This window comes from Amycolatopsis sp. lyj-108 (assembly GCF_046549005.1).
GTDB lineage: Bacteria > Actinomycetota > Actinomycetes > Mycobacteriales > Pseudonocardiaceae > Amycolatopsis.
The window spans coordinates 617241-724672 of the sequence record NZ_JAJPWQ010000004.1; the positions used below are offsets into that span (position 1 = coordinate 617241).

Sequence of the window (107432 nt, forward strand, 5' to 3'; positions counted from 1 at the left end):
GATCCCGGTCGGGCCGGTCGGCGCGCGCACCACGGTCACCGGCAGCGCCGCGGGCCTCGCGCCCGAAGGCACACCGCGGTCGTGCTGAACCTCTGGGCGGAAGGCCCGACCGCCGACACCGCGGTGACCGTCTTCCCGCACGGCACCGCGCGGCCGGGCTTGCCGAACCTGCTCGTGCAGAACGGCAAGCGACGGTCCAATCAGGTCACCGTGCAGGTGGGCGCCGACCGGAAGCTGGACTTCTACAACGAGTCCGGGTCGACCCACCTCGTCGCGAGCATCATGGGTTACTACACGACCGCCCCGGGATCGCGGTATACGCCGGTGAGCGCGTCGCGGCTGCCGATCGACTCGATCGGCCCCAACGCCACGACCCGGCTGAGCTTGACCGGCCAGGTGCCCGCGACGGCCACCGCGGTCACGTTCAGTGTGACGCTGAGCCAGCCCACCGTGGCCACGTATCTCACCGCCTCCCCCGCCGCGACCCCGAGACCGACCATGTCCAGCGTCGCCGCCTATCCGGGCGGCACGGGCTCGAACCTGATCACGGTCAAGATCGGGGCCAACCGCTCGATCGACCTGTACAACCTGGCGGGCACGGTGCGGGTCGACGCCAACGTGGTCGGCTTCTACGCCAGTGACTACGGTGCGCTCTTCACCCCGGTGGCGCCGGAACGGGTTCTCGACAGCCGCAGCGGTCTCGGTGTCTTCGACGGTCAGGCCAAGAGGATCGGCCCGAAGAGCGACCTTTCCTACCGGCTCCAGCCGTCGATCCCTTCCCATGCGCTCGCCTTGGCGTTGAACCTGACCGGGTACTCGGCGACCGAGAACACCGCCATCACCGCCTGGGAGAACCGGTCGAGCAGCGAGCCGCCCGCCAGTGTGCACGTGGCTCCTGGCCAGACCATCTCGGTGGCGGTCGCCCCGCTGGTCGGGGCGATCTTCCAGTCACCGGGCACGGCCGCCGACCTCATGCGCACGACCTATGTCCACAACCGCGCCGGCTCGATCGACGTGACCGCAGACCTGTCCGGCTACTTCACGGTGCCGCCCGCCGACTGCGTGGTGAACTGCGTGACCACCTGGGGCTCCTACTCCTGGGAGCAGGGCGCCGGGACTCCGATGACGATGAAGCCGTTCAGCGGGTTGAGTGATGTCGTCGCGCTCGCCGGATGGTCCGACAGCGGTTACGCGCTGCGTGCCGACGGCACCGTCCGGGCCTGGGGCGCCGCCTCGGCAGGACGGCTCGGCAACGGCTGGTGGGCGGGCGCCGCCACCACCTCGCAGTCGCCGGTCCCGGTCGTGGGGCTGACCTCCGTCAAGGCCATCGCGAGCGGCGACACCAGGGGCTACGCCCTGAAGACCGACGGCACCGTGTGGCAGTGGGGCCAGAACGTCAACGCGCCGGTCCAGGTCGCAGGGCTGACCGGGGTCACCGCCATCGCGGCGGCCAGGGAAACCGGGTACGCGCTGAAATCCGACGGCACCGTGTGGTCGTGGGGCGGCAACACCCGCGGTGAACTCGGGAACGGCTCCACCGTCGCGAGCTCCGCCACCCCGGTGCGCGTCTCCGGGCTCAGCGGGATCAAGTCGATCGGCGCGGGAACCGGCGCCAGCGGGTACGCCGTCAAAACGGACGGCACGGTCGCGGCATGGGGAGACAACTCCAAGAGCCAACTGGGGAACGGTGTCGCGTGCACGTCGACCTGTGTTTCGCGGGTCCCGGTGCCGGTGACCGGATTGAGCGGGGTCACCGCCGTGACCGGTAACTGGGCACGCGCCTTCGCCCTGAAATCCGATGGCACCGTGTTCGCCTGGGGAGACAACAGCAGCGGCGGGCTCGGCAACGGCTCGGACTGCGCGGACTGCACGTCGTCGACCCCGGTCCAGGTCCGCGATGTGACCGACGCGAAGGCCATCGGAGCCGGTTATGCCGTACGCGCGGACGGCACCGTCCTGGGCTGGGGCAGCAATCAGGACCTCGGGCTGGGCGGCGCGGTCATGAATTACCCGTACTACACCACGGTTCCGGTGCAGGTCCCCGGTCTGACCGGGGTCAAGGCCATCGCCGGCGGCCTCGCCCTTCATCAGTAGGCGTGACCTGCGGCGCTTCTTGCGTGATGCCAGGTTTGAAGTACATGAAGGGGTCCTTCATGTAGTGGGTTTTGCGCGTAGGCACCTAGAACACGGTCGGCCTAACCCGAATCGACGCTCACGAGACTTGAGTCTCCACCCACTGGAGCCCTTACCGTCGCTTCCATGACGATCAAGGTTCTCGACACCTACCCCGCGATGCGGAAGATCCTGCGCGCGCCGCGAGCGGACCGCGCCGCGCTGCTCAAGGCGATGATCGAACCCGCCGTCGGGATGTACCGCTACTTCCCCGGCGACGTGGACGTCGTCGCGATGCACGCGATGAGTTCCGGGTTCCCGCTCGACCGCGACGAGGAACGCTGTCTGGAGGCGATCGAAGCACTCCACGAAGCGGACGCCTGGAACCGGATCCAGCGGGCGCTCGACGACGCCCTCACTGCACAGCTCGCGGCGACGCCAGGGCTCACGGTGCCGGACATCACCGTCCTCACCGTGCTGGGTAATCCCGGCGACGCGCACTTCATGGGCCCGAACCTGGGGATGACGGCGAACGGCAGCGTCTCCGGCTACATCCACCTCAATTTCTGGCCGTATCCGGAGAACCTGGCGCGCCTGGAGGCCACGGCTGTCCACGAGCTGAACCACAACCTGCGCTACAGCCCCGGCGGGGTGATCTGGGATCCGGCGACGGTCACCGTCGGCGAGCAGATCGTGTCCGAAGGGCTGGCGGACGCCTTCGCCCGCCAGTTGTACGGCGACGAACTCGGCTACGCCCGCATCGGTGTGCCGCATCTGCACGACGACGCCGTGTTCGCGAAGGTCGTCTCCGGGCTGGAAATCACCGGTATGCAGAACTTCGCGGCCTGGGTGCACGGCGACGAGACCGCCGCCCGCTACGGCAGTACTCCCGTCGGCCTACCGGCCGGTGCGGGGTATGCGGTCGGGAACCGGCTCGTCGACGCTTACCTGGCGGCGACGGGCCGGACCGCCGCGGAAGCCCTGCTGGTGGACCGCCGCGACGTCATCGACACCGCGCTCGCCCAGGTGTCCACGCGAACTTCCGGCGCACGACACTAGGACTCGCGGCGCCTCGACCGGATCGTGAGCACCACCAGCGCGCCACCGAGGAGCAGCAGGAACAGGCCGGAGACCAGCAATCCCCGGATCTCGCTGCCGGTCGAGGCGAGCGGTCCACTGTCGGTCGGCCCGCCGCCCGGAGTGGTCGCTCCCGGCTGTCCCGGCGTGGTAGTGACGGTCACCCCGGGGCCCGGTGTCGTGCTCGACGAGCTGCTGGTCGTCGGTGACGTGCTACTCGAGCTCGAAGACGTAGCGGTGCTGCTCGTCGGACTCGAAGACGTGGCGCTGCTGGAGGAACTGCTGCTGGACGTAGACGTAGAGGTCGTGCTCGTCTGGCTCGGCGAGGTCGGCGTCGTCGAAGTCGCGGTGGTCGAAGTCGGCGCCGTCGAGGTGGAAGTGGGCGAAGTCGACGGGGCTGAACTGCTGGTCGTCGTGGAACTGCTGCTCGTCGTGGTCGAACTGCTCGTCGAAGTCGAAGAAGAAGAGCTGCTCGGCGTCGTGGTCGGCGTGCTGACGCATTCGGGCAGGTCACCGTCGAACGGGTAGGCGTGGAACTCCTGCCCGCCCCCGCCGGTGGCTTCGGAGGTGTGCACGAGCGAGCCCGTGGTGAAGAAGCGGCCGTTCATCCCGGACGCGGTGATGGTCGCGGTGCTCCCCGGCTCACCGATCAGCACGCTCCCCTGGAACTGGGCGCCACCGGCGATCTTCACCCGGGTGGCGTCCGGGAAGTTCCACAGGAGCCGTTCCCGCAGTTTGTTCAGCGGGTCCTGGTCGTTCAGGTCTCCGGTGTAGGTGTTGATCGTCCTGGCGGCTCCCACCATGTTGACCAGGATCGTGGCTCCCGCCGGGATGCCTTCGAACTCGATCCCCTGCATGCCGCCGGTGGCGCCGGTCAGGTCGAAGTCCACGGTGAACACCTGCAACGCGGATTTGCCGTCCCCGGTGAACAGGGTGCGGTGTCCCTGGTTGACCGCCGTGCCCGTGGTCGGGCGCGGCGTCGTGCCTTCCCGCGCGTAGCACTTGCTGGCCACTCGAAGATCCTCGCGCAGGCCCACATAGGGTTTCACCGCGTCGGGATCCTTTTCGAGTTTGCCGATCACCGTCCCGGTGACGGTTCCCGCGTGCCGGACGACACCGTCCTCGGCGAGCAGCCGCTGGCCTGTCGCGATGCTGACGTTCCCGCCCGTGCTCAGGAAGTCCGCGCCGTCCGGCGGTGGCACGCGTGATCCGACACCAGCGACGCCGACGTTGTAGATGGAGGACGCGCCCGCGCGTTTCGCCATGTCGAAATCACCGAGGACGACGACTCGCCCTTCGGCTTCCGCCGCCGCTTCGCGTACCTGGAATTCGCCGCCGACATAGACGTTGATGCCGTTGTCCCGGCCCGCGTAGTCCTTGTTGTTCACCGGTGGGTATTTGTCCGGGCAGGCGGATCCGACGCACGGTCCCAGTCCGCCCGGTAAGGGGGCGGCGACCGCGCCGTCGGTGACCACGAGGGCCGCCACGCACACCGCGGCGGCGGCACCGGCAGAAAGGGAGGCGAACCGCCTTGCACGCATGGGGCGATTCTTGTGCCCTTCGACCGGGTGACCACAACTCGAAACCGGAAATACCCCCGACCGGGCGAGGAAGGTAACCCACCCCATTCGTGGTCGTCCAGTGTTGTCCAGACGACGGAATTCCTGGTGGAAGGCGGAAACCCTAGAGTCGGGCCGGTGAAGACCGAAGTGGACCGGCGCATCGGTTCGGTGGAAGTGCTCGCGGGCCTTCTCGTTGTCGTTCTGCTAGTCCGAGGCCCACTTGACGATGTCCTTGGGACACCGATCGTGCAGACCTGGACGACGGTCTTCGTTTCGATCGTGCTCCAGGCTGTTCCGTTCCTCGCTTTCGGCGTGACCCTTTCCGCGGCGATCGCGGTCTTCGTCCCGCGCGAATTCTTCGCGAAAGTCCTTCCGAAACATCCCGTTCTCGCGGTTCCGGCGGCCGCCGCGAGCGGAATGGTGCTGCCGGGATGCGAATGCGGTTCGGTCCCGGTCGCCGGCGCCTTGGTGCGCAAAGGGGTCACCCCGGCCGCCGCGCTGGCGTTCCTGCTCGCGGCCCCCGCCCTCAATCCGGTCGTACTGGCCGCCACGGCGATCGCGTTCCCCGATCAGCCGTCGATGGTCTTCGCCAGGGCGGCGGCGGGCCTCGCCGCGTCGGTCGTGATGGGCTGGCTGTGGCTCGGTCTCGGCCGGACGGAGTGGATCAAGCTGCCCGAACACGCCCACGGTGACACGCGCTGGCGGGCGTTCGCCGGGGCGGCAGGCCACGACCTGGTGCACGCGGGCGGGTTCCTGGTCGTCGGCGCCATGGCCGCCGCGACACTCAACGTCCTGGTCCCCGGCCGCTGGCTCCAGGCCGTCGCGGACAACCCGGTGCTCAGTGTCCTCGCGCTGGCCCTGCTGGCGGTCTTGCTGTCGATCTGCAGCGAGGCGGACGCCTTCGTCGCCGCCTCGCTGACCCAGTTCTCGCTCACCGCCCGGTTGGCGTTCCTGGTGGTCGGGCCGATGGTCGACCTGAAACTGTTCGCCATGCAGGCCGGAACCTTCGGCAGGCGGTTCGCCGTCCGGTTCGCGCCCGCCACGTTCGTGGTCGCCCTCGCCTGCGCGGCCGTGACCGGGGCGGTGCTCTGGTGAACCGGACCGCGGCGACCGTCGTACTGCTCTTGCTGGGCGCGGCCGTGGTCAAGGTCTGCCTGACCGGCCAATACCTGCGCTATGTCAAGGAAGGACTCTGGCCGTTCCTGCTCGCCTCGGGCGTCCTGGTCCTGATCCTGGCGGCGGCGAACCGCCATCGTCACCCGAAGGTGGCCTGGCTGCTCCCGCTTCCGGTCCTCGCGTTGCTGCTGGTCTCCCCGCAACCGCTCGGCAGTTACGCGGCGGGCAACGCGGGCACGGCACTGGCCCGCTCGGACGAGTACCCGCCGCTGCCCGACGGCGACCCGGTGAAGGTGACCGTCCTGGACTACGCCTCGCGCGCGGTGTTCGACGAGGGCCGTTCCCTCGGTTCTCGGCGGGTCGTGCTCACCGGCTTCACCGCCGCCGGCCAGGACGGCGGGGCACTGCTCGTCCGGATGATCCTGACCTGCTGCGCCGCGGACGGGCGCCCGGTGAAGGTCGTGCTGGACGGGAGCGTCCCGCACGAACCCGACACCTGGGTCGAGGTCACCGGAACGTTCCGGCCGGGGTCCGTGGTGGACGCCGTCAACGGCGAACGCATCCCGTTCCTCAAGGTCGAGACCATCACGCCGGTGGCCGCGCCCGAACGTCCTTACGAATAGCTACGTCCAGCTCCACTGGATCCCGTACTGGCCGGGCTGCGGGTCCAGCGTGATGAACTGGAACGTGCTGGTGTCCCGGTCGAACGTCGCTTCGCAGCGTTCCTCGGGTGGCATCGAACCGCGCGGCCGGAAGAAACCGGTGCACCGCCGCGGCAACCGCTTCGGGTCGAAGGCGATCTGTACCGCGACGTCGCGGGCCGGGCGGTAGAGCGCGATCTGGACGTGCTTTCTGGCCTGCCCCGGCGGAAAACGCACCCCGAAAGCGACGACGGCGAGTTCGCCGGCGGCCAGGGTGCGGTCGAGAGCGAATTCGAAGACGCAGGTGGACGACGGGACGTCCGCGCGGAACCGCGCCGGGCGGCAGCCTTCGGCGAACAGTACGGCCGGTGGCTGCGTGATGCTGGAACACCGGCTCACGAAGACGAACCTCGACGTGCCGTCGTGATCCGCCCGGATCAGCCGCCGGACCCGGACCGATTCCTGGTGCCCGTCGCCGTCCACCCGGTAGGAAAGGTATTGCGAAAGCCGGTTCGGGGTGTCGAGTTCGTCCGGCGTCACGTCCATTTTGGCCAGTGCGCGCGCCACCTCCTCCGGCCGCCGCCACACCTGGTCGTAGGGCAGGGCGGTGTCGGCCCGGATGGTCCAGCGGCCGCGCGGCCGTCGCGGGCCGAGCAGCCCGGTGAGCGTCTCCGGAGGCTGGCCGAGAATGGTTTCCAGCGCGGTCACGGCGGCGAGCGAACTGGCTCGTTCCGGCCGGTTCTCACCATTCTGCCAATAGCTCAGCGCGCTGATGCTGACCGGCGTCTCGTGGTCACGCAAGCGGCGGCTGATCTCACTGAGACTCAGCCCGCTGCGTTCGATCGCGGTGCGCAGGGCGGCACCGAATTCCGCCGGAGCGAGACTCGTCATGAAGGCGCAGCGTACCGTCCGGAACGCCCGACTTTCGTCGGGTGAACCGGGCTCCGTTCAGAGTTATCCAGCCCCTCGGCGACTTTCCGTTGACGCCCCTCCGGTCGTGATTAGGGTCTGAATCGTCGGAAGAATCCCCCCGGAATTCCCGAATCCCACTTCCTCCCGTCGCTGACCGAAGAGGATTTCCCATGCGCTCAACCACAAGCCGATGGCGCCGCCGGACACTCGCCGTCGCGACCTCGACGCTGGCCGCCGGGGCGTTCCTGGTCGCCGCGCAACCGCAAGCAGGCGGAGCCGCGCCACCCGCCGTGCCCGAAGTGGCCGATCAGGTTCCACAACTCGCCGAGGCGGGTGTCACCGGTGGCCCCGCCTCGGTGTCCGGTGGCGGCGCCGCCATGCAGGCCGCCCGATCCGTCTGCGCGCCCGGAGCGCACTGGCTCCGCGTCCGGTTCACGGAACTTTCGTTGCGCGGCAGCGATTCCGTGACGCTGACCGGCAGCACCGCCGGATCGTTCACGCTCACCGCTCAGCACTGGCCGGGCAAAGCGTTCCACACCCGCGCGTTCGAGGGCGACTGCGTACGGGTGTCGGCGGCGCTGGCCGACCCCGCCAGCCGCTTCGCCATCGACGCCTATCAGGCGGGTGACCGGTCGCTCGCGGCGGCGACCACGACCGTCGCGGCGGTCGGCGACGTCTGCGGGTCTTCGTGCAACCAGACCGCGCCGCTGATCAAGAACATGAACCCGCAGGCGCTGATCCTGGCCGGGGACAACGCCTACAGTTCGGGCACGCTGTCCGAATACAAGAACAATTACGACCCCTATTACGGGCAGTTCAAGTCCATCACCTATCCGACACCGGGCAACCACGAGTACAACACGTCCGGCGCCTCGGGATACTTCGACTACTTCGGCACGCGGGCCGGTGAACGCGGCAAGGGCTACTACAGCTTCGACGTCGGTGACTGGCATTTCGTCGCGCTCAACTCCAACATCACCCGCGGCACCGGTTCGACGCAGGAGACCTGGCTGAAGAACGACCTGGCGGCGAGTACGAAGCCTTGTACGGCCGCGTTCTTCCACCACCCGCGGTTCAGCCGGGGCTCGCACGGTGACGACTCGTCGGTGACGCCGTTCTTCCAGGCGCTCTACAACGCGAAGGCGGACCTGATCGTCGTCGGCCACGACCACAACTATCAGCGGTACGCGCCGTCGCGGCCGGACGGCACACGCGACGACGTGAACGGCGTCCGCGAGTTGCTGATCGGTACCGGCGGCCGGGGTTACTACAACTTCGACCAGTCCTCCGCCGCCGTGCAGGAAGCGGGCAACACCAACACCTTCGGCGTGGGCAAGCTGACGCTGAGCGCGACCGAGTACCGCAGCGACTTCGTGCCGGTGTCGGGCCGCACCTTCATCGACACCGCGACCGGCAAATGCAAGAAGGGCGTCTCCTCCCCCGCCTTCTCCGTCGGCACCACCCCCTCGTCGGTGTCGGTGAAACCGGGCGGGACGGCCTCGGTGACGGTGAACGTCGGCAGCACCGGTGGTTTCAGTTCGGCGACCACGCTTTCGGTGTCGGGCCTGCCTTCGGGAGTGACCGGCACGCTCTCGCCGTCGTCGGTCACCCCGCCTGCCAACGGCACCGCGTCGGCGACGCTGACCTTGACCGCCTCCGAAGCGGCGTCCGGTTCGGCGACGGCCACGGTCACCGGGTCGTCCGGCTCCACGACCCAGACGGCGAAGGTCACGGTGAGCGTGGACTCGGCGGGCGGTGAGGCGTTCGCCGACGACTTCGAGACCGACAAGGGCTGGCGGCTCAACGCGGCCGGGACGGACACCGCCACCTCGGGTAAATGGGAACGGGGCGATCCCGAGCAGACCACCTCGACCTACAGCAACCAGATCAAGCAGCGCGGCGACACGACCAGCGGCGCGAACTGCCTGGTCACCGGGCGGCTGGCCGGATCGGAGTACGGCGTCAACGACCTCGACGGTGGTGGGTCGTCGATGGCCTCGCCGTCGTTCACCGTGCCGTCGGGCGGCAAGCTGACCTTCTCCTACACCTTCGCGCACGGCGACAACGCGACTTCCGCCGACCACCTGCGGATCCGCGTGCTCGATGGCACCACGCCGACGACGGTCTTCGAGAAGACCGGCTCCGCGACCGAGGTCGCGGGCGCCTGGCAAACCGCGACAGCGGACCTGTCGTCGTTCGCCGGGCGGAGTGTGCGGCTGCTGGTCGAAGCCGCCGACGCGAGCACCGCGTCGCTGTGGGAGTCCGCGGTCGACGACATCCGCGTCAGCGCGTAGCCATGTACCTCTCCACCCTCCGTTCCACCGATCCCGCCCGGCCCGCGAGCCGGGCGGGATCAGTGCCCGCCACCGTGATCGGCCTCGGCGTGGTCAGCCTGATCACGGACATGTCCGCCGAGATGGTCACCGCCGTGCTCCCGCTGTACCTCGTCTACGGCCTCGGCGTCGGCTACCTGCAGCTGGGTGCAATCGACGGGCTCTACACGGGCGCGACCGCGCTGTTGCGGCTGGCGGGCGGCTACTTCTCCGACCGCCTCGGCCGTCCGAAAGCCGTCGCGCTGGTGGGCTACGGCCTCTCGGCGGCCACCAAACTCGCCTTCCCCGCGGCGGGATCCTCGCTCGGCGCGATCGGCCTGGTGATCGGCGCCGATCGCGCGGGCAAGGGCATCCGCACCGCGCCGCGGGACGCGATGATCACCCTCGCCACCCCCGCCGACGGTCTCGGCCGCGCGTTCGGTGTCCATCGCGCGATGGACACGGCGGGCGCGCTGCTCGGTCCGATCGCCGCGTTCGGCCTGCTGACGCTGCTCGTCGGCGACTATCCGGCGGTGTTCGGGGTGAGCTTCTGCCTCGCCGTGATCGCGGTGATCGTGCTGGCCGTGTTCGTCCGTGCCCCCGCCGGGACGGTCGAGCGGTCACGCGTACGGCTGCGGGCGGGTTTCGCCCTGCTGCGGCAACCCGCGCTCCGCCGCACTTGTCTGGCCGCGGCGCTTCTCGGGGTGTGCACGGTCGGCGACATGTTCTTGTTCGTCGGCGTGCAGCAGTCCGCCGGCTTGCCGCCGGGAGCGCTTCCCTTGCTGCCCTTGGCGACGGCGTTGACCTTCATGGCACTGGCCTCACCGATCGGACGGCTCGCCGACCGCGTCGGACGGTGGAAGGTGTTCCTCGGCGGTCACGTCGTACTGCTCGCCGCGTACGTCGTCTTGGCCGCCTCGGCGAGCGGATGGCCCGTGGCGGCGGTCGTCCTGGCTGCTCACGGGGTGTTCTACGCGTGCACGGACGGCGTCCTGATGGCGCACGCGTCACCGCTGGTACCGGAGTCCTTGCGGGCCACCGGTCTCGCGATCGTCCAAACAGGACAGGCGCTGGCCAGGGCGGCGGGCGCGGTGCTGTTCGGCGCACTCGCGGCGGGGGTGGCGTTGCGGCCCGCGTTCGCGGTGTTCGCCGCGGTGCTCCTGGTGTCGGTACTGGCCGGAACGAGGGTGAAATGAAACGGATGTGGGTGGGCGTCGCGGCCGTGGTGGTCACGGTGGCGGCCGGGGCGGTCTTCGTCGGGCTGCGCACCGGGGACGCGGTGGCGGAACAGCGGCTGGATCTGGCGCACGGCGGCCTGCTGTACGTGGACGACTCGGGCCGCGTCCGGCAGGACGACCGCGTCGGTCCGGCCTGTCAGCGCGTGGACGTCGCCGCGGGGACGCTGGCGTGCCTGCGCGCGACGGCGGTGCCCGACCAGGCCGAACTGGTCGTCACGAAACCGGGAGCCGCACCGCGGCTGATCTCCGAATGGGGGCTGCCGTCCCGGGTCCGCGTCTCCCCGTCCGGACGACTGGTCGGCTGGACGGTGTTCCGCTCCGGTGACTCTTATCTGGGCGGGGTGGGCACGTTCTCCACCACCGCCGGGATCTTCGACCTGGACACCGGAAACCATTACGGCTCCCTGGAGGACTTCGCGCTCACCGTGGACGGAAAGCCGTACCCGGCCAAGGATCTGAACTACTGGGGAGTGACCTTCGCCCGGGACGATCTGACGTTCTACGCCACCGCCAGATCGGCGGGCGGCACTTGGCTGGTGCGGGGTGATCTCCGCGGTCGCACGCTGACCGCGGTGCGGCGCAACGTCGAATGCCCGTCGCTTTCGCCGGACGGCACCCGCGTCGCCTACAAGTTCCGTACGGGCGACCGGTGGCGGCTGCACGTGCTTTCCCTCGCCGACGGCCGCGACGTCCCGCTCGCCGACCCCGCGCATCTGGACGACCAGCCGCAGTGGCTGGACGACAGGACCGTCGCCTACGGCCGGGACAAGGCGGTCTACGCGGTGCCCTCCGACGGGACCGGCGCGCCGGCGCTCGTCCGCGCGGGCGCCTCCTCCCCCGCGGTGGTGCGGTGATCCCGCGCGACTGCACCCGCACGGGGCTGGCCTTGGCCGCGCTGGCAGCCGTCGTCGTGATGGTTCTGCCCGCGCCCGCCCCCGAGGCCAAGGCGCCCGCCGTCCCTTCGCTCACCGACCTCTGGCCGGACGCGAGGATCGCCGCGAACGCCGTCACCGGGGCGCCCTACACACCGCTGGCGTTCCTCGATTCCGGTACCTCGGCCGGGGTGCGGCAAGCGGACGACGTCGTCCGGCTCGTGGTGGGAGATCGCGTACTCCGCGAGGTCCCGCCGTCGGGCTCGCCCCGGTTCGTCCTCGCCACTTCCCCGGACGCGCTGGTGTGGCTGGAACTGTCCGACATCACCGGGACGGGGACGCTGTGGCGGGCCGGGCCACACGGCGAGGACCCGGTCCCCGTCACCGCCGACACCGGGCGGGTGGTGCTCCTGGATTCCCAGTACGACCTCGTCGTGCACGACGGCCAGGCCAGCTGGGTGGCCGTGCGGGGCGACGCCACCGAGGTGCGGACGGTGGCGTTGTCCGGCGGCCCGGTGACCCGCACCCCACTGCCCGGCGACTACGCGCTCACCGCGTGGCCCTTCGCGACCGCGGCGGCTGTCGAACAGGCGGGACCGTCGGAACTCGTCGACCTCCGCGACGGCCGCAGGACGAAGGTCGACGGGCAGAGCGTCGAACTGGTCGACTGCACGCCGTCCTGGTGCCGGGTCCACGTATTGCGCCAGAGCGGGACCGCACGGCTCGACCTCATGCGGCCCGACGGCTCCGAGCGAAGGCGGGTCGGGGGGAAGGGGATCCGGCCCGCGTTCGGCGACGTCGTCGTACTCGACCGGTACGCGGTCGTGGTCGACGACGACCGCGGCGTGCTCGCCCTCTACGACACGGCCACCGGACGGCTGGCCGACCTGGCGGCGGAGTTCGGCACCGTGCTGGCGCGCGGGCCGTTCGTGTGGTGGTCTGCGGGCGGGAACGACGCTCTCACCTGGCGGGTACTGGACCTGCGGACGCTCGAGACGTCTGCTTGACTGCTGCCGTGCCGTCCGATCGTGCGACCTCCGTCGAAGCGGAGTTCCTGCGGGTGGTCGGCCGGTTCGCCGGTCCGGCCAGAGGCGCCGGATTGCTGGTGATCAGCGTTTTCGGGGTGCTCGCCACGCCGTCGGGCGCGCTCCCGCTCGCCTTCGGTCTGCTCGCGCTGGCTCTGGTCACCGCTGTCGCCGAGTACCTGGTCGGAAAGACGGGCCGGGGCAGGCCGGTGGCGTTCGCGCTGGCGCTGGTGCGCGCCGCGGCGATCTGCGGCACCCAGTTCCTGACAGCGCCCGAAGCGGGCGAGCTGAACCAATGGGCCCTGAACGTCCTCACCATCACCGCGATCACCCTCCAGTGGGAGTGGCCGCCGAAGATCACCGTGCCCGCCCTCGTCTGCCTGCTGGCGATCGAGGTGGTGCCGCTCGGTTTCGAGGGCGGTCTCTCGGTGGTACTGCGTGTGCTGCTCGAGGCCACCCTCGCCAGGGGCGCCTTCCTCCTGCTGTCGCGGACGACGCGCCGGATCGACCATCTCCGTGAGCGCCGGGCCCGGCTGACGCGCGAGGAATCCCTTGCCGTGGAACGACGATTGCGGGAACGGGAGTATCTGGCCGTCCTGCACGACACGGCGGCGGCCACCTTCCTCACGGTGGCGCAACGCGGGGAAACGGCGGATCCGGCCGAGGTCGCCGGCTACGCCCGCCGCGATCTCGCGATCCTCACCGGCGAATCCGGTCCCGGCAGTGTGGTCGATCTCGAGACCTCGTTGCGCGGCGTGCTCGCGCAGAGCCCGGTGAAGGTCGAGACGCACTGGTCACCGGTCCCGCCGATCCCGGCGTCGGCGGCGCTCGCGCTGGTGCGGGCCGTGCGTGAGGCGCTGGTGAACGTCGATCGGCACGCGGGTGTCGGCGAGGCCCGGCTGACGGTGGAAGGCGGAGTCCGGGTGACCGTCCGGGACGAGGGCCGCGGTTTCGATCCGGCGCGGACCCCGGCACAGCGGCGAGGTGTGCGCGGTTCACTCGTCGAACGCATGGCCGCGGCGGGCGGCCGGGCCGAGGTGACCTCCGCGCCCGGCGCGGGGACCACGGTGGAACTGGTGTGGCCGCATGAGTGAGACCGCGGACCGGGTCCTCGGCGGCTGCCGGATCGCGGTCCTGCTCGCGACGGCGGTGATCCAGGCCGGGCTGAGCCTGCCCCGGCTCGGCGACACCGCCGACCGGTTCGCGTTCGTCGCGCTCGCCGTGGTGCTCGTCGTGGCGGCCTGGTGGGTCCTGCGCTGGAAGCCGGTCCCCTGGCCGGTCGCGTTCGCGGGGGCGGTGGTGGTCCTCGCCGCGTCGGCGGTCGCCGTCCGGGCGCTGCCACCGGATCGGCTGCTCGGCGGGGACGACTGGGCGTCCGGCCTCGCGGGCTGGCATCTGCTGGTACTGCTTCTGGACCGCCCCGCGCTCGCGATGGGCGCGCTCGTCCTCCAGATGACGCTCACCTTCTTCCGTGCGGCGCCTGCCGATCGCGGCGAGATCGGCGGCCTGGTGATCGTCGGGCTCAGCGTGCTCACCTTCCAGGCCGCGACGCTGGCGCTGATCAGGGTCGTCAACCGGCGGGTGGGCGAAGCCGCGGAGGCCTCGGCGGAACGCGACCGGCAGGCCCACCGCAAGGCGCTCGCCGAGGAGCGGGAAGCCGACCAGCGAAGCCGGTTCGCCGGCCAACTCGGCGCCACCCTGCCACTGCTCGCCGGACTGGCCGACCACACCTTGGACCCGCGCGACGAAGCGGTCCGGCGGCGCTGCGCGCTCGCGGCCACGCAGCTGCGGCGACTGTTCGCGGAGAACGACGACGTCCCCGATCCGCTCCTGCACGAGGTCTCGGCCTGTGTCGATCTCGCCGAGCGGCGGGGACTGACGGTGACGCTGGCGGTCAGCGGCGAACCGGCGCCGATCCCGACCGGCGTCCGCCGCGAACTGACCGGTCCGCTGATGACCGCGCTGGTCACCGCCCGGTCGCAGGCCAGGGTCAGCGTCCTGCGGACCGACGACGAAATCCGCGTCGCGGTGATCACCGACGGTGAACCCGGTGCGACGGCGAACGGATCGGGCGCCGTCGACGTCGAATGGCACGCACTGGGAGAACGATCGTGGATGGAGGCGAAATGGCGTTCGCGACCGAACTGACCGCGGTGGTCGTCGACGATCATCCGGCCGTGCGGGCCGGAGTCGTGTACTGGCTGTCATCGGGCAGCCCGCCGGTCACCGTCGTGGCGGAAGGCGAGGACGTGCGGGCCGCCTGGATCGGCGAAGGCGCGCGGGCCGACGTCGTCATCCTCGACCTGCACCTGAACAGCACCACCCCGGCCATCGGCGATCTGCGCCGGCTCATCGAGGCGGGCCGTCGCGTCGTCGTCTACTCGATGCGGGACGACGACGAGACCGTCCTGCAGTGCCTCGAACTCGGCGCGCTCAGCTATCTCACCAAGGCCGAGGGCGCCGAGCACCTCCTCGAAGCCGTGCGCTCGGCGGCGGCCGACCGGTCGTACACGCCGCCGTCGCTGGCGGGCGCGCTGGCCGGGGACCGCTCCGAGCGGCGCCCCGCCCTCTCGGCGCGCGAGACCGAAGTGCTCATCGAGTGGTTCCAGTCCGAGTCGAAGGACTTCGTCGCGCACCGGCTGGGCATCTCGCCGAACACGGTCAACTCGCATCTCGAGCGGATCCGGGTCAAATACGCCCAGATCGGCCGGGAGGCCCCCACCAAGGCCGCACTGGTCGCGCGGGCGATCCAGGATGGCCTGATCGGCGTAAGCGATTTGTGATCGGTTGTGGTGCGAACGGGCCACACTCGCCACCGCCGGCTGCGGCTACGGTGCGTGGTCATGGCCGACGGCACCGCGGCCTGCAAGGGCGAGACGGCGCCGGAGAACTTCAGCACACCGGGCGCGACCTATGAGACCTACGACACCGAAGGCGTCAAGGACAGGTGGCGAGGTCTGCGGCGCGTCGTTCGGCGGCGACGGTTACCAAGACGACCCCATCACCTGGAAGAAGTGAACGGCGCCCCATTAAGCCGAACAGCGTAACCTTTTCGTAACCGTTCGTGGTGCGAATGGCCCACACTGTCTTACTCCCTCATCGACTACGGTGCGTGGCGAGAACGCCGGAGCAGGATTCGGCGGGGAGTCCGAGGAGATCCATGAAGTTCGACCGCATCGCCCTGTCCGCCACCGGCTGCGCCGCCGTGCTGCTGCTTTCCGCCTGCGGCGGTAAAGAGGAGTCGGGCAGCCCCGCTCCCGCCCCGGCGCCCGCGCCGACGTCGGCCGCGGCGTCCTCGCCCGCGACCAGCGGCACCGTCCCGGTCTCGAACGCGGACGCCACCGCGCCCGGCAGCGAACTCAAGGTCGGCGACCGCGCCGTCGTCCCGTTCAAGTACGGCAACGACAAGTCCGGCACCATCGCGATCACCGTCAAGGCGATCGAGCTGGGCCCGAAGGACGACCTCGCCGCGTACGGCGACAAGGCCAAGGGCATGACGCCGGTGTACATCCGGATGACGGTGGAGAACGTCGGCGGCACGGACCTCACCTACAGCACGGTGCGGCTGCGCGCGGTCGGCCCGAACAACAAGAGCACCGGCGTGATCATCACCGGCGAGACCCCGAACTGCCAGTCCGAGACGGCGAAGAAGGACTTCAAGACCGTCGGCGCGACCTACGACACCTGCGAACTCCAGGCCGTCAGGGACGGCGGCGAGGTCGGCGGCGCGACCTTCGGCGACGGTGACGGATACAAGGACGACCCGATCATCTGGAAGAAGTAAGCCCCTCGGCACATGAAGGCCCCCTTCCTTGCGCCTGACGCGAGGAAGGGGGCCTTCATGTACTTGGGCTGACGCTGCGGAGCGGGGTGAGCGTGCGTAGCGTTGTCGTGATGGTCCACGTACACCGGACGGTCACCGTCCGAACTCCCGCCCAGACCGTCGTCGACTACCTGCGGGACTTCGCGCACGCCGAGTCGTGGGACCCCGGCACCGTGTCCTGCACCCGCACGGACACCGGCCCGATCGCCGTCGGGACGCGCTGGCACAACGTGTCCGAGTTCCGCGGCAAGAAGACCGAACTCACCTATCGCCTCGACCGGCTGGAGCCGGGCCGGATCGTGTTCGTCGGCAGCAACAAGACCGCCACGTCCACCGACGATCTTACGATCTCCGAAGAAGACGGCACGACGACCGTCAGCTACCACGCCACCATCGAGTTCCACGGGCTGGCGAAACTCGCGGACCCGTTCCTCAAGCGGGAGTTCGAGAAGATGGGCGACGAACTGGTGCCGGCGATGAAGGCGACTCTCGAGGCGCTTCCGGCCTCGTGAGTGGCGATTCGGGTTCTCTTGAGAGGTAAGGCAAAGGTGTGGGTCGCGGGGATTCGCTCGCGGCCGTGGGGCGACCGTGTCGCGAAAGCCACTTTCGGGACGTCAGGCGTCGCGAAAGTGGCTTTCGCGACGCATCTCGACCACGGGTTCAGCGACGACAACCGTCATAGCGAAGGCCCCACTTCACTACCGCACCCCGCTCCCGACGTTGCGAAAGCCACTTTGGCAACCTGCCACCTTTGCCTTACCCCTCAAGAGAACCCGAATCGCCACTCGCGACCACCCCGGCCCCAGCCGCCACCGTTGCTTCATCGCTCATGAGGCGAGCCGCCGCACCGCGTTCGCGCAGGCGAGGGACTCCAGCAGCGGAACGGTCCGCTCCCAGCCCAGGCAGGCGTCCGTGATGCTCAGGTCCGGTCGCGGCGGCGTGGACCCGACGTCCTGCCGCCCGTCGGAGAGGTACGACTCGATCATCACCCCGGCCAGCGCGTCGTTGCCCGCCGAGATCTGGTCGGCCAGGTCCGCGACGACCACGGGCTGCCGGTTGTGGTCCTTGCCGCTGTTGCCGTGCGAGGCGTCGACGACGAGCCGGTGCGGCAGCCCCGCGGTGGTCAGCGCGTCGAGGGCGTCCGCGACGGCATGGGCGTGGTGGTTGGGTTTCGGGCCGCCGCGCAGGACCAGGTGGGCGTCCGGATTCCCGGCGCTGCGCTGGATCCGCGGGCGGCCGTCGGCCGCGGCGCCGGGGAACACGTGGGGCAGCGCGGCCGCCCGGACCGCGGCGACGGCCGTGTCGAGCCGTCCCGACACGCAGTTCTTCATGCCCATCGGCATCGGCAGCCAGGATGCCAGCTGCCGGTGCGGCTGGCTGGCGACGGTCCGCGCGCCGATCGCGCCCCAGCTGATGGTGTCCGCGAAGTAGGGCGCCAGGAACGGGTCGACGAACTCGTACGCCAGCGGCAGCCCGGTCGCGGCGGCGTCGTCGAGGAACCTCCGTCCGATCCGGACACCGGAGGCGAGATCGCCTTTGCCGTCCAGTCCGGGGTCGGGTACCAGGCCGGTCCAGCCCGCGATCGTCCGTGGTTTCTCCAGGTAGGCGCGCAGGACCACGACGAGGTCGTCGGCGAACCGGCGGGAGGCCTCGGCGAGCCGGTGCGCGTATTCGAGCGCGCCGTCGGTGTCGTGCACGGAACACGGGCCCACGATGACGAGCAGCCGGGAGTCCCGCCTGGCGAGCACGTTCGCGACGGTTTCGCGGTGCCGGACGATCTCCTCCGGCACGAAGCCGGTCGTGACCACCTCGGCCGGGCTGGGCAGCTGGTCAAGCATCCGCATGACCTCTCTTCTTGTCGGGGGCGGCCACCCCGGTCCGGGGCAGCCGCGTCGCACCGGCGACCGCCACGACGGCGAGGCCGAGAACACACCAGAAGGCGTCGGCGAAGGCCGCGGCGACGTCCGGGCCGCGCGCGGCCAGCCGGGCCTGCAGCACCACGGCCAGTACCGCGGTGCCGATCGAGCCGCCGAGTGTGTTGAGCAGGTTCAGCGCCCCGGCGGCGCGGGGCAGCCGGGCGGGTTCGACCCGGCGGTAGACGATCGTCATCACCGGCGCGCCGATCAGCGCCGCACCGAAACCGCGCAGCAGCAGGGAAACCACGATCACCCAGTCCGGGAGACCCGGGCCGAGCTGGGTGAAGGGTGCGGTGCCGAGGGCGACCAGCCCGATCCCACTCAGCACCAGTGTGCGTGGCGAAAGCCGGTCCACGAGCCGGTTCACCAGCACCGATCCGGCCGCCGCGCCGATGCCCTGCGGTACCAGCAGCAGTCCGGTGTCCCATGTGGACAGTCCGGCACCGCGCTGGAGGTAGAGGGGCAGCAGGAACATCGTGCCGAACACCGACGCGCCGAGCAGCACCAGCGCCAGCGCGGCGACCCCGAACGGTGGCTTCGTGAACAACCGCGGATCCAGCAGGGGTGCGTCGGCCCGCAGACCGTGCCGCACGAACGCCGCGAGCATCACGACGCCCGCCGCGACCCCGATCCCGGCGACCACCGGCGAGCCCTGTTCGAACCAGGTGAGCCCGAAGACCAGCACCGCGAGCCCCGGGGAAAGCAGCATCGCGCCCCGGAAATCGAACCGTTCACCCTTGCCGCCGGGTTCGCCGGCCGGGACCCAGCGCCGCGCCAGTACCACGGCCACCACGCCGACCGGGAGGTTCACGTAGAACAGCCACGGCCAGTCGGCGACGGCGAGGATCGTGCCGCTCGCCAGCGGGCCGAGCACCGGCGACAACAGCGGCACGAGTCCGACGACGCTGATCACGCGGCCGATCCGGTCCGGCCCGGCGGCCCGCGCGAGCAGTGCCTGCCCGATCGGCGGCAGCAGACCGCCCGCGAGTCCTTGCAGGACACGGAACGCGATGAGCGCGGGCAGCGTCGGCGCCAGCGCGCACAACAGGGAAGCCAGCAGGAACACGACGACGGCGGTGAGCCAGACGCGGCGGCCGCCGAACCGGTCGGCGAGCCAGCCCGACGCCGGCACCGCCGTGACCACGGCCAGCAGGTACGCCGTCGTCACCCATTGGACGCCGGTGACCGGCGCGCCGAACTCGTCGGCGAGGGTGTCGACACCGACCGAGACGATCGTGCTGTCCAAGGTCGCCATGAACGTGCCGAGCACCAGGACGGCCGCCGTGCGCCACAGCGCGGCGTCGATCGGGCGCGCGGTCACCGTTCGCCCACGAACCGGGCAGCGTCGCCGTCCAGCCAGGACGGCAGTTCCCGGAGGAACCCGACGAGATCGCCTGCCAGCGACCGGGCGTCGGCGTCCCGTGCGTACAGGACGCCTTCCCAGCCGTTCTCGCCGGGAACGACGGTGACGCTCACCGGATGGTGCGTCCGTTCCCGGAACCTCGTCGCGGTGACGGTCAGGCCGGGCGCGGGTTCGCGCAGCTTCGCCGGATCCACCGGGTAGTTCTCGAACACGAGCAGGCTGTCGAACAACCGCTCGCGGCCGGCGAGCGACGCGAGTTCGGGCAGGCCGATCCGGTGGTGCGCGGCCATCGCCTGTTGCCGTGCCTGCAAGTCGGCCAAAGCCTCGGCGACCGTTCCGGTGAACCGGGCACGCACCGGGACGCTGTTCGCCAGCAGGCCGATGATCTCTTCGATACCGTCCACATCGAACGTCCGGTTCGAGGTCATCACCCCGAAACTGACGTCGGGACGCCCGGCGTGCGTCGCGAGCACGGCCGCCCACGCGCCCTGCAACAGGGTGTTGACGGTGAGTCCGCGCGACGAGCCCAGCCTGGTCAGTTCCGCGACCAGCTGACCGTCCACAGTGAACAGCGCGGGTTCGGTGGATCCGCCGGTATGCGGCAGGTGGTCACCTTCCGGCAGGCCGTCGAGTTCCGCCCGCCATCCCCGGACGTCGGCGGAGTGGTCGGCCGCGGCGAGCAGACGGGTGTACCGGGTCGGCGGAACCGGCTCCGGCAACGGCTTTCCCACGTACAGCGCGAACAGTTCACCGAGAATCCGTGGCGCGGACCAGCCGTCGGACAGCAGATGGTGACTGGTCAGCACGAGGGTCTGGCGGCCGGGTCCGTGCCGCAGCACGGTGACCCGCCACAGCGGCCCGTTCGCCAGGTCGAAGGGCACCGCGAGCTCGTCGTCCAGCGCGGTGTCCAATGCGGACACGTCGCGGACACGGAAACCGGCCTGCGGCTCGACAGGAATCACCTGGACCTCGTGCGCCGGCGGGAACACCGCGCCCAGGTTCGGCTGCCGTCGCACCAGCGCGGCCGCCGCCGTCCGCAGTGCCTCGACGTCGAGGTCACCGGACAAGGTGAACGCGGCCTGCACCGGATACGGATCCTCTTCCGCCGCGCGGGACTCGCGCAGGATCACCTCCTGCAACGGCATCAGCGGCAGGACCTCGCCGGGGCCCGGCATATCGGCGGCGAGCGCGTCCAGTTCGCGACGGAAATGCGCACCGAGCACGGCGATCTCGTCTTCGGTGAACAGCGCGGACGGCCAGGTGAAGCGGATACCGAGCGTGCCGCCGTCGGGGACCATCGCGTTCACCGTCAGCGCGTACGGCAGCGGCATCTCCGCGCCGCCGCCGGAACCGAGCGGATCGGCGTCCGGCGGCCGCTGCCACAGGGTTTCCTCGATGGGAGCCTGGGGGAATCGGCCGAGATAGTTCCAGGCGATCTCGGGCCGTGCGCCGCCGACACCGAGGATTCCGTGCCCGAGGCCGTCGCCCGCCGCGCGCAGATGGTCACGCACGGCCCGCAGCGCGTCCGGCAGCGGTCCGGCGGGCGGGGCGATCCGCGCGGGATGCACGGCGGTGAACCAGCCGGCGGTCTGCGCCAGATCGACCGTGCCCGCGAAGTCCGGCGTGTGCCCCGGCCGCCCGTGATTCTCGACGGCGACGAGCAGATCGGCCCCGGTCCCCCGCCAGGCGGCGACGGCCCGGGCCAGCGCGGTCAGCAGCACGGTGTCCGGGCCGGTGCGGTAGGCCGTGGGCAGCGCGGTGAGCACGGCGTGGGTGGTGTCCTCGCCGATGTCGACCCGGTGGTGCCGGGCGGTCGCCACGGTGTCACGTGCCGGATCGAGCCGGGTGCGGCCGAGCGTGGTCTCCGGCGCGGCGGCTATCCCCCGCCAGTACGGCAATTCGTCATCTCGATGCGGAGCGGCGGCACGCAGCGACCGCGCCCAGCCGAGGAACGACTGCCCGCGCCGGTGCAGGGTGTTGCCGTGGAAGGCCTGTTCGACGTCGTCGAGCAGCACGCGCCAGGTCACCGCGTCGGCGACCAGGTGGTGCGCCACCAGCACCACCCGTCCTGGCCGCTCCTCCCCCACGTCCACCAGCACCGCCTGGAGCAGCGGCCCGGTGCGCGGGTCCATCCGTGCCACGATCTGCTCGATCCGCGCGTCCAGCGCCGCACGCGGATCGCCGGAGACGCGGACGGCGGTGAGGACGTCGGCACCGGTCACGGCACCGACGTCCGGGACGCGCAACGCGTCCTCGACCAGATGCGCGCGCAGCACGTCGTGGCGGGCGAGGACGGCGTCGAGCACCGACCGCCAGCGAGGGACGTCGTCCGCCGAAGGCACGCAGATCTCGGTCCACTGGCAGAAGCCGTCGGCCGCTTTCCCCGCACGCAGCAACAGATCGCGCATGATCGGCGTGAGCGGAGCGTCTCCGACCGCGTGGGCCTCTTCGGCCCGCTCAGGTTCGCCACAGCGAGCGGCGATCCCGGCCACCGTGCCACCTTCGAGGACGTCCCGAGCGGTCAGGTTCAGCCCTTCACGACGGGCGCGGGAAACCACCCGCAGCGAGGCGATGCTGTCCCCGCCCGCGTCCAGGAAGCCGTCGTCCAGGCCGACGCCGGGGCCGAGCAGGTCACGGACCACCCGCAGCAGCACGGCTTCCGCCGGGGTGGCGGGTTCGCGCCCGCCGTCGGAGCGGGCTTCCGGCGCGGGCAGCGCGGCCCGGTCCAGCTTGCCGCTCGGACCGAGCGGAAGCCGGTCCAGCGCCACGAACGCGGTCGGCACCATGTACGCGGGCAATTCCGCGGCGAGGTACTCGCGCAGCGCGGCCGCGTCCGGTTCGGCGCCGTCCACTGGGACGACGTAGGCGACCAGCCGGTCCTCCCGGACGATCACCGCGGCGGCGCGCACGTCGTCGTGCGCGGTCAGCGCGGTCTCGATCTCGCCGAGTTCGATCCTGAACCCGCGCAGTTTGACCTGGTGATCCGCGCGGCCGAGGAAGACGATCTGCCCGTCCGGCCGCCAGCGGACCAGGTCGCCGGTGCGGTACATGCGCTCCCCCGGCGGCCCGAACGGGTCGGCGACGAACCGTTCCGCGGTCAGCGCGGCCCGGCCGACGTAACCCTGGGCGAGCTTCGGCCCGGCCAGGTACAGCTCACCGGTGACGTTCGTGCCGACCGGGAGCAACCCGCCGTCGAGCACGTACGCGCGGACCTCCGGATCCGGACGGCCGATCGGCAGCGGCCCGGGATCGGCCGGATCGTAATGCCAGGTGACCGAGTTGATGGTGACCTCGGTCGGCCCGTAGGCGTTGAACAGCGCGCGCCGGTCCCCCCAGCGCCGAGCCAGCTCCGGGTCGAGCCGTTCGGCGCCGACGACGAAGAACACGTCCGGGTCGACGGTGGCGTCGTCGGGCATCGCGGAGAGGAACGAAGGCAGCAGGTTGAGCCCGGTGACGCGGTGTTCGGCGGCGTAGGCCAGCAGGTCGTCGCCGGAGATCCGCACCTCCTCCGGCGCGATCACCGAGGTGCCGCCGGACAGCAGCGGCAGCATGAACTGCCAGAAGGCGACGTCGAAACTCGTCGAGGCGAAGTGCAGGTACCGCTCGGCGGTCCCGATCCCGACGATGTCCTCCTGCAGCGCGATCAGGCTCGGGACGCCGCGATGCGGCACCGCCACGCCCTTCGGCTTGCCGGTGGTGCCGGAGGTGTAGATGACGTAGGCGAGCGCGTCCTCGCTGAGCCGGACGGCCGGGTCGGTGTCCTTTGTAGACAGTTCATCCGGGTTCACGACAGGAAGACCCTCGACGTCCGAAGTGGACACGACGGCGGCGGGTCCGATGTCGTCGAGCATGTACGCGAGCCGGTCGGCCGGGTAGTCCGGATCCATCGGCACGTGCACCGCGCCCGCCTTGATCACGCCGAACAACGCGACCACGAGGTCGACGTCGCGGCGCAGCAGGACCGCGACCGGGTCCTGCGGTTTCACTCCGGCGTCGATCAGCGTGTTCGCGAGCCGGTTGGCGCGGCGGTCCAGTTCGGCGTAGGTCAGTCTCCGGTCTCGGCACACGACGGCTTCGGCGTCCGGGGTCTCGCGGACCCAGCGGCCGAACTCCTCCAGCATGCCGCCGCGTTCGCGCTCCGGTTCCGGGCCTTCGCCGAGACGCAGCATCGCGCGTTCTTCGCCGGCGTCGAGTGCGCGCAGCCGCGCGACCGGCCTGGACGGATCGGTGACGATCTCGGTCAGGACGGCACGCAGCCAGCGGCCGTAGGACTCGGCCTCCTCGCGGGTGAACGCCTGGGGCTGGTAGCCGAGGCCGACGGTGAACTCGTCGCCGGGCAGCACGATCACCGTGAGCGGGTAGTGCGTGGCGTCGGTGATGTCGACCCCGACGAGGTCCAGCCCGGGTGCCAGGGTGGTGCGGGCGCGGCTGGAGAGCGGGAAGTTCTCCATCACCAGCATCGTGTCGAACAGGTCGCCGACGCCCGCGGCGCGCTGGATGTCCGGCAGCCCGGCGTGATGGTGATCGGTGAGCCGGACGCTTTCGGTGTGCACGCGCTCCAGCACGGTGGCCGCGGTGTCGGCGGCGTCGAACCGCACCCGCACCGGGATCGTGCTGCCGAGCTGGCCGATCATGCGCTCGACTCCGGGGACGTCGGCCGGACGGCCGGAGACCGGGCAGCCGAAGACCACGTCGCGGCGGCCGGTCAGCCTGGCGAGCAGCACACCCCAGGCGGTCTGGAAGACCGTCGTCGGGGTGATCCCGCGTTCGCGGGCGAAGGCGCGCAGCCGCTCGCTGAGTTCCCCGCCCAGTTCGACGGTGACGCGGTCCGGACGCTCCACAGTGGACTCGACACTCGCCGGGGCGAGCCGGGTTCCCTCGTCGAGCCCGGTCAGCGCCTCGCGCCAGGCCTCCAGTGCCGCGTCCGGATCGCGTTCGCCGAGCACCCGGTGGTACTCCGAAAGCGGCGGCGCGACCGGGGCGGCCGGGCCGCCGCCGAGTTCGGCGTAGGTGGCCAGAAGCGTCCGGCCGACCAGCGGCATCGACCAGCCGTCGAGCAGCGCGTGGTGGTTGGTGAGCACCAGGCGGTGCTCGTCCGGGCCGAGGGTCAGCAGCAGGAACCGGATCAGCGGCGGGGTCGCCGGGTCGAACGGCCGCGCGAGTTCGGCGCGGCACTCGGTCTCGACCTGCTCCGGCGAGACCTGCGCGAACCGCCAGTCCAGGGTGACCTCGGCGGGCACGACCTGGACGACCTCGCCCGCGTCGGTGGTGTGCAGGTGGACGCGCGACGCGGGATGCCGCCTCAGCACCTCCACCGCGGCCTCCCGCATGCGGACGGCGTCGAGCGCGCCGCTGAGCAGGGTGACGGCCTGCACCACGTACACGTCGGTGTCTTCGGTGCCGCGCGCCAGGGTGTGGAACGAAAGCCCGGTCTGCAACGGGGTCGCGGGCAGCACGTCCTCGACCCGGCCCAGGCGTTCGAGCGTGTCGATGTCGGCCTGGCCGAGGCCGACCAGCGGCAGATCCGACGGCGTGAGCCCACCGCCGTCCGGTCCGATCCGCGCCGCGTGCGCGGCCAGGGCCTCCAGTGCTCGCGACCACGCTTCCTGAAGCGCCGCAACACTTTCCTCCGGCAGGACCTCGCCCGCAGCGGTCCATTCGACGGCGAGCCGGGGGCGGCCGTCCTCCCGGACGAAGCAGTTCAGCGCCAGCACCTGTTCCAGCGACTTGGCGTCCGGTTCGGTGACCGCGAACGGGTCCTCCTCCGGCAGCCGCCAACCGGTGCCGGGCAGCGCGGCGAATCGGCCGAGGTAGTTCAGGACGACGTCCGGCGGCGGGACAGCGGCCAGTTCGTCCCGGGTCAGCGGGTCGAGGTAGCGCAGGACGCCGAAGCCGATGCCGTTGTCCGGGACGGCACGCTTGGCCTCTTTGGCCGCCCGCACCAGCTTTCCCGCCGCGTCGCCGCCTGCGAGCGCGCTGTCGAAGTCCGTGGTCGCCGCCACCGCGCCGACAGGCACGCGCAACGGATGTTCGGCGGTGAACCAGCCGACGGTGCGCGAGAGGTCCATCCCGTCTTGATCCCGGCCGTGTCCTTCGAGGGACACGGTTTCCGCCTCGACCGGTGCACCCCGCCACGCTCGAAGGGCGAGCACCAGCGAGGCGAGCAGGACGTCGTCCGGTCCGGCGCGGTAGGCCGAGGGCAAGCCGTTGAGCACCGCGTCGGTCTGCTCCGGCGAGGCGACGGTGACCGAACGCCGTGCGGTCGAGACCGTGTCCACGGCCCGGTCGAGCGGCCGGTGGCCGAGGCGCGGACCGCTGAGCGCGTCGCGCCAGTGTTCGATCTCGCCGCGGCGGGCACCGGAAGTCCCTTGCTCGGCAAGGTGAAGCGCGTGCCGCCGCCAGGACGTCCCGACCGGTTCGAGCGGTTCACCAGCGCACGCGGCGCGCAGGTCCGGCAGGAGGACCCGCCAGGAGACGCCGTCGATCGCCAGGTGGTGGATCACGATGACGAGGTGATCCGGCAGCAACGCGACCCGGAGCACACCCGTTCGGAGATCAAGGGACTCGGCCAGTTCCGCCGCGACCTCGGCCGGTTCGCCGGTCGTCTCGATGACCACGTCGGACGCCTTCACCACGCCGCGTTCCCGGACCCGCAATTCGTCATCTACTTGCAGCCGAAGAGCATCGTGGTGGTCAAGGAGCGTTTGCACGCCCTCGATCAGCAGGCCGGGTGGAAGGTCCTCGTCGAGCCGGATCGCGGTCCATTGCGTGTACCCGGCGACGGTCGTGACGTCCGGATGCGGTTCGAGGAGGGCGCGGACGATCGGCGGGGCGGGCACCTCACCAACGGGCTCGTCCGGCGGTGCGGCCGGGCCGCCGATTTCCGCGCTCGCCGCGGCCAGCGCTTCGAAACTGCGGCGGGCCAGCAGGTCGCGCGGCCGCAGGTCGAGACCGTGCGCACGCAGCCTGCTGCTGACGCTGATCGCGGTGATGCTGTCGCCGCCCAGCGCGAAGAAGTCGTCGTCGACGGCGACCTCTTCGACGCCGATCACCTCGGCGATGGTGGCGCACAGCAGCCGTTCGCGTTCGGTGGCCGCCGTCCGGCCCGCCGCCGCGCGCGGGGCGGGCAGCGCGGCCCGGTCGATCTTCCCGTTGGAGGTCAACGGAAGCGTGTCGAGCACGACCACCGCGGCTGGTACGAGATGCTCGGGCACCCGCCCGGCGAGCTCGGCGCGGACCTCGTCCGGGACGACCTGCCCGACCACGTACCCGACGAGCCTCGGCCCGCGCACGGCGGCCGCCGCCGCGCGCACTCCCGGTACGGCGACCAGCGCGGCCTCGACCTCACCCAGTTCGACGCGGTGACCGCGCACCTTCACCTGGCCGTCGCGGCGGCCCAGATACTCCAGTCCGCGACCGGGCACCCAGCGGACGAGGTCTCCGGTGCGGTACATCCGGTCACCGGACGCGCCGAACGGATCGGCGACGAACCGTTCGGCGGTCGCACCGGGGCGTCCGAGATAGCCACGCGCCAGATGCGGTCCGGCCAGGTACAGCTCACCCGGTGAGCCCGCGGGCGCGGGGCGCAGCGCGGCGTCGAGCACCCGCACCGCCGTGCCGGGTACCGCGGTCCCGATCGTCGGTTCCCCGGTGTCCAACCAGGATCCGGAACCGTCCACAGTGGCCTCGGTCGGGCCGTACATGTTGCGGGCGCGGACACCCGACTCCACAACCTTGCGCCACAGCGCGGGCGGAGTCGCCTCGCCACCGAGGACGAGGAGCGCGGGCGGGTGCGGGCCGTCGAGCAGCCCGGCGTCGACGAGCGGTGCGGCCATCGACGGCGTGGTGTCGACGACGTCGATCCGGTCGCGGGCGAACGCGGCCAGCAGTTCGTCGGCGTCACGGGCGACGTCGGTGCCGTAGACGTGGAGTTCGTGCCCGAACAGGAGCCACATCAACTGGTCGAGCGCGGAATCGAAGGCGAACGAGTAGGTGTGCGCGACCCGGAGCCGCCTGCCCGCGGCGCGTTCGGTCTCGGCGACCGTGGTCGCGCGGTGGTGACGCAGCAACGTCGCCAGTCCACCGACCCGGCCGAGGACGCCCTTGGGACGCCCGGTCGAGCCGGAGGTGAAGATGACGTACGCGAGATGTTCCGGATGGCGCTCCAGCGAGAGCGACGACAAGTCCACTGTGGACAGATCGGTTTCATCCAGCAGCAAATGCGGCCCGGGCACGATTTCCGCGTCAAGCGCCACCGTGAGCACTGCACCGGCTTCGGCGGCGAGCTCCCGCAGCCGCTCGACGGGGTGGGCGAGATCCAGCGGCAGGAACGCGGCCCCCGCGTCGAGCACCGCCAGCAGGGCGACGACGAGGTCCGCGGACCGCGGCAGGGCCAGCGCGACGACGTCATCGGGCCCGACACCGCGGGAGCGCAGCGCCCGGGCGAGCAGATGTACGCGCGTGACGAGTTCGCCTGCGGTCAGCCGTTCGTCGCCGAAGACCAGAGCGGTCTGTTCAGGATCGAGCCGGTCCAGAAGTTCAGGTACGCCAAGCAGTTCGCCGTCCGGCGCGGGTGTCGTCCACGCCTCCAGCAACGCGTCCCGCTCTCCCGGCGGAACGAGGTCGGCGCCACCGACGGCCGGGCCGTCCGGTTCGGTCAGCGCGGTGATCAGGCAGCGCAGCGCGGTCAGTTTGGCGTCGACGGCGGCCTGGTCGTGGGTCCGCGCGTCGACCTCGAAGCCGAGCAGCAACCCGCCGTCCGAGGTCGGGAGAACCGACAGGCCCATGTCCTCCGGCGGTCCACCGGCGACGTTGCGCATGGTGCCGTGAGAGCCGGCGAAGTCGAGCTTCAGGTCGAACGCCTTGAGGTTGATGCCGCGGCCGTGCAGCAGCGCGCCGGCACCGGGCAGCTCCTGCGGCAGGTCCTCGCCGCGATACCGCTGGTGCGTACGCATCTCCTTCAGCGCGCCCGCGACCCGCGCGGTCAGCTCGGCCGCCGAATCCTCCGGGAGCACCGTGACCCGCAGCGGCAGCACGTTGACCGCCATCGCCGGGGTCCGCAGCGCTGCGCCTTCACGGCACATCAACGGCATCGCGAACACGACGTCGGTCCAGCCGAGCACACGGTGCAGGAAGGCCGCGTAGCAGGCGATCAGCGCGTCGCCCCAGGTCGTCCCGGCGCGTTTGCCCAGCTCTCGCAACCGGGCCAGGTCGGAAGCGGGCAAGACCGAGCGGGCGGTCACCGTGCTTTCGGGAGGCCCCGACGCGGCACTGCCGTCATCGAGGTCCGGCAAGGGCGTGAACCGCGAGCGCCAGTACTCCCGGTCCTGCTGGAACCGTTCGCTCTCGCGATAAGAGCGGTCGGCCTCGACGAGATCGGCGAACGGCGCGAACGTCGAGGGCGGCACGTCCTTGCCCAGGACCGAAGCGGTGTAGCGAGCGGCCGTCCGGCGCGCGAGCATCGCCGCGGTGTAGCCGTCGAACACGAGATGGTGCCCGAGCTGGGTGAACCACACGTGCGACTCGGAAAGCCGCAGCACGAGATGGGCGAACAACGGCCGGTCCACCATGTCGCGGCACGCCTCGGCGACCCGGCGGCGTTCGGCCTCGACCCGTGCGTGCGCCGCGGCCACCGGATCGGCCTCACCGCGCAGATCCACCACCTCGGGCAACGGCACCGCGTCGTCCGACACCACCTGACGTGGCCCGTCCGCCGTCTCGAAGACCCGCAGCCGCAGACTGTCGGCCTCCTCGGCGGTCGCACGGATCGCCTCGCTCAGCGCGTCGACGTCGACCGGCCGGTCACCGACGATCTCGATCACGTCGCCGACGACGTAGTACGGCGAGTCGGGCTCCAGCCGCTGCGCGGTCCAGATGCCCAGCTGGGCTCCGGTGAGGTTCAGCATGAGGGCACCACCATCGGGGTTCCGGTCACCGGGTCGGGCACGACGACACTGGGGAGATCGAAGACCTCCTTCATCAGCTCGGCGTCGACGATGTCGGCGGGCGCGCCTTCCGCGACGATCCGGCCGTCCCGCAACGCGACGAGGTGATCGGCGTACCGGCAGGCCTGGTTGATGTCGTGCAGGACGGCGATCACCGTGCGGCCCTCATCGCGCAGCCGGGCCAGCAACCCCAGCAACTGGTACTGGTGCGCGATGTCGAGGAACGAGGTCGGTTCGTCGAGCAGCAGGTACGGCGTCTTCTGCGCCAGCACCAGCGCCACCCACACGCGTTGACGCTGTCCGCCCGAGAGTTCCTGCACCGGCCGGTCGGCAAGCCCCGCCACCCCGGCCGCGGTCATCGCGTCGAGCACCGCGCGTTCGTCCTCTTCGGACCACGACGCGAACAGCGACTGATGCGGGAACCGGCCGCGCGCGACCAGCTGCCGGACGCGGACGTCCTCCGGCGCCACCGGATCCTGCGGCAGGAAACCGAGTTCCCGCGCCAATCCCTTGCCGTGGAACGAACCGACGTCCTTGCCGTCGAGCAGGACCTCGCCTTCGGCCGGCCGCAGCAGCCGGACGAACGCGCGCAGCAGCGTCGACTTGCCGCACGCGTTCGGTCCGACGACGGCGGTGAACGCCCGGTCGGGCACGTCGAGGGTGAGCCGGGTCGACACCACCCGGTCGCCATAGCGGAGGGTCAGGTCCCGAGCGGTCAAGCGGGCACTCATGTGCGCCGCACCTCCTTGGTGAGCAGCCAGATCAGGTAGCCGCCGCCGATCACGGTGCTGACCACACCGACCGGCAGCGCTTCCGGCGCGAGCAGCATTTGGGCGGCGAGGTCGGCGCTGGTCAGCAGCACGGCACCGGTGAGGGCGGCGGGCAGCAGGGAAATACCGGGCGTGCGGGCCAGCCGCCGCCCGATCTGCGGGGCGGCCAGCGCGATGAACGCGATCGGCCCGGCGACAGCGGTGACCGTGGCCGTGCAGCCGACCCCGAGCAGCACCAGTACCAGCCGCAACCGGTCCCAGCGGACGCCGGTGGTGACCGCCAGCGCGCCGCCGAGCGCGGCCTGGTGCAGCGCCGGTGCCCGGGTGAACAGCACGGCGAACAGCACCGCGAGCACCGCGAACGGGATCGCGACGTCGTCCCAGCCGACCCCGTTGAGGGAACCGGCGTTCCAGCCGACGGCCGCGACCGCGATCTCGAGTTCCGCGCGCAGCACGATCCACGAGTTCAACGCGGTCAGCATCGCGTTGATCGCGATCCCGATGACGATCAGGCGTAGCCCGGACAGCCCGCCGCCGAGCGACAACGCGTAAACGATCGCCGCCGTGAGCACGCCGCCGACCACCGAACCGACGGTCAGCTGCGTCGACGTCCCCGAAAGCACGGTGATCGCGAACAGCGCTCCGGTGTACGCGCCGGCGTCGAGGCCGATCACGTCCGGGCTGCCGAGCGGGTTGCGGGTGATGTTCTGGAAGATCGCGCCCGCCAGCCCGAGCGCGGCGCCGAACACCAGCCCCGCCAGCACCCGTGGCAGACGCCATTCCCGGATGACCACCCCAGGACCACCACCGGAACCGGTGAGCGCGGCGAACACGCGGGCGGGACTCGCCCACGCGGCGCCGTAACAGAGGCCGAGCAGCGTCAGCCCGGCGATGACCACGATCATCGCCACGAAGAACCAGAGGGTGCGGCGTTCCAGCCGGGCGGAGAACCGCCCGCGCCGCAGGACGAGTGTGCTCACAGCGGCGCCGCCCCGTATTTGCGGACGGCCCAGATCAGCACCGGGCCGCCGAGGAACGCGGTCACGATCGCGACCGGGACTTCACCGGTCGGCAGCAGGACCCGGGAGCCGACGTCCGCCGCCAGCATCAGGACCGGGCCGAGCAGCGCGGCGAACGCGATCAGCCACGGGATCGACGCACCGGCCACCCGCCGGGCCAGATGCGGCACGATCAGCCCGACGAACAGGATCGGCCCGGCCAGCGCGGTGGCCGCGCCCGCCATCAGCGTGATCAGCAGCAGGGTGACCGTCCGGACGCGGGCGACGTTCGCGCCGAGGGTGTGCGCGACCGTCTCCCCGAGCGCGATCGCGTTCAGCTGACGGCTCACCGCGAACGCGCCAAGCAGGGACAGGCCGATGATGATCAGCGGGACCGTCGTCGGCGCCTGTTCCCGGCCCGCCAGCGAACCCACCGACCAGAACCGGTAGACGTCGAAGGTGTCCGGGAACAGCAGCCGCAGGCCGAGGGTGAGTCCCAGCAGCACGGCGCTCAGCGCGGTCCCGGCGAGCACCAGCCGCAGCGGCGACTTGCTGCCGACCGCGTACACCAGCGCCGAAGCGCCGAGCGCGCCCAGCACCGCCAGGCCCAGCTCGGCGGGCGCCGACGCGGCGAGGCCGAACGACGAACCCACCGCGATGGCGAACCCGGCCCCGGCGGTCACGCCGAGCACACCGGGTTCGGCCAAGGCGTTGCGCGACAAGGCCTGCACGAGCACGCCGCCGACGGCGAGAGCCGCGCCGACGCCGACAGCGAGCACTGCCCTCGGCATCCGGATGTCCAGGACGATCGCCCGGTCACTCGGGTTCCCGTCGCCGAGCAGGGCGCGCACGACCTCGCCGGGGGCGATGGCGTGCGCGCCGATGCCGACGCTCAGCACGGCGACCACGACGAGCCCGAGCAGTGCGGCGCCGAGCAGCGCGGACCGCCCGGTGGTGGTCACTGCTTGAGCAGCGGCGCGAACGCCTGGTCGACGGCGTCCAAAGTGGACGTGGCGGCGCGGTAGGTGGCGGCCTCGGTGTAGCGGAACGGGTAGACCTTGCCCGCCTTCACCGCGGGGAGTTCCTTCCACAGCGGCGAGTCCAGGACGTATTTGACCGGCGCAGGCACGGCACCGTCCGGGCCGACCGAGTAGCTGATCGCGTCGGCCTCGGCGAACGCCGTCGGCAGCTCTTCGATCGACGGGTACTCGCTGACGTCCTTGGAGCCACCGCCCTTGACCTTGACCTCGCCGTAGTAGGTGGCGCCGATGTCCTGTGCGGCGTTGGTGCCCCACGAACCGTTGAACTCGCGCTGGAAGTTGCCCTTGGCGACCTCGCCGTACGCGCCGACGTGGCCCAGCTTCAGCTGCGGCAGCACGGCCTTGTACTTCTCGGCCAGTCCCTTGGCCTTGGTCTCGTACGCGGTCTTGACGGCGTCGAACCCGGCGGCCGCACCGGCGGCGTCGGCCTGCTTGCGGGACAGCTCACGCCACATCGACGGCACCGACGGGCCGATCGCCACGACCGGCGCGATCGCTTCGAGCCGCTTGATGTCGATGTCGGCGAGCACGGGCTTCGGCACCCCGATGACGATGAGGTCCGGATCGGCCTGCGCGATCGCCTCGTAGTTCGTCTCCGCCGCCGTCTCGCCGGCGATCTTCGCCAGTTCGTCGTACTTCTTGCGCTCCTGCTCGTTGAACAGCGGGACACCGCGCTTCCAGCTGGACACACCGACCAGCGGCGCACCCGCTTCGAGCAGGGCGGGCACGGCGTAACCGGTGGCGATGACCCGCTTCGGCGTGACCGGGATGGTGATCTGGCCGTTGTCGGCGGCGAACACCCGGGTCGGACCGCCGTCCGCCGCCTGCCCGGCGTCGCCGGAACCACAGGCGGTGGCCGCGGTCACAACCGTCAAAGCGAGCGCGAGCGCTCCGGCGAGGCGGCGGGTTCTTGTGGTGCGCATGGGTTTCCTCGTTATTTCAGTGGGGTGGGGATCAGTGATCGTGGTCGTCGTCGAAGTTGGCGACGCCGAGTTTCCAATAGCCGGTGACGTCGTAGTCGGCCTTGTCGAGCCCGAGGTCGTTCTTCAGCCAGCGACGCAGCGGTTTGATCTGCCCGGCTTCACCGGCGACCCAGGCGTAGATCCGCTCGCCTGCCGGAACCTCGATCGTCTGTACCGCGCGGGCGAGCATGTCGGTGGTGCCCGGCGCGGCGGCACCACGGTGCAGCCAGTGCACTTCGACGTCCTCGGGCGCGGACAGCTCGATCTCCTCGGCCGCGCCCGCGACCTCGATGAACGCCCAGCCCGCGGCGGTGCGCGGCAGTTCCTCCAGCCAGCGCGCGATCGCGGGCAGGGCGGTGAGGTCGCCGGCGAGCAGGTACCGGTCGTAGGTGTGCGGCACGATCAGCCCGCCGGGCGGACCCGCGACGTGCACCGGCGTACCCGGCGTGACGGCCTTGGCCCACTCGGCGCCGAGCCCACCGTCGTGCAGCGCGACGTCGAGGTCGAGTTCCCCGGAGGCCGGGTCGTAGCGGCGGACCGTGTACTCACGCGTCGTCGGGAACGGCTTCGGCCAGCGCAGCATGTCGCCGTTCGGCTCCGGCAGCCTCGGCTCCGGGTCGAACTCCGGGAAGATCAGCTTCACGTGCTCGTCGGGCGAATGCGCCTCGAACCCGGCCGTGCCAGGTCCGCCCAGGGTCACGCGAACCAGTCCGGAGCCGATCATCGCGGTGCGGACGACTTCGGCCGTTCGCACGCGGATCGGGTAGCCCACCTTCTCCGCGTGCTCGCCCACGCGGACTTCGGCGATGCGTTCGAGGTGCCGGTGGCGGTGGTCGGCGCGGCTCACGCGGGACTCCCGGTGAGAACCCGCGTCCAGTGACCGAGGGTCGGCTGTTCGGCGAGGTCGGCGAACTCCAGGGTGTCGGCTCCCTCGGTCCGCCACTGCTCGACCAGACCCATGATCCGCATCGAGTCGAGACCGAGGTCGGTGAGATCGGTGTCCGGCGTGAGCTCCGCCGGGTCGCAGCCGAGCAGTTCGGCGACGTCGGCGTGGATCTTCGCTGTGGTGAGGCTCATTACCGTGCTCCGGCGTGGATCGGGGCCAGCGCGCCGAGCGCGGCGGCCGTGGTGGTCAGTGCGCCGCAGCGCTGGGCGACGTACTCGCAGGCCTGGTCGTGGCGTTCGCGGGAGAAGTCCGCGACCGCGTCACCGACGAGGAACGGCTGGATGTCGCGCATGAACGCCTCGACCGCGGTGGCCTGGCAGCCGATATGCGCGTAGACGCCGGTGATCAGCAGCTGATCGCGACCCGCTTCGGCGAGCTGTTCGGTGAACGTGCTGCGCTGGAACGCGCTGTAGCGCCACTTCGTCAGGACGGTGTCACCCGGTTTCGGGGCGAGTTCGGGCACCACGTCCGCGGCCGCGGGGTCGTCCTCGATGACCGCGCCGATGCCGTCGCCCCAGAACTCGGTGAGCAGACCGCGGTCCTCGGCGGCCTGGTGACCGGGCTGCGCGGTGTAGAACACCGGAACGCCAGCGGCACGGGCGGCGTCGGCCAGTGCGGCGATGTTCGCGACCATCTCCGGGACCGGGGATCCCTCGTACGGCGCGAGGAAGTACCGCTGCGCGTCGTGCACCAGCAGCGCGGCGCGGGCGGGGTCGGGTTTCCAGCCGACCCGTCCGGCGGGCAGCTCGGCTTCCGTCGGCAGGGCGTACGGCTGGATCTTGGGCAGCGACACTCTCACATCTCCTTCGCCAGGGCGGCCAGCGCCGCCCGCAGCTCGCGTTTGCTGGTCTTGCCGACCCCGGTCACCGGGAACTCCGGCACCACCTGGACCAGATCGGGCACCTTGAACGCCGCCACTCCGCGTTCGCGCACGAACCGGCGCAGTTCCGCGGCGCCGGGTTCGGCACCGGCAGCGGGGACGACGTAGGCGCAGGTGCGCTCGCCCAGGTACGGATCCGGCACCGCGACGACGGCGGCGTCGAGCACGCCGGGATGGGCCATCAGGTGGTTCTCGACCTCTTCCGCGGCCACCTTCTCGCCGCCGCGGTTGATCTGTTCCTTGGCCCTGCCGACGACTTCGAGGTGTCCCGACGGGTGCTGCCGCACGAGATCGCCGGTGCGGTAGAAGCCGTCCTCGGTGAACGCGGTCTTGTTGTGCTCGGCGGCGCGGTAGTAACCACGGATCGTGTACGGGCCGCGGGTCAGCAACGCGCCGATCTCGCCCGGCGCGACGACGTCGTCCGAAGTGGACAGTGGGTCGTCCGGGTTCACGACGCGGATCTCGTCGTCCGGCGAGATAGGCCGTCCCTGCGTGGCGAGGACGTACTCGTCCGGGTCGTCGAGCCGGGTGTAGCAGACCAACCCTTCGGCCATGCCGAACACCTGTTGCAGACGACAACCCAGCGCGGGCCCGATCTTCTCGGCCAGTTCACGAGCGCATTTGGCGCCGCCGACCAGCAGAACGTCCAATGAGGACAGATCGCGAGTGGTCCTCGCGGCCGCCTGCGCCCACGCGGCGGCCAGCGGCGGCACGAGGCCGGTGATCGTCACGCCCTCGGCCTCGATCAGCCGGAACGCGGTGTCGGCGTCGGGACGCCGCGCGAACACCGTGGCCGCGCCCGCGTGCAGGGCGCCGAGCAGACCGGGCGAGCTGAGCGGGAAGTTGTGGGCCACCGGCAACGCGGCCAGGTACACGCTTTCCGGGCGCAGACCGCAGATCCGGGCGCTTTCGCGCACGCTGTAGAGGTAGTCGTCGTGCGTGCGCGGGATCAGCTTGGGCAGGCCGGTGCTACCACCGGACAACTGAAGGAACGCGACCCCGGCGGGATCCGGATCCGGCAGAGCGCGCGGAGTCGCCGCTTCGAGCACGGCGAATTCCTCCGTGCCGACAACGAAGACGTTGCGCACCGAAGGGATCTCGGCCGCGACCGCGCGCGCCATGGCCGCGTGGTCGAACCGTTCGTGCTCGCCGACGGTCAGGATCGCCGCGGCCTCGCTCTGTTCGGCGAAATGCCGCAGTTCGCTCGCCCGGTGCGCGGGGAGCGCGAACACCGGCAGCGCGCCCGCCCGCCACAGTCCGAAGACGACGGACGCGAACTCCGGCACGTTCGGCAGTTGCACGACGACCCGGTCACCCGCCTGGATCCCGGCCCCGGCGAACCCTGCGGCGAGCCGGTGCGCCCGCTCGTCGAGTTCGGCGAACGTCCAGCGGGCGGTCTCGCCGATCACGGCCGGACGTTCGGCGTACGCCTCGGCCAGGCTCGTCAGCAGCTTGCCGAAGGTCTGTCCGCGCCAATATCCCGAAGCCCGGTACCGCGCGGCGGTTTCGGGCGGCCAGGGCACGTGTTCCGGGTTCATGCCACTCCCTCCAGGCCCAGCGCGCGCAGCATGGTGCCGAACTTCGCGCCGGTCTCGGCGAGTTCGGCCTCCGGATCGGAACCCGCCACCACACCCGCGCCGGCGAACAGCCGCACCGTCCGGTCACGGACCTCGGCGCAGCGGATGGTGACGACCCATTCGCCGTCACCGTCCTGGTCGGTCCAGCCGACGAGACCCGCGTAATAGCCCCGATCCTCGGGTTCGAGCGCGGCGATGGTGTCGCGGGCGAGCGCTGTCGGCACACCGCAGACGGCGGGGGTCGGATGCAGTGCTTCCGCCAGGCCGAGCGCGGACGAACCGGCGTCGCCCGGGTCGGCGAGCCGTCCACTGATCCTGGTGGAGAGATGCCACATCGTGGGCGTGCCGATCACCTCGGGTTCGGCGGGGACGTCGAGGTCGACGCAGAACCGGCCCAGCACTTCGGCCACCTGGGCGGCGACGTGGGCGTGTTCGGCACGGTCCTTTTCGGACGCCAGCAGATCGCTGATCCGGCGGGCGTTTTCGGCGTCGTCGGCCACTCGCGGCCGCGATCCGGCCAGCGGGTTGGCCGTCACGATCCGGCCGCGGCGGGAGACCAGCAGTTCCGGGCTCGCGCCGATCAGGGTGCGCGGCGCGGGATCACCCGGCGCGCTGACGTCGACGGCGAAGGCATGGGCGGCCGGGTCCGCGTGGACGAGGCGGGCCAGCAGCCGCGGCACGGCGACGGGGTCTCCGCCGGTGACGTCGAGGCAGCGGGCCAGCACGATCTTGCGCAGGTCACCGTCGCGGATCTCGTCCAGCGCCCTGGCGACGGCAGTGGTGTAGACCTCCGGCGCCGGCCGCGGTGTGACCGACCAGTTCCCGCCGAGCGGTGCCACCGGACCACTGTTCTTCGGTGGTCCGGCCCGGCGGACCACCGCGGGCACCACCAGACTGCTCGGCGCGTCGGGCCGGAACCCGATCGCCCCGGCCACCACCGGTTCGTCCACTCCCGCCACCAAAGCGGCGTCGAGGATCTCGGCGGCGGCACGGGCACGTTTGCCCGGCGCGGCGTGGACCGGCGAGTACACCCCGTCGGCGAGAAGCGCTCCTCGAGCGGACGAGTAGTAGAACGATCCGGGCAGGTACGCCGCCAGCAGATCGGCCGCCTGGTGGACCGGCCTTGGTCGGGCCGGTGCAGGTGAGGACACGACTGGATTCCCTTTCGCGAATACTACTGACCAGGGTCGGCACCCCCGTGGAGCCGCGGTGCCATATGCCGGCGCGGAACGCAAACCCCCGGACGCGCCTTTTCGGTTAGCCTAACCTAATCGTACGGACCCGAAAAGTCTTCGTTGCGTCATCGAGATCACCCGCGGAGCGTGGCGCCGCCGTCGACGTAGAGATTCTGCATCGTGATGTGCCGCGCTCGATCGGAGGCCAAAAACAGGACGGCGTCGGCGATATCGGCGGGTTCGGCTATCCGGCCCAGTGGTATGCCGACGCGGTATTGCTCCGGATTTCCCGCGATGACACGGTCCGCGCCGTTCTCGTCCGTCCACAGTAGACGTTGCATCTCGGTGTCGGTCGAGCCGGGCGAGACGATGTTGCAGCGGATGCCGGAACCGGCCAGTTCGAGGCCGAGACAACGCGTCAGCATCGTCGCCGCTGCCTTCGAGGCGGCGTACGCGGCCATCCCGGCGCGCGGGACACCCGCCGCGTTCGACCCGACCGTCACGAGAACACCGCTCCGGCGAGGCAACATCCGCCGGGAGATCTCGCGAAGGACGGTGAAGACTCCGGTGGAGTTGACCGCGAACGTCGCCGCCCAGTCATCGTCGCTCGTCTCGCAGACCGACCCCGGCTTCAGCACGCCCGCGACGGACGCCCCGATCCCGATCGGCCCCAGTTCGCGTTCGACCTCGTCGACCACCCGCGCGACGGCCGCGGGGTCCCCGACGTCCGCGACGAACGAGGTCACCCCGTCCCGGGAAGGCCCTTCGATCAGATCCACCGCCGCCACGATCGCGCCCGCTCCGACGAGCCCGTCCACGACGGCCGCCCCGATCCCGCGCGCGCTTCCGGTGACGAGCGCGACCTTGCCCTCGATCCCTTCCACGCCACAACCCCCGTTTCCCTATGCTTAGCCTTGCCTAAGCTAGCGGGCGGATCCGGACAAAGCGAGGGACCGACACCGGTGATCCGTGACACTTCCGCCTGGCCGGGAGCCGGTAAAAATGCCGTGGCACGTGCCGCACATATCTGCATTCAGGTCGCTATCCGGGCAAGGGACAGGACAGTGGACCGCGCGTGGTTCCTTCGCCCCGCAAGGTGATCTGCGCGCTTCCGCCGAGTGCGTCCCTGGCGGTGCACACGATCTGGTCGACGGCCATCGCCGACAGCCCGGCGACGCTGATCGAGAGGGTCACCGTGACCCCGTTGGGTCCGGCGCTCTGGTCGAGAACCGCGGTGCCGGGCGGGACTTCGGTGGTGTAGTCCCGTTCCCGCTCGCTCTCGTCCGGTCCGGCGGCGAGCAGATCGATGGGGCTCGCCGGCGGCAGTTCCTCGGCGAGCGGGCGCAGCACTCTCACCGGCTGCCCGCCGGACAGGAAGTAGAGCACCGCGCCGTTGGCGGGCCCCGTCGGCGCGGGCGCTCCGGCGATCACGGCGCTGGGCCGGACACCACAGCCCCCGACGACCGACGCGATCAGCAGCAGCGCGAACGCGATCCGCTTCATTCCGTCACCACCCGGCGAGGCAGGCGCAGGGTGAAAACGGCGCCGCCGTCGATGCCGTTGGCCGCGCTCAGGGTGCCGCCGTGCAGACGGGCGTTCTCCCAGGCGATCGCGAGACCGAGTCCGCTGCCGCCGGAACGCGCCCTGGCCGAATCGGCCTTGTAGAACCGGTCGAACACGTGTGGCAGCACCTCGGGCGCCAGCCCCGGCCCACGATCCGCGACCTCCAGCGTGATCCACTCCCCCGCTTCGGAAAGTCTCAGTGAGACCGGCTTTTCCCCGTGCCGCAACGCGTTGCCGACCAGGTTCGCCACGATGACGTCCATCCGCCGCGGATCCAGCCCAGCGAAGATCCCGGCGGGCAGGTCTCCCCCCGCCTCGCCTGCCCAGCCGCGGATACGCAGGCTCGCCGTGACCACCTCGGCGACGTCGACCTCCTCAGGTGCGAGGGCCGCGGCCCCGGCGTCGAACCGGGACACCTCGATGAGGTCGTTCACCAGCCGGGTCAGGTTGTGCGTCTCGTCGATGCTCATCCGCGCCGCGCGTCCGGCGTCCCCCGGCAGCCGCGACGCCTCCTGTTCCAGCACGTCCGCGACCGCGGTCATCGCGGCCAGCGGGGTGCGCAGTTCGTGCGAGACGTCCGCGACGAACCGCCGCGCGTCGGCTTCCATCCGCCGCAGCTCACCGACATGCCGTTCCAGCGATTCGGCCGTCTCGTTGAAAGTCCGCGCCACGCCTGCCAGTTCGTCCGAACCGCGGACACTGATGCGGGCCCGCAGATCGCCCGCGCCCAGCCGTTGCGCCGCGTCGCCCAGTTCCCGCACCGGCCGCAGGACGCCACGCGCGGCCAGCAGTGCCAGTCCGATGGCGAAAACGAGCGCCACCCCGCCGATCAGCCAGGCACGGGTGGCGAGTTCGTCGATGCTCTGTTCCTCGGGAACCATGCTGCGGGCGATGTAGGCCTCGATCCCCGAGGCCCGCTCCTGTCCCCCGGGCAGCAGCACGGTGAACCTGGTGCCTACCACCAGCATTGGCTTGCCCGCGGCGTCGACCCGTTGCCAGGCCACGTTTCCCCCCTGGACCCTGGCACGAAGTTCGGGCGAGATCAGCGCCCGCATCTGCTCGTTCCCGCTCGACTTGTCCGCGTACAGCACCAAGGAACTCAAGTCACGGGCGGTCAGCTCGCCGCTGATCCGGCTCAGCGTCCCGTCACCCGGCGGCAGTGGGCCGAGCGGGTACAGCGCGGTGGCCTTGTCGACCAGGACACGGGCGGTGGCGTCCTGTGCCTGCTGGAGGATCACGGTGCGGGACTGGACGTAGCCGAAGCCGGCGACCGTCGCCGCCGTGATCACGACCAGCAGGCTGAACGCCATCAGCAGCCGTGTCCGCAGACCCCACAGCTTCACAGTGGCCCGAAGCGGTAGCCGAACCCGCGGACCGTCTGCACGTACACCGGCGCGGACGAGTCGTCCTCGATCTTCGCGCGCAGCCGCTGCACACAGGCGTCGACGACCCGCGAGTCGCCGAAGTAGCCGTGCTCCCACACACTTTCCAGCAGGTACTGGCGGCTGAGCACCCGGCCAGGTACCTGGGTCAGTTCCAGCAGCAGCCGCAGTTCGGTCGGAGCGAGGGCGACGGGCTCGCCGCCTTTGGTCACCGTGAGCGCGGCACGGTCGATGCCGAGGTCGCCGTGGCGCTCGGTCCCGGACGGCGCGGGCGCCGTGTGCGACGGCTGCCCGCTGCGGCGCAGCACCGCGCGGATCCGTGCCTCCAGCACCTGTGCCCTGGCGGGTTTGACCACGTAGTCATCCGCGCCGGCGGCGAGCCCGGCCACCACGTCGATGTCCTCGTTGCGCGCGGTGAGCATGATGATCGGCAGGTCGCCCGCGGCCCGGATCCGGCGGCAGACCTCGAATCCGTCCAGTCCGGGCAGCATCAGGTCCAGTACGACGATGTCCGGCGGCCGCGACGCGAGCCGCGCGAGACCCTCCTCGCCGGTGGCCACCGCGTCGACCGCGTGACCGCGGCCGCCCAGCGCCATGCACAGCCCGTCACGCACGGCTTGGTCGTCCTCGATGAGCAGCACCCTGGGCATGCCGACGACTATCGCAGCGCCGGACGTGATCCGCTCGTCCATGACACGCCATGGTGCCCATCCTGTTTCCACGCAGCGTCCGCGGAATGTCTTCGTTCTGTCACGACCTGCTCCGTGCGGAACGGTGACATTTTCGTCGGCGTCCGCGCACTTCACCGCGATCGGCCTCGGACAAGCGACGTCGACTGTGAACGGCATGAAAGAACTCGTGCTCGCGGCCATCACCCGCGTCCTCGCGGTGCTGCTGCTGATCCCGGCGTGGCTGCGGTCCCCCGGCCACGCCCGGCGGCTCGCCTGCGGCTGGGCGCTGTCGCTGCGGTTCCCCGCCGAGAACCTCGCCGGGCTCACCGGCGGCACCCTCGACGCGTTCACCGCCGCCAGGACCGAGGCGTTCTGGCGGCACGGCACGCTGCTCGGCGTCACCTCGGGACATCGTGACGCCGCCGAGCAGCATCGGCTGTTCCTCGCCGAGGCCGGGCGCAAGCGGGTCCTGCCGCCGAAGGATTCCGCGCACGTCCGAGGTACCGCGCTGGACGTCCGGCCGCGCGAAGGCGCGCAATGGCTGGAGGACCACGGTGCCCGCTTCGCGCTCTACCGGATCTACGACAACGAATGGTGGCATTTCGAGTACCGTCCCGGCGAAGCCCCGCCCGTACGGCTGCCGCATCCGGGCTGGCGGGCGGGTGTCACCCGGTGACGGTGATCCGCGGGGCCAGCGCCGCCAGGAAGTCGGCCGCGTCGAAGACCTCCCCGGCCGAGACAACGCCGGTCGCTTTGGTCCGCCCGTCGAGCACCCGCTGGACCGCCTCCACCACCAGCGGTGCCGTGATCGCGTAGATGTCCTGGCCCCGCACGGCGATCCGCCGTTCCGCGGCACCGGAGCGCACGACGACGTCGACCAGGAACTCCTGCGAGGACGGGCCGTCCGATCCCAGCGTGGGTGTCTCGGGTGTCACCACCTCACGAGCCGCGTTCACGGTCATGTACGTGGTCACCTCCGGGATGGCGAGGTGGCTCGGGACGGTGACGACGTCGGCCATCGTGAACTCGCCGAGCACGGCGCGGGTCCCGAACGGCGCGGGGAAGTCCCAGTCCAGTTCCGGCAGCGCGTCGTCGCGATACTCGATCCGGCCACCGGAGAACCGGATCCGCTGACCGCCTCGCCGTTCCCGCGACACCTTGCCCGCCGCGCGGGTCCCCTCGGTCGGGTGCCAACTGCTCAGCGCGTAGGCGATATGCGCTTCGTCGGCGGACGTCCAGTCGCCCATCGCGGCGGTGACCATCAGGTCGCCGAGACCGCCGAAGAACGCCATCGCCGGGATCACCGTCGCTCCCTCGGCACGGTCGCCGAAATGCGCGAAGGTGTCCATGTTCGCTTCGAGTTCCGCCGCCACGTCCAGATACGGGACACCTGCCCGCAGCGCCGCTTCGATCACCGGAGCGGCGGTGTCGGCGAAGGGCCCGGCGGCGTTGATCACCGCATCGGCACCCTTGAACGCGCGATCGAGTGAAGCCGCGTCGTCGACCGACGCCTGCCGGATGTCGAGATCGGACCAGGGCAGACCGCGCAGTTTGGCCTCGTCACGTCCCACCGCCAGCACGCCGAAACCGCGCTCGCGCAACTCCTCCACCACGAAGCGTCCGGTGTGCCCGTAAGCCCCGAACACCGCGACGTCGTACGTACCCATGAGGGGTTCTCCTGTCCTCGACTGATCCACTGTGGACCATCCTGTCGGCGGACCCCGTCCGCCGACAGTGTCCGAAACGCCATCATGCGTACACTTTCGGACATGAGCACGGTCGCCCTCGCCGCCACTGACGGCATGCTGCAGTTCGAGCTGGCCATCGCCCACGAAGTCTTCGGCACGGGCCTGCCGGGATTCGCCGGCTCCTGGTACGAACTCAGCGTCTGCGGATCGAAGCCGGTGAAGGTCGGCCGCTTCCTCCTCGAACCGGACCACGGGCTCGGCCATCTCGCGCGCGCCGACACCGTCATCGTCCCCGGCTGGGCCGACATCGACGTCGATCCGCCCGCGGACCTCATCGACGCCGTGCGGGCCGCCCACGAGGCGGGCGCGCGGGTGGCGTCCCTCTGCACGGGAGCGTTCGTACTGGCGGCCGCGGGCCTACTCGACGGCCGCCGCGCCACGACACATTGGGCGCACACCGATGTCCTCGCCGCCCGCCATCCCTTGGTGGAGGTCGATCCGGACGTCCTCTACGTCGACAACGGCAGCGTGCTCACCTCGGCGGGCAAGGCCGCCGCGATGGACCTGTGCCTGCATCTGGTCCGCTCCGACCACGGCTCGGCGGTCGCGAACACCGTGGCCCGACGCCTGGTCGTCCCGCCGCACCGCGCGGGCGGGCAGGCCCAGTTCGTCACCGCCCCGGTGCCCGAACAGGACGACCATCCGCTCGGCGGCCTGCTCCCCTGGATCACCGAACGGCTGGACCGACCGCTGACCGTCGAGGACCTCGCCCGCCAGGCCAACATGAGTTCGCGCAACCTGGCCAGGCATTTCCGCTCGGCGACCGGGACGACCCCGTTGCGCTGGCTGCTGAACCAGCGCATCCGCCGCGCGCAGGAACTCCTGGAGCGGACCGACGACAGCGTCGATCTGATCGCGGAGGCCACCGGGATGGGCACCGCCGCGACACTCCGCCGGCATTTCAACCGGACCGTCGGCGTGCCGCCGGACAGCTACCGCCGCACCTTCCGCGCGGCTAACGCAGCCGCGCCGTGATCAGCTCCGCGACGGCCGCCATCCCGGCTTCGTTCGGGTGATAGGGAACGCGTCCCGGCGCCGCCGCGTACCGCTCCATCCACGGCACGGCGGCACAAGCGTCGTGGAACGCGCTGACGGCGGCCGCCGGGACCAAGGTGGCCCGCTCGGTGCGGGCAGCCTTCCGGGTCGCCGCCGCGAGCCGGTCCGCGACCTCGCGTTCGAAGGCCAGTTGCGCCGGGGTGAGCGGAACGCCGTCGCACGCGGGCGCGGTACGCGGCACGATCGTGAGGTAGTCGACGACCAGCACCCGGGCCCGCGGTGCGCGCCGATGGACCTCCGCGATGACGGCGCCGATCTTCTCGTGCACCGTCGTGAGCGCCGCTCGGACTGCGTTCTGGTCGACCTGGCCGCAGTTCGTGCCGCCGGAGTTCTGGCAGCCGTAGGTGAACAGACTGCCGACGTAGCCGACGTCGTTGCCGCCGATGGTGATGGTCACGAGCCGGGTGTCGCGGGTGACAGCCTCGATCTGCGGGGACTGCCCGGCCTGTCCGGTGGTGAGGAGGTTCGCGGTGGTCGCGCCGCTGCAGGTGGCGTCGGTGAGGGCGAGCCCGCGTTCGGCGGCCACGAGGCTCGCGTAGTTCTTCGTCGAACGTCCGCACGCGGCCGGTGTTCCGGGTTGTTGCGGCGGGATTCCCGGACCCGCCGCGAAGGAACTGCCCATGGCGACATAGCGGGACGGTGTAGTCGCTTGGGCCTGCGGAGCAGCCAGGAGGGTGAGCGTGACCGCGGCGATCGTCGCGGCGGATATCCGCTTGAACATGTCGAACCCCTTATCTCACGAAGGTGACCGGTTCCGATCCCGCGATGCCGTCGATGACACCGAGGGCGAGCAGATCTTCGGGGCGTGGCTTGAGTTCGCCGGCGAGGGCGGGGATCTCTTCAGGGTCCCGTTTGAGGATCCCGGCCGCCAGTTCCGGGGCGATCACGGTGAAGCAGGCGTCCGGGGTGAGCCAGATCCGGTCCGTCGAACAGAAGGCGAGCGCACCGCCCGAACCGCCCTCACCGATCACCAAGGTCGTGATCGGCACGTTCGCCGCCGCGATCATGCCGAACAGTTCGGCGATGGCGTTCCCGGCCCCGGCCGTCTCCGCGGCCGGATCGGCGGCCGCGCCCGGGGTGTCGACGAGCGTCAGCACCGGAAGCCCCAGCCGGTCGGCGAGCCGGATCAACCGCGTCGCGGTCCGGAAGCCGTCGGGCGTGGTCGCGGTCCCGGTCTGCGCCGCGAAGGCGATCGGCCGCCCGCCACGGCTCCCGATCCCGCAGAGGACGCCACCGTCGACGCCGCCCCGGAGGTGGACGCGGGTGTCGAAGTGGTCGTCGAGATAGGCGCCCGCGCGTGGCCGTTCCGCCGATCGCGCCCGCTGGACGGCGTGCCAGCCGTCCCGCGCGGGATCGAGCGTGCCGAGCGCGCGCGGCAGGTCCGCCGGGCGATCCCGGGAAGCACCGGTCAAGAGGCCGAGCCAGACCTCCAGCCGATCGGCGAACGCGTCTTCGGTCACCAGTTCGTCGACATACCCTGCCGTGTACTGGTTTTCCGCCGTATACGCGGGATCGTCGGCGTACCGCTCCGGCCGCACCCGGCGGCCGGCGAAACCCACCTGAGCGCCGGGAACGGCGAGCACGACATCGGCGTCGGCACCGAGGGACGCCCACACCCCACCGGTGGTGGGATGCCGCGCGACAGCGATGTGCGGCAGCCCTTCTTCGCGCAGCAGCGCCAGACCGCGCGCGATCCGTTGCAGCTGCCGCAGGGCGGGCACGCCTTCCTGCATCCGCGTCCCGCCCGTGGACAACAGCGAGACGACGGGCAGACGGTGCGAGCGGGCCTCGTCGAGCGCCCGCTCGATGAGCGCGCCGGTCCCGGTCCCGACCGAACCGCCGAGGAACCCGAACTCGAAGCGGATCTTCACGACCTCGTGGCCGCCGATCTTCGCGCGTTCGCAGACGACCGCTTCGTCCGTGCCCGTGCGTTCCCTCGCGCGTGCCAGGGAGGCTCCGTAACCGTCCCAGCCGAGTGGGTCAGCCATGGAGAGCCCGCTTGAGGACCTTGCCCATCTCGTTGCGGGGCAACGCTTCCAGGTAGTGCACGACGCGCGGCCGCTTGTGCGGTGACAGCAGTCCGGCGACGTGGTCGGCGAGTTCGCCCGCCGACGGCTTGACCTCGCCGGGGACGATCCAGGCCACGATGCGCTCGCCGAGGTCGTCGTCCGGCTCCCCGGTGACGGCCGCTTCGGCCACCCCGGGATGTTCCAGGAGCGCGTTCTCGATCTCGCCCGCGCCGATCTTGTAGCCGCCGCTCTTGATCAGGTCGGTGGCGCGGCGGCCCACGATCCGCACGTAACCGTCCGGATCGCGCATCGCCATGTCGCCGGTCTTGAACCAGCCGTCGTGCACCGCGGCTTCCGTGGCGTCCGGCCGGTTCAGGTAGCCGAGGAACAGGTTCGGGCCGCGGACCTCGATCTCGCCGACGGTCTCGCCGGTGAGCGGTTCGCCGGAGTCGTCGACGAGCCTGAGTTCGACGCCGGGCACCGGCGGGCCGACCGCACCGGGCCGCCGGTCCCCCGCGGCGCGGACACCGCAGTTCATCAGCGTCTCGGTCATTCCATAGCGTTCGACGACCCGCTGCCCGGTCGCGGCGGTGATGCGCTGGTGATCGGTCGCGGGCAACGCCGCGGAACCCGAGACGAGCAGCCGCGCCGCGCCCACTCCGGCGGCCAGCGCGGAATCGGCCTCGCAGTCGGCCGCGAGCCGGTGGTACATCGTCGGGACGCCGAAGAGCATCGTGCCCGCACCGGCGAGTTCCTCCGCCGCCGCTTCACTGGTGAACCGGCCGAGGTGGTGCAGCGAACCGCCCCGCCGCAACGGGCCGACCACCCCCAGGATCAGGCCGTGCACATGGAACAACGGAAGGGCGTGCACGAGGACGTCGGCGTCGGTCCAGTCCCAGATCTCCGCGAGCGCGTCGAGATTCGACGCCACCGCCCGGCGCGGGAGCAGGACACCCTTCGGCGGTCCGGTGGTCCCGGAGGTGTAGATGACGAACGCCGGGGCCTCCGGGTCCGGTTCGTCGCCCTGCCACGGCGTGCCCGAGAGGTCCAGCTCGATCGGAACCCGGTGCAGCGCCTCGAGTTCCGGCGGCAGCACGACGTCCGGCGCGGCCAGCACGAGATCCGGCGCGCTGTCGGCGACGATATGCGCCAGCTCGCGTGATCCCGCCTTCGGATTGACCGGCACCACCGGGACCCCGGCGGTCAGCGCGGCGACGATCGCGACGCAGGTCCGCAGCGTCGGTGTCGCCCACACCGCGACGCGCGTGCGACCGGCCAGCGCGGCGGCGATCGGGCCCGCGACGGACGCGAGTTCGCCGTAGGTCAGGGATTCGGCCCCGAACCGCAGGGCGACGCGGTCACTCTTTCCGGCGATCAGCATGGATCTCCTCCTCAGCCCCAGTTGGGCACGACGAACACGAGCCAGGCGATCAGCGGCACGACGGCCACCACGAGCGCCCCGTAGACCAGCAGTTGTTTGAAGAACTTGTCCCGGTCGACGTCCTTCGCGTTGGCGAGGACGAGCGCGCCGTTGGTGGAGAACGGACTGACGTCCACCATCGTCGCCGAGACCGCGAGGGCGGCGATCATGCCGACCGGCCCGATCGTGCCCTGCGCCAGGAACGGGACGGCGAGCGGGATCAGCGCGCCCATCAGCCCCACCGAAGACGCGAAGGCCGAGACGACGCCGCCGATGTAACACAGCAGAAGCGCCGCGAGCAGCGGGATCCCCACGGTGGTGACCGCGTTGCCGACGTAGTCGATGGTGCCGATCTCCTTCAGCACGGCCACATACGTCAGCACGCCACAGATCAGCAGCACGGTCGGCCAGGTGATCTCGGAGACCGCGGACCGGCTGGTCTTGGGCCACACGACACTCAGCAGGACGGCGACGGTGATGGCGGTCAGGCCCGGGTCGAGGTCGAACACCAGAGTGCCGGCCACGAGCGCGATCAGGCCGGTCAGCGTCATGATCTTGGGGCCGTCCAAGGGAATGCGCTGTTCGTGCGGCAGCGGTTCCTCGTCGGCCTCAGCACCGGTGGCGCCCGCCGTCACCAGCTGGCGGCGCCTCAGTTTGGTCCCGCCGAGGACGACGAACAGGACACCCGCGATGGCGAGGTTCATGCCGAGGCTCGCGAAGAACAGCACCACGGGGCTGCCCGCGATGTTGTTGCGCTCGACGATCCCGTTGACGATCGAACCGTAGACGCTGATCGGCGAGAACCCGCCGCCCTGCGCGCCGTGCACCACCATCGCGCCCATGAGCAGCGGGCTGATCTTGTACCGGGCGGCGAAACCGAGGGCGATCGGCGCGACGATCGCGCAGGCCGCCGGGCTCACCGCGCCGATCGCGGTCAGCGCGCCGGTGACCACGAACATCACCCACGGGATCAGCGCGATCCGGCCGCCGACCAGCCGGACGGCCGCCGCCACCAGCCAGTCGGTGGTGCCGTTGGCCCTGGCGATGGCGAACAGGTAGGTGACCCCCACCAGCACCACGAAGATGTCGCCGGGGAATCCGGCGAAGATGCCGTCGGTGTCCAGGCCACCGGCGAGGGTGCCGACGAGGAAGGCGCCGGCGAAGGCGAGCGCCCCCATGTTGATCGAACGGGTCGTGGCGAGGGCGAAGATCACCACGAGGACGAGAATCGAGATCAGCTGGGCGGACATGACCGTCCTCCTTGACGGCGGGAGCCCCTTGGCGAGTGGCCGAGTGGACTAGTGGCTGAGCCACTTTCCCTGTGACGGCGACCACCTGTCAACCCATGAATGGTAAATTGGCTCAGCCACTTGTCCAGTACGAGCGAGGGGGACCGAGTGCCGGAGGCGCTGAGCCGGTTGAACCGGGCGAAGCTCTACGAGCAGGTCATCGAGCGGATCAAGGCGCACGTCGAGGAGTCCGGCCTGCACGCGGGCGACAAGCTCCCCAGCGAACGCGACCTCGCCGAGCGGCTCGGGGTCAGCCGCGCGTCGATCAAGCAGGCGATCGTCGTCCTCGAAGTGCAGGGACTGCTCGAGTCCCGCCACGGCGGGGGCACCTACCTGCGCAACGATCACCTCGACGTCGAACCGGTCGACGAGCTCGTGGCGCGCCGCAGCCGGCTCCCGGAAGTACTCGAAGCCCGCGAGGCGATGGAGACCAAGCTCGCGGAACTCGCCGCCCTTCGGCGCTCCGACGCGGATCTCGCCGCCATCGACGCGGCGCTGGCGTACATGGCGACGGAGATCGGCGACGGCGGGCACGGCGAGGAAGGCGACCGCCGGTTCCACGAAGCGATCACCGCCGCCGCGAACAACAGCCTCCTCGCCGAGTTCATGCGTTCGATCGACGCGCAGATCGCGGAAAGCCGCAACGAGTCGCTACGGCAGCCCGGCAGGCCGTCCCGCTCGCTGAGCCAGCACCAGAAGATCGCCGACGCCATCCGGAACGGCGATCCGAAGGCGGCGGCGAACGCGATGCGACGGCATGTCCAGACTGTCAGCAAGGTCCGGCTGCTGACCTGGGATCCGCAGGCCGACTAGCGGCTAGGAAGGGCTTTGCGCAGCCGCCGCAGTCCTTCGGCGATCGTCTCCGGCGCGTGTGTGGCGAACGAGAGCCGCAACGCCGACCGGTCCGGCTCCCCCACCTGGAACGCCGAGCCGGGCACGAAAGCGACGTCGCTGTGCAACGCTTCGGGAAGCAGCGAATCCGTGTCCGCGCCGCCGGGAAGGGTGACCCAGACGAACATCCCGCCGTCCGGGTCGGTCCATGTCGTGCCGGGCGGCGTGATCGCGGGCAGTTCGGCCAGCATCGCGTCGCGGCGCACACGGTAGGTCGCGCACAGTTTCCGCACGTGGGCGTCGAGATCCGCGGCGGCCAGGTACTCGGCGGCCGCCGCCTGATCGACCGTCGAGGTGTGCAGATCGCTGGCCTGCTTGAGGATCGCGACGCGGCGCAGCAGTTCCCTCGGCGCCCGGAGCCAGCCCAGCCGCATCCCCGGGGCGATCACCTTCGAGAAACTTCCGAGGTAGATCGCGCGCTCGGCGAGTTCCGGACGGGCCGACATCGGTTCTTCGCGTTCGCCGCGATACCGCAGCTCGTGGTACGGATCGTCCTCGACGAGCCAGAACCCGTGGCGCGCGATGACTTCCGCGAGCGCGCGACGCCTGCCGGGACCGATCGTCCGGCCGGAGGGATTCGAGAACGTCGGGACCAGGTACAGCAGCGACGGCCGTTCCCTGGCCGCGATCTCGTCCAGCGCGGCCGGATCGATCCCCTCCGAGTCGCCGGGAACGGGCACGATCCGCGCCTCGGCGAGCTGGAAGCACTGCAACGCCGACAAGTACACCGGTTCTTCCACCAGCACGGTGGCTCCGGGATCGAGCAACGCGGTGCTCAGCAGCTGAAGGCCCTGCTGTGAACCCGTGGTGATCAGCAGATCGTCCACAGTGGTCGCGAGCCCGCGACCGGCCAGCCGCTGCGCGAGCAGCTCGCGCAGCCGCGGGTTCCCTTCGGTGGGCGAATACTGCAACGCGGACCTGTCGGCGAGTGCCCGCTCGAAGGCGGCGCGGAGGCCGTCCACATCGAACAGTTCCGGCGCGGGCATGCCGCCCGCGAAGGAGATCACGCCCGGACGGGCGGTGAGCGCGAGCAGATCGCGCACGGGAGAGCTGGTGACGCCGTCCATACGACGGGCGAGGGGAAGAGACATGAAGGCTCCTCGGGAGAAACGTGCGGCTCCGGTGCAGCAGCCGGGGATCTTCCCGCGCGAGCAAGCAACTGCCGCCAGGATATCAGCAGTCCGGCGGCCTGGTCGCAATCGGACTAGCGCTCCCCGAACACGTGCCGCCGGACGAACGGGCTGCGGAACTTCCCGTCCGGGTCCAGCTCGGTGGCCAGCGCCCGGAAATCGGCCAGCTTCGGGTAGTCCGCGGCGTGGTGGAACAGCTTCCCCCAGTGCGGCCGGACCCCGAAGGGCGCCAAACGTTCCTCCATGACGGGCAGCAGCGCGCGGACCGCGTCCTCGTCCGGCTGCCAGGTGAAGTGCAGTGCCAGCCTGTCACCGCCGTGGAACGGGCTGAGCCACAGGTCGTCACCCGCGACCGTGCGGATCTCCGAGGTGAGCAGGACGGGCGCCAGCCGGTCCCCGAGCCCGCGCATCGCCTCCATCGCCGCGACGGCGTGCCGGATCGGCACGAAGTACTCGGTCTGGAGTTCGTTCCCCACGCTGGGCGTGAAGTCGAGGCGGAAATGCGGGATCCGTTCGTGCCACGGCCCCGGGACCCCGAGCTGCCGTGTGCAGTTGTCCGCCGGGATACCCGCCGCGTGAGCGGGATGCCGCGGCCCGTCCGCCGCCTTCGCGCCGAAGAAGTCCGCGCCCGGCCGTCCCGGCCCCTTGACCCAGACCTGGTCGATCGTCTCGCGGGCCCAGTTCGTGAACAGGCTGACGCTGTAGCCCGCGTCCTGGATCTCTTCGAAGTGCTCGTACGCCGACTCCCAGGGCAAGCCGTCGAAGACGTCCTGGCGGAGGTCGAAGGACGGCACCAGGTCGAGGGTCAGCCGGGTGACCACGCCCAGCGCACCGAGGCCGACGACCACGCCGTCGTGCCGCGAGTACGTCTTCACCTCACCGTCCGCGGTGACCAGCTCCAAACCGGACACCGCCGACGCGAGACTCTGGTTGCGCCGCCCGGAACCGTGGGTCGCCGTCGCGACAGTGCCCGCCACCGTGCAATGGGGCAGTGAAGCGAGGTTGGCCAGCGCGAACCCGGCCGCGTGCGCCTGGATGGCGACGTCGCCGTACCGCGCCGCCGCCGGCACCGTGACCGTCGCCGCGTCACTGTCGAATTCAGCCACCGGGTCGAGCCCGGCGAGATCGATCTGGACACCGCCCGGGAAGTCCGCGATGTCGTTGAAGCAATGCCTGCTGCCCAGTGCCTTGACCGCCGTCGCCCCGGCGACGGCTTCCTGAACCTCTTCGACGGTCCGAGGGCGAAGAATGCGTTCTGCGGTGAAAGTCTGATTCCCCGCCCAGTTCGTCTCGCGCACCAAGCCCCTTTTCCTTACTGCGTCCGGACCCCGAGCCTACAGCGGCCGCTGCCCTGACTTCCGCTCAGTGAGAGAATGTCCGGATGGCCGGAAACCTGTCCACGCCGGGCGCCAGCGTCACGTCACGGGCGTTCGCGCTGCTCGGCGCGTTCGACGTCGACCATCGGGTGCTCTCGCTGACCGAACTCGCGGGCCGCGCCGGCCTGCCGCTGCCCACCGCGCACCGGATCGCCCGCGAACTCGTGGGCCTCGGCGCGCTGGAGCGGCGCGAGGATCGGTACGCCGTCGGCAGGCGGCTGTGGGACCTCGGCCTGCTCGCGCCCGTCCAGTTCGAACTGCGGCAGGTCGCCGCTCCCTTCCTCCAGGACCTCTACGGAGCGACCGGCGCCACCGTGCACCTCGGCGAGCGGGACGGCGTCCAGGTGCTCTACCTCGACCGGCTCTCCGGGAACGCGTCCGTGCCGGTGGTCAGCCGGATCGGCGGACGGCTGCCGCTGCACGCCACCGGCGTCGGGAAGGTGCTGCTGGCCTGGGCTCCGGAGGACGTCCAGCGGCAGGTACTCGCCTCCCTGACCCGCGTCACGCCGTACACCATCACCCAGCCCGGACGGCTCCGCGAGCAGTTGCGGCGCGTCCGCCGAGAGGGTTTCGCGCAAACCGTCGAGGAGATGAGCCGAGGCGCCTGCTCGGTGGCCGTCCCGATCCGGCCGTCCGGTGGCGAGGTCGTCGCGGCGCTCGGCCTGGTCGTCCCGGATCTGAGCCGCGGCCGGGCGAGGCTGGTCTCCGCGCTCCAGGTCGCGGCCGCCGGAATCGGGCGGAGCCTGCCGCTTTCACTGAGTGGAAGCGAACGCTAGGAGTTCGCCCATCCGGCGGCCAGACTCCGGTCATGCGAACCCCAGTCGCCATCGTCGGCGCCGGCCCGGCCGGACTGCTCCTGTCGCATCTTCTCGATCTGGCAGGGGTCGAATCGGTGATCGTCGAGACCCGCTCGCGCGAGTACGTCGAGGCGCGGATCCGGGCTGGCATTCTCGAACAGTCCACAGTGGACCTCCTTCGCGAGACAGGCCTGGCGGACCGGCTCGACCGCGAGGGCGACGAGCACCGCGGCATCTACCTGCAGTGGCCGCGGGAGCGACACCATCTCGACTTCGTGGACCTGGTCGGGCGAAGCGTCACCGTGTACGGCCAGACCGAGGTGACGAAGGACCTCGGCAAGGCACGAGCGGCAGCCGGGCAGCAGATCCACTACGAGGTGGCCGACACCGCCGTGCACGACATCGAGACCGACCGGCCCTACCTCACCTTCACCGACGCGGACGGCATACCGCAGAGGCTCGACGCCGACGTCATCGTCGGCTGCGACGGCTCCTTCGGCCCTTGCCGCACCGCGATTCCCGACGCCGCGAAGCAGACTTGGGAGCGCACCTACCCGTATTCGTGGCTCGGTGTCCTCGCCGACGTCGCCCCGTCAACCGACGAGCTCATCTACGCCTGGCATCCCGACGGTTTCGCGATGCACTCGATGCGTTCGGCCACCGTCAGCCGGCTGTACCTGCAAGTGCCCAACGGCACCGACATCGGCACCTGGTCCGACGACCGGATCTGGGAGGCGCTCGCGACCCGGCTCGGCCACGGCCAGGACGGCTGGACCCTCACGCCAGGGCCGATCACCGACAAGAGCGTGCTGCCCATGCGCAGTTTCGTGCAGCAGCCCATGCGGCACGGCCGCCTGTTCCTCGCCGGCGACGCCGCCCATATCGTGCCGCCCACCGGCGCCAAAGGCCTCAACCTCGCCGTCGCCGACGTCGCCCTCCTCGCCCCCGCCCTGGCGGCTTTGGTGCGGGACAAGGACTCCACGCTCGCCGACGCCTACTCCGACACCGCACTGCGCCGGGTCTGGCGATGCACGCATTTCTCGTGGTGGATGACGACGATGCTGCACCAGTCGGACGATCCTTTCGACCGGCAGCTGCAGCTTTCGCAATTGCAGTGGCTGGCGCGGAGCGAGGCGGGGCGGGCGGGACTGGCGGAGAACTACGCGGGACTGCCGATCGGTTTCTGATTCGGATGAGTGGGCGGGGGGGTCACGGCTTTCGCCGTTTGGCGGCAACGGCCGGACCTGGCCGAGCGGTGGCCGTCACTGACGGGGCAACTGCGACCGGGCGGTCGTTACCGCCGAGCGACAACGACCAAGACAAGCTGGGAATCTCTATCTGCAGGCGAACCTTGATCGGAAAGGGTCCACGACGTCGCCGTTTCACGGCAACACCGACCTCGCCGAGCGGCAACGACGACAAAGACCAACCGCAACCACGGCCTACCGGCACGACTTATCAGAGCCGGACACCAGACGTCGCCATTTGGCGGCAACGCCACACCGACAAACCCAACGCAGACACTCCCCCGATCGCCCGTTTCACGGCAACAACCGAACCCTCACCCCGCAACACGGCGCCGACTCAAGCAGGCATTACCACCCAACGACACCAACCAAAACAAGCCACAACCCACGGCCCACCGCCAAGCCCGGCTCACCCCAACCGTCGCCGTCCCGCGGTAACCCGACACCCACGACCACAAGCCGGCCCCCACCCCGTCGCCGTTTCACGGAAACGCCTCAGAACGGCAGGGAATCGGGTCGTGGCTCGTGTAGCGGCGGCGGTGTGCTGGTGTGGGTCTGCCCGGTGGGTGTGGTGACGGTGAGGCTGCCGTCGGGGTCGAGGCGATAGATCCAGCCGGGTTCGTCCTTCAGCCGGTGGTCACGACGGCAGTAGGTGACCAGATCGGCCACGTTCGTTTCGCCCTGGAACTGCCAGGGGATCGCATGGTCGAGTTCGCAGGTGTGGGCGGCCCGGTCGCAGCCGGGTCTTCGGCACTCGCGATCCCGCACTCGGACGAACTCGGCGGTCGCCGCGTCGGGGCGATATCGCGTTCTGCCCAGGTCTTGGACTTGGCCGCTGAGCGGATCGGTGATGATGCGCCGGAGGACGGTGTCCGGTCCGGTGGCGATGTGACGGCCCAGCCCGGCCGGGATATAGCCGTGTCCGGCCATCTTCACGGGGTCGTCGTTCAAGCCCAGGTACGTGGTGAGGTCCATGTACAGGAACACCTCGGCGCGCTCGGAGACGCCACCCTGTCCACCGAGGAGCAGGTCGAGCGCGATATCAGCCCGGAGCTGGTCCATTGTCCGCGTATCCCCCTGGTTGCGAAGCGCTCGCGCTTCCCGGTGGATTCGTTGGTACGCCGCGGTGACCTTCTCGACCGGGCCGTCCACCACCTCGATCGACGCGACTCCGGCCTCGCCTTGCGCCATGGACAGGCGGCGGCCTTCCCTGCGCTCGGCCGTCCGTCTTTCGGCACCGGTTCGGTCGGCCCTCGTCGCCGCGTAGCTCGCGGCCTTCCTGACCTGATCACTGTTCTTGTCCGGTAACCGCGACTCCAGTGCCGCATCGGCCGCCAGGGAGTCCTCGTCGGACAACCATGCCGTCGCTTCGGCCACCTTCTGCGCGGCGAACCCGCTTACCTTTCCGCGGTCCATCAACGACAACGTCCGCGGCAGCCGCGACGTCAACGCCACCCCGGTCGCCACGAGAGAACCGGCGAAAGCGTCCACAAGAGACAGTTCCAGTGCCACTTCCTGCACCACACTCCGCACGCCGCCGCGCACCTTGCTCAACCGCGACAGCGCCCGATACCGCAGCGCCTCGATGCGTGCCAGCGCGACACCGGCTTGCTTCGCGACCAGCAGAGAATCCTTGTCGTCCAACGAATCGACTAACGCATTGATCTCCTCCAAACGTTCGGGATCGGCGATTTCCTCGAGAACGGCCTTGAGTTCGGCCCCAGTGGTAGCCACGGAACGAACCTACAACCGGCCACCGACAAAAACTGGAGCGAGCCTCAGTGCGCCAGACTGAGGCGCCGTTCCCGATGCGCTGTCATGTACACCGGCGTGTTCACGACCCCGTACCCGCGATACCCGCCGATCCTTTGCACCACCTCGAAAAACACCCGCGAGCCGACCAGTTCTGTGCAGAAGTGCAGGAATTCGCCGGACGCGTCCCGGTCATACAGCACCGAGTTTTCGCGCAGTGCCGACGAAAACGGGAGATCGAACCGCGCATCGAGGTCGTCGTAGTAGTTCCCGGGGATCGAAAGCAGTGGCGCACCCGCCTCCCGCATCGCCCGCGCGACGGCGATGGCATCGTCGCAAGCGAGAGCGATGTGTTGTGGCGACGGCACTCCCGGCGCCCACTCCCCTCGCCGCACCAGTGCGCTGTCCAACGTCAGGCGGACGTTCTGATCTCCGACCGCACGGCTGCGCACGAGCCCGAACGGCGCCGCGAACTCCGAGACCGGTTCCGGCCGGAGGCCCAGCACCGAACGGTAGAACAGCGTCGCCTCGTCGAAGTGATCGAAGGGCTGGGTCAAGGCGATGTGGTCGATGCCGGTGATCCCCAGCCCGGACGGCGAGGTCCTGGAAGAAACGAAGTCGCGCAGCCATTCTTCGTTGCCACAGAAGAAGATCTCGGTCCCGTCCGGCGCGGCGACGGCGGACAGGTCCGCCTCGTCCGGGCCGTGTTCGCGGGGCAGGACCGGCGCGAGCAACGTCTCCGCGCGCAGCGCCGATCCGGCCGGGTTCGCGCTGGTCAGGCCGAGGGCACTGATCGCACCTTCCTCGGTCGCTTCGTTCACCAGCAAGCGCGCCGATCCCTGCTGCCACAACTGGACCGGCTTCGTGCGGTGGGTTCCGACGTGGGTGAAGCCGAGTTCCGCCAGCACCGTTCCCGAAACGGCCAGCTCCGCGAAGGCGTGCCCATCCAGTCGCGGAGCCTCGGGAATCTCAAGGGTGCCAACGGATTCACGCAACGCCACCAGTGATCGCATGGCGTCTACAGCCGCGGGTCGCGGGTCCGCCTGCCGGAACACATCGTTGAACACCTCCAGCGAAAGCGGCCCTCGATAACCCGCCGCCAGGACGTGACCGGTGAACGTGGCCAGGTCGAACGCGCCTTGCCCAGGGAAGAGCCGGTGATGCCTGCTCCAGTGCAGCACGTCCATGTCCAACATCGGCGCGTCGGCCAGCTGCAGGAAGAAGATCTTCTCCCCCGGAATGGTCCGGATCGCGCGGGGATCGCTGCGCCGCGAAAGGATGTGGAAGCTGTCGAGGCAGACCCCCAAGGCCGCGTGGTCGGCCCGCCGGACGATCCGCCACGCGTGCTCGTACGTGTTCACGAACCGGCCCCACGCAAGGGCTTCGTAGGCGACACGGATTCCGCGCGACGCGGCCAGCGAAGCCAATTCATACAACTGCGAGGCGGCGAGATCGTCGTCGTCGACGGCGTCGGGCGAGACCGACGAACAGACCAGGACGGTGTCCACTCCGAGTTCGGCCATGAGGTCGAACTTCCGGCGTGCCCGGCGAAGGTTCGACCGGAGCACGTCCGGCGGCACCGCCTCGAAATCACGGAAAGGCTGGTAGAGATCGATCGTGAGGCCGAGGTCGGCGCAGAGCCGCCGGATCTCCGAGGGCGACCTCCGTGACGCGATCAGGTCGTTCTCGAAGATCTCGACCCCGTCGAAGCCGGCCGCGGCGGCCGCGGCGAGTTTGTCCTCGAGCGTGCCCGACAGGCAGACGGTCGCGATGGCGGTGTCACCGGGCATGGGCGGGTTTCCCTTCCAGCGCTTCGAAATGACGGATCATCCGGTCAGCGTCCGGCTCCGCGCCGGTGAAGAGACGGAACGAGTCCGCCGCCTGGAAGACCACCATCCCGCCGCCGTGCAGCGTCCGGCATCCGCGCTCCCGCGCCTGTTTCAGCAGCGTGGTCTCCAGCGGCCGGTACACGATGTCGGCCACCCACATCCCGGGCCGCAGCGACTCGGCGGGAACCGGCGATCCCGGATACGCGGCCATCCCGGTCGGGGTGGCGTGGACGAGGCCGTCGGTGGTCCGAACGTCTTCGAGCGAGCCGGAAAGAGCGCGGTCGTCACCGAACCGCTTTCGCAGTCCGGCCACCAGGGTCCCGGCGCGCGCGGAGTCGACGTCGTGGACGATCAGCCGTCCGGTTCCCAGCGAAAGCAGGGCATGGGCCACGGCGGCGCCCGCCCCGCCCGCGCCGAGGAGGACGACCGTGTCCATGTCGGCGTCGGGCAGTCCTTGGATGAGGTTGCGGGCGAAACCGGTCGCGTCCGTGTTGTACCCGGTCGCCACCCCTTCGCGGAACACCACCGTGTTCACCGCGCCGAGTGCCGCCGCGTCGGGCGCGATCTCGTCGAGGTACGGCAGCACCTGTTGTTTCACCGGATGGGTGATGTTGAGGCCGTCGAAGCCCGCGGTCCGCGCGGCGGCCAGCACCTCACCGATCGGCATCCTCAGCACGTCGAGGTCGAGCCGCCGGTAGAGATAGCGCAGCCCGAGTTCGTCGGCTTCCCGTTCGTGCAACGCCGGGCTCAGTGACGGCCCGATGCCGGTGCCGACCAGGCCGATGAGGTAGCTGGTCACCAAGATCCTCCATGGATGCCGAGCAGAGTTAATGTACGAACTAGTGAGTTCACTGTAGCGCGGACCGGCCGACGCGAGAAGGGCTGCGCTAGAGTGGGGCCTCCACCAGCGGTTCGGAGGGAGTCAGGTGGCCGCACCGTCGTCCGAGGTCGAGCGCCAGCGCGACAAGGAACGCACCCGCGCCGAAATCCTCGCGGTGGCCACCAGAGAGTTCGCCGACAAGGGTTATGCCGGCGCCAGAGTGGACGAGATCGCCGATCGTACGAGCACCACGAAGCGGATGATCTACTACTACTTCGGCGGCAAGGAGCAGCTCTACGTCGCCGCGCTCGAGCGGGCGTACGCGACCATCCGTGCCCTCGAACAGGATCTGGACGTCGACCACCTCGAACCCGAGGACGCGATCCGTCAGCTCGCCGAGCTCACCTTCGACCACCACGAAGCGAACCCGGACTTCATCCGGCTCGTGAGCATCGAGAACATCCATCACGGCGAGCACATCGCGCGGTCCGAAGCCTTGTCGGGTATGGCGAATCCGGCCCTCGACGTGCTCACCCGCATCCTCGACCGCGGCCGGGAAGCAGGCCGGTTCCGCGACGACGTCGACGCGCTCGACGTGCACATGGTGATCAGCTCGTTCTGCGTGTTCCGCCTCGCGAACCGGCACACCTTCTCCGCGATCTTCGGCCGCGACATGCTCGACCCCGCGCGCCGCGCCCACTATCGCCTGATGCTGGGCGACCTGGTGATCGAGTACCTGACGGCCTGAAATCCCCGCTCTTGACAACCGGGGCACCGTCTCGCACGCTGTATTAACTAACTAGATCGTACATTGCTGGATCGTACATTGGAGCGTCGACGTGGCCTCTCCCCCTCCTGTCACGCAAGGCATGCCCCGCAAGGCCGCACTGGCGGCCTGGATCGGCAGCGCACTGGAGTACTACGACTTCTTCATCTACGGAACCGCCGCCGCGCTGGTGTTCAACAAGGTCTTCTTCCCGGCCTCCTCCCCCGCCACCGGAACACTGCTGGCGCTGGCGACCTTCGGCGTCGGCTACCTGGCCCGCCCGGTCGGCGCGTTCGTGCTCGGGCACGTCGGCGACCGCCTCGGCCGCAAGAAGGTCCTGGTGTTCACGCTGTTGCTGATGGGCGCCACGACATTCCTCGTCGGCTGCCTGCCGACCTACGCCTCCATCGGCGTGCTCGCCCCGATCCTGCTGGTGGTTCTCCGCCTGCTGCAAGGACTTTCGGCCGCCGGCGAACAGGCGGGCGCCAACTCGATGTCGATGGAGCACGCGCCTGCCCACCGGCGCGGCTACTACACGAGCTTCACCCTCAGCGGCACCCAGGCCGGCCAGATCCTCGCCACCGCGGTCTTCCTGCCGATCGCCGCGCTCCCCCAGGAACAGTTGCTCACCTGGGGCTGGCGGATCCCGTTCTGGTGCAGTGCCGTCGTGGTGGTGGCCGGCTTCGTGATCCGCCGCAAGATCGACGAGACCCCGGTGTTCGAACAGAACCGCTCCGACGTCGCCAAACTGCCGGTCGCCGTCCTCTTCCGGACACACTGGAAGGACGTGCTCCGCGTCGTCGCCGCGGCCACCATCGCCTCCGTCAGCACGATCTTCACCGTCTACGCGCTGAGCTACGCGGTCAACACGGTCGGGCTCGAACGCGGGCCGATACTGTGGGTCGGCGTACTGGCCAATGTCGTCGCACTGCTCGCGATCCCTTTCCTGGCAGGGCTTTCCGATCGGATCGGCCGCAAACCGGTGTTCATCGCGGGCTGTCTCGCCTGCGCCGTGCTGATCTTCCCGTACCTGTGGTCCATTTCGGACGGTTCGTATCCGCTGATCTTCGCGCTCGGCATCCTGCTGTTCGGTGTCGCCTACAGTGCTGTCAACGGGGTGTGGCCGTCGTTCTACGGCGAGATGTTCAGCGCGAAGGTCCGCCTTTCGGGGATGGCGATCGGCACCCAGATCGGGTTCGCCATCGCCGGGTTCGCCCCCAGCGTGGTGGCCGCGATCGGCTCGGGGAAGGAAGACTGGCTCGGCGTCGCCATCTTCACCGCCGCCGTCTGCCTGCTCAGTGCCACGGCGGCGCTCACCGCCCGCGAGACGCACCGCGTTCCGACCGAAGACCTCGGCGCGGCGCACGTTCGGTGGGTGAAAGAGCCCGCTTCCGCGACGCGTGGCGGATGAAATCCGGCGGCCGGGGCGGCCATCATCGGTGGCGGATCCTCCCGCCGAGTCAGGAGTACGACTGATGACCTACGCGTACGACCCCGAAATCGCCCCGGCCGTCCCGCTGTTGCCCAAACTGGACCTCACCGATCTGCCCGCCACCCGGGAACAGCTGAAGGCGGTGCTCGCGGAGCGGCAGGGAGTGGTGGACGAAACGGGTGTCGGCATCCGCGAGGAACGAGTACCCGGCCCCGAAGGCGCGCCGGACGTCCGGGTGCGGATCTACACGCCGGACCGGATCGCCGCGCCCGCCGCGATCTTCGACGTCCACGGGGGCGGGTTCGTCATCGGTGACCTGGAGATCGATCACGCGGCCAACGTGCGTTTCGGCAGGGAAATCGGCGTCGTCGTGGTGTCGGTCGACTACCGGCTCGCGCCGGAAGCGCCGTATCCGGCGGCTCTCGAAGACTGCTACGCGGCGCTCACCTGGGTCGCGAAGAACGCGGCCGAACTCGGCGTCGACCCCGGCCGGATCGCGATCCACGGCATCAGCGCGGGCGGCGGGTTGTGCGCGGCGCTCGCCCTGCTCGCCCGTGACCGGGGTGGCCCGGCGATCGCTTTCCAGTACCTCGGGGTGCCGGAGGTGGACGACCGGTTGGACACGCCGAGCATGCGGGCGTTCGTCGACACTCCACAGTGGAACAAGCCGAGGGCCGAGATCAGCTGGGACTGCTATCTCGGCAAGGGTGTTCGCGGCGGCGTGGACGTCCCCGTCCACGCGGCGCCCGCCAGGGCGGTGGACCTGAGCGGCCTGCCGCCCGCCTACGTCTCGGTGATGGAGTTCGACCCGTTGCGCGACGAGGGGATCGCCTACGCCCAGGCTCTTCTCGCCTCCGGCGTCACCACCGAACTGCACCTGTTCCCGGGAACGTTCCACGGCTCGTCCTCGGTGGAGCACGCCGCGGTGAGCAAACGCGAGGTCGCCGAAGCGATCACCGTGCTCGCAAGGGCACTAGAGGTCTAGCCGCGTTGCGCGAGGCGGCGGGCGAGCAAGGCGAGACGCGCGCGGAAGCGGTCGCCCGGCTCGTCCAGCCGCCAGCCCAGCGCGTCTTCGACGTGGGCCAGCCGGGCCGCCACCGAACTGTGGTGACGGTGCAGCGCGACCGCCGCCTGCCGCAGCGATCCCGTGCGGCAGAACGCTTCCAGTGCCGCGACGTCGGCGGCCCCGGTCGGCGTCGCGGCGAGGGCGTCCAGTGCGAGGACGTCGGCCTGTCCCTGTAACCGTGCCACCGGTACCTCGGCGAGCAGGGTGAGTGAGCCCAGGTCGCCGTGCACCACGATCGGCTCGGCGGCGGGGACGGCGAAGCGTTCCGCCAGCCTCGCCTGCAACCACGAGCGACGCGCTTCGAGTCCCGGCACGGCGTCACCGACGCCGACTCGCACTCCGCCGATGGCGTCGCGTTCCCTCGCCCGGTCGGCGAGCGCGGAACGCAGCGCACCCACGATCGCGTCGTCGTCGCGGGGTTGCAGCAGTACGGCGGCGACTTCCCCCACCGTCGCCACAGGCAGCCTGGGCAGCGAACCGCCTCGCGCCAGCAGCCCGACGGCGGCCGCACCGGGATCGCGGCCGTCCTCGGTACCGACGGCCAGTACCCGCACCGGTCGTCCGGCGGCCAGGCCGAGCAGCCGGAGCGCCCTGGCCCGGTCCTCCTCCCCCGCCTGCTCGCCCAGCAGCAATTCGACGAGCGCGGGATCCGCCAGATGCGGCGCGTTTCCACCGGGTTCGGCGCGGCCGAGGACGCGGGCCGCCATGGCGAACCGCTCCAGCACGAGGTCGTCGAGCGGCCCCGGCGAACCGGCCCGCTCCAGCCAGACCTTCCCCGGCGGCTCACCGAGGTCGGCCGACGCGGGCTCTGTCACCGCATCGGCGGCGGGCTCGCCGTCCGGGGTGAACCGCAGTGGCGACGGGACGCCTTCACGGCGCAGCCCGGCCACGCAGCCCGCGAGCGCCGCGGTGGCGCGCACCAGATCGGAGAGGCGGGCCCGCCTGGCCACGAGTTCATCGAAATAGGCGATGACCCGGACCGCGGCTTCCGCGTCGGCGTCCACCTCGGACAGCCGCAAGAGCAGACCCTTCATCGCTCCAGGCTAGCCGCTCAGAACCCCGGCCAGCCTCGTCGCAGGAAGACGAAAGCGGCGTCCAGTGCCGCGGCGGGATCCGGCTCGGCACCGGCGAGGTCCGGGACCTCCAGGACATAGCGGGCCAGCAGCCGCACGGAGAAATCGTCCTGGCCGGCCGCTTCGGCGATGACCTTCGTGAGCGCGTCCTCGCAGCCTGTCCACAAAGTCCTGGCGTAGGCGCGCAATGCCGGGGTGTCGATCACCAGATCCGCGACCCGGCGCGCCAGTGGCCCGGGATCCGGATCGAACGGGCCGCGAGTCGCGAGGAAGTCCCGCAAGGCTTCCAGGATCGAGACGCCCTCGGCGCGTTCCCGCACGGCGGTGGCGAGTGCCGCCTCGCGTTCCTGCCCGTGGCCGAGGACCAGCGCCTCCTTGCCGCCGGGGAAGTGCGCGAACAGCGTGGACACCGCCGTGTCCGCGCTGTCCGCGATCTCCGCGACGGTGACGTTGTCGAAACCCCGTTCCAGGAACAGTTCTCGCGCCGCCTCCGACAGGGCCTGGCGGGTCGCCGCCTTCTTGCGTTCACGCCTGCCCGGCTCGGTCGGTCCCATGCGATCACCTTACATCGAAGTCACTCCGAAATCGTACCGAGTGTATCTTCGGAATGACTTCGACTTCGAGGAGCACGTCATGAGTGACTGGGACGTCCACCACCTGCCCCGAGCCGACGGCAAGACCTTCCTGGTCACCGGCGGCAACGCGGGGATCGGCTACTTCGTCGCCGAACAGCTCGCCTGCTCCGGGGCCGCCGTGCTCCTCGGCAGCCGTGACGCCACCAAGGCCGACGCAGCGATGGCCTCGATCCGGTCCCGGGTCCCGGACGCGAGACTCGGGCACCTGCGGCTCGACCTTTCCGATCTTTCGTCCATCAAGTCCTCTGTGGACACCATGGAGATCGAGCGGCTGGACGCCGTCGTCTGCAACGCGGGCGTCCTCCTGGAGGACCAGCCGAGGCAGGAGACCGCCGATGGCCTCGAACTGACCTTCGCCACCAACCATCTCGGCCATTTCATGCTGGTGCATCGGCTGATGCCCTTGCTCGAAGCGGCGGAGGCCGGCCGCGTCGTCACCACGGGCAGTTTCGTGGGCAAGTCCGCGGAACTCGATCTGGACGATCTCCAGAGCAAGCACGACTACCAGCCCAAACGCACCTATGCGCGCTCGAAGCAGGCACAGATGCTGTTCGCCTTCGAACTCGACAGGCGGCTGCGCGCGGAAGGCAGCACGGTGCTGAGCGTCGTCGACCATCCCGGCGGCGCGCTCGACTCGCTGACCCCGCCCAGGCCGGTGCACGCGTCGCCGGGCGGGCGGAAGTTCCCGGCCGGACTTCTTTTGCAGGGCAAGGAAGCCGGTGCCTGGCCCGCCGTCCGCGCCGTTCTCGATCCCGCCGTGCGCGGCGGCGAGATGTTCGGCCCCCGGGTGTTCGGCCTGCGCGGTGAACCCCGGCGGGAACCGGTACGTGGCAGGCTGGCCGACACCGCGCTCGCCGCCCGGTTGTGGGCGGCGAGCGCGGAGCTCATTCGGTGACGTCGGCGGCTTCCGGTTCGGACCGGCGGGACCGCAGGCCCAGCACCAGGTCGATCACCAGGAACGCCAGCAGACTGAGGCCGAACAACGGCACGAACCAGCCGATCGCGGCGGCGAGGACGAGAAGACCAGCCACGAAGACGGGCGGGGCCTTTCGCCACTGCCCGCGCGGGATGGGCCGCCCGAAGGTCAGTCCGGTGGCCCGGGCCGGCCTGCGCCGCCACCACATCCGGTAGCCGAGCACGACCAGCGTGACCAGCCCGGCGCCGAGCAGGAGCAGCAAGATCTGGTTGGGCCAGCCGAACAGCACGCCCATATGCGCGTCGATCCCCCATCGGGCGAGCTTCGCCATCAGCGGGTAGTCGTCGAACCGCACCTCGCCGAGGATCTGCCCGGTGGTCCCGTCGACCGCGACGGCGTCGACCTGCGTCGGCCAGCCGCGCTCGACTTCCGCCACCTGCCAAGGACCGCCGGGTTCGGTGGGCAGTCCGATCTCCACCGAGGGCGCGTCGATCCCGGCGGCGCGGGCCGAAGCGAGCATCGCGTCCACGCTCTCGGGTTTCGCGGCGGGTGCTTCGCCGTGACCCGAGTGCCCGGTGTGCCCGGCGTGTTCGTCGGCGCCGGTCACCTTCAACGCGGGCGTGGCCCAGCCGAGGGATTCACGCAGCGCCGAGACGTTCTCGCCCGCGTACGCCGACCATGTCAGCCCTGTCGCGGAAAGGAACAGCGCGCCGAGCAGCACCCACAAGCCGACAGATCCGTGACGGCGCACCGACTTCCCGCGGACGGACTCGGCCTTCTCGTTCCGGCGGGCGCGGCGGCGGCTCACCCACAGCACGAGACCGCCCAGCGCGACCACCCACAACCAGGACGCGGCCAGTTCGCTGTACAGCCGTCCCGGCTCGCCGAGCAGCAGGTTGCGGTGCAACTGGTCGAGCGTGGTCCGGAACGGCAAGGCACCGCTCGAGCCGTACGCGACGAGATCCCCGCGCACCTGCGCGGTGGCGGGGTCGACGAAGATCGCGCGCCGTTCGGATTCGCCGAGCCCGTCTTGGGCGAAGAGCACTCGGGTCGTGTCTCCCGGTTCGGGAGCGGGACGGACGGCGACCAGATCACCGCCGGGGTTGGCCGCCTGAGCCGCTTTGACCTGGTCGGCGAGTGAGACCTGGTTCAGCCCGACGGGTGCCCGGAGCTGATCGGCGTAGATCCAGGACTCCATCTGCGGCGTCGCCGCGTACAGAACGCCGGTGAGGGCGGCGATGAGGACGAACGGGCCGACGAGGACACCGGCGTAGAAGTGGAGACGGAGGAACAGTCCGCGCCAGCCGGACGTGCGGGGTGGACTCGTGGTCGGATCGGTTTGCGTTGCCATGGGGGAACTCCTGAGGCGTCGGTGGGGAGGCGTGCGCCTTCGCCGCGCGCCGGAATGGTCACGGCACGCGGGCAGAGCCCTGCCGGGGCATGGGTCTCGGCAGGGTTTCGGGGATCAGGCGAACAACACCGGCGGACCGCGCCGCGAAAGCACGTCCCGCAGGAGCGCCTCGGTCGCGGGGAACTCCACCGCGAGCGGGACGTGGATCCGCAGCGGCGCCGTCGCCGGCCGCGGGGTCAGGCGGCGCGGGAGGACCGAAGCGATCAGCGCCGTGAGCGCGAACAGGACGCGCTCGGCGCCCGCGAGCACCATGGCCACCACCAGGGTCGCGGCGGCGTGCCCGGCCGCCATGGCCAGGCCGTTGCCCGGGGTTTCGGCGTGATGGGAGTGCGACTGCCAGGTCAGGAAGGTCAGGCAGGCGTGCATCGCCACCTGCCCGCCCACGACCAGGCAGAGGATGGCGAGCGGACCGCGCCGACGGCCCGCGAACGCGTACGCCACCCAGCTCAGCAGGGCGACGAGCAGCACGACCACGCCGAGGTCGGGGACTCGCCCGCTGGTCCCGACGTGGGCACCGGTCGCCAAAGTGCCGGTCAGGACCCCCACGGCCCCGCCGCGGAGGCGCCGGGCCGGGCCTCGGGTCGGGGTCGGCGTGCGCACGGAGGCAGAGTAGAGCGCGACCAGGCCCGCTGTCTCTCCTTGCTATCGTCACCCGGTGTTCCGCAGCCTGTCGTTCGTCCGGCTCTGGACCGGGAACACCGCCTCCGGACTGGCGACGTGGGCTCTGCCGTTCATCCTCGGACTGGCCGTGCTGCAGCGGTCGCTTTCGGCCGTGGACCTCGGCATCGTGCTGGCCGCGCGGACCGCCGGATTCCTCGTGGCGGTCCCGGTGGCCGGGGTACTCGCCGACCGGTATTCACGGCGCGGGGTCGTGCTCTGGGCCGGGCTCATCGCGGGTCTCGCCACTCCCCTGATCGCGGCCGGTATGGGCCGGTCCGTCCTGCTGATGGCCGTCGCGGCCGCCGTCGTCGGCGTCGGTCAGGGCGCTTGCCGCCCGGCGTTCCAGGCGCTGACCGCGGAAGTGATCGCCGAGGACCGGCGTCAGCAGGCCAACGCCGCGATGACGCTCGCCGTCCGGGTCACGACCTTGGTCGCGCCGGGGCTCACCGCACTGCTCTCCCAGTTCGCCTCGACGTCGGCGCTGGTGATCGGGACCGCGGTGCTGTGGCTGGGTGCGGCGCTGATCCCGCCGCGAGGCACGTTCGCGCCCGCCCCGGCCAAGACGAAGGTCCGCTTCTTCGGCGAGTTCGCCGACGGCCTCCGCGAAGCTCGACGTCATCCGTGGTTCCTCGCCGGGCTCGGCGCGCTGACCGCCGTGATCGCGACCGGCTATTCCGCCACCGGTGTCGTGCTGCCGCTGGTCAGCCGCGACCGCTATGACACCGAAGCCGTCCTGGCCGCCGGGCTCACCGCGTACACGATCGGCGCGCTCGCGGGCGCCGTCGTCATCGCGCGCTGGCGCCCCAGGCGGCAGGGCTGGGCGGCGCTGATCGGGCTCGGCTGCTACGGCTTCGCGCCACTGAGCCTGCTGTTCCCGGTGCATCCGGCCTTCGTCGTGGCCGCCTACACCGTCGCCGGACTGGGCATCGAACTGTTCAACGTCCCGTGGTTCACCGCGACCCAGCGGGAGGTCGAGCCGGGCAAGCTCGCCCGGGTGTCCTCTTTGGACTTCCTGTTCTCCTACGGCCTGGCGCCCGCCGGGCTGGCCCTCATCGCGCCCGCGATCGACCGGTTCGGAGCGGCGCCCGTCTTGGCGGCCTGCGCGGTCGTCTGCTTCGCCGCTCCGGCGGCCGCCGCGCTCGTTCCCTCTTCGCGCGACTTCAGGGTCACCGCACCGATCAAGAATGTCTAGGTTTTGCGCTCGCTTGCGGTAAAGTTTCAGCCATGACGCGTCGTCTTGCCGAAGTCGCCCGCAAGGTCGGGGTCAGTGAAGCCACGGTCAGCCGGGTACTCAACGGCCGTTCCGGGGTCTCCGCCGGCACCCGGGCCGCCGTCCTCACCGCGCTGGACGTGATGGGCTACGAACGGCCCACCCAGCTGCGCGGTGATCGCGCCCGCCTGGTCGGGCTGGTCCTTCCCGAACTGCAGAATCCCATCTTCCCCGCGTTGGCCGAGATCATGGGCAACGCACTGGCCCAGCAGGGTTTCACCCCGGTGCTGTGCACCCGGACCGCGGGCGGCGTCTCCGAAGCGGAGTACGTCGAACTGCTTCTGCAGCAGCAGGTTTCGGGTGTCGTGTTCGCAGGCGGGCTCTACGCCCAGTCCGACGCGGTGCACTCCCACTACCACCATCTCGCCGAACGCCGCCTGCCGACGGTGCTGATCAACGCCGCCGTCGAGCATCTCGGACTGCCGCAGATCTCGTGCGACGACGCGGTCGCCGTCGAGCAGGTCGTCGGGCATCTGAGCTCGCTCGGGCACGAGAAGATCGGCCTCGTCCTCGGCCCGAGCGACCACGTGCCGTCCCAGCGCAAACTCGAGGCATTCCGCGCCTACGCGGGGAAACTCGGGCTCCCCGTCCTGGACGAACTCGTCGAACACGGCATGTTCTCCATCGAAGGCGGGCACGCGGCCGCGGCCCGGCTGTACCCGCGCGGCGCGACGGCGGTGCTGTGCGCGAGCGACCTGCTGGCCCTGGGCGCGATCCGCGCCGCCCGGCGGCAGGGGCTGTCGGTCCCGGAAGACATCTCGGTGGTCGGTTACGACGATTCGGCACTGATGAACTGCACCGACCCGCCGCTGACCACGACCCGCCAGCCGATCGAGGCGATGGGCCGCGCCGTGGTGGAACTGCTGGTCAAGCGCATAAACGGTGGCGAGGTCGCGGCCGAGGAGCTGCTTTTCGCCCCCGAACTCGTCGTCCGGGGTTCCACCGCCCGCCGCAACTAGTCACCTACTTGCGGGGTCGATGAGCCCCTCCAGTCTCAAGTACATGAAGGCCCCCTGCACTGCGCCTAGCGCCGTGAAGGGGGCCTTCATGTATTCAAGGCGCCCTGCACACACCGACTGTCGAAAAGTTGCAAGTTCTCATCCAGTTATTGCGTTAATCCGGGGCTTCGTTTTAGAGTGACCGCAATCACGTGACAGCCGTCGCGATCCCGAGATGAGGCTTGAAGATGAGCAGCACTTGGTCCCCCACCGTGCGCCGCCGGATGTTCTGCCTGCTCCTTGCGGGCGGACTGACCCTGGGCGTGGCCGCCTGCGGATCCGGCTCCGGTGAAACCACCGGGGCCGGGGGCAAGGTCAAGATCACCGTCACCGGCCAGCCCCCGACCAGCCAGCCGTTCGAACGCGGCGTCTTCGACGCCGACGTCAAGGAGTTCGAGGAGACCCACCCGGACATAGACATCGAGCCGCACGAAGGGTTCATGGACCCGAAGACGTTCTCCGCCAAACTCGCCGGCGGGCAGCTCGAAGACGTCTACTACGTCTACTTCACCGACCCGGCGCAGATCATCGCGCGCCGTCAGGCCGCCGACATCACCGAAGCGGCCAAGGGACTGAAGAACTTCGGCGACATCAAGCCGGAGTTGCTGGACAACTTCCGGGGCGCCGACGGCAAGCTCTACGGCCTGCCGACGATGAACTACAGCATGGGCCTGGTCTACAGCCGTCCGCTGTTCCAGAAGGCCGGGCTCGACCCGAACAAGCCGCCGCAGACCTGGGACGAGGTCCGCGAAGCGGCGAAGAAGATCGCCGCGCTGGGCAACGGCACCGTCGGATACGCCGACTACAGCAAGAACAACCAGGGCGGCTGGCACCTCACCGGCTGGCTCTACTCCATGGGCAGCGAGGTCGCGCGCAAGGAGGGCGACAAGTGGGTCGCCGCCTTCAACAACGACAAGGCCAAGGCCGCGCTGAACCAGCTGCGCGCCATGCGGTGGGACGACGACTCCATGGGCGCCAAGCAGTTGCTGGAAGCACAGGACGTGCAGCGCATGATGGGCGCGGGCCAGCTCGGCATGTACATGGCCGCGCCGGACAACGTCCCGGTACTGGTCAAGCAGTTCAACGGCAAGTACGAGGACTACGGCGTCGCCGGGATGCCGGGCGGGCAGGGCACGCTGCTCGGCGGCGAAGGCTACATGCTCAACCCCAAGGCCTCCCCGGAGAAGATCAAGGCCGGCCTGGAATGGGTCCGCTGGAAGTACCTCAACCCGGATCGGTTCGAGAAGCACGTCCAGCAGTACGTAGACGGCAAGCAGCCGGTCGGGCTGCCCGCCGAGCCGACCCCTGACGTCTGGCAGGGCGCCGTCCGCGACCAGCAGCTCGCGATCAAAGCCAAGCACGCCAACGTCCCCGCCGAAAACTATCAGTCCTATGTGGACGCCAGTTCGCGGATCAAGGGCAGTATCGAACCGCCGAACGCGCAGCAGGTCTACGCCGTCCTCGACAGTGTGATGCAGGCGGTGCTCACCGATCGGAACGCGAATATCGATCAGCAGCTGTCGTCGGCGGAGTCGAAGGTCAACAGTGTCCTCGCCCAAGTCAAGTAGCGTCCTCGACTGGCCCGCGACATCGTCGTCGCGGGCCGGTCGGCCGGTCGCGTCCGCGGCCGAACGCCGGCGGAACCGGTTGCGCCGCAAGCTGAAGGAGAACCTCACCGCGTACGGGCTGCTGTGCGCCGCGCTCGTGGTGTTCGCGCTGTTCTCCTGGTATCCGATCGTGCGCGGGGTGCTGCTGAGCTTCCAGCAGGTGGACTTCGTCAACCCGCCGACGTGGGTCGGCTTCGACAACTTCACCCGCCTGTTCGAAGATCCACTGTTCGGCGTCGCCTGGCGCAACACACTGCTGTTCACCGGGCTCGCGCTGGTCTTCGGTTTCGTGGTGCCGTTCCTGACCGCGGTGCTGCTCAACGAACTGCGGCACGCCAAGGCGTTCTTCCGGCTCGCGGTCTATCTGCCGGTGATGCTGCCGCCGGTGGTCACCGCGCTGATGTGGAAGTGGTTCTACGACCCGGGTTCCGGTCTGTTCAACTCCGCGCTCGGCGCCGTCGGCCTGCCGGGCGGCCAATGGCTCGACTCGAGTGACACATCGATGCTGTCGCTGGTGTTCGTCTCCACGTGGGCGAACATGGGCAGCACGACGCTGATCTACCTCGCCGCGCTCGGCACGATCCCCGGCGAGCTCTACGAAGCCGCGGAGCTCGACGGCGCTGGGCTGTGGAAGCGCCTGGTCCACGTCACGTTGCCGCAGACCAGGTTCGTGCTGCTGGTGCTCCTGTTGCTGCAGGTCGTCGCGACCATGCAGGTGTTCACCGAGCCGTACGTGATGACCGGCGGCGGGCCGGACGACTCCACCGTCACCGTGCTCCTTCTGCTGTACCGCTATGCCTTCGTCTACAACGACTTCGGCTCGGCCAGCGCGTTGAGCCTGTTGCTGTTCGTCGCGCTCGGGGTGTTCTCCGCGTTGTACGTGCGCCTGACCCGGAAGGCGGATCAGTCATGAGGACGCTCGTCTCCCCCAGCACGCTTCGCAGCCCCGGCGGCAAGATCGGCTACGCGGTCATCTTCGGCTGCACCCTGCTTCTGTTCGTCATCGCGTTCCTGTTCCCGCTGTACTGGGTCGTGACGGGGGCGATGAAGTCGCCACAGGAGCTGGCTCAGACACCGGCGACGCTCGTCCCGACCGAATGGCATCCGGAGACCTTCGCCGACGCGTGGGATCAGCTGAGTCTCGGCAAGTACTTCCTCAACACGATCATCGTCGCCGGGGGCGCCTGGCTGGCCCAGCTGGCCATCGACGTCCCCGCGGCGTTCGCGTTGTCGAAGCTGCGGCCGAAATTCGGCAACGTCGTACTGGGACTCATGCTCGCGACGTTGATGCTTCCGGCCGCGGCGCTGCTGGTGCCGACCTACGTGACGATCACCGATCTGCCGTTGCTGCACATCAACCTGATCAACTCGCCGGCGGCGATCTGGCTGCCCGCCGCCGCGAACGCGTTCAACATCTATCTGCTGAAACGGTTCTTCGACCAGATCCCGGACGAGCTGATCGAGGCCGCGCGGCTCGACGGCGCCGGTCCGGTGCGCACGCTGTGGCGCATCATCCTGCCGATCTCCCGGCCGATCCTGGCCGTGGTGTCGATCCTCGCGGTGGTGGCCGCGTGGAAGGACTTCATCTGGCCGCTGCTGGTGTTCCCGGACACCGAAAAGCAGACGCTGTCGGTGATGCTGCAACGAGTGGCCATCGACATGCCGCTGAACGTGCTCGTCGCGGGCATGGTGCTGGCCAGCCTGCCGATGGTGGCGCTGTTCCTGGCGTTCCAACGGCACATCCTCGCCGGGCTCACCGCAGGCAGCGTCAAAGGCTGAATTCTTCGCCGCATTCGGGATATCCACGAACGACTGAGGAGGGCACTTCCGTGACCGCATTGGGGCAGACCGCCGGATGGTGGCGGAGCGCGGCGATCTACCAGGTCTACATCCGCAGTTTCGCCGACGGGAACGGCGACGGCGTCGGCGATCTCGCCGGCGTCCGCGCGCGGCTGGACTACCTGGCCGAACTGGGGATCGACGCGATCTGGTTCACCCCGTGGTATCCGTCGCCGATGGACGACGGCGGCTACGACGTCGCCGATTTCCGGGACATCGACCCGCTCTTCGGCACCCTCGCCGAAGCGGAGGACCTGATCGCCGCGGCCCACGCCAAGGGGATCCGCGTGATCATCGACATCGTGCCGAACCACTGCTCCGACGAGCATCGCTGGTTCCAGGAAGCACTCGCGGCGGAGCCGGGATCGCCGGAGCGGCAACGGTTCTGGTTCCGGCCGGGTCGCGGGCCGGACGGCGCCGAGCCGCCGAACAACTGGAAGTCGCGCTTCGGCGGCTCCGCGTGGACACGGGTCCCGGACGGCGAGTGGTATCTGCACCTGTACAGCTCGCGCCAGCCGGACTTCAACTGGGACAACCAGGACATCCGCCAGGATTTCGAGGACGTGCTGCGGTTCTGGTTCGACCGCGGGGTCGACGGCTTCCGCATCGACGTCGCCGACGGGCTGGTGAAGGACCCGCGACTGCCCGACGTCGATCCCGGTGACGAGACGCCGTTCTCCGATCAGGAGGGGCTGCACGAGATCTACCGGTCGTGGCGCAAGATCGCCGACAGCTACCCCGGCGACCGGGTGCTGGTCGGCGAGATGTGGCTGCCGGACATGTCGCGTGCCGCGCGGTACCTCCGCCGCGACGAACTGCACGCGGCGTTCAACTTCGATTTCCTGGTGTGCCCGTGGGATTCCGCGCGGTTCCGGGACGTCGTCCAGCGGACGCTGGTGGCACACGAGGAGGTCGACGCGCCCGCGGCCTGGGTGCTGTCGAACCACGACGTCACCCGGCATGTGACCCGGTACGGCCGCGACGGCGACACGGGTTTCGCGTTCGCCGACCGGCTGCACGGCACGCCGGTGGACCGCGAGCTCGGCACCCGCCGGGCGCGCGCGGCGGCGTTGCTGACCATGGCGCTGCCGGGCGGTCTGTACGTGTACCAGGGGGAAGAGCTCGGCCTTTGGGAGGTCGAGGACATCCCGGACGGACTCCGCCAGGATCCGGTGTGGACCCGCACTAACGGCGCCGACCCCGGCCGTGACGGATGTCGTGTCCCGATCCCCTGGTCCGGCGACGCACCGCCGTTCGGCTTCGGCACCGGCGGGACGTGGCTGCCCCAGCCCGCGGAATGGCGCTCCAGTACGGCGGAGGCGCAGGCGGCCGACGCCGCGTCGATGCTCGCGCTCTACCGCGCCGGCCTGCGCCTGCGGGACGAACTCCCCGCGCTCGGCCCCGGCGAACTGGAGTGGCTGGAACTGGGCGAAGGTGTACTCGCGTTCACCCGGGAACCGGGGTTCACCTTCGTGCTGAACTTCTCGGACTCGCCGGTGCCGCTGCCGTCGCATCGCGAAGTGCTCATGGCCAGTGGACCGGTCGCCGGTGAACTCCCGACGGACACAGCGGTGTGGCTGCGCACCTGATCACCGGCCGGTCGTGACCCGGCTGATCCGGCCGCGCATCCGTGCGCGGCCGGACGGGTCACGCCACCGGAGGTGCCTGTCGAGCACCTCACGGAGCACGCCACCGATGACGAGGCCGCGCGGGGCGGTCTCGACACAGGGGTGGCCGTGAAGCCAGTCGAACAGCTCCGACGACCGTCCTCCCGGCAGCACCGACCGGAGGAGGTCTTCGGTGGTGTGGTCCGCTTGCGCGCATACGTACAACGCCCACCGGTGCGCTTCCGTCGGCGGATCACCGGCGAGATGGGCGTAAACCGTGTCCACCACATAGCGTGCCGCGTCCGGCCGCGGTGATCTGCTGACCTCGGCGGCCAGGGAGAGCGCGAACGGGTTGCCCGCCGCGAAGTCCACAATGGACTTCCGGAGGACCGGGTCGACATCTCGTGCTTCGAGGAGCGCCGCGGACTCGGTTTCACTCAGGGCGTCGAGCTTCCGGATCCTGACCTTCCCCGACCACGACGGGTCCACCAGCACCGTGGCGTCCGGGCCACTCCGGCCCGCGATCACCACCGTGGCATTTGCAGGCAGGCCACGGAAGACGCCCGTAACATCGTCGGGCTCGTCCACCAGCCTCACGGGTTTGCCCATGGCGGCCGCGTCTTCGGCGAACTTCCGCAACAGGCTCGACTTCCCGATCCCGGGAGCGCCGGTGAGGAACATCAGCTCGGCCCCGTCCGGATCTCTCGCGAGCAACCGCCGGAATTCGGCGCGTTCGCGCTCCCGCCCGACGAACAGCGAGTCCGGTTCACGAAGCGCCGGGGCCTGCTCGTCCTCCGCGTGCAGTACCTTCTCGTGCAGCGCCCGCAGTTTCGGCCCCGGCCGGACGCCGAGTTCCTCGTCGAACAGGTCGTGGACCGACCGGTAGAGTTCGAGCGCCTCGGCCCGGCGACCGCCGCGATGGAGTGCGAGCAGGTAGATCTCGTACAGCGGTTCTTCGAGGCGGTTCCGTTCGATCAGCGCGGGTACCTCGGCCATCACCTCGTCGTGCTCCCCGAGTTCCAGGCGCAGCCGCAGCAGGTCTTGGGTGGCGGTGAGTTTCAGCCGCTCCAGCCGCGAGCGTTCCTGTTCGGCCGCTTCGCCGGGAACGCCGGCCAGCGCCGTTCCGGTCCACAGAGCGAGCGCGCGCTCCAGGAGTTTCGCGGCCGTCTCCACGGTGTGCGTCTGTCGCGCGCTCTCGATCAACCTGGCGAATTCGACGGCATCCACGTCGAAGGAGTCCGGGTCCAGCCGGTAGCCACCGGAGCGCGAGATGATCGCCGATCCCAGTCCCTGCAACGCGAGAAGCCGCCGGAGGCGGGAGATGTAGGTCCGGATGACGGCCTCGCCGGTGGCGGGTGCCCGCTCGCCCCAGAGCCCGTCGATCAGCTCGCCGGTCCGGACGAAGCTGCCCGCGTTGGCGATCAGCGACATCAGGACAGCTTGCTGCTGCGGTGAGCCGAGGTCCAGGCGCGTGCCGCCGCTGGTGAAGCCGGGCGGGCCGAGCACGGTGAAGCGGTACCGGACTTCCTGCGGCAGGTAGGACATGAGCGGGAAGGTAAGTCGCCACGGCCGGGCGCGGCGAGCGTCGGGCGACGTCGTCGGCGTACGTCGTCCGCGGATGACGTACAGGAATGACGTCGTCCGACGGTCGCCGCGGTCACGACCGGATTCCTACGGTGGTTGCATGTCTGAAACCACTTACACCGCCGTCGCCACTTCGACCGCGGAAGGCCGCAACGGTGGCCGCGCGACCTCCGATGACGGCGTGCTCGACGTCGGCCTCGCCGTGCCGAAGGCCTTCGGCGGCTCCGGCGACGGCACGAACCCCGAGCAGCTGTTCGCCGCGGGCTGGGCGTCGTGCTTCGTCGGCGCCGTCCGCCGTGTCGCCGGCGTCAAGAAGGTGCCGCTGAACGACCTCGCGGTCGTCGCCGAGGTGACGCTGCACCACGACACCGACGCCGGTGAGTTCCATCTGAGCGCCGCGCTGCACCTGGAGGCCTCCGGCATCGACCAGGCCACCGCCGACGAACTGGTCCAGGGCGCGCACCAGGTGTGCCCGTATTCCAAGGCGACGCGGGGGAACATCGAGGTCACGTTGGACGCGACCATGGCGTGAGGTGCGGGGTCTCGCGAGTGGCAGGACACGGTCACGCCGCCTTTTGCCTTACCTCTTCAACCGTCTTCAGCCACTCACGAGTCCCAACGCTCCCTTGAGTTCCGCTCGCGAGCTCACCCCGAGCTTCGGGAAGATCCGGTGCAGATGCGTACCGACCGTCCGGTGGGACAGGTAGAGCCGCTGCCCGATCTCCCGGTTCGTCAGGCCCTCCGCGGCCAGTTGCACGATGCTCAGCTCGTGTGGGGTCAGTTTCTCGCGCGCGTCAGGGCCCCGGTGCGGGCTGGACTCTCCCGCACTCCGCAGTTCCCGGCGCGCGCGTTCGGCCCACGCGGTCATGCCGAGCGCGTCGAACGTCTCCCGCGCCGTGCGCAGATGCGACCGCGAGTCCACGGCTCGCCGTTGCCGTCGCAGCCATTCGCCGTAGGCCAGGTGCAGCCGGCCGCGTTCGGCGGGCCATCCGTCCAGCTCCGCCCGCAACGCGGTCTCGAACAGTTCGTCGCTCGGTACGAGTACGGCACGGGCGTAACGCAATCCGATGTGCAAGGCGGGCGCCGGGGTCACCAGTGCCAGCTGCTCCATCTCCGCGACGATCTCGCGCAGAGCCTCGACCTGGCCCGCCCGGACCGCGGCCTCGGTGAGTTCCGCGACGAAGTAGACGCGCAGCGCCGGCTGGAACGCGGGATCGGCGGGATCGAACAGGCGCCCCAGGTCGGCGAAAGCGTCATCGAAGCGGCCCTCACTCGACGCCGCGATGCCCCTGGCGAGCTGCACCGTCGCCAGTACCGGCCGGGCACCGGCGGCGAGCCCGACCCGTTCGGCCTCGTCGGCCAGCGTCTTGGCCTGTTTGTGCTCACCCCGCAGCGCGGCGATCTCGGCCTGGACCGCGGTGGCGAAGCCGTACATGAACGGCTGCCCGGTCTCCTTCGCGAACTTGGCCGCTTCCGCCGCGACCGGCACGGCCGCGGCGAGGTCGCCGAGCCGGACCCTGCTCCACGCCTGGACGGCCAGTGCCCGCGGCAGCAGGCCGAGCCTGCCTTGCGCACGCAGCCCCGGCGCCGCGGCCGCGGAGAACCGGGCGGCGAGTTCGACCGCACCGACCTGTAGCGAGGCACTGCCGAGAAAGCGGTCGACCTCGGGATCGGTTCCGGTGGTGGCGGCGAGTTCGCGAAGGTCGTCGAGCACGGACGCGGCCCGTTCGAACGGGGCCACGTAGGCGGCGACGGCGACCAGACGTGGATCCGAGTTCTCGACGGGAAGATCGTCCGCGACGCGGAGCAGTGTCCGCCGGGTGTCCTCGCCGGGTTCGGACCAGAAGCAGCGCATGGCGGCACCCCACAGGACGCGCATCGCCGGGTCCGGGTCTCCCTCCGCGGCGACCGACTCGGCCAGCCGTGCCAGTTCCGCGATCCGCGAGGGGCCCTCGCGTAAGCCGTCCTCGAATCCGCTGAGCAGCCAGCTCGCCGTCGACCGTTGGCGTGGCGTGAGTTCTCCCGCGCGCGCGTCCCGGACGAGTCGTTCCGCCGTCTCGCGGCCGCCGGATTCGACGGCCAGTTCGGCCGCGCGCAGCAACCGGTCCGCCCGGCGTTCCGGATCGGCGCTCAACCGGGCCGCTTGCTCCAGCGCGGCGACGGCGGCCGTCACTCCGCCGCGGTGCCGGGCCCGGCCGGCGGCGTTCTCCAGCGCTCCGGCCACGTCCTCGTCCGCGCCGGTCGCCGCGGCCGCCCGATGCCAGGCTCGGCGGTCCGGCTGTTCGCGGAAGGTCTCCGCGAGGCTCAGGTGCGCGCGTCGCCGTTCCTCGACCGGCACCGACGCGGGGATCGCCGAGCGCATCAGCGGATGCCGGAACGAGACGGTCCGGGGTCCGAGGTCGATCAGCCGCGCCTCGGCGGCGGGTTCCAGCGCCGACGGCTCGACGTCTTCGCCCAGCAGCCTGCCCGCCGCCGCGAGCGTCCCGTCGAGCGAACCGGTCTCGTCGAGCGCGGCGACCAGCAAGGTCGTGCGGGCCGGTTCCGGCAGGGCGGTGAACCGGGCGCCGAACGTGCGCTCGAGCCGTTCGGTCAGTGGCAGCACGGGATCGGGTGCCTCTGTCACGGCCGACGGCAGCTCGGTCAGCGCCAGCGGATTCCCGGCGGCCTCGGCGAGCACCCGGGACCGGACCGGGGAGGAGAGCCCGGGGGCGACGGAGTCGAGCAGCTCTGCCGCCACGTCGCCGGGCAGGCGCTCGAGGTCCATTGAGGACAGTCCCGCCTCGCGCAACGGCGACGGCTCCCCGTCCCGGAGGGTCGCGATCAGGACGATCGGCTCCGTCTCGATCCGCCTGCCCACGAACGCGAGCGCTTCGGCGCTCTCGCGATCCATCCAGTGGACGTCCTCGGCGACGATCAGCAACGGTTTGGCCGCCGCCTCTTCCGAAAGCAGCGTCAACGCGGCGAGCCCGACCAGGTACGCGTTGGGCTCCGCCGCCTCCGCGAGCCCCAGCGCCGCCCAGAGCGCTGAGCGCTGCGGCGCGGGCAGCGTGTCCGCACCCGCCCGAACCGGATGGAGCAGCTGGTGCAGAGCGGCGTAGGCGAAGTTCCGTTCGGCCTCGACGCCGGTCGCGCGCAGCACCCGCAGGCCCCCGACCGTCGCCCCGGAGACGGCCTCCGCCACGACGGCCGACTTGCCGATCCCGGGTTCACCCTGGATGAGGACGCCTCCGCAGCCGGTGGCGGGCCCGTCGACGAGCTCGGCCAGGTCCTTCAGCTCGGTTTCCCGTCCGAAAAGCGGCATGGTGCGGCATTCCTCCCCTCGGCCATGGATGGCCGCCCGTCCGACGATACCCAAGCGGTCCGGTTTGGACGCTCCGGCGGCGTCCACAGGATGTAGACGGAGTGTCGACACGATCGGCCTAACTTCGTGAAAGTGATGAGACGCAAGAAGATCTTCCTGGCGGCGGCACCGCTGGTCGCCCTGCTGCCGCTGGTGCTGACCTCGGTGACGCAGACGGCGCCCGCCGAGGCGGCGACGTCGTCGTGCGAGGCCGTCCCCGTCGCGGCGCCGGCGGGCGCTCGCATCGAAGCGGTGCAGGCGACACCGAAACCCGGCGGGACCGTGACGTTCCCCCCGACGCCGTTCTCGCGGCCGGACCCGATCACCGGGGTTCCCGCCTACTGCGAAATCACCGTCACGCTGACCCACGGCACGGCGGGCGACCACGTCAAGGTCGCCGTCGCACTGCCCCTGACCGGGTGGAGCGGCAGGCTCCAGGCGGTCGGCGGCAGCGCCTACACCGCCGGTGACTTCGGTGCCCCGCTGGTCCAGGCGGTCAAAGACGGCTATAGCGGCGTGACGACCGACGCCGGCGTCCCCCTCACGTTCCTCGACACGTCGTGGGCGCTCACCCCCGCGGGCGGGATCGACAAGCCGTTGGTGACGAACTTCGCGACCCGGTCCGTGCACGAAGCGGCCCTCGTCGGGAAGGACGTGACGCAGAAGTTCTACCAGCGTGAAGTCACGTACTCGTACTGGAACGGCTGCTCGACCGGTGGCCGTCAGGGCTACTCCGAAGCGCAGCGCCATCCCGGCGACTTCGACGGTGTCCTGGCGAACGCGCCCGCCGTGCACTGGACCGAGTTCGCGGTCGCGACCCTGTGGCCGCGAGTCGTGATGAACCAGGAGAAGACCTTCCCCTCGACCTGTGTCTTCACCGCCTACCAGCAGGCCGCGCTCAAGGCCTGCGACGGCCGGGACGGGGTCACCGACGGCATCGTGGATCGGCCGGATGAATGCGGTTACGATCCGCGTTCCCTCATCGGCACGAAGGTGCTCTGCGGCGACAAAGAGGTCACCGTCACCGCGGCGGACGCCGAGGTCGTCCGCAAGATCTGGGCCGGGCCGACCGACGAGCACGGACGACGGCTCTGGGCGGGTCTCCCCAAGGGCGCCGATTTCGGCCCGGTGACCACCGCTCCCGGTTTCCCGGTGGCCGTGGGCTGGGTGCAGACGTTCTTGAAGAAGCAGCCCGGGTTCGACACCGAGAAGCTCACCTATCGCCAGTTCGCCGACCTGTTCCGTCAGTCGGTGCGGGAATACGACGACGTCATCGGGACCTCGGACCCCGACCTGTCGGACTTCCGCCGGGCGGGCGGCAAGCTGATCACCTTCGTCGGCACCGACGACCAGCTGATCCCGCCGGGCGGAACGCTCCAGTACCGGCGTGAGGTGGAGCGCGAAATGGGCGGCCCGAAGCGGGTGAACGATTTCTACCGGCTGTTCCTCGCGCCGGGTGTCGCGCACTGCTCGGGCGGCGCGGGCGCCGCGCCGACGAACGCCCTGGGCGCGCTCGTCGACTGGGTCGAACACGGCAAGGCACCCGCGACCCTACCCGCGGCTAACGCCCACAAGACCCTGACCCGCGATCTCTGCCCGTACCCGCAGGTCTCGCGCTACCGCGGCCACGGTGATCCCGCGGTGGCCTCGAGCTATCGCTGCACCGGCCGCTGAGGCCCCTCTCCACCTGTGCCCGTCGTGCCGGCGCCCTCCGGCACGACGGGCACTTCCTCACACTGTGAGAAGTTCCGGAGTTCCCTTTGCCCTACCCCTCAAAAGTACGGTATTGACGACAGGGAACGTCGCGACGAATCGGATCGCGCGGCTGGACACGGCCTTATTCGGCAGTGACTAAACCGTTGTACGGCAACAGAATCATCGGCCGGACAACCACGGAATCCCGCCATATCACCCCAGGTTCAAGCCGGGCGATATGACCCAAATGGTATGTACCAGTCGAGTGACGCGCCTCGTACGGTCGGGGACGAATCCCCCTCCCCCGCCACTTTCGAGGAAAGCGCCGACATGAACAGAAAGATCTTAGCCGCCACTGCCGCGGCCATAACCGGGGCAGGCTTGGTCACCGCCATCGCCCTCACTCCCAGTGCGAGCGCCGGTCAGCAAGCCACCGCCGGTGACCAGGTCCAGTCCGAAATGCTGGCCGCGATGGCCCGCGACCTGAAGATCAGCCCCGAGCAGGCCAAACTCCGGCTCGCGAGCGAACAGCGCGCCGCGGTCGCCGACAACACGCTGAAGAAGCAGCTCGGCACGTCGTACGCCGGATCGTGGCTGGACGGCACCGGGACCGCGCTCACCGTGGCGGTCACCGACGCCGCCCAGGCCGACCTGGTGCGCGCCGCGGGCGCGACCCCGAAGACCGTCGCCCGCAGTGCCGCCGATCTCGACGCGGCGAAGCTGCGGCTGGACGCCAAGTCCGGCAAGGCACCGAACACCGTGCCCGGCTGGTTCACCGACGTCACCACCAACTCGATCGTCGTACTCGCCAACGCCGGTGGGGAAGCCGCCGCGAAGTCGTGGGCGGCCGAGTCCGGTGTGCCGTCCGACCTGGTCCGGGTCGAAGCCAGCACCGAAGACCCGCGCCCGCTGATCGACATCATCGGCGGCAACGCCTACACCTTCGGCTCGGGCCGCTGCTCCATCGGCTTCGCGGTCGAAGGCGGCTTCGTGACGGCCGGACACTGCGGAACGACCGGAACGCGCACCTCGAACCCGAGCGGAAGCGTCGCGGGTTCCAGCTTCCCCGGCAACGACTACGCCTGGGTCCGCGCCGACGCCGGCAACACCCCGCGCGCACTGGTGAACCGCTACCCCGGCACCGTGCCGGTCGCCGGTTCGACCGAGGCCCCGGTCAACTCCTCGGTGTGCCGCTCCGGCTCCACCACCGGCTGGCGCTGCGGCACCATCCTGCAGAAGAACACCTCGGTCACCTACCCCGAAGGCACCATCACCGGCCTGACCAGGACGAACGCCTGTGCCGAGCCCGGTGACTCCGGCGGTTCGTGGCTCACCGGCGACCAGGCGCAGGGCGTCACCTCCGGTGGCTCCGGCAACTGCACCTCCGGCGGCACGATCTACTTCCAGCCGGTCACGGAGATCCTGAGCGTCTACAACCTGCGCTTGACGGTCACCGGGAACCCGCCGTCCAGCACCACCACGACGCCGACCAGGACCACCACCCCGACCAGCCCGACGACCTCGAACCCGCCCGGCGGCACCTGGGCGCCGAACACCTACTACGGCTCCGGCGCGACCGCCAGCTACGGCGGCAGCAACTACCGGGTGATCCAGCCGCACACCTCCCAGCCCGGCTGGGAGCCGCCCAACGTGCCCGCGCTTTGGGAACTCGCCTGACCTGGACCGCCCCCGGCGAACTCACCTCGCCGGGGGCGGCTCCTTCCCCTGACGACGGCGCGGAGGCGGCGGATCTCGAATCCCTCGTTCCCCGCGCCCGCCGCGGTGACCCCGCGGCGACCAACGAGTTGATGAGCATCGTCCAGCCGGTGGTCGCGAGCTATTGCCGGAGCCGGATGGACGGAACCGACGTGCGGGTGATCGCCGCCGAGGACGTCGCTCAGGAAACCTGCCTCGCCGTGCTCACCGCGCTGCCCACCGCCCGGACCACCCGCGGCTCCTTCCTCTCCACTGTCCTCGGGATCGCCGCTCGGAAGGTCGCCGCCGCGTTCCGGTGGCGGGCACAAGACCGATCCGAACCCACACCCGATCCTCCGGATCGCGCGACACCCGAGCCCAACGAACCCGAGTGGCAGGCCCTCGCCGCCGACGGCCACGACCGGTTGACACGGCTGATGAGCACCCTGCCCGATATCCAGCAGGAGATCCTCCGCTTGCGGATCACCGTCGGCATGACCGCGCCCGAGGCGGGCGCGATCCTGCGGGTGAGCCCCGGTCTGGTCCGGGTCGCCCAGCACCGCGCGCTGCACAAACTCCGCACGATCATCGACGAGGACGACCTGTGATCAGCCCCCTGATCGGTCCCGGGGACGGCCATTCCTGGCCCGCGGAGATCGATGTCCGGCATCTGCGCCTTCTCGACGCGATCGCGTCGGCGGGCAGTCTCGCGAAGGCCGCGACCGCGCTCGGGCTCTCGCAGCCCGCGCTGAGCGCGCAACTGCACCGGGTCGAGCGGGCACTGGAGCGGACGGTGTTCGAACGCGACCGGCACGGCATCCGCCCCACCGCGCTGGGCGAAGTACTGCTGAAACACGCGAAACGGGTCCTGGCCGCGGCGGACGACCTCGACCTGGCGATCCGCCGATTCCACCGCGCACCGCCCGAAAGCCTGCTCCGGATCGGCGCGTTCCCGACCTTCTTCGCCGAGACGGTGAGCGGCGTGGTCGCCGCGGCCACACCCGGTCGCCCGGTCGAACTGCTCACGATGACCGGCAGGACCGCGTTGTTCACCGCGCTTCTCGACGGCACGGTGGAATTGGCGCTGTACGTGGATCACCCCGGACAGGAGATCGTCCCGCCGGACGGCATCCACCTGCTTCCCGTCGGAACGGAGCCGGTGTTCGTGATCGTGTCCCCGGACCATCCCGTCGCCGGACGCGGCGAGGTGTCCTTGGCGGAACTCGCCGGCTCGGCCTGGCTGACCGCGGCGGACGACGGACTCCGCGATCACCTGACCGACCAGTGCACCCGCGCCGGCCTCGGTGAGATCACCGTGCGGGAAGTGGAACCGACGGCGCTGTGGCAGGCCGTCCGGAACGATCCCCGCGCGGTGGCACCGGTCCGGTCCCTCGATTCCCGTACCACGATGCCCGGCCCGGTGGTGGCCCTGCGCGGCGTTCCGCTGAGGACACGGCATCTCCTGCTGTGGCGCGACGGTTCACCCATCGACGTCGGCACTGTCCGAAGTGGACTGATGCACGCGATCACCGAGCCAGCCGGGGTTCGCCACCGCCTTCCCGAGTGGGCGGCGGCGAACCCCGGCTGGCTCGGCACCTGATCCGGCTCAGCGTTGGATGCAGTCGAGGCCGAGACCGAACGCCGTGAGCACATACTGGCAGATGTGCGTCGCGTGTTCTTCGTCGGTTTCCAGGCAACCCACCGGGACGCCCAGCAGGTCGACGGCGCACGACGCGTAGAACTGGTTCGGGTTGCCGGGCACCGGGTCCGCGCTGGCGGGCGTGGCTGTGACGGCTCCCGCGGAGACCAAGAACGTGACTGCGGCCGCCAAGGCGGCGATACGTGACTTCATCGTTCTCTCCTTTTCCTCCTCGATGCCCGCGTATTCCCCGGATCCGGCCGGTCCACCGGGCTGTCACCGGAAAGTGTCACGGTGACGTACACCGATGACGTCGTCCGACGGGCGCCGCGGCCCCATCGGCCGTCCTAGCGTGATCTCATGCCCGCATTTGGGAAGTTCACCCTCCTCGCCGTTCTGCTCACCGCCGCCTGCGGTGCTCCCCCGCCCGCACCGCCGGCGGCCGCCCCTCCCGCCGCGGCCACCGCTGACTGGTCACCCGCTCCCGTGGTGCCGCGGCCGTCCCAGCCGCCGCCGTCGCTGGTCGTGGACGCGCCCTTGCCCGAGCAGCTCGCGATGGGCCTGGTCGTGCTGCGGTACCGGGCGGAGAATCTCCGGATCGTGCCGGTGTACGGCCCGGCCGCCCTGGACGTCTCGCCCCGGATCGGCCACATCCACGTGACCGTCGACGACGCGGCATGGCACTGGGCGGACGGCAGCGGAGAACCACTGATCATCCAGTCGCTGCCGGCGGGACCGCACAAGGTGTGGATCGGCCTCGCCGACCCGACACACAAGATCCTCGACCAGAAGACCCTGACCTTCGTCGTTCCCGTCCACAGTGGACACCACTGAAACCCCTGGAGTCTCCTATCATGACACTCGATCAGTACTACCTGCTCGGCCGTTCCGGACTGCGCGTCAGCCGGATCGCCCTCGGCACGATGAACTTCGGCACCGGTGGTTTCCACGCCGCGTACGGGAAGACCGAGGACGAGGTCCGCCCGATCTTCCGCAAGTACCTGGAAGCGGGCGGGAACTTCATCGACACCGCGGACTTCTACACCGCAGGCGAAAGCGAAACCATTCTCGGCCGCCTCATCGCCGAGGCGAAGGTGCGCGACCGGGTCGTGCTCACCACCAAGTACACCAACAGCGTCGACCCCGGCGACCCGAACGCGGGCGGCAACGGTCGCAAGCATCTGATCCGGGCACTCGAAGCGTCGTTGCGACGGCTGGGCACCGATCACGTCGACCTGTTCCTGCTCCACACCTGGGACCGCGTCACGCCGGTGGAAGAGGTGATGCGCACGCTCGACGACATGGTGCGGGCGGGAAAGATCCGCTATGCCGGGCTCTCCGACGTTCCCGCCTGGTACGCCGCCAGGGCGCAGAGCTTCGCCGAGGCGAACGCGCTGACCCCGGTCGTCAACCTCCAGCTGCCGTACTCGCTCGTCGAACGGACCATCGAGACCGAACACGTCCCGATGGGACAGCATCTCGGTCTCGGCATCACTGCGTGGAGCCCGCTGGCGGGTGGGTTCCTCACCGGCAAGTACCGGCCGACCGGCGAAACACCGTCCGGCGAAGGCAGGTTGAGCGATCCGGGCAACGCCGGCAAGTCGTGGACGGACCGCGACTGGGCGTTGCTGAAGCCGCTGGAGAAGGTCGCGGCCGAACTCGGCGTCACGATGGCGCAGGTCGCGATCAACTGGGTCGCGACCCAGCCGGGAGTCGCGGCGGCGATCGTCGGGGCGAGCAGCGCGGATCAGCTGGGCAAGAGCATGGCCGCACTGGACTTCGCTTTACCGCCGGACCTGCGTGCGCTCCTCGACGAGGCGAGCACCGTGCCGCCGGAGTCGGTGTACCGGATGTTCACGCCCGAGTACCAGAACTGGGTGATCTCGCCGGGAGTGAAGGTCGGGGACAAACCGGCGGGGTATGCGCCTGCGGTGCGGAACTGGTGACTGAGTAGCTGGGGTGCGCCGGCGTGTTGCCGTTTGCGGTGATGGGCCGGGCGGACGCGTTACGAGCGGAACCCCACGCCAACATCCCGGACCGTTGCCGTTTCGCGGCAACGGTCCGGGATTGCGATGTCACGTGACCACCTCACACCGCTGCCCGGGATCGTCGCCGTTCCACGGCGACGGACCGGAGCGGCGATGCCACAAAGTTGGTCTCTCTCCGCTGCCCGGCCCGGTTGCCATTTCGCGGCAACCCGGCCGGGCAGTCCCGTCGCACCTACGTTTCCGCAGCCTGTCGCCATTTCCGGAAACGGGCGGCCGGCCGCGTCGCCAAGCCGATCTCACACCGCCACCTGGGATCGTCGCCATTCCACGGCAACTGATCGAGCGGTCACGTCGCAAAGCCGGCCTCACACCGTCGCCCCTGCCCAAGGCCATGGCCGTTTCCCGGCAACAGGGCCAGCCGGTCACTAAGCGAACCCCGTCACCGTTCCCCGGCAGCAACAAGGCTCATCACCCTCGAGAACGTACGAGGTCCGGACTCGGCGATGCGGTCAGAGAGATCTCTTCCGCTGGTTGGCATTGAACCGCGCCTTCTTCTGACGGTTCCCGCAAGTGTTCATGTCGCACCATTTGCGGGTGCGGCTTTGGCTGGTGTCGAAGAAGGCGGCTTGGCAGGTCGGCGATGCGCACAGGGCCAGCTTTCCGTCGCGTTCGCCTGCGATGATGCTGATCGCGTCGGCGGCGATCACGCTGAGGGCGTCTTCCACGCGGGATGCCGAGCCGAGCTGCCATCGTCGCTTGCCCTCAGGCGCAAGGACGGCCGCCGCCCGTCCCTGAGTGCTGCGGTCGTTGATGACCTGGACAGCGGAAGCGGGGAGCGCGCCCTGGAGCGCGGCGGCGGTCGCCGCGGCGTGAATCGACTCCCTCAGCTCCCGGGCGAGTTCGAGCTGGGCGGTGGTGCAGGAGTCCACGGCGAGGCCGTTCACCGCCAGCCAGTCGACTAGTCGCTGCGGCGTGGGAATGCGTTCCACAGCGTCACCACGACGCTCCGTCAAGGTCGCGGTGAAGCTGGTCGCCAGCACGGTGCCGAGGCGGAAGTCAGGAAACCCAGCAGGCATGGAACCACCTTAGCCGGTTGCACCCCGACATGAAGACCTGCTAGAACCGTCTTAGCCGGTTCCGCGATGACTGGAGGTCTCATGTCCCGTCCGACCAGCGACGTACAACCCTTCGAAGCCCACGCATCTGACGCCGACCTCGACGATCTGCGCGCGCGGTTGGCCGCGGCGCGGCTACCGGAGGCCGAGACGGTCGATCGCCGATGGGGGCAGGGCGTTCCGCTCACCGACCTCGTCGATGTCGTGGACTACTGGCGCACCGGGTATGACTGGCGCTCTTTCGAGGAGCACCTCGACCGGATCGGTCAGTTCCGCACGACCATCGACGGCCTGGGTATCCACTTCCTGCACCGCCGGTCCGCCCGCGCGGATGCCGTTCCCCTGGTCATGACGCACGGTTGGCCGGGCAGCATCGCCGAGTTCGTCGATGTGGTGGATGAGCTGGCGGACCCCGAGAACCCGGACGCGCCGGCGTTCCACGTCGTGGTGCCCTCGCTACCCGGCTTCGGTTACAGCGACAAGCCTGCCACCACCGGGTGGGGCACCGAGAAGATCGCGGCCGCATGGGTGGAGCTGATGGGCAGGCTCGGCTACGACAGGTTCACCGCCCACGGCGGCGACTGGGGCGGCAATATCACCACGGTTCTCGGCGGCCGGTTCCCGGCGCACGTCCTCGGCATCCACACGACGTTCGCGGAGGGGCCGCCCGGGCTGACCACGGACGGGCTGACGGCGATCGAGCGCAGGTGGACCGAGGAAACCCACGATTTCTGGCACCATCGCGCGGCGTACGCGAAGCAGCAGGCGACCCGGCCGCAGACCATCGGTTACTCGCTCGTCGACTCACCGGTCGGGCTTCTCGCCTGGATCCTCGACAAGTTCGCCGAGTGGTCCGACACCGAGGACAGCCCGTTCGAGACGATCTCCCGGGACCGCGTCCTCGACGACGTCACCCTGTATTGGCTGACCCGGACCGGCGCGTCGTCGGCCCGCATCTACTACGAAAGCCACAACTCGCTCGATCCCGAACTCCGGGTCGACGTCCCGTCGGCGATCACCGTCTATCCCCGCGACATCGAGAAGTATCCGCGCCCTTGGGCGCAGGAGCGGTACCGCCAGATCGTCCGATGGAGGTCGCCCGAAGCCGGGGGCCATTTCCCGTCCCTGGAGGTGCCGGGGTATTTCGTTCAAGATCTGCGAGAAGGCCTCACAGCGGTGTTGGCCGCCAGTCGCCACGCGATATAGGGCGTTATACGGCCTTGACCACGAGGCCGCGCGATGTCGTCGGCGCCCGGCAAACCCGGTCCCGCCAGTGTCAGAGTCCGGCGCGACGGTCCGGACGAAACAGCGCGAGCGCGGGTCCGAAGACCTCTGCGGCGAGGCCATCGCCGACGACGATCGTGCTGCCTCGATGGTCGCCGGGCGGGCAATCCGGGAACAGCCCGCGCATCCGGGTACCGGTCCGCAGACCGGTCTCCCGAACGGCGAGCGTCACGCCCGCAGGTGTGCCCGGTCCGGTGCGACGGCGTGCTGAAGCGGCTCCCCGAGCACGAACCGCCGAAGCTCCCGCGTGACGAGTTCGCCCATCCGGGCGCGTTCGGCGCCCAGCGCGCCGGCCAGATGCGGGGTGAGCACCACGTTCGGCAGCGTGTACAGCGGAGAGTCCGGCTCGGGCGGTTCGGGCCAGGTGACGTCGAGGATCGCCGTGAGGTCCGGGCGCTCGCGCAGCACCGGGATCACCGAAGGTTCGTCGACGACGGCGCCGCGGGCGGTGTTGATCAGGGTCGCGCCGATGCCCATCCTGGCCACCAGTTCCCCGTTCACCAGTCCTTCGGTCTCCGGGAGCAGCGGCGCGTGCAGGCTGACCACGGGGCACGTGGCGAACAGTTCGTCCAGGCCCACCAGCCGCACGCCCAGTTCGGCGGCGGCCGCCGGGTCGACGACGGGGTCACTCGCGAGCACGTCCACGTCGAAACCGCGCAAATGCGACGCGACGAGAGCACCGATCTCGCCGAGGCCGAGCAGGCCGACCCTGGACCGGTAGGCGCCCGCGACCCTCGGGTCGGGCGGATAGGCCCGCCGCTCCCGGATCTCGCGGGAGATCCGGTGCACCTGCTTGAGTCCTAAGAGGACCTGGGCCAGGGTGAACTCGGCGACCGGGACGGCGTTCGCGGCCGCGGCGGACACGATCGGCAGCTCGCGCGCCCAGAACTCGGGGGTGGTCAGCGGCCGGACCGATCCGGCGGCGACGAGCACCGCGCGCAGGTCCGGCGCGTGTCCCAAGAGGACGGAGTCCAGCACCGGGGCACCCCAGCCGGACAACAGGATTTCGACGCCTTCCAGTGCCGCCGGATCCTCCGCCAGCCGCTCGCGGGTGAGCGGCTCACGCAAGTCCACCAGCGTGCCGATCTCCTTCAGCACCGCCTCGGGGTAAACGTCGTCGCGGCGGCGTTCCTCCATCACGAGAAGTGCCGTCGGCCGGTGTTGCAGCTCGGTCATCCCTACCTCCGTCGGCGACCATACATCGGATGCTTTCCCCGGTCCACGCGCGGCAAGTCCCACACAAGGGCAAACCATGCCGATTGAAATTCGTAATCATCGGACCATTGACCTCAGGTCGGGAAAGCGCTTACCGTCCCCTGCGGAGTAGACAGCGTGGTCCACAGTGAACAGGAGATGCGATGCGGAAATCGCGGTGGATCGGCGTGGGACTCACTGTCTCAGCGCTGGTCCTTTCGGGCTGCTCGGCAGGCCCCGCCGGAACGAACGTCGCGCAGGACACCAAGGCGCCCTTGGAACTGTGGACCCGGACGACTCCCGGCGGCGCCGGGGAGCAGGCCACCAAGCGGCTCGCGGAAGCCTTCGAGAAGGCCACGGGGTTCAAGGTGCAGGTCACCGCGATCTTCGACGACTTCGAGACGAAGCTGGCCCAGCGCGCCGCCCAGCGCGACCTGCCGGACATCGTGATGAACGACGTCACGCAGGTCGGCACGCTGAAGAGCCAGGGGCTCGTGCGCGAGATCGAACAGGGCAAGATCAAGCACGCCTCGGAGCTCACCGAGCAGGCGTTGAAGTCCAACCAGACCCCGGACGGCAAGCTGTACGGCCTGCCCTACAGCGCGCAGGCTTCGGCGCTGCTGATCCGCAAGGACTGGCGTGAGAAGCTCGGCAAGAGCGTGCCGCAGAGCTGGCCGGAGCTCGTCGACCTCGCCAAGGCGTTCACCACCGGTGACCCCGACGGCAACGGCAAGAACGACACCGCGGGCCTCAACGCGACGCTGTCGACCAAACGGGGCTACGCCTCCTGGTACTTCTCCAACTTCCTGTGGGCCGCGGGCGGCGACTTCATCACCGAGGCCGGGGGCGGCAAGTACAAGCCGTCGATGAGCACGCCCGAATCCGTCGCCGCGGTGCAGTGGTTCCGCGACCTCGGCTGCAAGGACAACGTGATCCAGCCCGGTTCGGTCACCATGCCGACCCCGGCGACCAACGAGACCTTCGAAGCGGGCAAGGCCGGGATGTACGTCGTCGGCCCGTATCTGCTGCCGCGTTTCGACAAGGCGCTCGGCAAGGACAAGTACGAGGTCGTCCCGATGCCGAAGGGCGCCAAGAACGCCGACGTGCTCGCCGAGGGCCTGTCGATCTACATGATGGCCGGCTCGCCGAACCAGGCCGGGCAGGACGCCTTCGGTGACTTCGCGATCTCGGCCGACGGGCAGAAGATCGGCATGGAGGGCGAATCGGCCTTCATCGTGCAGCTCCCGGTGAACAAGAACATCGACATCAGCCAGGTCCGCCCGGACCCACGTTGGAAGACCTACGCCGAGATCTACACCAAGTCCGGCCACTACGCGCCGTCCATCCCGAACTGGACGCCCGTCCGCCAGGACACCGCCGACACGGTCAGCGCGCTCATCGCCGACTGCAAGCTCGACACCAAGGCGGAACTGGCGAAACTCGACACCAAACTCACCGCGACCTTGCAGCAACAGGGGATCAGCGCGTCATGACCGTAGATCACGCCAAGCCGGCGGCCGTCGGCGCGGACCGTCCCGCTGCCAAGCGGGCGCCCGCGCCGAAGGCCCGCAGGCGCAGCGACCGCGACGGGAAGTGGTGGACGCCGTGGCTGTTCCTGGCCCCCGCCCTGATCCTGTTCGTGTACTTCAAGTTCATCCCGATGATCACCGCGGTGACGATGTCCTTCCAGGATGTCCAGCCGTACCTCGGCAACCAGTGGGTCGGCGGGCAGAACTACGGCACCGTCCTCGGTGACGAGGCGTTCCACTCCGCCATCTGGCACACCGTGATCATCGCGGTCGGGCAGACGGTCGGGTCGATGGTCATCGGCCTCGCGCTCGCCCTGCTCATGGAGGGCCAGAGCAAACGGCTGAAGTTCCTGCGGTCTGCGGCGTTCCTGCCGGTGGTCGTGCCGATCGCGGTGGTCGCCGAACTCTGGCGGATCATGTACCACCCGACCGAGGACGGGATGCTGAACTCCATCCTCGGCATGGTCGGGCTGGGCCCGTCGGGCTTCATCAACGATCCCGACACGTCGATGATCTCGGTCATCGTCACCGGAATCTGGCGCGGCGCGCCGTACGACATGATGATCTTCCTCGCCGGACTGGCCGGAATCGACAGGGGCCTCTACGAAGCGGCCACTGTGGACGGTGCCTCCCGGTGGCGCAAGATCCTCCACGTGACGCTGCCGGGCCTGCGGTCGGTGTTCTCGATCCTGTTCGTCCTCGCGGCGATCCGCGGCCTGCGGGTGTTCACCGAGGTGTTCCTGCTGACCAACGGCGGGCCGAACGGCTCGACGGAAGTCGCGATGACCCTGATCTACAAACTCGGCCTGGAACAGAACCGGCTGGGCGTCGGCGCGGCGGGTGCGGTCCTGCTGTTCCTCGCGACGCTCGTGCTGACGCTGTTCGTCCAGGTGCTCCGACGGAGGCGAGACGCATGACCGCGGCCAACGATTCGGCACTCGGCCTCGACGCCGTCAAGTCGCCGGGCGGACGGATCCTGAAGTTCGTCCTGTACACCCTGCTGCTCCTGGTGTTCGCCGGGCCGCTGCTGGCGCTGCTGGTCAGCGCGTTCAACAACGTCTCCGATCCGACGGCGCTGAGCGTCGTCCCGTCGAGCCCGACCCTGGACAACTTCGGCATCGCCTTCGACCTCGGCGTCGGGATGTACCTGCTCAACTCGTTCCTGGTGGTCGGCTTCGGCCTGCTGCTGCAGGTCATCGTCTCGGTGCTGGCCGGATACGCGTTGGCGCGCAAGAAGTTCCGGTTCATGACCTTCGTGCTGGTCGCGATCCTGGCGACGCTGATGCTGCCGGAGGAGATCCTCGCGATCCCGCTGTCGCTGATCCTCTCGGATCTGCCGCTGGTGCACTTCAACCTGATCGGCAGCCTCGCCGGGATGATCGTGCCGCTGGGCGCGTGGGCCTTCTCGATCCTGGTGATGACCGAGTTCATGAAGGACGTCCCCCGCGAACTCGAGGAGGCCGCGCGGATCGACGGCGCCGGCGACCTGCGGATCTTCGCGCAGATCATCCTCCCGATGTGCAAGCCCGCGCTCGGCGTGATCGGTGTCTTCGGCTTCACGATGATCTGGGACCAGTACCTGCTGCCCCTGCTCGTGTCGACCGACGCCTCGACCTACACCCTGCCGCTTGCCCTGCGGACACTGCGGATCGACACGAACGTCACGCCGGGCGTGATCATGGCGGCGTCGCTGCTGGCGCTGCTCCCCTCGGTCGCCGCGTTCCTGTTCTTCCAGCGTTCGTTCGTCCGCGGCCTCGCCTCCGGCGCACTCAAGGGCTGACTCACCAAAGACAACGAGGAGCGATCCTGAAGTGAGTTCCACCGCCTGGTTCACCCACGACCGGTTCGGGATGTTCGTCCACTGGGGACTGTATTCGCTGGCCGCCCGGCACGAATGGGTGCAGAACCGCGAAAAGCTGACCGACGGGCAGTACCGCGTCTACTTCGACCATTTCGAGCCGGACAAGTACGACCCGCGGTCCTGGGCACGGGCCGCGAAGGCCGCGGGCATGACCTACGTCGTGCTGACCACCAAGCACCACGACGGTTTCTGCCTGTGGGACAGCGATCTCACCGACTTCAAGGTGACGAACACGCCCTACGGCAAGGATCTGCTCGGTCCGTTCGTCGACGCCTGCCGCGAAGAAGGCTTGAAGGTCGGCTTCTACCACTCGCTGATCGACTGGCACCATCCCGCGTTCCCCGTCGACGGCACCCATCCCCGCCGTGACGACGCCGAGTACATCGCGGCCCACCAGTACGCCGACATCGCCGAGTACCAGCTCTACCTGCACGGTCAGGTCCGCGAGCTGCTCACCCGCTTCGGCACGATCGACTACCTGTTCTTCGACTTCTCGTACCAGGGCCGCAAGGAATGGTGGGGCGGCAAGGGACCGGACGACTGGGACTCCCCCGGCCTGCTCGCGCTGGTCCGGGAACTCCAGCCCGGCATCCTCGTCAACGACCGCACCGGGATCCCGGGCGACTTCATCACCCCGGAGCAGTACCAGCCGTCGGGTCCGATGACCCGCGACGGCGTCCCGGTGGTGTGGGAGGCGTGCCAGACGCTGAACGGCAGCTGGGGTTACGACCGCGACAACCTCGACTACAAGAGCCCCGAGCTGCTCATCCGGATGCTGGTCGACGGCGTGTCCAAGGACGGCAACCTGCTGCTCAACGTGGGGCCGAACGGCCGGGGCGAGATCGACCCGCGGGCGCTCGAAGTGCTCGGTGAGCTCGGCCGCTGGATGGACCGGCACGAACGTGCCATCCGCGGCTGCGGTCCCGCCGGGTACACAGCGCCCGCCGACGGCCGCTACACCCAGCGCGGAGACCGGCTGTACCTGCACCTGTTCAGCTGGCCGATGAACCACGTCCACCTGCCAGGGCTGGCCGGGCGGGTGCGCTACGCCCAGCTGCTCGACGACGCCTCGGAAATCCGGCAGGTGCACACGGATCCCGGGCAGAGCGCACAGAACACCCAGATGGGCGGGCAGCCGGAAGGCACGCTCACCCTGAAGCTCCCCATCCGGAAACCGGACACCCCGGTCCCGGTGATCGAACTGTTCCTGAGCACAGAGAGCCCCGCCGCCGAAACCCTCCCCACCGATTGAGCACGGAGGCATCATGGATCGCAGAAGGTTCCTCAGCGGCGCCACCCTCGGCGCCGCGCTGATCACCGTCCCCTGGGTCACCGCGGGCACGGCGTCGGCCAAACCGAAGGGGCTGTGCGCCCTGAACGTCAGTTCGCTGACCGAACTGCAGAACGCGATCAACAAGGCGGGTCCCGGTGCCGTCATCACCGTGAACAACGGCACCTACACCGTGCCGACGGGCAAGCCGATCAGCGTCAAGGGCAGGCGTGGCACGAAGGATCAGCCGATCACCATCGTCGCGCAGTCCCGCGGTGGAGTGACACTCAACGGTGAGCAGAGCTTCGTCTTCGACGACTCCACCGGCGTCACGATCAGCGGGTTCAAGTTCCGCCAGAGCACCACGCTGGAGATCCCGCCGAACTGCTCGCGGATCCGGCTGACCCGCAACGATCTCCAGTTCGCCGACCTCCCGGACCTGCACTGGGTGATGGTGCGCGCGGACAACAGCAAGATCGACCGCAACCACTTCCACCACAAGACCACGCTCGGCGTCATGCTCTGCATCGAGGGCGCGGACGAGGACAAGATGGCGGCGGACGTCGAGGTCTTCCGGAACTACTTCTCCGACCACACCTTCCCCGGAGACAACGGCGGCGAGCCGATCCGGCTGGGCGTCAGCCCGCGCGCGCTCACCACCGCCGGGGCCAAGATCGAGTTCAACCTGTTCGAACGCGCGAACGGCGACCCGGAGGCGATCTCGGTCAAGTCGTCGGGCAACTTCATCCGCAACAACACCATCCGGAACAGCAAGGGCGGCATCGTGCTCCGCCACGGAAACAAGACTCTCGTCGAAGCCAACTTCATCCTCGGAGGCAAGGAAGGCATCCGGATCTACGGCAACGACCACAAGATCCTCAACAACTACGTCGCCGGAGTGTCCGGCAGCGCGCTGGTCGTCGGCAGCGGCAGCGTCCGGGACCACTTCCCTGGTGAGTCGAAGGAATCACGGCGCGGCAACGACGCGGCGGACCGCGTGCTCATCGCGCACAACACGCTGCTGAACAACAGCGGCACGCTCGCCGGCGAGACCAAACGTACGATCGAACCGCGCGACTGCACGATCTCGGACAACCTCTTCGTCGGTGGCAACGGCGACCTGGTCGCGATGAGCACCACAGGCAACTTCACCTGGTCCGGCAACATCCTGTGGGGCTCGGGCGGGAACGGCAACATCCCGGCGGGCACCTTCCGCCGGATCGACCCGAAGCTTGTACAGGGCAGCGACGGCGTCTCGCGGCTCGCCGCGGGCAGCCCCGCGATCGACGCGGCGACGCTGTCGGCCGCACCGGTCACGCTGGACATCGACGGTCAGGCCCGCGGCAGCCTGCGTGACGTCGGTGCCGACGAGTACTCGACGGCCGCCATCGCCAACCGGCCGCTCACCACCGCGGACGTCGGCCCCGCCGCTCCGTAGCGAAGCCGGGCTCACGCCGGCGTCAGCCCACGCCGGCGTGAGCCCACCGCACCACCAAGGGTCTGTGGGCGGAGCCGAAGACGCACCCGAGAAGCGACCCAACGCGTGAACCCGCCTCGGCCGAAGGCCCCGCTATCGCGGTGGCAGGGCGCTTGCACACCCACCGTGACGTGGCAGACCAGCCGGCGCCCCGCCGACGTCGATCGCGGTCGCGGGTTCACCGCCAGACCCAGAGGAGGAACCATGCCGCAGCGCGCCGCGGGTTCGGCCACCCTGGCCGACGTCGCCCGTGAGGCGGGAGTGTCGCTCGCGACGGCGTCGAGGGCGCTCAACGGCGGCACCAGACAGGTCAGCGTGACGCTGCGCGAATCGGTACTGCAGGCCGCGGAACGGTTGCAGTACACGGCGAACGTTCCCGCGCAGGCGATGGCCCGCGGCCGCGGCAACGTGGTCGGGCTGCTGGTACACGACATCGTCGACCCGTACTTCTCCTCGATCGCGTCCGGCGTGATGCGGGTGGCCGCCCGGCACGGGCTGACCGTCACCATCGCGAGCACGGAAAACCATCCGGAGAAGGAACTCGAGTACGTCACCACATTGCGCGGGCAGCGTGCGCGAGCGGTCATCCTGGCCGGGTCGCGCAACGAGGACAGTGCCCTGCAACGGAATCTGACCAAGGAACTCAAGGCGTTCGAGGCCGCCGACGGCCAGGTCGTGGTGATCGGGCAGCGGAAACTGCCGTTCGACACCGTCATGCTCGAGAACCGCGCCGGAGCGGCGGATCTGGCCGACAATCTCGCCGCACTCGGGCACCGGGACTTCCTCGTACTCGCCGGGCCGCCCGGTCTGCTGACCTCGCGGGACCGCGTCCTCGGCTTCCGCGACGGACTCTCCCGGCACCACATACCGCTGCCCGAAAACCACGTACTGCGCGCGGAATTCACCCGCGACGGCGGCTACGCGGCGATGGTGCGTGCGATCGAGAACGGCTTCCGCGGCTGCGTTTTCGCGGTCAACGACGTGATGGCCGTCGGCGCGATGGCCGCCTGCCGCGACCGCGGGCTGCTGGTCCCCGCGCAGATCGCGATCGCGGGGTTCGACGACATTATCACCTTGCGCGACATAAGGCCTTCGCTGTCGACTGTGCGGGTGCCGATCGAGCGCATGGGCGAACAGGCGCTCGATTTCATCCTCGACGACCGCGCGGCCGGTCCTCGTGTCAAGCCGATCACCGGTGAGGTCGTGCTGCGCGAAAGCACTCAACCGTTGGAGGGAAAATGATCCGCCCGGGACTGTGTTCGGTGACGCTGCGGCGGCTGGACGCCGACGAGGTCGCGCGCCGTGCCGAGGAGGCGGGGCTGCAGGTGATCGAGTGGGGCGCCGACGTCCACGTGCGCCCCGACGACGACTGGGCGGCCGAGCGCGCGTTCGAAGCCATGGCACGGCACGGGCTGACCTGCGACTCCTACGGCTCCTACTTCCGCGCCACCCCGATGGAGGCCGGAAAGTTCGGCGACATCGCCGCCACCGCGGTCCGGCTCGGCGCCTCGCGGATCCGCGTGTGGGCGGGCAAGGCGGGCTCCGAGGACGTCGATCCCGACGAACGCGCGCAGGTCGTCACCGGTCTCCGCGAGGCCGCCGACGTCGCGAACGACCACGGTCTGGAGGTCGCGCTGGAATTCCACGGCGGGACACTGACCGACACCGCCGAATCGACCGTCCGACTGCTCGACGAGGTCGGCCGCGACAATCTCGGCACCTACTGGCAACCGCCCCAGGACCTGCCGGACGACCAGGCGCTGGCGGGACTGGAACTGGTGCTCGACCACGTGCGCGCGGTGCACGTCTTCTCGTGGTGGCCCAGCAACGAGCGGCATCCGCTGACCTTCCGGGCGGACCTGTGGACGCGGGCGTTCGGCCTGCTCGCGAAGACCGGTCGGCCGCTCGACGCGCTGCTGGAGTTCGTCCCGGACAACGATCCGGATCTGGTCCCCGGCGAGGCCGACTCGCTGCGGAAGCTGATCGAGGCGGGCGCGTGAGGTTCACCGAAGCCGACAGGCTGCTCTTCGCAGGCGACTCCATCACCGACTCCAGCCGTGATCGCACCGATCCCGCGTCGCTGGGCAAGGGTTACGTCCGGCAGATCGCGGAACTCCTCGGCGACGGGCCGGAGGTGATCAACCGGGGCATCAACGGCAACCGGATCTACGACCTCGAAGCCCGATGGACCACCGACGTCCTCGCGGCGCGCCCCACGGTGCTGACGGTGAAGATCGGCATCAACGACACCTGGCGGACCTTCGACCGTGGCCTGCCGAGCCCGATCGACAAGTTCCGCGCCGCCTACACCCGGCTGCTGGCCGACGCGCGGCAGCACCTGCCTGCCGAGTTGTACGTGATCACGCCGTTCCTGCTGCCGGTGGAGCCGGAGCACCATGACTGGGTGGCCGATCTGGCACCTCGGATCGAAGTCGCGCTGGAAGTGGCCACCGAGTTCGGCGCGCGGCTGATCCGCGCGGATCTGTTCATGCCGCGCGCCGCGGAGGAGCACGGCGCCGCGACGCTGGCCCCGGACGGCGTCCACCCCAGCCCGCTCGGCCACCGCCTGCTCGCCGAGGCCTGGCTCGCGACGGCCGGTTCGCCGGTCGAGGAGGCCACGCTCCCGTAGCGGATACAGTTGCCCCGTGAACCGGAACGCCATCATCGCCGGTCGTTATCGGCTGGAGCACAAGGTCGGCCGGGGCGCGATGGGCGTGGTGTGGCAGGCGCGGGACGAACGGCTCGACCGCACGGTCGCGGTCAAACAGCTGCTGCCGGACAACTCCCCGGGTGACGCGCCGTTCCGGTCGATCGTGCGCGCGATGCGGGAGGCCCGGGTCGCCGCGCGGCTCAAGCATCCGCATGCCGTCACCGTCTACGACGTCGTCGAACAGGACGGAACCCCTTATCTGATCATGGAGTTCCTGCCGTCGCGGCCGCTGACGGAACTCCTCGCGGACGACGGCCCGCTCCCCGCGGGCCGGGTGGCGGAACTCGGCGCGCAGATCGCCTCGGCGCTGGCCGCCGCGCACGAGGACGGCATCCTGCACCGGGACGTCACACCCAACAACATCCTGATCACCGAGGACGGGCAAGCGAAGATCGCCGACTTCGGCCTGTCCCACGCCACGGGCGAAGGGACGATGACCGGCGACGGTCTCGTCGTCGGCACACCCGCGTTCCTCTCCCCCGAGGTCGCGGACGGCGAGGAGCCCGGCTATCCGTCGGACGTGTTCTCCCTCGGCTCCACGCTGTACACCGCGCTGGAAGGCGCGCCGCCGTTCGGCACCGACGGCAACCAGATCGCCCTCCTCAAACGGGTCGCCCGCGGCGAGATCACCGCGCCGCGGTCCACCGGCCCGCTCACGGACGTCCTGCTGCGGATGCTCCGGCGCGATCCACTGGAACGGCCGGACATGGCCGAGGCCGAGCGGATGCTCGCCGCCGTCGCCGACGGCCGTCCGGCGATCCTGTCCGGCACCAAACGGCTTCCCGTGCCCGCTCGTCGTTCACGCCTGCCGTTCGCCATCGCGGGCGGTGTGGTCGTGGCGGGCGGTGTGCTGGCGGGCGTCCTCCTGTTCGACGGCGATGCGCCCGAGGCTCCGCTGGCGGCACCGATCGCGACCACACCCGCCGCGAAACCGGTGTGCGAAGCGCGTTACGAGGTGGCCAATCGCTGGCCCGGCGGCTCGGAGATCCGCGTATCCGTGCGGAACTCCCAGGACACCCGGCTCACCGGCTGGGAGGTCAGCTGGACCCTGCCGCCCGGCACCCGCATCGCCAATCTGTGGAACGGTTCCCTGGCACAGGACGGCGATCGCGTGCGGGTGTCCGAAGCCGACTGGAACGCGGTCCTGCCCGCCGGCGGGACGACCACCTTCGGCTTCATCGCGACCACCGGCGAAGACGGTGGGGACACGCCGGTCGCGGAGTGCCGGAGTTCTCAGCGGTGAGAATCGGAGTTCTTCCCCACACTCAGCGAGCGGTGGATTCCCGCGCGTTCAAGCGCACGGGGACCTCGATCCGGCGCGGCTCGCCGTCGGACGCCTTCCCCTCGATGAGGTCCATCAACGCCGTGGCCGCACGGCCGCCCACCTCACGGGGATGCACGAACATGCCGGTCACCTGCGGTGAGGTGAGCCGGAGCGATCCGCTGTCGACCGCACTGCAGATCCCGAGCGCGCCGGGCACCGCGAGCCTGCGGCGACGGGCCTCGTGGAGGACGCCGAGGGCGAGGTTCTCCGACGTCGTGAACACGGCGTCCGGGCACACCCGCCGGTCGAGCAGCCTGCCCAGCGCCTCCGCCGTGCCTTCGGTGGTCGGCGGTTCGTCGATCTCGGCCACCACCGGCTCCAGGCCCCGAGCCTCCGTCCAGCCCCGGTATCCCGCGACCAGATCCGCCGCATAGGAGCGGCGGGTGTCGGTGGTGATCATCGCGGGACGCTCGTAACCGTTGTCCGCCAAGTGATCCAGCATCAGCCGCGCGGCCGCGACCAGGTCGTTGTCGACGACGACCGGCACCGGGCAGGGCGCCGCCATCGGACGTCCGACGGTCACCAGCGGCCGGTCACGGCACCAGCCGGTCGCGAAGAACGGCTCGTCCCCACGGGGATCCACCAGGATCGCGCCGTCGACGGCGAAGGCGTTCAGCCGGTCGAGGTCGGCTTCCCTCGGCGTCAGAAGCAAGGCGTACGACCGTTTCGACGCCACTTCGGCCGCCCCGTTGAGGACTTCGAGGAAGTAGTCCGAGTTGGGCACGAGCGCGCACGCGCTGCCCGCGTCGACCGAGTTCGCGAGCTGGATCGCCAAGGTGCGGCTGCGCCGGGTGACCAGCTGTTGTGCGTGCACGCTGGCCTGGTAACCGAGTTCGGCCGCCGCCCGCGCGACGCGCTGCCGGGTCTCTTCGGAGATCCGGCCCTGCCCGCTCAGCACATGCGAGACGGTGGTGATCGAGACCCCCGCGGCCGCGGCGACGTCACGGATGGTCGGCGACACTCAGGCCTCCACGGGCGGTCCCCAAACGCGGTTCGGCCGGTCGGTGTCCAGCCGATAGTCGGTGACGTGGGCGTCACCCAGCCTACGTCCGAGGTCCGCCGCGGCCTCCAGCGGCCGGGCGGGATCGCGCTCCACCTCGCCCCGGCTGTTGCCGACGCCGACCACGATCCCGGCGAGGTCCTGACGCAGGTAACGGGTGAGTTCCTGGAACTGGGCTTCGAGCCCGAGTGTCGCGCCGCGGTAGCTCTCCTCGCAGGAGATCAGCACGGCGGCGCGTTTGTCCATCAGCCCGGGCACGACTTCGGCGGTGTGCGGCGAACTGCCGGAGGTGTAACAGAAAAGCCGGTCGAAGAAGGACTTCAGCCGACCGGTCATGCCGTACCAGTGCAGTGGTGTCGCGTAGACGATCGCGTCCGCAGGGAGCACGTGGTCGAACAGCAGTCGCTCGTAACCGTCCGCGATGCCGCAGGACCGGTCGCTCAGCCGGCAGTCGCGGCAGTCCCCCAGCGGCGACTCGACGAAATCGGAAAGGCGGACGAAGCCGACCGTGTGTCCCGCTTCCTCCGCCCCTTTGGCCAAAGCCTGGGCGAGGGCCCAGGAATTGCCCTCACGACGCGGACTCGAATCGAGCACCAAGACCTTCACGTGGTTCTCCCCGGAGAGACTGCAAAAACGCTTTTGCAGTCTCTCCGGGGAAGGTTTCCGCTGTCAAGCGACCGAGGTCAGGCGACCTTGGCGGCCGCCGCGAGGATGACCTCCGCGACGACGTCCGGCCGCGAGACCGAGACGGCGTGCGAAGCACCGGTCCTGGTGACCTCCGAACCGGCGCGCTCGGACATGAACGCCTGCGCCGCGGCGGGGATCGCGTGGTCCTGCTCGGCGATCAGCGCCCACGACGGCAGGTTCTTCCAGGCAGGCTCGCCGTCGAACGGCGTGGCGAGCGCGCGTTCGGTGACCGGACGCTGGGTGACCGCCATGACGTCGGCGGTCTCCGCGGGGACGTCGGCCGCGAACACGTCCGAGAAGTTCTCGGGCTTGATCGACAGCTCGCCCTGGGAAGCCAGGACGTTCGTGGTGTCCGGGCCGAGCTTGCCGCCTTCGAACCGGCCGGACAGCTCGAACACGCTCTCCCCCGCCTCCGGCTGGAAGGCGGCGATGAAGACGAGCGCCTTGACGTTCGGCGCGATGGTGGCCGCGCGGCTGATCACCACGCCGCCGTAGGAATGCCCGGCCAGCACCACGGGGCCGTCCACGCCGTTGACGACGTCGGCGACGTAGTCCGCGTCGGACTCGATGCCGCGCAGCGGGTTCGACGCCGCCAGCACCCGGTAGCCCTGCTCACGCAGCTTCGGGACGACGCCGTTCCAGCTGGACGAGTCGGCGAAAGCACCGTGGACCAGGACGATGGTGGGCTTCTGGTTGGTCATGGTGGCTCCTTCAGATCAGGGAGAACGATCGGTCTTTCTGCCTGAACAATGCTCGCCCCGATGGCCTTCCGCAACGTGACGAAGACGACCTGGTGGAATGACCGTTCTTTCTCTACGGTTGGGGAATGCCGACTGTCGACCGGGACGTACATCCGAAGATCCGGCTGCTCGAGACAGCGTCACGGCTGTTCTACGCCGAGGGCATCCATGCCGTCGGCGTGGAGCGCCTGGTCTCCGAGGCGGCCGTGACCAGGGCGACGTTCTACCGCCACTACCCCACCAAGGACGACCTCGTCGCCGCCTACCTGAGCACCACGAGCGAGAAGATCCGCGTGGGCGTCGACGCGGTGACCAGCGAGAAACCCGCCCGCGAAGCGCTGCTCGCCGCACTGGGCATCATCGGCGACCGGACGCTCGACGACGACTTCCGCGGCTGCCCGTTTCTCAATGCCGCGGCCGAATACCCCGACCCCGGACACCAGGTCCGCCAGGTCATCGACGACCACCGGGACTGGTTCTTCGGCGTCCTTCGCGACCTGGCACGCGACGCGGGCCACGCCGACCCGGACCACGCCGCCCGCACTCTCGTCCTTCTCCGCGACGGCGCGCTTCACGGCGGCAACCTCGACGACGCCGAGACCGTGCGCGCCACTTTGCACCGAGCCGTGGCCGACCTCGTCCCCTGAGCTTCATCGCGTCTTCTCGACGGTCGTAACAAGTGCTACCTTCGCGGGAGGGGGCCGGACCGAGGAGCGGCGACGATGAGGCTTTCTCCCAGCGCGCACGTCGACCCGTTCTGCCGTGACCGGCTGCCGCCCGCCGAGCAGTGGCCGGAGTTCGTGTTCAACCTGCCGGAACTGCGGTATCCCGACAGGCTGAACGCCGCGACCGCACTGCTCGACGACACCGCGGCGCGCTTCGGTCCGGACAGGCCCTGTCTGCTCTCCCTCGCCGAAACGTGGACATACGGCGAAGTCCTGGCCCGCGCCAACCGCGTCGCCCACGTCCTGGTCACCGATTTCGGGGTGGCCCCCGGAGACCGGGTGCTGTTGCGGGGCACCAACACCCCGTGGCTCGCGGCGGCCTGGCTGGCCGTGCTCAAGGCGGGCGCGGTGGCCGTCACGACCATGCCGATGCTGCGGCGTGCCGAACTCGACAAGATCGTCGGCCGCGCGAAGCCCGCACTCGCCGTTTGCGACGAACGCCTGCTGGACGAACTCCCGGCCGATCTGCCCGTCGTGTCGTACGGAACGGATCTGGCCGCCCGCGCGGAGCGACATCCGCCCACGTTCGCCGACGTCCCGACCGCGGCCGACGACGTCGCCCTGCTGGCCTTCACCTCCGGCACGACGGGATCCCCGAAGGCGACGATGCATTTCCATCGCGACCTGCTCGCGATCGCCGACACGTTCTCCCGGCACATCGTGCGCCCGGCGTCCGACGATCTCTTCTGCGGCACCCCACCGCTGGCCTTCACCTTCGGCCTCGGCGGCCTGCTGGTCTTTCCCTTGCGTGCGGGCGCGGCCACGCTTCTGGTCGAACGCGCCACTCCGGCGGAACTCGCCGCCATCGTCGCCGACAAGGGCGTCACGGTCCTCTTCACCGCCCCGACCGCGTATCGGGCGATTCTGAACGCCGGCGACGGACGACTCCTGGCCGGAGTGCGCCGGGCCGTCTCCGCCGGCGAATCGCTTCCCGCTCCCGTGGCCGAGCGGTATCGGGAAGTCGTCGGACGGCCGCTCATCGACGGACTCGGCAGCACCGAAATGCTGCACGTGTTCATCTCCGCCGCCGACGACACCGCACGTCCCGGCGCGACCGGGAAGGTCGTACCCGGCTACGAAGCGGCCGTTCTCGACATCGACGGCTCACCCGTTCCCGACGGCACTCCAGGGTTCCTGGCGGTGCGAGGCCCCACCGGCTGCCGCTATCTCGAGGACCCGCGCCAACAGGACTACGTGCGCGGCGGCTGGAACATCACCGGCGACACCTACGTCCGCGACGCCGACGGTTACTTCCGGTTCGTCGCCCGCAGCGACGACATGATCATCTCGTCGGGCTACAACATCGCCGCGCCCGAGGTCGAGGAAGTCCTGCTCACCCATCCGGACGTGGACGAATGCGCCGTCATCGGCACACCGGACCCCGACCGCGGTTCGGTCGTGACGGCGTTCGTCGTACCACGTCCCGGCGCCGACCCGAGCACGGACCTGGCGCGGGCACTGCAGGACCACGCCAAGGCGACCGCGGCGCCGTACAAGTATCCGCGGCGCGTGCGGTTCATCGAGGCGTTGCCGCGTAATGCGAGTGGAAAGTTGCAGCGGTACCTGTTGCGAGAGCTGTGACTTCTGTCCACATTGGACTCGCCTGGATTCTTCCCCTTTGACACACCTCGTTTGCCTTACCTGTCCGTCGTCGATCCGCGTCTTCATGTGACGACAGGCGTTAGTTGGCATCACCGTCTCGTCTGACGTTGTAGTTCTTGGCCAGGTGCAGTCGATAGTCGGCATGGCTGGCAGCACGTGGTGTCTGCCAGCTTCAGCGTTGTACTTGGATGTCGCGGTGATGGTCGCGCAGGACGCTGGCGTGGTCGCACGTGTTCGGCAACCTCCGCGCAGGAGGCGAGGTTTCTTGCATGCCCTTGTCGATCGGCATGGCGCCGCGCGATTGTGAGGAGCCATTTCTTCTGGTGCCGGGATTGTCTGCTCCGCGACCGCCTTCGCTGTCGAACGGCCTTCGCGTGCTTGTCGCGACAGTTCGCGACGGTCGCGTTCGCTGTCGAGAGGAGGTTGCTGATGCGTCAGGTCCGGGGCCGATCGATTCGACCGAGGAAGCTAGGGACTAGGTCGTCCAGCCGAGTTGGCCGAGCCGGTCGCGAGGTGGCCCGCGTGAGGGAACCTGATGTCTGGAAGGGGCTACGCCCGGTGCTGTGCCTGCTGGCCTTCGCCGCGGCTGCCCTGGAGGACAACGAGGCCCTTGCCGTTGTGGCAAGGGCGCTCATCGCGGTTGGTGACATGATCGTCAACGCTGGTCGGCACAAGCGGTCATAACACCAGGTCCGGCCGTCGTATGGCGGCCGGACCACCACCGCATCCAGGAAACCTTACGCGCGGTCGGCGTGCAAATGGAGACGCAGGATCAGGTCCTGAACCGTAACGAAATATGGTTTCGTTACATCGAATTCTTACGTAGCCGGGAGGGGTGGTCTGATGGGGGACGCTGTCGGCGTTTGCCCGTCGTGCGGAGGTCCGCTTCCCCCGAACTCCGGGAGGGGACGCCCCCGACGGTACTGCTCGGCCGCATGCCGCACGGCGGGCCATCGAGCCCGCGAGCGCGATGACAGGATGGCCGAGGCCCGCAGTGCGCGCCGCTGCGTGAACAGCGTGGCCGGGCACGCCTGCCAACGGCAGGCAAAGTTCGTGGTGACCGTGGACGGCCGAGAGGTACGCACCTGCGGCATCTGCCGCGAACTGGTCATGGCGTTCCTGACCAGGCAGGGCGCGACCGCCACGACCGTGGACGTCGAGCCGTTCGACAGGCCGTCCGCGTGGCGCGCGAGTGCTCCCGTCGCACACGACAGCCAGTCCCGCGGCCGGATCCTGGTATTGGAGGATGACGACAATCTGCGCGGGATAGTCGCGCGCGAGCTGCGAGCACGAGGATATGAGGTAACGGAGGAGGGGGATCTGCCTGCCGTGGACGAGCGGGTGCGCACCGACCCGCCGGACCTGCTTCTCCTCGACCGCATCGTCCCCTCCGGAGACGCTCTTAACTGGGTTCGACACGTGCGCGCCTACGGCAACGCGATCCCGGTGGTAATCCTGACCGCACGCGACTCGCTACACGACCGGCTCGATGGCTTCGAACGCCACGTCGACGACTACATCGTCAAACCGTTCTCAATGACTGATCTTGCCACCCGAGTGGGCAGAGTGCTGCGCCGATCCCGTCCGGACAGCCATGCCGAGCAGACCTACACCGACAGCTTCGTCCATCTGGACTTCCAAGCAGGCGAACTCCGGGTCAGTGGCATCGCGGTGCCGCTGACCCGGCAGGAATTCCGTTTTCTCGAAGTGCTGGTGCGCAACGCCGGGGCGATCCAGTCAAGGGAGAAAATCGCTCGCGCGCTGTGGGATAAGAAACCGTCGTCGATGAGCTCGCTGGACGTTGTGGCCCATCGGCTGCGCCAGAAGCTGAAACCGACGGATCTGGGCGAAAGCCCGATCGTCGCCGCGCGGGGCAGGGGCTACCTGTACCAGGTGCCGGCAACATCTGCCGGACAAGCGACAGAGCTGCTCGCCCGACATTCCGGCTACGGCCACGCCAGCCGAGCCCTCGACATTCTCAACGCCCACGAGCGCCAGGAAACGCACACCGAGATTCCCGACCAAGACTGACCCGCCAGCCAGTCGGCCGGCCACATGGCAGGTCCCGTCGACCGAGCACAGCGCACCATGCCAATTAACGCTGGGATATGCCAACTATCACCTGTCGTCACACTTCACCAGAATGCGAAACCAATTCCGGAGCAACCTTCACATTCGCACGTCTGTTCGAACGCTGGTATTCTTGTGGGGTGTCCAGCCAACGAATCCTCGAACCGCCACAGGAGCTGTGGCGCGCCGGTGCGCGCGAACTCGCGCACGGTGTCGTGGAGCGGTTGTCGGTGGCACGACAGGCGTTGGCGGAGATCGGGCAGTTCCTGACGGAGATCGAATCCCGCGGCCCGATGGAGCTATTCGGGCATGGTTCGACCGCGGGCTGGTTCGCCGAAACCGCCCGCATCACCCCCACAGAGGCCCACGACACCGTGAAGCG

Annotated in this window: 90 protein-coding genes and 2 pseudogenes (1 of these 92 only partly in view); 51 read left to right on the forward strand and 41 right to left on the reverse strand. The window is 69.9% G+C overall.

Features of this window, described 5'->3' with window-relative positions; translation table 11 throughout:
- From ACLJO0_RS18935 to ACLJO0_RS18945, 3 genes are all read left to right on the forward strand, one after another.
- A protein-coding gene (locus ACLJO0_RS18935; RefSeq protein WP_410579789.1) for a hypothetical protein crosses the window boundary here: on the forward strand, positions 1–88 show its 3' portion. Its footprint begins 152 nt before the window's first position; the window shows 88 of its 240 coding nt (coding positions 153–240); its start codon lies beyond the left edge, outside the window; it ends in the stop codon at positions 86–88.
- A complete protein-coding gene (locus ACLJO0_RS18940) occupies positions 82–2094 on the forward strand; it encodes an RCC1 domain-containing protein (RefSeq protein ID WP_410579790.1) in 2013 nt (670 codons plus the stop codon). Before ACLJO0_RS18935 ends, ACLJO0_RS18940 begins: the two co-directional genes overlap by 7 nt.
- Positions 2095–2259: 165 nt before the next feature.
- A complete protein-coding gene (locus tag ACLJO0_RS18945; protein ID WP_410579791.1) occupies positions 2260–3171 on the forward strand; it encodes a DUF2268 domain-containing protein in 912 nt (303 codons plus the stop codon).
- Here ACLJO0_RS18945 and ACLJO0_RS18950 read toward each other — a convergent pair.
- Positions 3168–4730, reverse strand: coding sequence for a choice-of-anchor A family protein (locus ACLJO0_RS18950; RefSeq protein ID WP_410579792.1), 1563 nt, complete (start codon positions 4728–4730; stop codon positions 3168–3170). The genes ACLJO0_RS18945 and ACLJO0_RS18950 overlap by 4 nt on opposite strands.
- Before the next feature lie 126 nt (positions 4731–4856).
- Here ACLJO0_RS18950 and ACLJO0_RS18955 point away from each other — a divergent pair, with 126 nt between their 5' ends.
- Together ACLJO0_RS18955 and ACLJO0_RS18960 are read left to right on the forward strand one after the other, a co-directional pair.
- Positions 4857–5846, forward strand: a complete 990-nt coding sequence (locus ACLJO0_RS18955; protein ID WP_410579793.1) for a permease — start codon at positions 4857–4859, stop codon at positions 5844–5846.
- Positions 5843–6490, forward strand: coding sequence for a TIGR03943 family putative permease subunit (locus ACLJO0_RS18960; RefSeq protein ID WP_410579794.1), 648 nt, complete (start codon positions 5843–5845; stop codon positions 6488–6490). The genes ACLJO0_RS18955 and ACLJO0_RS18960 overlap by 4 nt, the downstream gene beginning before the upstream one ends.
- Here the strand turns inward: ACLJO0_RS18960 and ACLJO0_RS18965 are convergent, their stop codons facing one another.
- Positions 6491–7399, reverse strand: coding sequence for a helix-turn-helix domain-containing protein (locus tag ACLJO0_RS18965; protein WP_410579795.1), 909 nt, complete (start codon positions 7397–7399; stop codon positions 6491–6493). It lies immediately after the preceding gene.
- 191 nt (positions 7400–7590) lie between these two features.
- Here ACLJO0_RS18965 and ACLJO0_RS18970 point away from each other — a divergent pair, with 191 nt between their 5' ends.
- From ACLJO0_RS18970 to ACLJO0_RS19010, 9 genes are all read left to right on the forward strand, one after another.
- Positions 7591–9714, forward strand: a complete 2124-nt coding sequence (locus ACLJO0_RS18970; RefSeq protein WP_410579796.1) for a metallophosphoesterase — start codon at positions 7591–7593, stop codon at positions 9712–9714.
- A gap of 2 nt (positions 9715–9716) precedes the next feature.
- Positions 9717–10928, forward strand: coding sequence for an MFS transporter (locus ACLJO0_RS18975; RefSeq protein ID WP_410579797.1), 1212 nt, complete (start codon positions 9717–9719; stop codon positions 10926–10928).
- Positions 10925–11824, forward strand: coding sequence for a TolB family protein (locus tag ACLJO0_RS18980; protein ID WP_410579798.1), 900 nt, complete (start codon positions 10925–10927; stop codon positions 11822–11824). Before ACLJO0_RS18975 ends, ACLJO0_RS18980 begins: the two co-directional genes overlap by 4 nt.
- Positions 11821–12849 (forward strand): hypothetical protein, encoded by a 1029-nt coding sequence (locus tag ACLJO0_RS18985; protein WP_410579799.1) that lies wholly within the window; start codon positions 11821–11823, stop codon positions 12847–12849. Before ACLJO0_RS18980 ends, ACLJO0_RS18985 begins: the two co-directional genes overlap by 4 nt.
- Before the next feature lie 8 nt (positions 12850–12857).
- Complete coding sequence (locus ACLJO0_RS18990; protein WP_410579800.1) at positions 12858–13961, forward strand: sensor histidine kinase; 1104 nt, start codon at positions 12858–12860, stop codon at positions 13959–13961.
- Positions 13954–15015, forward strand: a complete 1062-nt coding sequence (locus ACLJO0_RS18995; RefSeq protein ID WP_410579801.1) for a histidine kinase — start codon at positions 13954–13956, stop codon at positions 15013–15015. Before ACLJO0_RS18990 ends, ACLJO0_RS18995 begins: the two co-directional genes overlap by 8 nt.
- Complete coding sequence (locus tag ACLJO0_RS19000; protein ID WP_410579802.1) at positions 14994–15650, forward strand: response regulator; 657 nt, start codon at positions 14994–14996, stop codon at positions 15648–15650. The genes ACLJO0_RS18995 and ACLJO0_RS19000 overlap by 22 nt, the downstream gene beginning before the upstream one ends.
- A gap of 377 nt (positions 15651–16027) precedes the next feature.
- Positions 16028–16651, forward strand: a complete 624-nt coding sequence (locus ACLJO0_RS19005; protein WP_410579803.1) for a hypothetical protein — start codon at positions 16028–16030, stop codon at positions 16649–16651.
- 110 nt (positions 16652–16761) lie between these two features.
- Positions 16762–17202 carry an SRPBCC family protein gene (locus ACLJO0_RS19010; protein WP_410579804.1) on the forward strand — a complete coding sequence of 147 codons (441 nt, stop codon included), beginning with the start codon at positions 16762–16764 and terminating at the stop codon, positions 17200–17202.
- A 315-nt stretch (positions 17203–17517) separates the two neighbouring features.
- On the opposite strand, the gene ACLJO0_RS19015 is transcribed toward ACLJO0_RS19010, so the two are convergent.
- The 16 genes from ACLJO0_RS19015 to ACLJO0_RS19090 all read right to left on the reverse strand — a co-directional run bounded on the left by ACLJO0_RS19015 (position 17518) and on the right by ACLJO0_RS19090 (position 41898).
- Positions 17518–18534 (reverse strand): 3-deoxy-7-phosphoheptulonate synthase, encoded by a 1017-nt coding sequence (locus ACLJO0_RS19015; RefSeq protein ID WP_410579805.1) that lies wholly within the window; start codon positions 18532–18534, stop codon positions 17518–17520.
- The gene (locus ACLJO0_RS19020) at positions 18521–19927 is read right to left on the reverse strand and encodes a DHA2 family efflux MFS transporter permease subunit (RefSeq protein WP_410579806.1); all 1407 of its coding nucleotides are present in this window, start codon (positions 19925–19927) and stop codon (positions 18521–18523) included. The genes ACLJO0_RS19015 and ACLJO0_RS19020 overlap by 14 nt, the downstream gene beginning before the upstream one ends.
- Positions 19924–29874, reverse strand: coding sequence for an amino acid adenylation domain-containing protein (locus ACLJO0_RS19025; RefSeq protein WP_410579807.1), 9951 nt, complete (start codon positions 29872–29874; stop codon positions 19924–19926). The genes ACLJO0_RS19020 and ACLJO0_RS19025 overlap by 4 nt, the downstream gene beginning before the upstream one ends.
- Positions 29868–30644 carry an ABC transporter ATP-binding protein gene (locus ACLJO0_RS19030; protein ID WP_125794390.1) on the reverse strand — a complete coding sequence of 259 codons (777 nt, stop codon included), beginning with the start codon at positions 30642–30644 and terminating at the stop codon, positions 29868–29870. The genes ACLJO0_RS19025 and ACLJO0_RS19030 overlap by 7 nt, the downstream gene beginning before the upstream one ends.
- Entirely contained in the window at positions 30641–31663 is a 1023-nt protein-coding gene (locus ACLJO0_RS19035; RefSeq protein ID WP_410579808.1) for a FecCD family ABC transporter permease, read from the reverse strand. Before ACLJO0_RS19035 ends, ACLJO0_RS19030 begins: the two co-directional genes overlap by 4 nt.
- On the reverse strand, positions 31660–32643 hold the full coding sequence (locus ACLJO0_RS19040) for a FecCD family ABC transporter permease (RefSeq protein WP_410579809.1): 984 nt from the start codon (positions 32641–32643) through the stop codon (positions 31660–31662). Before ACLJO0_RS19040 ends, ACLJO0_RS19035 begins: the two co-directional genes overlap by 4 nt.
- Positions 32640–33644, reverse strand: coding sequence for an ABC transporter substrate-binding protein (locus ACLJO0_RS19045; protein WP_410579810.1), 1005 nt, complete (start codon positions 33642–33644; stop codon positions 32640–32642). Before ACLJO0_RS19045 ends, ACLJO0_RS19040 begins: the two co-directional genes overlap by 4 nt.
- A gap of 31 nt (positions 33645–33675) precedes the next feature.
- Complete coding sequence (locus ACLJO0_RS19050) at positions 33676–34530, reverse strand: siderophore-interacting protein (RefSeq protein WP_410579811.1); 855 nt, start codon at positions 34528–34530, stop codon at positions 33676–33678.
- Complete coding sequence (locus ACLJO0_RS19055; RefSeq protein WP_410579812.1) at positions 34527–34760, reverse strand: phosphopantetheine-binding protein; 234 nt, start codon at positions 34758–34760, stop codon at positions 34527–34529. Before ACLJO0_RS19055 ends, ACLJO0_RS19050 begins: the two co-directional genes overlap by 4 nt.
- On the reverse strand, positions 34760–35428 hold the full coding sequence (locus tag ACLJO0_RS19060) for an isochorismatase family protein (protein ID WP_410579813.1): 669 nt from the start codon (positions 35426–35428) through the stop codon (positions 34760–34762). Before ACLJO0_RS19060 ends, ACLJO0_RS19055 begins: the two co-directional genes overlap by 1 nt.
- Entirely contained in the window at positions 35425–37047 is a 1623-nt protein-coding gene (locus ACLJO0_RS19065; protein WP_410579814.1) for a (2,3-dihydroxybenzoyl)adenylate synthase, read from the reverse strand. Before ACLJO0_RS19065 ends, ACLJO0_RS19060 begins: the two co-directional genes overlap by 4 nt.
- Entirely contained in the window at positions 37044–38237 is a 1194-nt protein-coding gene (locus ACLJO0_RS19070; protein ID WP_410579815.1) for an isochorismate synthase, read from the reverse strand. The genes ACLJO0_RS19065 and ACLJO0_RS19070 overlap by 4 nt, the downstream gene beginning before the upstream one ends.
- A gap of 158 nt (positions 38238–38395) precedes the next feature.
- Entirely contained in the window at positions 38396–39145 is a 750-nt protein-coding gene (gene dhbA, locus ACLJO0_RS19075; RefSeq protein ID WP_410579816.1) for a 2,3-dihydro-2,3-dihydroxybenzoate dehydrogenase, read from the reverse strand.
- Positions 39146–39302: 157 nt separating this feature from the next.
- Positions 39303–39764 carry a GerMN domain-containing protein gene (locus ACLJO0_RS19080; protein ID WP_410579817.1) on the reverse strand — a complete coding sequence of 154 codons (462 nt, stop codon included), beginning with the start codon at positions 39762–39764 and terminating at the stop codon, positions 39303–39305.
- A complete protein-coding gene (locus ACLJO0_RS19085; RefSeq protein WP_410579818.1) occupies positions 39761–41167 on the reverse strand; it encodes an ATP-binding protein in 1407 nt (468 codons plus the stop codon). The genes ACLJO0_RS19080 and ACLJO0_RS19085 overlap by 4 nt, the downstream gene beginning before the upstream one ends.
- Complete coding sequence (locus ACLJO0_RS19090) at positions 41164–41898, reverse strand: response regulator (RefSeq protein WP_410579819.1); 735 nt, start codon at positions 41896–41898, stop codon at positions 41164–41166. Before ACLJO0_RS19090 ends, ACLJO0_RS19085 begins: the two co-directional genes overlap by 4 nt.
- 154 nt (positions 41899–42052) lie before the next feature.
- On the opposite strand from ACLJO0_RS19090, the gene ACLJO0_RS19095 reads away from it, so the two are divergent.
- A complete protein-coding gene (locus ACLJO0_RS19095) occupies positions 42053–42553 on the forward strand; it encodes a D-alanyl-D-alanine carboxypeptidase (RefSeq protein WP_125794636.1) in 501 nt (166 codons plus the stop codon).
- Here ACLJO0_RS19095 and ACLJO0_RS19100 read toward each other — a convergent pair.
- Positions 42543–43544, reverse strand: a complete 1002-nt coding sequence (locus ACLJO0_RS19100) for a saccharopine dehydrogenase family protein (RefSeq protein ID WP_410579820.1) — start codon at positions 43542–43544, stop codon at positions 42543–42545. The genes ACLJO0_RS19095 and ACLJO0_RS19100 overlap by 11 nt on opposite strands.
- A 102-nt stretch (positions 43545–43646) precedes the next feature.
- Here ACLJO0_RS19100 and ACLJO0_RS19105 point away from each other — a divergent pair, with 102 nt between their 5' ends.
- Positions 43647–44600, forward strand: a complete 954-nt coding sequence (locus tag ACLJO0_RS19105) for a helix-turn-helix domain-containing protein (RefSeq protein WP_410579821.1) — start codon at positions 43647–43649, stop codon at positions 44598–44600.
- Here the strand turns inward: ACLJO0_RS19105 and ACLJO0_RS19110 are convergent.
- Genes ACLJO0_RS19110 through ACLJO0_RS19125 form a run of 4 tightly spaced genes read right to left on the reverse strand, consistent with a single transcriptional unit; the run spans position 44581 to position 49360 of the window.
- Positions 44581–45402: an SGNH/GDSL hydrolase family protein gene (locus ACLJO0_RS19110; protein ID WP_410579822.1), complete on the reverse strand. Its 822-nt coding sequence runs from the start codon at positions 45400–45402 to the stop codon at positions 44581–44583. The two genes, ACLJO0_RS19105 and ACLJO0_RS19110, sit on opposite strands and share 20 nt — an antisense overlap.
- Positions 45403–45412: 10 nt before the next feature.
- Positions 45413–46669 carry a carboxyl transferase domain-containing protein gene (locus ACLJO0_RS19115; RefSeq protein WP_410579823.1) on the reverse strand — a complete coding sequence of 419 codons (1257 nt, stop codon included), beginning with the start codon at positions 46667–46669 and terminating at the stop codon, positions 45413–45415.
- Positions 46662–48071, reverse strand: a complete 1410-nt coding sequence (locus ACLJO0_RS19120) for an acyl-CoA synthetase (protein ID WP_410579824.1) — start codon at positions 48069–48071, stop codon at positions 46662–46664. The genes ACLJO0_RS19115 and ACLJO0_RS19120 overlap by 8 nt, the downstream gene beginning before the upstream one ends.
- 11 nt (positions 48072–48082) lie before the next feature.
- Positions 48083–49360 (reverse strand): SLC13 family permease, encoded by a 1278-nt coding sequence (locus tag ACLJO0_RS19125; protein WP_410579825.1) that lies wholly within the window; start codon positions 49358–49360, stop codon positions 48083–48085.
- A gap of 147 nt (positions 49361–49507) precedes the next feature.
- Between ACLJO0_RS19125 and ACLJO0_RS19130 the strand changes: the two genes are divergently transcribed.
- The gene (locus ACLJO0_RS19130; RefSeq protein ID WP_410579826.1) at positions 49508–50212 is read left to right on the forward strand and encodes a FadR/GntR family transcriptional regulator; all 705 of its coding nucleotides are present in this window, start codon (positions 49508–49510) and stop codon (positions 50210–50212) included.
- Here the strand turns inward: ACLJO0_RS19130 and ACLJO0_RS19135 are convergent.
- Both ACLJO0_RS19135 and ACLJO0_RS19140 read right to left on the reverse strand, forming a co-directional pair.
- A complete protein-coding gene (locus ACLJO0_RS19135) occupies positions 50209–51381 on the reverse strand; it encodes a PLP-dependent aminotransferase family protein (RefSeq protein ID WP_410579827.1) in 1173 nt (390 codons plus the stop codon). The genes ACLJO0_RS19130 and ACLJO0_RS19135 overlap by 4 nt on opposite strands.
- A gap of 113 nt (positions 51382–51494) precedes the next feature.
- Entirely contained in the window at positions 51495–52718 is a 1224-nt protein-coding gene (locus ACLJO0_RS19140; protein WP_410579828.1) for an FAD-binding protein, read from the reverse strand.
- An 83-nt stretch (positions 52719–52801) separates the two neighbouring features.
- Between ACLJO0_RS19140 and ACLJO0_RS19145 the strand changes: the two genes are divergently transcribed.
- The gene (locus ACLJO0_RS19145; protein WP_410579829.1) at positions 52802–53572 is read left to right on the forward strand and encodes an IclR family transcriptional regulator; all 771 of its coding nucleotides are present in this window, start codon (positions 52802–52804) and stop codon (positions 53570–53572) included.
- A 32-nt stretch (positions 53573–53604) separates the two neighbouring features.
- Positions 53605–54780, forward strand: a complete 1176-nt coding sequence (locus ACLJO0_RS19150) for a 4-hydroxybenzoate 3-monooxygenase (protein WP_410579830.1) — start codon at positions 53605–53607, stop codon at positions 54778–54780.
- A gap of 555 nt (positions 54781–55335) precedes the next feature.
- Here the strand turns inward: ACLJO0_RS19150 and ACLJO0_RS19155 are convergent.
- From ACLJO0_RS19155 to ACLJO0_RS19165, 3 genes are all read right to left on the reverse strand, one after another.
- On the reverse strand, positions 55336–56514 hold the full coding sequence (locus ACLJO0_RS19155) for a DUF222 domain-containing protein (protein WP_410579892.1): 1179 nt from the start codon (positions 56512–56514) through the stop codon (positions 55336–55338).
- Positions 56515–56618: 104 nt separating this feature from the next.
- Complete coding sequence (locus tag ACLJO0_RS19160) at positions 56619–58382, reverse strand: bifunctional sugar phosphate isomerase/epimerase/4-hydroxyphenylpyruvate dioxygenase family protein (protein ID WP_410579831.1); 1764 nt, start codon at positions 58380–58382, stop codon at positions 56619–56621.
- Positions 58372–59220: a shikimate dehydrogenase gene (locus ACLJO0_RS19165; protein WP_410579832.1), complete on the reverse strand. Its 849-nt coding sequence runs from the start codon at positions 59218–59220 to the stop codon at positions 58372–58374. Before ACLJO0_RS19165 ends, ACLJO0_RS19160 begins: the two co-directional genes overlap by 11 nt.
- 127 nt (positions 59221–59347) lie before the next feature.
- Between ACLJO0_RS19165 and ACLJO0_RS19170 the strand changes: the two genes are divergently transcribed.
- From ACLJO0_RS19170 to ACLJO0_RS19180, 3 genes are all read left to right on the forward strand, one after another.
- A complete protein-coding gene (locus tag ACLJO0_RS19170; protein WP_125794412.1) occupies positions 59348–59989 on the forward strand; it encodes a TetR/AcrR family transcriptional regulator in 642 nt (213 codons plus the stop codon).
- Between the two features lie 121 nt (positions 59990–60110).
- Entirely contained in the window at positions 60111–61418 is a 1308-nt protein-coding gene (locus ACLJO0_RS19175; RefSeq protein WP_410579833.1) for an MFS transporter, read from the forward strand.
- A 64-nt stretch (positions 61419–61482) separates the two neighbouring features.
- Positions 61483–62424, forward strand: a complete 942-nt coding sequence (locus ACLJO0_RS19180) for an alpha/beta hydrolase (protein ID WP_410579834.1) — start codon at positions 61483–61485, stop codon at positions 62422–62424.
- On the opposite strand, the gene ACLJO0_RS19185 is transcribed toward ACLJO0_RS19180, so the two are convergent.
- Positions 62421–63539, reverse strand: a complete 1119-nt coding sequence (locus tag ACLJO0_RS19185; protein ID WP_410579835.1) for a PucR family transcriptional regulator — start codon at positions 63537–63539, stop codon at positions 62421–62423. The two genes, ACLJO0_RS19180 and ACLJO0_RS19185, sit on opposite strands and share 4 nt — an antisense overlap.
- Positions 63540–63556: 17 nt before the next feature.
- Positions 63557–64132: a TetR/AcrR family transcriptional regulator gene (locus ACLJO0_RS19190; protein WP_410579836.1), complete on the reverse strand. Its 576-nt coding sequence runs from the start codon at positions 64130–64132 to the stop codon at positions 63557–63559.
- Positions 64133–64211: 79 nt separating this feature from the next.
- Here ACLJO0_RS19190 and ACLJO0_RS19195 point away from each other — a divergent pair, with 79 nt between their 5' ends.
- The gene (locus tag ACLJO0_RS19195) at positions 64212–65108 is read left to right on the forward strand and encodes an SDR family NAD(P)-dependent oxidoreductase (protein ID WP_410579837.1); all 897 of its coding nucleotides are present in this window, start codon (positions 64212–64214) and stop codon (positions 65106–65108) included.
- Here ACLJO0_RS19195 and ACLJO0_RS19200 read toward each other — a convergent pair.
- Both ACLJO0_RS19200 and ACLJO0_RS19205 read right to left on the reverse strand, forming a co-directional pair.
- Complete coding sequence (locus tag ACLJO0_RS19200) at positions 65098–66480, reverse strand: PepSY-associated TM helix domain-containing protein (protein ID WP_410579838.1); 1383 nt, start codon at positions 66478–66480, stop codon at positions 65098–65100. The genes ACLJO0_RS19195 and ACLJO0_RS19200 overlap by 11 nt on opposite strands.
- Positions 66481–66594: 114 nt before the next feature.
- On the reverse strand, positions 66595–67140 hold the full coding sequence (locus ACLJO0_RS19205; RefSeq protein ID WP_410579839.1) for a hypothetical protein: 546 nt from the start codon (positions 67138–67140) through the stop codon (positions 66595–66597).
- A 55-nt stretch (positions 67141–67195) separates the two neighbouring features.
- Between ACLJO0_RS19205 and ACLJO0_RS19210 the strand changes: the two genes are divergently transcribed.
- The 6 genes from ACLJO0_RS19210 (at position 67196) to ACLJO0_RS19235 (ending at position 74503) form a co-directional block, all read left to right on the forward strand.
- Complete coding sequence (locus ACLJO0_RS19210; RefSeq protein ID WP_410579840.1) at positions 67196–68392, forward strand: MFS transporter; 1197 nt, start codon at positions 67196–67198, stop codon at positions 68390–68392.
- A gap of 32 nt (positions 68393–68424) precedes the next feature.
- Positions 68425–69429 (forward strand): LacI family DNA-binding transcriptional regulator, encoded by a 1005-nt coding sequence (locus ACLJO0_RS19215; protein ID WP_410579841.1) that lies wholly within the window; start codon positions 68425–68427, stop codon positions 69427–69429.
- 227 nt (positions 69430–69656) lie between these two features.
- Positions 69657–71036, forward strand: coding sequence for an ABC transporter substrate-binding protein (locus tag ACLJO0_RS19220; protein WP_410579842.1), 1380 nt, complete (start codon positions 69657–69659; stop codon positions 71034–71036).
- A complete protein-coding gene (locus tag ACLJO0_RS19225) occupies positions 71014–71988 on the forward strand; it encodes a carbohydrate ABC transporter permease (protein WP_410579843.1) in 975 nt (324 codons plus the stop codon). The genes ACLJO0_RS19220 and ACLJO0_RS19225 overlap by 23 nt, the downstream gene beginning before the upstream one ends.
- Positions 71985–72854: a carbohydrate ABC transporter permease gene (locus ACLJO0_RS19230; protein WP_410579844.1), complete on the forward strand. Its 870-nt coding sequence runs from the start codon at positions 71985–71987 to the stop codon at positions 72852–72854. Before ACLJO0_RS19225 ends, ACLJO0_RS19230 begins: the two co-directional genes overlap by 4 nt.
- A 50-nt stretch (positions 72855–72904) precedes the next feature.
- Entirely contained in the window at positions 72905–74503 is a 1599-nt protein-coding gene (locus tag ACLJO0_RS19235; RefSeq protein ID WP_410579845.1) for an alpha-amylase family glycosyl hydrolase, read from the forward strand.
- Here ACLJO0_RS19235 and ACLJO0_RS19240 read toward each other — a convergent pair whose 3' ends face one another.
- Positions 74504–76066: a BTAD domain-containing putative transcriptional regulator gene (locus ACLJO0_RS19240; RefSeq protein ID WP_410579846.1), complete on the reverse strand. Its 1563-nt coding sequence runs from the start codon at positions 76064–76066 to the stop codon at positions 74504–74506.
- A 139-nt stretch (positions 76067–76205) separates the two neighbouring features.
- On the opposite strand from ACLJO0_RS19240, the gene ACLJO0_RS19245 reads away from it, so the two are divergent.
- The gene (locus ACLJO0_RS19245) at positions 76206–76637 is read left to right on the forward strand and encodes an organic hydroperoxide resistance protein (RefSeq protein ID WP_410579847.1); all 432 of its coding nucleotides are present in this window, start codon (positions 76206–76208) and stop codon (positions 76635–76637) included.
- Between the two features lie 66 nt (positions 76638–76703).
- Here the strand turns inward: ACLJO0_RS19245 and ACLJO0_RS19250 are convergent, their stop codons facing one another.
- Complete coding sequence (locus tag ACLJO0_RS19250) at positions 76704–79406, reverse strand: helix-turn-helix transcriptional regulator (RefSeq protein ID WP_410579848.1); 2703 nt, start codon at positions 79404–79406, stop codon at positions 76704–76706.
- A 135-nt stretch (positions 79407–79541) separates the two neighbouring features.
- On the opposite strand from ACLJO0_RS19250, the gene ACLJO0_RS19255 reads away from it, so the two are divergent.
- From ACLJO0_RS19255 to ACLJO0_RS19270, 4 genes are all read left to right on the forward strand, one after another.
- On the forward strand, positions 79542–81119 hold the full coding sequence (locus ACLJO0_RS19255) for a tannase/feruloyl esterase family alpha/beta hydrolase (RefSeq protein WP_410579893.1): 1578 nt from the start codon (positions 79542–79544) through the stop codon (positions 81117–81119).
- 351 nt (positions 81120–81470) lie between these two features.
- Positions 81471–82817 carry an alpha-lytic protease prodomain-containing protein gene (locus ACLJO0_RS19260; RefSeq protein WP_410579849.1) on the forward strand — a complete coding sequence of 449 codons (1347 nt, stop codon included), beginning with the start codon at positions 81471–81473 and terminating at the stop codon, positions 82815–82817.
- A complete protein-coding gene (locus ACLJO0_RS19265) occupies positions 82802–83443 on the forward strand; it encodes a sigma-70 family RNA polymerase sigma factor (protein WP_410579850.1) in 642 nt (213 codons plus the stop codon). Before ACLJO0_RS19260 ends, ACLJO0_RS19265 begins: the two co-directional genes overlap by 16 nt.
- Complete coding sequence (locus tag ACLJO0_RS19270) at positions 83440–84435, forward strand: LysR family transcriptional regulator (RefSeq protein ID WP_410579851.1); 996 nt, start codon at positions 83440–83442, stop codon at positions 84433–84435. The genes ACLJO0_RS19265 and ACLJO0_RS19270 overlap by 4 nt, the downstream gene beginning before the upstream one ends.
- A 6-nt stretch (positions 84436–84441) precedes the next feature.
- Here ACLJO0_RS19270 and ACLJO0_RS19275 read toward each other — a convergent pair whose 3' ends face one another.
- Positions 84442–84687 (reverse strand): hypothetical protein, encoded by a 246-nt coding sequence (locus ACLJO0_RS19275; protein WP_410579852.1) that lies wholly within the window; start codon positions 84685–84687, stop codon positions 84442–84444.
- Between the two features lie 147 nt (positions 84688–84834).
- On the opposite strand from ACLJO0_RS19275, the gene ACLJO0_RS19280 reads away from it, so the two are divergent.
- Positions 84835–85308 (forward strand): DUF6130 family protein, encoded by a 474-nt coding sequence (locus ACLJO0_RS19280; RefSeq protein ID WP_410579853.1) that lies wholly within the window; start codon positions 84835–84837, stop codon positions 85306–85308.
- Between the two features lie 20 nt (positions 85309–85328).
- Positions 85329–86420, forward strand: coding sequence for an aldo/keto reductase (locus ACLJO0_RS19285; RefSeq protein ID WP_410579854.1), 1092 nt, complete (start codon positions 85329–85331; stop codon positions 86418–86420).
- 551 nt (positions 86421–86971) lie between these two features.
- Here the strand turns inward: ACLJO0_RS19285 and ACLJO0_RS19290 are convergent.
- On the reverse strand, positions 86972–87538 hold the full coding sequence (locus ACLJO0_RS19290) for a CGNR zinc finger domain-containing protein (RefSeq protein ID WP_410579855.1): 567 nt from the start codon (positions 87536–87538) through the stop codon (positions 86972–86974).
- Positions 87539–87619: 81 nt separating this feature from the next.
- Here ACLJO0_RS19290 and ACLJO0_RS19295 point away from each other — a divergent pair, with 81 nt between their 5' ends.
- On the forward strand, positions 87620–88783 hold the full coding sequence (locus ACLJO0_RS19295) for an epoxide hydrolase family protein (protein WP_410579856.1): 1164 nt from the start codon (positions 87620–87622) through the stop codon (positions 88781–88783).
- Positions 88784–88853: 70 nt separating this feature from the next.
- Here ACLJO0_RS19295 and ACLJO0_RS19300 read toward each other — a convergent pair whose 3' ends face one another.
- Complete coding sequence (locus ACLJO0_RS19300) at positions 88854–89033, reverse strand: hypothetical protein (protein ID WP_410579857.1); 180 nt, start codon at positions 89031–89033, stop codon at positions 88854–88856.
- Positions 89030–90037, reverse strand: coding sequence for a hydroxyacid dehydrogenase (locus tag ACLJO0_RS19305; protein WP_410579858.1), 1008 nt, complete (start codon positions 90035–90037; stop codon positions 89030–89032). The genes ACLJO0_RS19300 and ACLJO0_RS19305 overlap by 4 nt, the downstream gene beginning before the upstream one ends.
- A gap of 182 nt (positions 90038–90219) precedes the next feature.
- Between ACLJO0_RS19305 and ACLJO0_RS19310 the strand changes: the two genes are divergently transcribed.
- The 9 genes and pseudogenes from ACLJO0_RS19310 to ACLJO0_RS19350 all read left to right on the forward strand — a co-directional run bounded on the left by ACLJO0_RS19310 (position 90220) and on the right by ACLJO0_RS19350 (position 100145).
- On the forward strand, positions 90220–91548 hold the full coding sequence (locus ACLJO0_RS19310; RefSeq protein ID WP_125794428.1) for an ABC transporter substrate-binding protein: 1329 nt from the start codon (positions 90220–90222) through the stop codon (positions 91546–91548).
- Entirely contained in the window at positions 91545–92501 is a 957-nt protein-coding gene (locus tag ACLJO0_RS19315; RefSeq protein WP_410579859.1) for a carbohydrate ABC transporter permease, read from the forward strand. Before ACLJO0_RS19310 ends, ACLJO0_RS19315 begins: the two co-directional genes overlap by 4 nt.
- Positions 92498–93364 carry a carbohydrate ABC transporter permease gene (locus tag ACLJO0_RS19320; RefSeq protein WP_125784541.1) on the forward strand — a complete coding sequence of 289 codons (867 nt, stop codon included), beginning with the start codon at positions 92498–92500 and terminating at the stop codon, positions 93362–93364. Before ACLJO0_RS19315 ends, ACLJO0_RS19320 begins: the two co-directional genes overlap by 4 nt.
- A gap of 10 nt (positions 93365–93374) precedes the next feature.
- Positions 93375–94697 (forward strand): annotated as a pseudogene (locus ACLJO0_RS19325) (alpha-L-fucosidase); the annotation flags it as partial.
- A gap of 13 nt (positions 94698–94710) precedes the next feature.
- Complete coding sequence (locus ACLJO0_RS19330; protein WP_410579860.1) at positions 94711–96153, forward strand: chondroitinase-B domain-containing protein; 1443 nt, start codon at positions 94711–94713, stop codon at positions 96151–96153.
- A gap of 243 nt (positions 96154–96396) precedes the next feature.
- Positions 96397–97434 carry a LacI family DNA-binding transcriptional regulator gene (locus tag ACLJO0_RS19335; protein WP_410579861.1) on the forward strand — a complete coding sequence of 346 codons (1038 nt, stop codon included), beginning with the start codon at positions 96397–96399 and terminating at the stop codon, positions 97432–97434.
- A complete protein-coding gene (locus ACLJO0_RS19340) occupies positions 97431–98192 on the forward strand; it encodes a sugar phosphate isomerase/epimerase family protein (RefSeq protein ID WP_410579862.1) in 762 nt (253 codons plus the stop codon). The genes ACLJO0_RS19335 and ACLJO0_RS19340 overlap by 4 nt, the downstream gene beginning before the upstream one ends.
- Positions 98189–98821: an SGNH/GDSL hydrolase family protein gene (locus ACLJO0_RS19345; protein ID WP_410579863.1), complete on the forward strand. Its 633-nt coding sequence runs from the start codon at positions 98189–98191 to the stop codon at positions 98819–98821. The genes ACLJO0_RS19340 and ACLJO0_RS19345 overlap by 4 nt, the downstream gene beginning before the upstream one ends.
- 16 nt (positions 98822–98837) lie before the next feature.
- On the forward strand, positions 98838–100145 hold the full coding sequence (locus ACLJO0_RS19350; RefSeq protein WP_410579864.1) for a protein kinase domain-containing protein: 1308 nt from the start codon (positions 98838–98840) through the stop codon (positions 100143–100145).
- A gap of 22 nt (positions 100146–100167) precedes the next feature.
- Here the strand turns inward: ACLJO0_RS19350 and ACLJO0_RS19355 are convergent, their stop codons facing one another.
- The 3 genes from ACLJO0_RS19355 to ACLJO0_RS19365 form a co-directional block, all read right to left on the reverse strand.
- Positions 100168–101187 carry a LacI family DNA-binding transcriptional regulator gene (locus ACLJO0_RS19355; RefSeq protein WP_410579865.1) on the reverse strand — a complete coding sequence of 340 codons (1020 nt, stop codon included), beginning with the start codon at positions 101185–101187 and terminating at the stop codon, positions 100168–100170.
- Positions 101188–101832 carry a flavodoxin family protein gene (locus ACLJO0_RS19360; RefSeq protein WP_410579866.1) on the reverse strand — a complete coding sequence of 215 codons (645 nt, stop codon included), beginning with the start codon at positions 101830–101832 and terminating at the stop codon, positions 101188–101190.
- Between the two features lie 77 nt (positions 101833–101909).
- A complete protein-coding gene (locus ACLJO0_RS19365) occupies positions 101910–102614 on the reverse strand; it encodes an alpha/beta fold hydrolase (RefSeq protein ID WP_410579867.1) in 705 nt (234 codons plus the stop codon).
- A 125-nt stretch (positions 102615–102739) separates the two neighbouring features.
- Between ACLJO0_RS19365 and ACLJO0_RS19370 the strand changes: the two genes are divergently transcribed.
- The 5 genes and pseudogenes from ACLJO0_RS19370 to ACLJO0_RS19390 form a co-directional block, all read left to right on the forward strand.
- Entirely contained in the window at positions 102740–103300 is a 561-nt protein-coding gene (locus ACLJO0_RS19370) for a TetR/AcrR family transcriptional regulator (protein WP_410579868.1), read from the forward strand.
- 75 nt (positions 103301–103375) lie between these two features.
- Entirely contained in the window at positions 103376–104959 is a 1584-nt protein-coding gene (locus ACLJO0_RS19375; RefSeq protein ID WP_410579869.1) for an AMP-binding protein, read from the forward strand.
- 543 nt (positions 104960–105502) lie between these two features.
- Positions 105503–105664, forward strand: coding sequence for a hypothetical protein (locus tag ACLJO0_RS19380; protein ID WP_410579870.1), 162 nt, complete (start codon positions 105503–105505; stop codon positions 105662–105664).
- A gap of 294 nt (positions 105665–105958) precedes the next feature.
- Positions 105959–107011 (forward strand): response regulator transcription factor, encoded by a 1053-nt coding sequence (locus tag ACLJO0_RS19385; RefSeq protein ID WP_410579871.1) that lies wholly within the window; start codon positions 105959–105961, stop codon positions 107009–107011.
- A gap of 179 nt (positions 107012–107190) precedes the next feature.
- Positions 107191–107432, forward strand: a pseudogene (locus ACLJO0_RS19390) (HNH endonuclease); the annotation flags it as partial.

Bases quoted from the DNA above. Each gene is read 5' to 3' on its own strand.
- ACLJO0_RS18945 (WP_410579791.1), top strand. From the start codon at position 2,260: ATGACGATCAAGGTTCTCGACACCTACCCCGCGATGCGGAAGATCCTG.
- ACLJO0_RS18950 (WP_410579792.1), bottom strand. From the start codon at position 4,730: ATGCGTGCAAGGCGGTTCGCCTCCCTTTCTGCCGGTGCCGCCGCCGCG.
- ACLJO0_RS18965 (WP_410579795.1), bottom strand. From the start codon at position 7,399: ATGACGAGTCTCGCTCCGGCGGAATTCGGTGCCGCCCTGCGCACCGCG.
- ACLJO0_RS18970 (WP_410579796.1), top strand. From the start codon at position 7,591: ATGCGCTCAACCACAAGCCGATGGCGCCGCCGGACACTCGCCGTCGCG.
- ACLJO0_RS18975 (WP_410579797.1), top strand. From the start codon at position 9,717: ATGTACCTCTCCACCCTCCGTTCCACCGATCCCGCCCGGCCCGCGAGC.
- ACLJO0_RS18980 (WP_410579798.1), top strand. From the start codon at position 10,925: ATGAAACGGATGTGGGTGGGCGTCGCGGCCGTGGTGGTCACGGTGGCG.
- ACLJO0_RS18995 (WP_410579801.1), top strand. From the start codon at position 13,954: ATGAGTGAGACCGCGGACCGGGTCCTCGGCGGCTGCCGGATCGCGGTC.
- ACLJO0_RS19000 (WP_410579802.1), top strand. From the start codon at position 14,994: ATGGCGTTCGCGACCGAACTGACCGCGGTGGTCGTCGACGATCATCCG.
- ACLJO0_RS19005 (WP_410579803.1), top strand. From the start codon at position 16,028: ATGAAGTTCGACCGCATCGCCCTGTCCGCCACCGGCTGCGCCGCCGTG.
- ACLJO0_RS19010 (WP_410579804.1), top strand. From the start codon at position 16,762: ATGGTCCACGTACACCGGACGGTCACCGTCCGAACTCCCGCCCAGACC.
- ACLJO0_RS19015 (WP_410579805.1), bottom strand. From the start codon at position 18,534: ATGCGGATGCTTGACCAGCTGCCCAGCCCGGCCGAGGTGGTCACGACC.
- ACLJO0_RS19025 (WP_410579807.1), bottom strand. From the start codon at position 29,874: ATGCTGAACCTCACCGGAGCCCAGCTGGGCATCTGGACCGCGCAGCGG.
- ACLJO0_RS19030 (WP_125794390.1), bottom strand. From the start codon at position 30,644: ATGAGTGCCCGCTTGACCGCTCGGGACCTGACCCTCCGCTATGGCGAC.
- ACLJO0_RS19045 (WP_410579810.1), bottom strand. From the start codon at position 33,644: ATGCGCACCACAAGAACCCGCCGCCTCGCCGGAGCGCTCGCGCTCGCT.
- ACLJO0_RS19055 (WP_410579812.1), bottom strand. From the start codon at position 34,760: ATGAGCCTCACCACAGCGAAGATCCACGCCGACGTCGCCGAACTGCTC.
- ACLJO0_RS19065 (WP_410579814.1), bottom strand. From the start codon at position 37,047: ATGAACCCGGAACACGTGCCCTGGCCGCCCGAAACCGCCGCGCGGTAC.
- ACLJO0_RS19080 (WP_410579817.1), bottom strand. From the start codon at position 39,764: ATGAAGCGGATCGCGTTCGCGCTGCTGCTGATCGCGTCGGTCGTCGGG.
- ACLJO0_RS19090 (WP_410579819.1), bottom strand. From the start codon at position 41,898: ATGGACGAGCGGATCACGTCCGGCGCTGCGATAGTCGTCGGCATGCCC.
- ACLJO0_RS19095 (WP_125794636.1), top strand. From the start codon at position 42,053: ATGAAAGAACTCGTGCTCGCGGCCATCACCCGCGTCCTCGCGGTGCTG.
- ACLJO0_RS19100 (WP_410579820.1), bottom strand. From the start codon at position 43,544: ATGGGTACGTACGACGTCGCGGTGTTCGGGGCTTACGGGCACACCGGA.
- ACLJO0_RS19105 (WP_410579821.1), top strand. From the start codon at position 43,647: ATGAGCACGGTCGCCCTCGCCGCCACTGACGGCATGCTGCAGTTCGAG.
- ACLJO0_RS19110 (WP_410579822.1), bottom strand. From the start codon at position 45,402: ATGTTCAAGCGGATATCCGCCGCGACGATCGCCGCGGTCACGCTCACC.
- ACLJO0_RS19115 (WP_410579823.1), bottom strand. From the start codon at position 46,669: ATGGCTGACCCACTCGGCTGGGACGGTTACGGAGCCTCCCTGGCACGC.
- ACLJO0_RS19120 (WP_410579824.1), bottom strand. From the start codon at position 48,071: ATGCTGATCGCCGGAAAGAGTGACCGCGTCGCCCTGCGGTTCGGGGCC.
- ACLJO0_RS19125 (WP_410579825.1), bottom strand. From the start codon at position 49,360: ATGTCCGCCCAGCTGATCTCGATTCTCGTCCTCGTGGTGATCTTCGCC.
- ACLJO0_RS19135 (WP_410579827.1), bottom strand. From the start codon at position 51,381: ATGTCTCTTCCCCTCGCCCGTCGTATGGACGGCGTCACCAGCTCTCCC.
- ACLJO0_RS19145 (WP_410579829.1), top strand. From the start codon at position 52,802: ATGGCCGGAAACCTGTCCACGCCGGGCGCCAGCGTCACGTCACGGGCG.
- ACLJO0_RS19150 (WP_410579830.1), top strand. From the start codon at position 53,605: ATGCGAACCCCAGTCGCCATCGTCGGCGCCGGCCCGGCCGGACTGCTC.
- ACLJO0_RS19160 (WP_410579831.1), bottom strand. From the start codon at position 58,382: ATGCCCGGTGACACCGCCATCGCGACCGTCTGCCTGTCGGGCACGCTC.
- ACLJO0_RS19175 (WP_410579833.1), top strand. From the start codon at position 60,111: ATGCCCCGCAAGGCCGCACTGGCGGCCTGGATCGGCAGCGCACTGGAG.
- ACLJO0_RS19180 (WP_410579834.1), top strand. From the start codon at position 61,483: ATGACCTACGCGTACGACCCCGAAATCGCCCCGGCCGTCCCGCTGTTG.
- ACLJO0_RS19185 (WP_410579835.1), bottom strand. From the start codon at position 63,539: ATGAAGGGTCTGCTCTTGCGGCTGTCCGAGGTGGACGCCGACGCGGAA.
- ACLJO0_RS19190 (WP_410579836.1), bottom strand. From the start codon at position 64,132: ATGGGACCGACCGAGCCGGGCAGGCGTGAACGCAAGAAGGCGGCGACC.
- ACLJO0_RS19195 (WP_410579837.1), top strand. From the start codon at position 64,212: ATGAGTGACTGGGACGTCCACCACCTGCCCCGAGCCGACGGCAAGACC.
- ACLJO0_RS19200 (WP_410579838.1), bottom strand. From the start codon at position 66,480: ATGGCAACGCAAACCGATCCGACCACGAGTCCACCCCGCACGTCCGGC.
- ACLJO0_RS19215 (WP_410579841.1), top strand. From the start codon at position 68,425: ATGACGCGTCGTCTTGCCGAAGTCGCCCGCAAGGTCGGGGTCAGTGAA.
- ACLJO0_RS19220 (WP_410579842.1), top strand. From the start codon at position 69,657: ATGAGCAGCACTTGGTCCCCCACCGTGCGCCGCCGGATGTTCTGCCTG.
- ACLJO0_RS19230 (WP_410579844.1), top strand. From the start codon at position 71,985: ATGAGGACGCTCGTCTCCCCCAGCACGCTTCGCAGCCCCGGCGGCAAG.
- ACLJO0_RS19240 (WP_410579846.1), bottom strand. From the start codon at position 76,066: ATGTCCTACCTGCCGCAGGAAGTCCGGTACCGCTTCACCGTGCTCGGC.
- ACLJO0_RS19245 (WP_410579847.1), top strand. From the start codon at position 76,206: ATGTCTGAAACCACTTACACCGCCGTCGCCACTTCGACCGCGGAAGGC.
- ACLJO0_RS19250 (WP_410579848.1), bottom strand. From the start codon at position 79,406: ATGCCGCTTTTCGGACGGGAAACCGAGCTGAAGGACCTGGCCGAGCTC.
- ACLJO0_RS19255 (WP_410579893.1), top strand. From the start codon at position 79,542: ATGAGACGCAAGAAGATCTTCCTGGCGGCGGCACCGCTGGTCGCCCTG.
- ACLJO0_RS19260 (WP_410579849.1), top strand. From the start codon at position 81,471: ATGAACAGAAAGATCTTAGCCGCCACTGCCGCGGCCATAACCGGGGCA.
- ACLJO0_RS19275 (WP_410579852.1), bottom strand. From the start codon at position 84,687: ATGAAGTCACGTATCGCCGCCTTGGCGGCCGCAGTCACGTTCTTGGTC.
- ACLJO0_RS19280 (WP_410579853.1), top strand. From the start codon at position 84,835: ATGCCCGCATTTGGGAAGTTCACCCTCCTCGCCGTTCTGCTCACCGCC.
- ACLJO0_RS19285 (WP_410579854.1), top strand. From the start codon at position 85,329: ATGACACTCGATCAGTACTACCTGCTCGGCCGTTCCGGACTGCGCGTC.
- ACLJO0_RS19290 (WP_410579855.1), bottom strand. From the start codon at position 87,538: ATGCCTGCTGGGTTTCCTGACTTCCGCCTCGGCACCGTGCTGGCGACC.
- ACLJO0_RS19295 (WP_410579856.1), top strand. From the start codon at position 87,620: ATGTCCCGTCCGACCAGCGACGTACAACCCTTCGAAGCCCACGCATCT.
- ACLJO0_RS19305 (WP_410579858.1), bottom strand. From the start codon at position 90,037: ATGACCGAGCTGCAACACCGGCCGACGGCACTTCTCGTGATGGAGGAA.
- ACLJO0_RS19310 (WP_125794428.1), top strand. From the start codon at position 90,220: ATGCGGAAATCGCGGTGGATCGGCGTGGGACTCACTGTCTCAGCGCTG.
- ACLJO0_RS19315 (WP_410579859.1), top strand. From the start codon at position 91,545: ATGACCGTAGATCACGCCAAGCCGGCGGCCGTCGGCGCGGACCGTCCC.
- ACLJO0_RS19320 (WP_125784541.1), top strand. From the start codon at position 92,498: ATGACCGCGGCCAACGATTCGGCACTCGGCCTCGACGCCGTCAAGTCG.
- ACLJO0_RS19330 (WP_410579860.1), top strand. From the start codon at position 94,711: ATGGATCGCAGAAGGTTCCTCAGCGGCGCCACCCTCGGCGCCGCGCTG.
- ACLJO0_RS19335 (WP_410579861.1), top strand. From the start codon at position 96,397: ATGCCGCAGCGCGCCGCGGGTTCGGCCACCCTGGCCGACGTCGCCCGT.
- ACLJO0_RS19340 (WP_410579862.1), top strand. From the start codon at position 97,431: ATGATCCGCCCGGGACTGTGTTCGGTGACGCTGCGGCGGCTGGACGCC.
- ACLJO0_RS19365 (WP_410579867.1), bottom strand. From the start codon at position 102,614: ATGACCAACCAGAAGCCCACCATCGTCCTGGTCCACGGTGCTTTCGCC.
- ACLJO0_RS19370 (WP_410579868.1), top strand. From the start codon at position 102,740: ATGCCGACTGTCGACCGGGACGTACATCCGAAGATCCGGCTGCTCGAG.
- ACLJO0_RS19375 (WP_410579869.1), top strand. From the start codon at position 103,376: ATGAGGCTTTCTCCCAGCGCGCACGTCGACCCGTTCTGCCGTGACCGG.
- ACLJO0_RS19385 (WP_410579871.1), top strand. From the start codon at position 105,959: ATGGCCGAGGCCCGCAGTGCGCGCCGCTGCGTGAACAGCGTGGCCGGG.